The 115,343-nt window shown below is 33.5% G+C and carries 94 protein-coding genes (1 of these 94 cut by a window edge); 51 read left to right on the top strand and 43 right to left on the bottom strand.

What is annotated here, in order from left to right; translation table 11 throughout:
- Positions 1–840: 840 nt before the first annotated feature.
- A complete protein-coding gene (locus tag DFQ10_RS15025; protein ID WP_115818264.1) occupies positions 841–1,365 on the bottom strand; it encodes a hypothetical protein in 525 nt (174 codons plus the stop codon).
- Positions 1,366–1,517: 152 nt separating this feature from the next.
- Here DFQ10_RS15025 and DFQ10_RS15030 point away from each other — a divergent pair, with 152 nt between their 5' ends.
- Positions 1,518–1,868: a hypothetical protein gene (locus DFQ10_RS15030; RefSeq protein ID WP_115818265.1), complete on the top strand. Its 351-nt coding sequence runs from the start codon at positions 1,518–1,520 to the stop codon at positions 1,866–1,868.
- Positions 1,869–1,977: 109 nt separating this feature from the next.
- Here DFQ10_RS15030 and DFQ10_RS15035 read toward each other — a convergent pair whose 3' ends face one another.
- The 3 genes from DFQ10_RS15035 to DFQ10_RS15045 form a co-directional block, all read right to left on the bottom strand.
- Positions 1,978–2,739 carry an NYN domain-containing protein gene (locus DFQ10_RS15035; protein WP_115818266.1) on the bottom strand — a complete coding sequence of 254 codons (762 nt, stop codon included), beginning with the start codon at positions 2,737–2,739 and terminating at the stop codon, positions 1,978–1,980.
- A 461-nt stretch (positions 2,740–3,200) separates the two neighbouring features.
- Positions 3,201–3,347, bottom strand: coding sequence for a hypothetical protein (locus tag DFQ10_RS18630; protein ID WP_181897653.1), 147 nt, complete (start codon positions 3,345–3,347; stop codon positions 3,201–3,203).
- 372 nt (positions 3,348–3,719) lie between these two features.
- Positions 3,720–5,642, bottom strand: a complete 1,923-nt coding sequence (locus DFQ10_RS15045; protein WP_115818268.1) for a hypothetical protein — start codon at positions 5,640–5,642, stop codon at positions 3,720–3,722.
- A 537-nt stretch (positions 5,643–6,179) separates the two neighbouring features.
- Here DFQ10_RS15045 and DFQ10_RS15050 point away from each other — a divergent pair.
- The 3 genes from DFQ10_RS15050 to DFQ10_RS15060 all read left to right on the top strand — a co-directional run bounded on the left by DFQ10_RS15050 (position 6,180) and on the right by DFQ10_RS15060 (position 10,004).
- On the top strand, positions 6,180–6,980 hold the full coding sequence (locus DFQ10_RS15050) for a hypothetical protein (RefSeq protein ID WP_115818269.1): 801 nt from the start codon (positions 6,180–6,182) through the stop codon (positions 6,978–6,980).
- Between the two features lie 889 nt (positions 6,981–7,869).
- Complete coding sequence (locus tag DFQ10_RS15055) at positions 7,870–9,450, top strand: T9SS type A sorting domain-containing protein (protein WP_115818270.1); 1,581 nt, start codon at positions 7,870–7,872, stop codon at positions 9,448–9,450.
- Positions 9,451–9,476: 26 nt separating this feature from the next.
- Positions 9,477–10,004 (top strand): hypothetical protein, encoded by a 528-nt coding sequence (locus DFQ10_RS15060; RefSeq protein ID WP_115818271.1) that lies wholly within the window; start codon positions 9,477–9,479, stop codon positions 10,002–10,004.
- A 191-nt stretch (positions 10,005–10,195) separates the two neighbouring features.
- Here the strand turns inward: DFQ10_RS15060 and DFQ10_RS15065 are convergent, their stop codons facing one another.
- The 13 genes from DFQ10_RS15065 to DFQ10_RS15125 all read right to left on the bottom strand — a co-directional run bounded on the left by DFQ10_RS15065 (position 10,196) and on the right by DFQ10_RS15125 (position 28,901).
- Positions 10,196–11,440: an McrC family protein gene (locus DFQ10_RS15065; protein ID WP_115818272.1), complete on the bottom strand. Its 1,245-nt coding sequence runs from the start codon at positions 11,438–11,440 to the stop codon at positions 10,196–10,198.
- Positions 11,441–14,815: an AAA family ATPase gene (locus tag DFQ10_RS15070; protein ID WP_115818273.1), complete on the bottom strand. Its 3,375-nt coding sequence runs from the start codon at positions 14,813–14,815 to the stop codon at positions 11,441–11,443. It abuts the gene before it with no gap.
- Between the two features lie 10 nt (positions 14,816–14,825).
- Entirely contained in the window at positions 14,826–16,994 is a 2,169-nt protein-coding gene (locus tag DFQ10_RS15075; RefSeq protein WP_115818274.1) for a UvrD-helicase domain-containing protein, read from the bottom strand.
- A gap of 17 nt (positions 16,995–17,011) precedes the next feature.
- On the bottom strand, positions 17,012–17,713 hold the full coding sequence (gene rnhA / locus DFQ10_RS18775; RefSeq protein WP_317124894.1) for a ribonuclease HI: 702 nt from the start codon (positions 17,711–17,713) through the stop codon (positions 17,012–17,014).
- Positions 17,714–17,754: 41 nt separating this feature from the next.
- Complete coding sequence (locus DFQ10_RS15085; protein ID WP_115818275.1) at positions 17,755–19,302, bottom strand: reverse transcriptase/maturase family protein; 1,548 nt, start codon at positions 19,300–19,302, stop codon at positions 17,755–17,757.
- Positions 19,303–19,732: 430 nt separating this feature from the next.
- Positions 19,733–20,113 (bottom strand): DUF6979 family protein, encoded by a 381-nt coding sequence (locus tag DFQ10_RS15090; protein WP_115818276.1) that lies wholly within the window; start codon positions 20,111–20,113, stop codon positions 19,733–19,735.
- Between the two features lie 11 nt (positions 20,114–20,124).
- Positions 20,125–21,327, bottom strand: coding sequence for a restriction endonuclease subunit S (locus DFQ10_RS15095; protein ID WP_115818277.1), 1,203 nt, complete (start codon positions 21,325–21,327; stop codon positions 20,125–20,127).
- Positions 21,320–22,864 carry a class I SAM-dependent DNA methyltransferase gene (locus tag DFQ10_RS15100; RefSeq protein ID WP_115818278.1) on the bottom strand — a complete coding sequence of 515 codons (1,545 nt, stop codon included), beginning with the start codon at positions 22,862–22,864 and terminating at the stop codon, positions 21,320–21,322. The genes DFQ10_RS15095 and DFQ10_RS15100 overlap by 8 nt, the downstream gene beginning before the upstream one ends.
- Positions 22,865–23,056 (bottom strand): hypothetical protein, encoded by a 192-nt coding sequence (locus DFQ10_RS15105; RefSeq protein ID WP_115818279.1) that lies wholly within the window; start codon positions 23,054–23,056, stop codon positions 22,865–22,867.
- Positions 23,056–25,365: an EcoAI/FtnUII family type I restriction enzme subunit R gene (gene hsdR, locus DFQ10_RS15110; protein ID WP_115818280.1), complete on the bottom strand. Its 2,310-nt coding sequence runs from the start codon at positions 25,363–25,365 to the stop codon at positions 23,056–23,058. The genes DFQ10_RS15105 and hsdR overlap by 1 nt, the downstream gene beginning before the upstream one ends.
- A gap of 182 nt (positions 25,366–25,547) precedes the next feature.
- The gene (locus tag DFQ10_RS15115) at positions 25,548–27,119 is read right to left on the bottom strand and encodes a hypothetical protein (protein ID WP_115818281.1); all 1,572 of its coding nucleotides are present in this window, start codon (positions 27,117–27,119) and stop codon (positions 25,548–25,550) included.
- A 46-nt stretch (positions 27,120–27,165) separates the two neighbouring features.
- A complete protein-coding gene (locus tag DFQ10_RS15120; RefSeq protein WP_115818282.1) occupies positions 27,166–28,221 on the bottom strand; it encodes an endonuclease/exonuclease/phosphatase family protein in 1,056 nt (351 codons plus the stop codon).
- A gap of 272 nt (positions 28,222–28,493) precedes the next feature.
- A complete protein-coding gene (locus tag DFQ10_RS15125; protein ID WP_115818283.1) occupies positions 28,494–28,901 on the bottom strand; it encodes a DUF2452 domain-containing protein in 408 nt (135 codons plus the stop codon).
- A gap of 88 nt (positions 28,902–28,989) precedes the next feature.
- Between DFQ10_RS15125 and DFQ10_RS15130 the strand changes: the two genes are divergently transcribed.
- Entirely contained in the window at positions 28,990–29,193 is a 204-nt protein-coding gene (locus tag DFQ10_RS15130) for a hypothetical protein (protein ID WP_245940736.1), read from the top strand.
- Positions 29,194–29,401: 208 nt separating this feature from the next.
- Here the strand turns inward: DFQ10_RS15130 and DFQ10_RS15135 are convergent, their stop codons facing one another.
- Positions 29,402–30,016 (bottom strand): fumarylacetoacetate hydrolase family protein, encoded by a 615-nt coding sequence (locus DFQ10_RS15135; RefSeq protein WP_115818284.1) that lies wholly within the window; start codon positions 30,014–30,016, stop codon positions 29,402–29,404.
- Positions 30,017–30,229: 213 nt separating this feature from the next.
- Here DFQ10_RS15135 and DFQ10_RS15140 point away from each other — a divergent pair, with 213 nt between their 5' ends.
- The 13 genes from DFQ10_RS15140 to DFQ10_RS15205 all read left to right on the top strand — a co-directional run bounded on the left by DFQ10_RS15140 (position 30,230) and on the right by DFQ10_RS15205 (position 50,654).
- The gene (locus DFQ10_RS15140) at positions 30,230–31,960 is read left to right on the top strand and encodes a T9SS type A sorting domain-containing protein (protein WP_115818285.1); all 1,731 of its coding nucleotides are present in this window, start codon (positions 30,230–30,232) and stop codon (positions 31,958–31,960) included.
- A 109-nt stretch (positions 31,961–32,069) separates the two neighbouring features.
- Positions 32,070–32,957 carry a phospholipase A gene (locus tag DFQ10_RS15145; protein ID WP_181897654.1) on the top strand — a complete coding sequence of 296 codons (888 nt, stop codon included), beginning with the start codon at positions 32,070–32,072 and terminating at the stop codon, positions 32,955–32,957.
- A 313-nt stretch (positions 32,958–33,270) separates the two neighbouring features.
- A complete protein-coding gene (locus tag DFQ10_RS15150; protein WP_115818286.1) occupies positions 33,271–36,147 on the top strand; it encodes an AsmA-like C-terminal region-containing protein in 2,877 nt (958 codons plus the stop codon).
- 777 nt (positions 36,148–36,924) lie between these two features.
- Positions 36,925–39,753 carry an excinuclease ABC subunit UvrA gene (gene uvrA / locus DFQ10_RS15155; protein ID WP_115818287.1) on the top strand — a complete coding sequence of 943 codons (2,829 nt, stop codon included), beginning with the start codon at positions 36,925–36,927 and terminating at the stop codon, positions 39,751–39,753.
- Positions 39,754–39,878: 125 nt separating this feature from the next.
- Complete coding sequence (locus DFQ10_RS15160; protein WP_115818288.1) at positions 39,879–40,046, top strand: lmo0937 family membrane protein; 168 nt, start codon at positions 39,879–39,881, stop codon at positions 40,044–40,046.
- A 171-nt stretch (positions 40,047–40,217) separates the two neighbouring features.
- Positions 40,218–40,904 carry an LOG family protein gene (locus tag DFQ10_RS15165; RefSeq protein WP_115818289.1) on the top strand — a complete coding sequence of 229 codons (687 nt, stop codon included), beginning with the start codon at positions 40,218–40,220 and terminating at the stop codon, positions 40,902–40,904.
- 27 nt (positions 40,905–40,931) lie between these two features.
- Positions 40,932–42,209: a T9SS type A sorting domain-containing protein gene (locus DFQ10_RS15170; protein WP_115818290.1), complete on the top strand. Its 1,278-nt coding sequence runs from the start codon at positions 40,932–40,934 to the stop codon at positions 42,207–42,209.
- On the top strand, positions 42,206–45,046 hold the full coding sequence (locus tag DFQ10_RS15175) for a gluzincin family metallopeptidase (RefSeq protein WP_245940738.1): 2,841 nt from the start codon (positions 42,206–42,208) through the stop codon (positions 45,044–45,046). The genes DFQ10_RS15170 and DFQ10_RS15175 overlap by 4 nt, the downstream gene beginning before the upstream one ends.
- 154 nt (positions 45,047–45,200) lie before the next feature.
- Entirely contained in the window at positions 45,201–47,612 is a 2,412-nt protein-coding gene (locus tag DFQ10_RS15180; protein ID WP_115818292.1) for an alpha-ketoacid dehydrogenase subunit alpha/beta, read from the top strand.
- Positions 47,613–47,792: 180 nt separating this feature from the next.
- A complete protein-coding gene (locus DFQ10_RS15190) occupies positions 47,793–48,452 on the top strand; it encodes a hypothetical protein (RefSeq protein ID WP_115818294.1) in 660 nt (219 codons plus the stop codon).
- Positions 48,439–49,500, top strand: a complete 1,062-nt coding sequence (locus tag DFQ10_RS15195) for a sensor histidine kinase (RefSeq protein WP_115818295.1) — start codon at positions 48,439–48,441, stop codon at positions 49,498–49,500. The genes DFQ10_RS15190 and DFQ10_RS15195 overlap by 14 nt, the downstream gene beginning before the upstream one ends.
- Positions 49,490–50,188: a LytR/AlgR family response regulator transcription factor gene (locus DFQ10_RS15200; RefSeq protein ID WP_115818296.1), complete on the top strand. Its 699-nt coding sequence runs from the start codon at positions 49,490–49,492 to the stop codon at positions 50,186–50,188. Before DFQ10_RS15195 ends, DFQ10_RS15200 begins: the two co-directional genes overlap by 11 nt.
- Entirely contained in the window at positions 50,178–50,654 is a 477-nt protein-coding gene (locus DFQ10_RS15205; RefSeq protein ID WP_115818297.1) for a hypothetical protein, read from the top strand. Before DFQ10_RS15200 ends, DFQ10_RS15205 begins: the two co-directional genes overlap by 11 nt.
- Here DFQ10_RS15205 and DFQ10_RS15210 read toward each other — a convergent pair.
- Positions 50,651–51,814 (bottom strand): THUMP domain-containing class I SAM-dependent RNA methyltransferase, encoded by a 1,164-nt coding sequence (locus DFQ10_RS15210; protein ID WP_115818298.1) that lies wholly within the window; start codon positions 51,812–51,814, stop codon positions 50,651–50,653. The two genes, DFQ10_RS15205 and DFQ10_RS15210, sit on opposite strands and share 4 nt — an antisense overlap.
- Positions 51,815–51,869: 55 nt before the next feature.
- Here DFQ10_RS15210 and DFQ10_RS15215 point away from each other — a divergent pair, with 55 nt between their 5' ends.
- From DFQ10_RS15215 to DFQ10_RS15230, 4 genes are all read left to right on the top strand, one after another.
- Positions 51,870–52,601 (top strand): class I SAM-dependent methyltransferase, encoded by a 732-nt coding sequence (locus tag DFQ10_RS15215; protein ID WP_115818299.1) that lies wholly within the window; start codon positions 51,870–51,872, stop codon positions 52,599–52,601.
- Between the two features lie 7 nt (positions 52,602–52,608).
- Positions 52,609–53,283: a ZIP family metal transporter gene (locus tag DFQ10_RS15220; protein ID WP_115818300.1), complete on the top strand. Its 675-nt coding sequence runs from the start codon at positions 52,609–52,611 to the stop codon at positions 53,281–53,283.
- Complete coding sequence (locus tag DFQ10_RS15225) at positions 53,284–53,712, top strand: DUF4268 domain-containing protein (protein WP_115818301.1); 429 nt, start codon at positions 53,284–53,286, stop codon at positions 53,710–53,712.
- Between the two features lie 342 nt (positions 53,713–54,054).
- Positions 54,055–54,507 (top strand): DUF1569 domain-containing protein, encoded by a 453-nt coding sequence (locus DFQ10_RS15230; RefSeq protein ID WP_115818302.1) that lies wholly within the window; start codon positions 54,055–54,057, stop codon positions 54,505–54,507.
- A 64-nt stretch (positions 54,508–54,571) separates the two neighbouring features.
- Here DFQ10_RS15230 and DFQ10_RS15235 read toward each other — a convergent pair whose 3' ends face one another.
- Both DFQ10_RS15235 and DFQ10_RS15240 read right to left on the bottom strand, forming a co-directional pair.
- Positions 54,572–55,198, bottom strand: a complete 627-nt coding sequence (locus DFQ10_RS15235) for a trimeric intracellular cation channel family protein (RefSeq protein ID WP_115818303.1) — start codon at positions 55,196–55,198, stop codon at positions 54,572–54,574.
- An 86-nt stretch (positions 55,199–55,284) separates the two neighbouring features.
- Positions 55,285–56,010, bottom strand: a complete 726-nt coding sequence (locus tag DFQ10_RS15240) for an RDD family protein (RefSeq protein ID WP_115818304.1) — start codon at positions 56,008–56,010, stop codon at positions 55,285–55,287.
- Positions 56,011–56,045: 35 nt separating this feature from the next.
- Here DFQ10_RS15240 and DFQ10_RS15245 point away from each other — a divergent pair, with 35 nt between their 5' ends.
- The 9 genes from DFQ10_RS15245 to DFQ10_RS15285 all read left to right on the top strand — a co-directional run bounded on the left by DFQ10_RS15245 (position 56,046) and on the right by DFQ10_RS15285 (position 64,254).
- On the top strand, positions 56,046–57,041 hold the full coding sequence (locus DFQ10_RS15245; RefSeq protein ID WP_115818305.1) for a stage II sporulation protein M: 996 nt from the start codon (positions 56,046–56,048) through the stop codon (positions 57,039–57,041).
- Positions 57,038–57,958 carry a hypothetical protein gene (locus DFQ10_RS15250; protein WP_115818306.1) on the top strand — a complete coding sequence of 307 codons (921 nt, stop codon included), beginning with the start codon at positions 57,038–57,040 and terminating at the stop codon, positions 57,956–57,958. The genes DFQ10_RS15245 and DFQ10_RS15250 overlap by 4 nt, the downstream gene beginning before the upstream one ends.
- Positions 57,951–58,679 carry a hypothetical protein gene (locus DFQ10_RS15255; RefSeq protein WP_115818307.1) on the top strand — a complete coding sequence of 243 codons (729 nt, stop codon included), beginning with the start codon at positions 57,951–57,953 and terminating at the stop codon, positions 58,677–58,679. Before DFQ10_RS15250 ends, DFQ10_RS15255 begins: the two co-directional genes overlap by 8 nt.
- The gene (locus DFQ10_RS15260) at positions 58,672–59,871 is read left to right on the top strand and encodes a DUF4350 domain-containing protein (protein WP_115818308.1); all 1,200 of its coding nucleotides are present in this window, start codon (positions 58,672–58,674) and stop codon (positions 59,869–59,871) included. The genes DFQ10_RS15255 and DFQ10_RS15260 overlap by 8 nt, the downstream gene beginning before the upstream one ends.
- Before the next feature lie 6 nt (positions 59,872–59,877).
- Complete coding sequence (locus DFQ10_RS15265; protein ID WP_115818309.1) at positions 59,878–60,969, top strand: AAA family ATPase; 1,092 nt, start codon at positions 59,878–59,880, stop codon at positions 60,967–60,969.
- Entirely contained in the window at positions 60,969–62,300 is a 1,332-nt protein-coding gene (locus DFQ10_RS15270) for a DUF58 domain-containing protein (RefSeq protein WP_115818310.1), read from the top strand. Before DFQ10_RS15265 ends, DFQ10_RS15270 begins: the two co-directional genes overlap by 1 nt.
- Before the next feature lie 393 nt (positions 62,301–62,693).
- A complete protein-coding gene (locus tag DFQ10_RS15275) occupies positions 62,694–63,236 on the top strand; it encodes an RNA polymerase sigma factor (protein ID WP_115818454.1) in 543 nt (180 codons plus the stop codon).
- Positions 63,237–63,307: 71 nt separating this feature from the next.
- On the top strand, positions 63,308–63,808 hold the full coding sequence (locus tag DFQ10_RS15280) for a hypothetical protein (protein ID WP_115818311.1): 501 nt from the start codon (positions 63,308–63,310) through the stop codon (positions 63,806–63,808).
- Between the two features lie 5 nt (positions 63,809–63,813).
- Positions 63,814–64,254, top strand: a complete 441-nt coding sequence (locus DFQ10_RS15285) for a sensor of ECF-type sigma factor (protein ID WP_115818312.1) — start codon at positions 63,814–63,816, stop codon at positions 64,252–64,254.
- Positions 64,255–64,291: 37 nt separating this feature from the next.
- Here the strand turns inward: DFQ10_RS15285 and DFQ10_RS15290 are convergent, their stop codons facing one another.
- The 16 genes from DFQ10_RS15290 to DFQ10_RS15365 all read right to left on the bottom strand — a co-directional run bounded on the left by DFQ10_RS15290 (position 64,292) and on the right by DFQ10_RS15365 (position 79,363).
- Positions 64,292–65,377 (bottom strand): WD40/YVTN/BNR-like repeat-containing protein, encoded by a 1,086-nt coding sequence (locus DFQ10_RS15290; protein ID WP_115818313.1) that lies wholly within the window; start codon positions 65,375–65,377, stop codon positions 64,292–64,294.
- A gap of 98 nt (positions 65,378–65,475) precedes the next feature.
- A complete protein-coding gene (locus tag DFQ10_RS15295) occupies positions 65,476–66,144 on the bottom strand; it encodes an SCO family protein (RefSeq protein ID WP_220352487.1) in 669 nt (222 codons plus the stop codon).
- Between the two features lie 4 nt (positions 66,145–66,148).
- A complete protein-coding gene (locus tag DFQ10_RS15300) occupies positions 66,149–66,766 on the bottom strand; it encodes a toxin-antitoxin system YwqK family antitoxin (protein ID WP_115818315.1) in 618 nt (205 codons plus the stop codon).
- A gap of 12 nt (positions 66,767–66,778) precedes the next feature.
- The gene (locus DFQ10_RS15305; RefSeq protein ID WP_115818316.1) at positions 66,779–67,564 is read right to left on the bottom strand and encodes a YHYH protein; all 786 of its coding nucleotides are present in this window, start codon (positions 67,562–67,564) and stop codon (positions 66,779–66,781) included.
- Between the two features lie 212 nt (positions 67,565–67,776).
- Positions 67,777–68,355 carry a hypothetical protein gene (locus tag DFQ10_RS15310; RefSeq protein WP_115818317.1) on the bottom strand — a complete coding sequence of 193 codons (579 nt, stop codon included), beginning with the start codon at positions 68,353–68,355 and terminating at the stop codon, positions 67,777–67,779.
- Entirely contained in the window at positions 68,356–69,432 is a 1,077-nt protein-coding gene (locus DFQ10_RS15315; RefSeq protein ID WP_115818318.1) for a YHYH protein, read from the bottom strand. It lies immediately after the preceding gene.
- A gap of 73 nt (positions 69,433–69,505) precedes the next feature.
- Positions 69,506–70,648, bottom strand: coding sequence for a YHYH protein (locus tag DFQ10_RS15320; protein ID WP_245940740.1), 1,143 nt, complete (start codon positions 70,646–70,648; stop codon positions 69,506–69,508).
- 26 nt (positions 70,649–70,674) lie between these two features.
- Positions 70,675–71,874 (bottom strand): YHYH protein, encoded by a 1,200-nt coding sequence (locus DFQ10_RS18735; RefSeq protein WP_245940741.1) that lies wholly within the window; start codon positions 71,872–71,874, stop codon positions 70,675–70,677.
- 46 nt (positions 71,875–71,920) lie between these two features.
- On the bottom strand, positions 71,921–72,451 hold the full coding sequence (locus DFQ10_RS15330) for an EF-hand domain-containing protein (protein ID WP_115818456.1): 531 nt from the start codon (positions 72,449–72,451) through the stop codon (positions 71,921–71,923).
- 127 nt (positions 72,452–72,578) lie between these two features.
- On the bottom strand, positions 72,579–74,897 hold the full coding sequence (locus tag DFQ10_RS15335) for a CotH kinase family protein (protein ID WP_115818320.1): 2,319 nt from the start codon (positions 74,895–74,897) through the stop codon (positions 72,579–72,581).
- Positions 74,898–75,081: 184 nt separating this feature from the next.
- Positions 75,082–75,822 (bottom strand): hypothetical protein, encoded by a 741-nt coding sequence (locus DFQ10_RS15340; protein ID WP_115818457.1) that lies wholly within the window; start codon positions 75,820–75,822, stop codon positions 75,082–75,084.
- 109 nt (positions 75,823–75,931) lie between these two features.
- Complete coding sequence (locus DFQ10_RS15345) at positions 75,932–76,222, bottom strand: EF-hand domain-containing protein (RefSeq protein ID WP_115818321.1); 291 nt, start codon at positions 76,220–76,222, stop codon at positions 75,932–75,934.
- Between the two features lie 174 nt (positions 76,223–76,396).
- Positions 76,397–77,809, bottom strand: a complete 1,413-nt coding sequence (locus tag DFQ10_RS15350) for a CotH kinase family protein (protein WP_115818458.1) — start codon at positions 77,807–77,809, stop codon at positions 76,397–76,399.
- Positions 77,810–77,957: 148 nt separating this feature from the next.
- A complete protein-coding gene (locus tag DFQ10_RS15355) occupies positions 77,958–78,461 on the bottom strand; it encodes a hypothetical protein (RefSeq protein WP_147299235.1) in 504 nt (167 codons plus the stop codon).
- Between the two features lie 2 nt (positions 78,462–78,463).
- Positions 78,464–78,778, bottom strand: a complete 315-nt coding sequence (locus DFQ10_RS15360; RefSeq protein ID WP_115818323.1) for a hypothetical protein — start codon at positions 78,776–78,778, stop codon at positions 78,464–78,466.
- Between the two features lie 39 nt (positions 78,779–78,817).
- Positions 78,818–79,363, bottom strand: coding sequence for an RNA polymerase sigma factor (locus tag DFQ10_RS15365; protein WP_245940743.1), 546 nt, complete (start codon positions 79,361–79,363; stop codon positions 78,818–78,820).
- 212 nt (positions 79,364–79,575) lie between these two features.
- Between DFQ10_RS15365 and DFQ10_RS15370 the strand changes: the two genes are divergently transcribed.
- From DFQ10_RS15370 to purL, 5 genes are all read left to right on the top strand, one after another.
- Complete coding sequence (locus DFQ10_RS15370; RefSeq protein WP_115818325.1) at positions 79,576–80,787, top strand: RsmB/NOP family class I SAM-dependent RNA methyltransferase; 1,212 nt, start codon at positions 79,576–79,578, stop codon at positions 80,785–80,787.
- A 72-nt stretch (positions 80,788–80,859) separates the two neighbouring features.
- Positions 80,860–82,638, top strand: a complete 1,779-nt coding sequence (locus DFQ10_RS15375; RefSeq protein WP_115818326.1) for an endonuclease — start codon at positions 80,860–80,862, stop codon at positions 82,636–82,638.
- Between the two features lie 236 nt (positions 82,639–82,874).
- Entirely contained in the window at positions 82,875–84,701 is a 1,827-nt protein-coding gene (locus DFQ10_RS15380) for an endonuclease (RefSeq protein WP_115818327.1), read from the top strand.
- A 205-nt stretch (positions 84,702–84,906) separates the two neighbouring features.
- The gene (locus DFQ10_RS15385; RefSeq protein ID WP_115818328.1) at positions 84,907–85,995 is read left to right on the top strand and encodes an endonuclease; all 1,089 of its coding nucleotides are present in this window, start codon (positions 84,907–84,909) and stop codon (positions 85,993–85,995) included.
- A gap of 163 nt (positions 85,996–86,158) precedes the next feature.
- The gene (gene purL / locus DFQ10_RS15390) at positions 86,159–89,827 is read left to right on the top strand and encodes a phosphoribosylformylglycinamidine synthase (RefSeq protein ID WP_115818329.1); all 3,669 of its coding nucleotides are present in this window, start codon (positions 86,159–86,161) and stop codon (positions 89,825–89,827) included.
- Between the two features lie 54 nt (positions 89,828–89,881).
- On the opposite strand, the gene DFQ10_RS15395 is transcribed toward purL, so the two are convergent.
- On the bottom strand, positions 89,882–92,512 hold the full coding sequence (locus DFQ10_RS15395; protein ID WP_115818330.1) for a chondroitinase-B domain-containing protein: 2,631 nt from the start codon (positions 92,510–92,512) through the stop codon (positions 89,882–89,884).
- Positions 92,513–92,760: 248 nt separating this feature from the next.
- Here DFQ10_RS15395 and DFQ10_RS15400 point away from each other — a divergent pair, with 248 nt between their 5' ends.
- The 7 genes from DFQ10_RS15400 to DFQ10_RS15430 all read left to right on the top strand — a co-directional run bounded on the left by DFQ10_RS15400 (position 92,761) and on the right by DFQ10_RS15430 (position 101,592).
- A complete protein-coding gene (locus tag DFQ10_RS15400; protein WP_115818331.1) occupies positions 92,761–94,533 on the top strand; it encodes an AMP-dependent synthetase/ligase in 1,773 nt (590 codons plus the stop codon).
- Positions 94,534–94,672: 139 nt separating this feature from the next.
- The gene (locus DFQ10_RS15405; protein WP_115818332.1) at positions 94,673–95,065 is read left to right on the top strand and encodes a hypothetical protein; all 393 of its coding nucleotides are present in this window, start codon (positions 94,673–94,675) and stop codon (positions 95,063–95,065) included.
- A gap of 137 nt (positions 95,066–95,202) precedes the next feature.
- Entirely contained in the window at positions 95,203–95,658 is a 456-nt protein-coding gene (locus tag DFQ10_RS15410; RefSeq protein ID WP_115818333.1) for a MarR family winged helix-turn-helix transcriptional regulator, read from the top strand.
- 1 nt (position 95,659) lies between these two features.
- Positions 95,660–98,068 (top strand): 3-hydroxyacyl-CoA dehydrogenase NAD-binding domain-containing protein, encoded by a 2,409-nt coding sequence (locus DFQ10_RS15415; RefSeq protein ID WP_115818334.1) that lies wholly within the window; start codon positions 95,660–95,662, stop codon positions 98,066–98,068.
- 101 nt (positions 98,069–98,169) lie between these two features.
- Positions 98,170–99,360 (top strand): acetyl-CoA C-acyltransferase, encoded by a 1,191-nt coding sequence (locus DFQ10_RS15420; protein ID WP_115818335.1) that lies wholly within the window; start codon positions 98,170–98,172, stop codon positions 99,358–99,360.
- Positions 99,361–99,387: 27 nt separating this feature from the next.
- Positions 99,388–99,744, top strand: coding sequence for a four helix bundle protein (locus tag DFQ10_RS15425; RefSeq protein WP_115818336.1), 357 nt, complete (start codon positions 99,388–99,390; stop codon positions 99,742–99,744).
- Between the two features lie 39 nt (positions 99,745–99,783).
- Entirely contained in the window at positions 99,784–101,592 is a 1,809-nt protein-coding gene (locus DFQ10_RS15430) for an acyl-CoA dehydrogenase family protein (RefSeq protein WP_115818337.1), read from the top strand.
- Between the two features lie 96 nt (positions 101,593–101,688).
- On the opposite strand, the gene DFQ10_RS15435 is transcribed toward DFQ10_RS15430, so the two are convergent.
- Together DFQ10_RS15435 and DFQ10_RS15440 are read right to left on the bottom strand one after the other, a co-directional pair.
- Entirely contained in the window at positions 101,689–103,116 is a 1,428-nt protein-coding gene (locus DFQ10_RS15435) for a M56/M15 family metallopeptidase (protein WP_115818338.1), read from the bottom strand.
- Entirely contained in the window at positions 103,109–103,495 is a 387-nt protein-coding gene (locus DFQ10_RS15440) for a BlaI/MecI/CopY family transcriptional regulator (protein ID WP_115818339.1), read from the bottom strand. The genes DFQ10_RS15435 and DFQ10_RS15440 overlap by 8 nt, the downstream gene beginning before the upstream one ends.
- Positions 103,496–103,584: 89 nt before the next feature.
- On the opposite strand from DFQ10_RS15440, the gene DFQ10_RS15445 reads away from it, so the two are divergent.
- From DFQ10_RS15445 to DFQ10_RS15475, 7 genes are all read left to right on the top strand, one after another.
- Positions 103,585–105,183, top strand: a complete 1,599-nt coding sequence (locus DFQ10_RS15445) for a nuclear transport factor 2 family protein (protein ID WP_115818340.1) — start codon at positions 103,585–103,587, stop codon at positions 105,181–105,183.
- A gap of 83 nt (positions 105,184–105,266) precedes the next feature.
- On the top strand, positions 105,267–105,458 hold the full coding sequence (locus tag DFQ10_RS15450) for a hypothetical protein (RefSeq protein WP_115818341.1): 192 nt from the start codon (positions 105,267–105,269) through the stop codon (positions 105,456–105,458).
- Positions 105,459–105,865: 407 nt separating this feature from the next.
- On the top strand, positions 105,866–107,014 hold the full coding sequence (locus DFQ10_RS15455; RefSeq protein ID WP_245940745.1) for a DUF6265 family protein: 1,149 nt from the start codon (positions 105,866–105,868) through the stop codon (positions 107,012–107,014).
- A gap of 13 nt (positions 107,015–107,027) precedes the next feature.
- Positions 107,028–108,374 carry a M28 family peptidase gene (locus tag DFQ10_RS15460; RefSeq protein ID WP_115818342.1) on the top strand — a complete coding sequence of 449 codons (1,347 nt, stop codon included), beginning with the start codon at positions 107,028–107,030 and terminating at the stop codon, positions 108,372–108,374.
- A 6-nt stretch (positions 108,375–108,380) separates the two neighbouring features.
- Complete coding sequence (locus tag DFQ10_RS15465; protein ID WP_115818343.1) at positions 108,381–108,731, top strand: hypothetical protein; 351 nt, start codon at positions 108,381–108,383, stop codon at positions 108,729–108,731.
- 2 nt (positions 108,732–108,733) lie between these two features.
- The gene (locus DFQ10_RS15470; protein ID WP_394347250.1) at positions 108,734–110,362 is read left to right on the top strand and encodes a M1 family metallopeptidase; all 1,629 of its coding nucleotides are present in this window, start codon (positions 108,734–108,736) and stop codon (positions 110,360–110,362) included.
- A 3-nt stretch (positions 110,363–110,365) separates the two neighbouring features.
- Positions 110,366–110,935, top strand: a complete 570-nt coding sequence (locus DFQ10_RS15475; protein WP_115818345.1) for a YdeI/OmpD-associated family protein — start codon at positions 110,366–110,368, stop codon at positions 110,933–110,935.
- Positions 110,936–110,939: 4 nt separating this feature from the next.
- On the opposite strand, the gene DFQ10_RS15480 is transcribed toward DFQ10_RS15475, so the two are convergent.
- The 3 genes from DFQ10_RS15480 to DFQ10_RS15490 form a co-directional block, all read right to left on the bottom strand.
- Positions 110,940–112,403, bottom strand: coding sequence for a MoxR family ATPase (locus DFQ10_RS15480; RefSeq protein WP_115818460.1), 1,464 nt, complete (start codon positions 112,401–112,403; stop codon positions 110,940–110,942).
- 91 nt (positions 112,404–112,494) lie between these two features.
- Positions 112,495–113,625 (bottom strand): vWA domain-containing protein, encoded by a 1,131-nt coding sequence (locus tag DFQ10_RS15485; protein WP_115818461.1) that lies wholly within the window; start codon positions 113,623–113,625, stop codon positions 112,495–112,497.
- 407 nt (positions 113,626–114,032) lie between these two features.
- A complete protein-coding gene (locus DFQ10_RS15490) occupies positions 114,033–114,710 on the bottom strand; it encodes a Crp/Fnr family transcriptional regulator (RefSeq protein ID WP_115818346.1) in 678 nt (225 codons plus the stop codon).
- A gap of 106 nt (positions 114,711–114,816) precedes the next feature.
- Here DFQ10_RS15490 and DFQ10_RS15495 point away from each other — a divergent pair, with 106 nt between their 5' ends.
- On the top strand, positions 114,817–115,343 hold the start of the coding sequence (locus tag DFQ10_RS15495) for a heavy metal translocating P-type ATPase (RefSeq protein WP_115818347.1). It continues 1,900 nt past the right edge of the window; only the first 527 of its 2,427 coding nucleotides appear in the window; its start codon is at positions 114,817–114,819; its stop codon lies off the right edge, out of view.

Genomic DNA, 115,343 nt, shown 5'->3' on the forward strand with positions numbered 1-115,343 from the left:
ACACACAACACCCAAATTCCGACAGCGTCGGAACCTGCTGTCGGCAGTATAGATGAGAAAAATCCGTTTAAAATAGCTGAAGCCTTGGAAGCTATTTAGGATTTTTGGAATGGTTTTAATGGTGCCTTAGCACTATTAAAAATACCTTCGACAGTAAAGGTCTTTTTTGGTTCGGTTTTTGGACCAGCAAAAAATGAACATAGAAACATTTTTTTTACTTAGACCGCTACCCCACAAACTGATGATACCCATGCAATACCAGCAAGAAAATCAAAAACTAACTAAAGCACTGCACATAGTCAACACACAACACCTAAATTCCGACAGCGTCGGAACCTGCTGTCGGCAGTATAAATGAGAAAAATCCGTTTAAAATAGCTGAAGCCTTGGAAGTTATTTAGGATTTTTGGAATGGTTTTAATGGTGCCTTAGCACTATTAAAAATACCTTCGACAGTAAAGGTCTTTTTTGGTTCGGTTTTTGGACCAGCAAAAAACAAACATAAAAACAATCTGTTTACTTAGACCGCTGCCCCACAAACTGATGCTACCCATGCAATACCAGCAAGAAAACCAAAAACTAACTAAAGCACTGCACATAGTCAACACTCAACACCCAAATTCCGACAGCGTCGGAACCTGCTGTCGGCAGTATAGATGAGAAAAATTCGTTTAAAATAACTGAAGCCTTGGAAGCTATTTAGGATTTTTGGAATGGTTTTAATGGTGCCTTAGCACTATTAAAAATACCTTCGACAGTAAAGGTCTTTTTTGGGTAGCCTATCCTGAGCGCAGTCGAAGGGTTATGGACCAGCAAAAAACAAACATAAAAACAATCTTTTTACTTAGACCGCTGCCCCACAAACTGCTGACTCTTCAACTTAAACAACACATTAAAACTCGTTAAACTCCCATAACTACGCGTAATATACTGCTGTAAATCTATCTTTTCTTGTTCTTCTAAATTACTAGAATTGATTTTCTGTTCCATCACACGCAAACGGTCACGTACCATGGTGATTTTATGAAAAAAGGTATCTATAGGCAATTCACTCGACTTCAGATTAGGATCTCCTGGTGTCATTATCAATTTTCCTCCTTTCCATTTATCGGCAATGGTAACCACTTCAGACACATCAGACCATTGTTTTAATATGGACTTCAAACTGCGCTCTACGTCATAAAAACTCACGGTATCCACCTCATCTTCTGCAGCGTCTATCACTTCAAATTCCGAATCGATATCTATGGTTTCTAATCCATTCTCTATAAACGTTACCCAATAGTGTTTTGAGGTCACGTTAGTCACCACTCCTTTGCCATATTCAGTATGGTTTATTCTCGATCCTATGCCTAGTAATTTCATCTCGTGTTGTAATTGATAGTTATAATTATTACGAGAACTAAAATAAACAAAAATGACCTGTACACACAAATGTTAAACATAAATTAAAGCTTTTTTTCAATCGCTGCACCTGTCTTATTTTTGCCATATTCTCAATTTAAACCAATAATATTATGAAAAAACTACTTTTTACTATTATTCTTTTAGGATGCTATCTTGTAACAAGCGCTCAAAATCCTCCTAAAGTTGGTGATCAATTAACCATTAAAGCACCTCATGCACATACCTTTAACTACATCAAATTCCCAAAACCCAACATTTTAATTAAACGTGGTACTGTGGATCGTTACAAATCGGTATATGAAAATGATGTGCTTGTAGATGACGTAGAAACGGCAAAGAATGGAGATACCTACGTGATTTTAAAGAAAAAAGATGGTTCTAAATTCTTTGGCTATTTAAGTGAAGTGAAAGCCAATTATGCCAAAGCCTTAAACGCTGGTGAGATCGTGACCACAAAATAGCAACCACATACTCAAATAAATGATAAAGTGTTCTGTAGATTCAGAGCACTTTTTTTATGCCCTAACATCAATACTTTTCCAATGCTAAAAGCACAGCAAAAGCTCGCAATTAGCGCTTCTTCCCTTTAGATGGTTCCGCTTTCAGCTTTACATAAATCAGTTTCTTGTGCCCTCTAGAGTCTTCACGACGTTCAATTTCAAAAGCAGGAATCGATTTTATTAACGGAGTTAACTTCTGAAACCCATAATTACGAGAATCAAAGTTAGGCTGTTTCTTTTGTAACAAGCCTCCTACATCTCCTAAAAACGCCCAACCATCATCATCAGACACATCATCTATCGTCGCTGCAATAAACTGAATTTCTTTCTTAGTAATGGTATCGTAACCGCTTTTTTCTTCCGTTGTAGTAGTCGTGGTTTCAGATTCTGATGTTGCCGCTTGGTGCTTTAAAATCTCTATGTAAATAAACTTATCGCAGGCTACAATAAACGGATTCGGAGTTTTCTTTTCTCCAATGCCATAGACTTTCATACCAGCTTCACGTAAGCGTGTTGCCAACCGTGTAAAATCACTATCGCTAGAGACCAAACAAAAGCCATCTACTTTTTCGGAATAGAGAATATCCATAGCATCAATAATCATGGCTGAATCGGTAGCATTCTTACCTGTGGTATAGCCATATTGCTGTATGGGTGTAATGGCATTCTCTAACAACAAATTTTTCCATTTGTTTAGGTTAGGCTTGGTCCAATCTCCATAAATACGTTTTATGGTAGGGTTGCCATACTTCGCCACCTCTTCCATCATTTCTTTTACATAAGCGGATGGAATGTTGTCTCCATCTATCAGTACTGCGAGTTTTATATCCATGGGTGTCAAGGTCTTTTTTTAGTGGTATAAAGGTAATGGGTTTGCATTAAAAAACCACTCCGATAGAAGTGGTTTTTTTGTATGATTACGGGAGCGTTTTAAGTCCGACTCGCCTTTTTTGCCAGTTTTGCAGCTTTCTTTTCTTTTGGTGACAGTGCTGCTTCTTTTTTTACATTGCGTTTTGCATCTTGTGATTTCGCCATAATGTCTATTGGTATTAGAGGTTGTTTTCTAATGAGAGTTAAATGTAGTGAAAATAAGCGCAGTAATGCCTTAAGGTGACTATAATTGTTAGGCATAGTGTGTTTTAAGCGTTGGTATGAGGCAATTGCATACGCATTGGTGCCAAAGGCTCAACGTAAATCCTTTATAGCTCTTAGCTATCTACTAAACAACGCCGATAAAAATCCCGTATGGTGATGCTCTACGGGATTTTTATTGCCGTAACCAAAGCGAAAACATTATATAAACAAAAAGTCATCCTCGTCATTAGAAAAATAACGCGTTAATATACGTCTAGCATTCACATCTTCTCGTTTAGGTTCGTTAGTTTGCTCTGTAGGCTTAGACTTCAATAGTCTGTTTCTTAGGTCTTGTAATGCTTTCATAACATCAGGTATTTGGTTGTATCAAAGATACGAAATCAAACCCTTTTTTGGATCACCGTAACTCCTACAAAAACACTAAAAACCAAAGATTTAGCAATTACTTAACACTTGGTTATACTAGGGTTAAACTTTGCTCGGTTTGGATTCAATTTGGAGTTGTATACGGCTGTCTTTTTCCCTGACCCGCATTAGACCCGCATTAGAGCCGAAGGAGAGCCGAAGGAGAGCCGAAGGAGCACTTAATGTTGTTTGACACGATTAGTTGCGTGAAAAAGGACTTCAAATAACAACTAAAAATCGAATAAAAAACCCAAAACAATTTACAATAATTGCCATAAACAATTCATTACACATGGTATTGTGTACCGTTTTTTAATTCTTGACAAAGCTAGCATTGTAAGTGCATTCATAGTTGTCAATTGTACAACCATTTAAATATAATGCATCTGTAAATGTACCTGTAAAATAATTTTCGGCTGTCAAAATACCAGAAAAGCTATGAGTGTCTGTATCTCCTTGAGGGTCATAAGTGGTTCCATCACTACAACCAATTGTACTTGAAACAGAATAAGTTAATACTACATCAAAATTTATTTCTTGAGTATTTTCATTGTATGATATTGTTCCAGAAGTTTGTTGCCATAAATTATTTGGGTCATTGATATAGGTTATGGTATTTGTAGTCATATCATATTCAAATTGGATATTGGCCGATATTGGTGTTACATTATTGGTACAAGAACCACTAGTTCCAAAAATATTTAACGTCCAATTACCACTTAAATCTACTTGATTACCTTCTAAATTAGCATTAAATGTAGCTATACTTTCAATATTAGAACCATCCGCTTTTTTGACAGTTGCCTGAACAATTTGTGGTTGTGTATTATCTCCAAGCGTCCAAAATACTTCAGCAAAACCATTTGGATCTGTCGGTACAGTTTGATTGCTCGTTGTTCCATTACCAGATGTCACCTCGAAATAGACAGGAACATCCTTAAGATAGAAAAGTCCAGAATTGTCCCAAACTCTAACTTTTAGCGGTTGATTTAATTGTTCATCTTGATTACCCGTTTGGTTATTCCCTGAGATGACCTCAATTGTGTCTGGTGCATTCCAAATCGGTTGCGTATAGATATTATAGGAATCGTAAGGTAATGCTAATAAATTTTCACCTAATATTCCTATACTAGCGCCAAGGTTTAAATCAATACTAGCATTTAAAGACGCATCCCAATCTTGATTTACACCTACATTAATTCCTAAATTTCCAGATAAAGCTGGTTCAATTAAAGGTCCATTAATGCCATAAAATGCAATTATGACCTCTGGAACTATTGAAATTTTATCTGTTAAATTAAAGTACGAACCTCCTAAATCAATAGGATGGTCTATAAAACCAGCATTTAATTCTGCTATTGGTGACCAATTACTATTTTCATACGTTGCTCCTAATGAAAACGTTGTATTATGTTCCAACTTTTTAGATAGCGAAAGTGTACCACCAACTTCAAATTCAGATTTTGCTTTTAGCTTAAGAAAAACAGTTACAACTACGGGGACACTACCTACAAATCTAACAAACGTATTACTGTTTTCATATAACGTATATTCAGTAACTGGAATAGTAGCACTTCCTGTTGCATTTAAATTTAGTGTTGCTTCTGCAGTGAATTCTGTGTTTTCTGTTCCAAATTGAAATCTATCAAGAGAAAAGAAACTATAATCCAAGTCAAAGAAATATGTAGGATTGAAATTTAATGCACCATCGGTTATGGTTAAATTAGCAGAGGGGTCTGAATTTATTACAACATTAGTAAAATCAAAAATGAAACTATTTTGATTTCTACTGACTCCTTGTGCAAATCTCTCATAATTATTTCTTTGTAAAGATTCCCCTGAACTAGATCTATTGAAACTTGATAAGCTAGTGGAAAAATTTATATTGGTATTTCCAAACACGTCTTCCATGTTGGCTTGAACCGTTTGCATTTCAACAACATTATTGACAACGCTAATACTTGTCACTTTTCTTAAAAACCCTAGCCCTTCATCACCAACTATAACATCATTTATTTCTATTTCTGGAATAGATTCACTGAATTGAATTACATAGGTACCGTTTAAAATTTCTGATTCCGTACTCATTAACTCTGAATTCTCTTCTAGTATTACAACTACATTATCTGCAATTATTGCATTAGGGTCTTGTTCTTGAACTTCTTCACTTTTGGAATCATCACTAGAGCATCCAAATATTAGAATTAACGAAAATAGAATGACAATTTTTTTCATATCAGAATAATGTATTGATTAATAGCTCTTTAAAAGTAGTGAAATTTCTGGGGATACTTAACTCCCCATAAAAAGTATTCTCTTTCTTAAATTGTGCACAACTGATTTTATGCTTAATGGCTTCTATTACACTCAACCTTTATACATACATAAAACACTGTATTACTGTTAGTTATATTTAGTTTTATTTATTAAATATTCATTTTTACGAATTATTCAATGCACATTCGGGTGTTGGAAAGAATTCTTCAAAAACGTGAGATAATTCAGGTTAAAATTTAAAAGATTATCGACGAAATGCACATTTTGTTGTAAATACCTCAAAATAAAACACTTAGCAATTAATTTGTTTTTTATATGTTTGACCCACAGTTGTTTAGCAAAGTCTAGAATTGCTAACTATAAACACCGGATTTATAACCAACTGTGATGATCCCACTTTTACCTTACGAGATTCAAAATGAGTTTGGATCTTACTAACCAGATGTGTTATAGCTTAATTATGCCATAGCTATACGCGTCCTAAATCTTAATATTATGGCAAAGAATAATTCTTTTATTAGACTAGAAGGTACCTTAGATGGTTTGACCTTTTTTAGAAAAAACGGTGCTAATTTTGTTAAAACAAAAAGCCGTGTGAGTAGAAACCGTATTATGAATGCGCCTGAGTATCAGCGAACGCGAGAAAACATGCAAGAGTTTGCAGGTGCTAACAAAGGAGGTAAAAGCTTTAGAGACAGTTTTGCTTCTATTGTGCGCTTGGTGAGTGACTCTAACTTAAGTTCGCGCGTGGCTGGTATTATGCGACGTATGATGAATACTGGAGTTGGTTTGCGTGGTCAGCGTACCTTGAACTTGGTAGATAATACAGAGCCATTTATAGGGTTTAACTTTAATATTAATAAACCTTTTGACAGTCAATTTAATGCACCATCTGCGGGTCCAGAAATTAATGCCAACCGTGATACCGTAACTTGGACGTTACCCGATTTTAATGCAGATACCTATGTGCGTTCGCCTGAAGGTGCTACACATTTTAAGGTAGCGTTAGCTGCTGGTTATGTGAGTAATTATGAATGGGAACCGACTCTAAAGGCTTACGAACCAGTAGAGGATACACCCAATGGTGTTGGTAGTGTTATGTATAGCGATAAAATAGCTGTTACTGGTATGGTTGATAATCCTACGGTGTTAACTGTAGATTTGACTGCTTATGCTCCTATACCTGTTACTACAGCGTTGTATACTGCTACTGCGATAGTGTTTTACCAAGAAGTGAATGGTGAGCTTTATGAGCTTGCTCAGGGGCATTGTATGAAAATTGCTTCTATTGGGTAGTTTTTGGCTGGTAGCTTTTAGCTGTTAGTAAGGTTAAGTTTATAATCCCGTATGGTTTTACTGTACGGGATTTTTATTGCTTGTTCATTTTAGTTCCTGTTATTTCTATTTTATTAAAGAAGAAGTCATGAATGCTTTCGCATTTGTATTCGTCGTTTTCTATTGTTTTGGAACTCATGATGTGCTCTGCAGTTCTTGACACAAAACGAACCAAAAGGTCAAAACGATTTGTTAGGAGTTACTCATCCATTCTTATTGTTTAAATAGGTTTTCGTGAATGCTATCGCATTTGCTAAAGCGCCATTCGCTAATACATTGTTATTTTAAGGTCTTTATTAAAATTGGATTCCAATCCTTGATTTTGTAGATTAACTATAGGTCTGGCTCTTTATTTCTGAAAATCGTTGCTTCCGACTGTGTCGGAATATGGTGGTGAACACTTGGTTGTTTTTGGCTTTGATTGATGGGCTTTGATATATTTAGTACGTTATACTTTAGTTGCTTGGATTTAAGAGGTTGATTAATATGGTAATGAAAAGTTTAATGGTAGGATTGTCCCCTTGAGGGGACTTGAGGGGTGTTTGCCTTATGAGATTTTTTTAACGTTCATTTTAATTCCAGTTGTTTCTATATGTATTAAATAAAAAAATCATGAATGCTAGAGTATTTAAGCATAGTTATAATAAAGTTCGGCTACAATAGTTTATACTTTTAGCATAGCACCAACACCTCAACACCACCTTAAAGTCCTGAAAATGAAACCAAAAAGACATCATAATTTTTCAATTTGTTAAATTTTTACATTTATTTTTTGTAGCTTTATTTCATTATTACGATTTATTCGCATCGCGTACAACGCCTTCAAATTGATATACCTAACTATATAAACATGAAGCACTTCTTTACATATCTCATTTTTGGTCTAATTTTTAATGTATCATCCTCTCAAAACAATGGAGATATCTTACTACAAAGTGGTGTAGGCATCCTTATTGAAAATGGCGCCACCCTAACCATAGAGGGTAATCTAGAATTAGAATCTAACGCCATAGCCTTCGCCTCAATGGTCACAAAAGGTACTATAAATGTGCAAGGGATTTCAAAATATCACCGTTTTGTTAATTCTAATGAAAACAGAAATGATCTGGTAGCACCTCCTATGGCGAATCAAAGTTGGTCTTCTTTCTTAAGCAATGATAGTGGTTACAATGCCAATCACCTTTTCAATAACGGTAATGCCGTTAGCCCAACGTATTTATTTGGACCGTTTGAAAAAGGAAGCACAGATGACTACCTGGTGTACCATACTAACGACAGCGCCACGCTTAATTCTGGCATGGGTTACAGAGCCGCAACCAACACCCCTTTGGCAAATGGTAATGGTACCACCTTAATTTTTACAGGTTCAGTTGTAGACACCGCAGTATCAGTGCCTATTCTAAATGAAACTTCAGGAAACTATAAAGAATGGAATCTTGTGGGCAATCCGTATCCTGCTTATATAGACGTCAATGCGTTTTTTAACCACGAAGTGTCTCCAGGAGTTACCAATATAAGCCTCCTTAATGCAAATTCTGCAGCTATTTACGGCTACGATGGTGATAACACTGACCCAAGCGGTAGTTATTGGACCATAACCAATCAATTAGAAGGACCAACCGCTATAGCTCCTGGACAAGGATTTTTTGTATCAAGTGAAAATGCTCTAGCTCAGATTGAATTTACTCCAGACATGATGATGATGCGTAATTCTGATGATTTTATTGCTAACCGTGCTTCGCAAAGTTACTACTTAAAACTTAGAGCTAGTGACACCAACAACTCAGCACTCACCTCTATTTATTTTAATTCTAACACCTCCCTTGGTCTCGATGTGGGCTATGATGCGTCTCTTTTCGGTGGCAATATTTCTGATTTTGCTTTGTATTCGCATTTAGTGGAAGATAATGAAGGACACCCAATGACTATTCAAGCATTTAGTAATTATAATGTAAATGATGTTGTAGTGCCTTTAGGATGCCATGGCAGTCAAGGTACTGCGATCACTTTCGAGCTTTTTGAAGCTGAACTACCCAACGACTTATACGTTTATCTTGAAGATACATTATTGCAAACCTTCACACTTTTAAATACGGATAGTTATAACATAACCCCTACCGAAGACTTAAATGGTGCGGGTCGGTTTTACTTACGTTTTTCTAACGACACTTTACATACCACCGACGCGCTCGCAGAGACTATACAAATTTATACGCTTCATCACCAAAACCTGCTTAACATAGATGGTGTACTTCAACCAAACGCCATCGCTACTATTATAGACCTACAAGGACGCACCATCGCTACGCACAGACTAAATCATACAAGCACCACACAATCTATAGATGTTAGTCATTTAGGTACTGGCATTTACATCGTTAAGATAAATAACAACAGCAACACATCAACCAAAAAAGTAATTATCAACTAAACCAACCACATTAAAACCAACCAATCATGATAAAAAAAATACTACTCTTCGCCCCACTATTTTTCTTTGTATGCCACATCAATACGGCTCAAAATGTTGGTATTGATGAGCCAGATCCTTCTGAAAAATTAGATGTTAACGGACGTGTTAAAGCCAAGGGGTTTAAATTTACCACCTATAACGTGGGAGGCTTTGCATCAGATGCTCCAATTTTTTCTGCTGTTAACAATAATCAATGGCACGACATGCCAGGTATCACAAGAACATTTTCTTTAGATGAGGCCACAACAGTAATTAGTTCCTACACCTTTAGCGGCTATACTCCAGCGGGCTCAGGGTACATAATTGTAAGATTGGTCATTGATGGCGTCGTTGGAAATTCCATAATTTCAGGTTACACAACGTATTCTGGACTACATTGTCAACAATTTAGCGAATTAAGTGCCGGATCACATACCATTAAAGTACAGTATCGTACTAATTCCCCTTTTAGAACTGAAATTGGCGATTACATGGCCAATTATCTCCAAATTTTAGTGTTTGGTTCAAATTAAATAAGGCTACTTCGTCATACTTCCTCGCAGTGACATATAGCCGTTATGGCAAGGCACGAAGCAATCTGCCTATCATAAAGACTAAACAAAGTAACCTTTCATGGGGAGGACGAAGGACACGGCAATCTCAAGCAATCTAAAGATCCACCCGTCATTGCGAGCGCAGCAAAGCAATCTGTTAATCGCACCCTTTATCTCAAAAACAACATATCCAAAATTTCGACACCCAAATTAGGATTAAGCGCATCCCCTTCCATAACCTCAACAAAACCCATTTTACATTGATGATCTATTGCATTATGATTATCATCACCATCTTTAATATAATCATCCGTGAGATAAGATCTAAATCTATTCTCACTACGTTGACCTGGATACAATAACATAGCTTTCTCAGCATTCCAAAAACGACAATAAGTATACATCTGTCTTAAGTCATTCACAGAAGCAGAACTTCTATGAGGTCGCTTCCATTTGGTATCAATAATATAAGTATTATCACCTTGTCTTAAAACAACATCTGGTCTCAAACTATTACTACCCCAAAACGATGTCGATTCTTGTCCTGAGACTGCTATATCTTTCCCGTAACAAGCTTTTTGCAATTGCTTCAAAATATAAGATTCCCAAAGGACATTCATATCAAAAAGGAGAGACAGCATCTTTTCTTTTCCGCTTGAAATATCTGGTGAGTAATTAAGAATGATTAACCGTGCTAACTCTAGTGCCTCATTATAGCTACTCGATTTTCTATTCAATGATATACTCTGTAATTGTTGAGCCGTAATCGTTTTACTATCCACTTTAGGAAAATTCAATAACACCCGATTACTCAAATCGTTCAATCGTGTTCCTATAGTAAACTGATCTACTATAGTTAATGCTTTATGCAACACCTGATGCAATAAATGATTAGGATCATAAACCTGATGTGTCGTATAAAAGCGTTCTTTATGCACGGCATTATGCCTTATATGACCTGCAAATTCTAACTTCCCCTTTAATGCTTTAGTGTTATGCGTTTGCTTCCTATATTTTTTAATCAAGCCTTTTCTAATTAGAACCTCTACCTCTAGCAGATACAATTCAAAATAGACTTCCAACAAATTCAAATGTTGTCGTTTTACATGGGCAGCACCAGAAGATTCTGCTTTAAGCTGGCCACAAGCCTTCAACATTTTAATTAATACCCCTTTCCATTTGTTATCGTCATCATCTTTATCAGCTTTAGGATGTATTTCTATCGTTAAGCCATCCACTTGTATTACACCAACGTATTGATTAAACTTAACCCCTTTTGCAATAGGCTCAAAGTAATTACCTTCATGGTATTCGTTCAGCTTTAAAAGCGCATCTAAATGTGTTTGCTTAAAACCATGCTCACCAACATAGAGACGTTGGTGTTCAAAAACAGATATGGTCTTACGAGTCGTCAATTATTTAGTTCCTTTTACATCAGCTTCACCTAACAAGAGCTCGATGGCTTCAATGATTGATGCACTACCCACAGGTTTTAAAATATAGGTTGGTGTTTTAAAATCATTAGCGTTTTCGTAATCGAAACTTGCAAATTCAATTTTATCATTTTTTATTTTCTCTACAAAACCTTTACCAAGCACCAAACCAATTTTACCATAATCACCATAGAAGTACTCTTGTAGCAATGGTACAATCTTATTATTAAAAGCATCGGCTAATTTTTGCGTGGTATTAACATTTACAAAATACGAATGCCCAATAGTATGATCCCTATCAATCAATAACGCGATACGTTCATTAATCCTTTTTAAAACCTCAGAAAGTAATATGCCATCAACGTCTTCTTCGGCAATGACAGTATAATCAGGCATCATTTCTTTAAATTCAAAACGACGACGTAATGCCGTATCTAAGGCTTCTACCGAACGGTCAGCAGTATTCATAGTACCATAAATATCTAGATTAGATGGCACACTAAAAATATTCTTAGAGTAAGGCAAGGTTATTTGCATTTCGTTTTTTGCACCTTTACGTTTATCTATTTCAATAAGCGTAATAAGTTCACCAAAAATAGCAGAAACATTACCTCTATTTATTTCATCAATAAAAATAGCATAGCTATTATTAGGATCGTTAGAAGCATCTTTACAAATCTCTTTAAAGACACCATCCTCGATTTTATAACCTAAATCTTCCGCTACTTCACCATTTTCTGGCATTATAGGCTTTATACCTTCTATAAAATCCTCATAACTAAAAGATTGATGAAACGTAACAAATTTAAAACGCTCAATAACCTTATTAGCATCAGGCTTAAAATCCTCTACCTTTTCAATGAGTTCATATAATTCAGGAATCTGATTGTCAACTTCTTCTGTGATTATTTCCCAAGTAGAATTTTCAGTTTTATTAAATATTAAAGGTTGCTGCTTAGACTTTACATTTACATTTTGACAAGCCTCAATAGTATGACTCTGTAATTGTCCCCACAGTGTTGGTTTTACCGTGTTTGAATTAGACAGTTCTGCTTTTTTCTGAACCCATTTATGATTAAATATATCATTAACTTTAGACTCTCCAAGCTGCAATAAAGCCACTGCTATTACTTCCCACCATGAACAATCTTTAACTACGGTTTCAAAGTGCTTTTCAGCTGTAATAGAAGTTTCTCTTGTGGTATATTTAGAAAAATAATCTTGTTTCAAAGCATAGGTTTTACCTGTACCTGGTGGTCCATATAAAATTTGATTTGTTGCATCAATCATAGAATTTCCGGTTTTATTAGTAGATTCTATACCAAATAGATAATTTTCAAATTCTAAATCATTTGACTTAGTATAACCCGATTTTTTCGTTTTATCTAAAACAGCTCCAATAGCATCTATTACGGATCTCCATTCATTGACATCAAGAACAAGTTCTTCCAAATAATTATAATACGTTTTAGGTGACTTGCCAGCATATTCTTCACTATTTTTAAACAGTTTTTTTGTTGAAATCAATCCAAAATTCTCCTTGTTTTTTGAAGCATATACATTAGCACAATATTTTTGCCCAATTATAAAATTTAAACTGTATCCTCTTACACTGTAAACTACTCTTGGATCATTTGGTTTTAAATCCAAAGATTTAATAACTGATCTTACAAAAGTGATATACTCGTCAAAAATAGTAGAATCTAGTCTTGCTCTTGTTTTTTCAAACGAATTCCCTTCACTAATTTCATTCCAATTTAACAAGGTGTTATACTCTTCTTCTGTAGCTCTAAAATTAGTACCTTGATTTCCTGCATTAAAATTGATATATGTTAGTTCATTCTCTATTTCACTACCAAGAATTGGATTGTTTACTAAGTTTTTAATAATCTTTATTTCTACACGCTCTGTAGCGTTAACGCTTGAAGTAGCTTTATAATATTGTTGCTCATTTTCTTGTATTGCAAAGACCTTAACATCAGACGTTACTTCTGCCAATGCGTAACAACCTGACTGATCACCTGTTTGCCATAAAATAACTTTATCTCCAATTTTAATCTTGTCTTTGTGCGCTGCTACTTTCCATGAAGTTAAATGTGATGCTTTTAAAGCACCCTTTAAATTGTAGATGTCTGGACTACCCTGAAAGACCCAATAGTTGGGCTCTACATAATCATACTTTTCTTTTAAAAATTTAATGTAATTATTTTTACCCAAAATTGCTTTTGGTATGCCATTACTGTTTTTCGAATCATATTCTACGAAATCAGGGTTTTTAACACGTTCTTTTTTACTTAGCAAAAACAAAATTGTACTGACTAGCCCATTAACATTATTAGGATCTACTAAAAAGAAATCTAAATCATCAAAAAAAGAATTAATTTCATCAAGCTTTTTTTCTATAGTTTTATTGGTATTACCAAGGTAAGCTCTATACGACTCGAAAGTATTGACGTTAAGCCATTTTGCAAAGTCTTTTTTAACATCTCTTAAACGCGTCTCATACTGCCTCCATAATTCATGACTCCAAGAAAAATATTCTTTATCTTCTGGTTTTGAATTAATTATTTCTTTATGAAATTTAGAGATTAATGTTTTATTAGTATAAGCAATATCAAGATTAGAAGCAATAACCCTTAAAGCATCTATTGTAAACGCATTTAAGCAATTATAATTACCATACAAAAAAGCAATCTTCCATTTATAAGCATTACCTAAATCAATTGTATCAATAGCTTCTAGTGTGTTATTTTTAGCCGATTTAGCAATTTCAATTATTATACTTTTAATAGTATTAAAAGCTTCTTCCTGTGTATTACCATATTTATTATGCCAAGCATATTCACCATTATTGGTACGATTACTAGCCTTATCTGTTTTTGAAGTTTCAGCCATTCTGTAAATACCAAATTTATATGAACTACCACCTCTTACATCTCCTAAATCTTTTGTTTTTTGCTCAACCCAATAACAAAAAGAATCTTCTCTATCTAAATTCGTATATTCTTCTAATGTCATTTGCTCCAATTTTTCAATTGGCCAAGTGTTTAGAAAATCTTGCTTAAGCACATATAAATTCTCGTTCATAGCTGTTTTTTCTTTTTTCACTATTTTAAACCCATTACGCTGAAATGCATTAAAACAATCTGTACCTATTCCTCCTTTAAAATAACGCTCTATAGTTCTACTTTCTGCATGATAATTGGCATAAACCATTATCGCTTTTGGAGGATAAGTTTTACCTTCAAAAACGACATCATAAGTCGATGACGGTCCAAAACCATCAGGATAACCTTTTTCTTCAAAGTCTTTTAAGCCTTGGAGTATATGTTCTTTCTTTACTTTATCAAATAGCATGTTTCTCTTTTTATTTTAAAGAATCTTTGTCCATTTTAACCGTAGTGCAACCACATTCTGGGCAAAATCTATAATGCTCTTCTAATTTCGACTGACAACTAGGACAGAGGACTATCCCATGTGTACTAAGTTCATTATCCAAATTGTCTTGATAGATATATTCCGTAGGGATATCTCTCACAAAATCCGACACTGCTCCTTTTTGAGATATTAAATACAAATGATCTTCTGCTCTAGTTAGCGCAACATAAAAAAGTCTCCGCTCTTCTTCTAGCAAATGATCATAATTACTAGGCTTAATCACTTGATAAATTTTATCTTGCAACCAAGGATCTGGAAATCCTCCTTTGTTTGAATGTAAGCCTAAAATAAAAACAACTTTAGCCTCTAATCCTTTAGCGCTATGAATGGTTTTAAATTGAATTTTATGGCCACTCTTTTTAAGCGCTTGATATAAATCCGTAGCCATCGCAGATCGTCTATAAAGCACTAAAATATCTTCAGGAATAATACCCTCTTGAATATGCTTTTCAATGGTTTCCCAAATAAAAGCATTAGACTGCCCCTCTTGTTCCTCATAAAAAATTTTAATTTTTTGCCCTCCTCGTTTTACAGCTTTTATTTCTTTAGGAATTTGAAATTTATTTTTTTTAATAGCTTCTGTAGAGGCACAAACTATGGGGTCTGTGCTACGATAATTTAGATTAAGTGTTAATAATTCTGAATTATCAAAATGTTTTTTAAAATTGACAATATAGCCTATTTCAGATCCTCTAAATCCGTAAATACTCTGCCAATCATCACCAACACAAAATAAATGCGTTTCCTTTTTAGTTAGCAAATTGAGTAACTTAACTTGTAAATTGTTTACATCTTGGAACTCGTCCACCAAAATGTATTTATACCTATCCTGATATCTTTCTCTTATATTAGGATTTTCTTCTAGTAACTGTATACTCTTAGTCAACAATCCGTCAAAATCTAAATAAGACCTATTAACACAATAGTCATTAAAAGCATTAATTATAGGAACCGCAAGCTCATAGAACATTCGTACTCTTTCAAATTCACTTTTGGTTGCTTCTTCAATAATCTGTGCTATAGATTTTTCTGAATTAACAATTTTATTTCTTACCTCATTTACCTCTCTAAAAAAACGTTTTATTTCTTTTCTAAAATTTGAAAACTCTTCATCATAATGCAACACCGTTGCTGAACTTAAATCAGAACTTATTCTCCCTTTAATGACACGATCTAACACCTTGTTAAATATCGCTGAGTTATGGGTGGCATCATCATAAGTTTTGATGCAAGTGTTACCTGCAATTTTCATTTTACCCTCCTTCCAAAACGAAGGATAACTTTTATTACTAATATGTTCTAAGTAAATATTTGCTTGTGGAATAAAAAAATCAGGATGAAAAGAAGAACTCCCAACCTTTACCTCTGGTTCATAAACATAGTCTATACTGTTGCGATATAACCAATCCGCAATATATTGTTCCGATTTAGATCGTACCTTATCCCCTTTTAAACTTGTAAAAAACTTCCCTTCTGGTCTAAACTCAACTTGATTTTTATGATTATGTATATAATCTACAAAATAATCTAAGATATACCGTTTTAATTTTAAAAGAAAACCCTTGTTTTGTGATAAGATAATGGTTACCTTTTCAATAATGTCACTTACCGACTCTTCTGCCGTATTCCCAAGAAATTCACTGCCTGCTTTTTGGTCCGCTACTATCTTGAATTTATTATCAAACACCTGTACACCATCCGTTTTAATTATTTGATAGCAAAGACTGTGTATTGTTTTAATCGTTAACCTATTAAGCCACGGGAATTTATTCAAATAGTTTTGGCGTTCTTTATACTTTTCAGAAGCTGTAATACCCTTGGTCTTAAGAAACTTTTCATAATAACCTGATTTATCTGCCGATTGAATCATTCTGTCCAACATCTCATTGGCTGCATTTTTAGTAAAGGTTACCGCAAGAATATTTTTGGCATCCACTAGCTTAGCATCTATTAGATAATTAATTTTATGAAGCAATGTCTTCGTTTTTCCCGAACCTGCACCAGCTAAAACAAGTAAACGCTTACTTTCAGATAGAACTGCTTTTCGTTGTTGATCGTTTAAACTATTTAAATTAGTATGTGTTGTGATATGTTCCATTAGGTTATTTTTAGGGATTAAAACAAAGTGTCTTCATCTGACACGTCTCTTTTCGCATCTTCTACCATATACATCGCTTTACAATTTGGACAATACAAATAATACTCAAAATAGAAAGATTGGTTGGGTTTAATCTTACGTTTTTTAGGTGTTTTTTTTACGGTTGGCGTGTTACACTTTCTGCATAAATCACCTTCTTTTTCTATGCTTTTTTCTTGGTAATCTTCAATATGTTCTAGGTAATCTAAATAGCCTTCATCCTTAATTTTATCTTCTGAGTTTTTACCTAAATTTGCCAAATAATCACAACGTTCGTTCTCCACATGGCCAGCATGACCTTTTACCCAATTAAATGTAACCTCATGTTTTTTTATTACAGTCAATAATCTCTTCCATAAATCATTATTAAGTACTAGATTACCTTTCTTTTTAGTCCAATTATTCTTTTCCCAGTTTTCTGCCCAACCTTTTTCTATACTATCAACCACATATTTAGAATCTGAATAAACGGTCACCTTTGCTTTTGTCTTTATTTTTTCTAAGCCAAAGATTACTGCCATTAACTCCATTCTATTATTGGTTGTTAACTCATAGCCTGCAAAAAATTCTTTTTGTCTGCCTTTATACTTTAATATAGTTCCAAAACCTCCCTTACCAGGATTGGGTTCTGCACCACCATCGGTAAATAATTCTATATGTGGTATTGCTTTAATTTCCAATGCTATTTACTTCAAATTCGACGTATTCGTTTTATTGTTTATTATATTTTTATTTTTTTAGAACTACTTATTTTAGCTTCATGAAATCTCATTAATTTATAAAATCTATTCCAAAATTTCCTACTTTGCTTTTTAATAATATCTTTTCCTCCATTTAAAGTTCTCATACTATCATTTGCTTTATAGATATAGCTTAAATAATTGCCCCAATAATATTTCTTTGTTTTTTCATACTTGGTTGGATCAGTCTTAGAAGGATGATAAATCAATTTACGTTTTGCACCTCTATGCGTAAATCTTTTATACAATCTTGACTTAAATAAACTTTCATCAGGATTTTTACTATGTATTGCAAGTGATGAAGATTTTTTAAAAGATCGCTTCATTGATCTATAAAACTTAGAAAAACCAGAATCCTTAATTAAAACACGTTGTCCGTCAAATGAAAAACCCAAATACTCAAGACATTTATGATAATTATGTTGCTTTGATACTTCATCTATTTCAAACCCTTTAAAAATGCCTTTGATTTCCTCAAACCTGTAAACTGTAGTTTTAGAAGGGTGTATTTCTAATTTCGCCAAGTTTTTAACCCGATCTCGTATAAGTTTTAATATACTATCTTCATGCTCTTGCTCACATACAATTATGAGGTCATCACTATATCTTTGATAATATCCTCCAACAGCTTCAACTTTATCATAAACTTCTTGATCAAAATCTAGCATATAAATATTAGCTAATGTTGCACTAATAGGACTTCCTTGTGGAATACCTATTGTATTATTAGCAGATATAACTAAATTTAAATTGTTAGATAAAAACTCTTCTTTTGTACAATATGCAATAGCATTTTTTTCTTTAAAATAGCTGTTCGATTTAATCTCAATTCTTTTAACCTCCTTATCTTTAGAAGAATTTGGAACTCCTCTTTCTACCAACATTGTCCCTTTATAGCTATTATATAATTGATCTCCTTCGACATAATGCAAATTAGTTAATGCCTTAAAAACATTATAATGATCTTCTGGAAGTGTACTTAACTTTAATACTTCACACCATTTCTTTTTTAAAATCTTATGATCTAGATTATCAAAAAAAGCAGTAACATCAGCAACAATAGCTGTGAGCTTTTTATCTTCTCTTTTTTTAATAAACTCAAAAGTACTTTTTGCAAAATCAATGTTACACTTATTTTTATCAGAACCTATTGCTATTGGTATTTTACGATAAGCCACAATGGATTCATTAAAATTTTTAGATAATATAAGCTTTTCATATGCTTCATTAATTAAATGATTATAATATGAAAAGACTATTGAGTCGATATGCGAAGCATAATAAATATTCCTGATTTTTGGCCGATCGATAAAACGCATGCGTTCTCCCTTTTTATTTCTAACAAGATCTATAGTATCAGCCCTGTACTTTCGTTTAATAAGAATCTTATGTATTAACGGTAAAAAACTATGTTTTTTTACAGATTGAGGATTTTCCACATAAGCTTTAACCCATTTATAATCCTTTAAAGACAAAGGTTCACCAATGTGAGGGTATCGTTTTAACTTAAACCAATCTTCTGTTTCCATAATTTAAAAATAGGGCCAGATATTTATAGTAGCAGGTTTGAAATGTACATGCCTTTCGAAGCTTTCACTCTATGAAGAGCTATTGCAACGCTACTCTTTTCAGGTATAGAAATTGTTATCTTTGTAATAACCCTCTTAAACATCATTAAAATGCTTAGAACATTAAACAGCAAATGCAACTTCAGGAAGCCAACAGTTATGACGCTGTTGTCAACCATCTCCTCCTTATTCACTTTATCGGGTGAAAATTTGGAAAATGGTATAATCCTTCCAATCTAACGTATATCTTAGAAAGTAAAACTGAGTAAAACGTATCATTCCGACCTTCTGGCCCATTTTATTATCTTATTTAATCTTTATTTCTATAATATGTCTCTTATATAACCAGAAGAGACAATATCTTATTTTCACGAATCACTGATTAAAAATTTCAATTTACTAAATAGTTATTATACCATAAAGCGATTACGACATCTAATTGTGAGTTATATATTTTTTCTTCAAGTTTCAATTCTTTCCACAATTCCTTTGGTGTAAAAACTAAATTATTATTTTTTCGTAAAACTTCCAAAGCCTTTAAAGCATAAGATTTATTCAATTTTGAACGCGTATAATTCCCTTTTTCAATATCCCTTATTAACCCCTCTTCACATAAACCTAAAAACGCATTTTTGGGGCAACTTTTACTTTGAGATGTATTACTATTAAAAAAATTCATACATGCAGAATCCCATGCTTCATTTGGTGAAGGAAATTGAGCAATAGTTTTTACTGCATCAATAGCTACTAAACCATATTTATTATATTTCATTTTTCCTGTTTTTACAACTCCCCCTTAAAAGCCTGATCTAACAAACTGCTTTTTAAAGCTTTTAAATGATTTAGTTTTTGGGTTTGAGCATCTAATAAATGTCTATTTAATTTATTAGATGATTTAATTCTATCTACCAAATTTTGTTGAATCTGAAGAGAAACAATTGGTACTTCAATTGCTTCAATCATAGATTTTGTAATTGCTTCACGCGTAGCATTTCCTGATGAATCATATAAAAGCTTAGCCTTCTTTTTTGGACTAATCAAAAAATAAAGCATAAACTCTGGTAATATACTTTCATCTGTTCTGATGATACTTACGTGTTGATTTACTCTAGCAGGCAAATAGTTTGAATCTACAATACAACACCTTGCTACAGATGCACCCGTTATATTAAGTAGAACATCATTTTCTTGAATCTCAACATTTTTTAATTTATCTGCTTGTTCATCATCAATAAAAGCTAAGTTCTTATCTTTAAAATAGCAGTCATGAACATTCATGCTTCTTATTAAACTAATACCAGTTTCTTTATAAGAACTTTGTCCTCCTCTTGGTGTCGAACCACTCCCAATCTTTCTGGTTAAGTTTTTTAATTTGTCATATTTAATTGATAATTTCTCCAACCTCCCAAACTCGGCATCCAAAACAGAACCCATTAAAGCCTGCGTATGCGCAATATTTTCTTCTAACAACCCCATAGCTTGGTCTATTTTAGCAAACAAACCATCTAATTTGGCAACGATGCGTTGTTGTTCTGGTAATGGTGGAAGTGGGAACTTAATCAATCCTAATTTTTTGCCATTAACATTAGGCTGAGCCGCACCGACTTCGTGTCCTCGAATTTGTTTCCAATAAGACTCAGATTGAAAATATAAGTATAAAAACTTCGGAAAAACAACATCTTTTGGCTGAACTCTAATCAAATAGGATGCAAAAATTGACGGTTGATTATCTTCAATTAAAAAAGACTTTCCAACAGTTGCTCCAGTCCGAGCAAAAAGAATATCATTTACTTCCAACTTGTACTTTTCTATTTCTTTTTCTGAAGTAATATCACTTATTGGTACAGAATCCCAATTAACTTTCTGATTCTGAATATCGGTTATTCTTAAATACCTATAATCGCCAATAGGTATTGTTTTCCCAGTATATCCATATTGAATATTCTTAGCAACATCTTGAACCATTACCTCTTTCCACTTACCCATCAATCAAGCTTTCAATTTGGTTCATTAATGTATTTATTTGGCTATCGTTTTGTTTAATGGCAGTTAACAATTCTTTTGGGCTTTGGTGTATTACTTCAACTACTTTATGCGGGTTTTTGGCGCTTAGGTCGTAGTCTTTAATGTCTTTTACGTTTACTGTCCAGTTGTTGCATTGAGATTCGTTTTCAGAAGAGACAGATTGCTTCGTTCCTCGCAATGACGGTTTTAATTTAGCATTGGTGTGGTTGCGTTCTTTTGGGTTGTGAAATAAGTGTACAAACTCTGCCATATGCTCGTAAGCAATGGGTTTGTTTTTGGTGAGTTTGTAAGGTGGTGTTACATCGTAATACCAAATGTTGTTAGTAGCGCCTTTTCTATCAAAATAGATAATATTGGTTTTTACACCACTATAGGGTAAAAACACACCTGCTGGCAAACTCACAATGGTATGCACATTAAAGTTTTCTAGCAAGGTTTGTTTTACTTTGGTAAAGGCATTATTGGTTTGGAATAAAACGCCTTCTGGTACTACAATTGCGGCACGACCTTCTAGTTTTAGCATTTTCATAAAATGCTGCATAAAAAGTATCTCCGTTGCGTTACTTTCTACAGGGAAGTTTTGTTGGATTTGCTTTTTCTCTTTGCCTCCAAATGGTGGATTTGCTAAAATAACATTGTGTCTGTCCTTTTCTTGAAAGTCACGTATGTTTTGCGTTAGCGTGTTGCCTTTATATACGTTTGGGCTTTCTATACCATGCAGAATCATATTCATCATACCCATTACGTAACCCAAACTGGTTTTTTCCATCCCAAAAAAGGTGTCATTTTGTATGGTTTCCCAATCCTTGGCAGAGAGCTTTTCTTTTTTATCTCCTTTAGTTAAAAAATCGAACGCTTCTACTAAAAACCCTCCAGAACCAACAGCACCATCGTAAATGGTATCACCAACTTTAATATTTGTGGTTTCTACCATGGCAGTAATAATGGCTCTTGGTGTGTAAAACTCACCTGAGTTTCCACCATCGCTTCCCATGCTTTTTAGTAGGTTTTCGTAAACTTGCGAGAGCTCAAACAACTCGTCACTACTCTGAAAATCTAAAGCATCAATAATATCTAAAACCTCACGTAATGTGTGGCCACTTGCTATACGGTTATCTAGATATTCAAAAATGGCACCTATTTTATAGGTTAGTGTTTTTGGGTCGTTAGTAGTTGCTTTAAACGCTTTTAAATACGGAAAAAGCGTATTGTTGACAAAATCAATTAAATCATCTCCTGTTAAGGCACGTTTTACATCTAATTTTCCAGCCTCATCCTTTGGACAAGCCCATTGATGCCAACGTAAATCTTTACGTAATACATAATTATAATCTGTACCTTCTAAAAAAGCTTCGTCTGACTTGTTATCTTCGTAATCGTTAAGAAACTTAAGAAACAGAATCCAAGAGATTTGCTCTGTATAGTGCATGGCACCAGAGATACCATCGTCTCTACGAAGGATGTCTGTAATTCTGTCTATGTTGTTTTGTATGCTCATTTAGTTTTCTAGATTAACAATCTGGGTTTCCTTTATTTCAATTTGATTGTTTAGGTTTTCTAGTTGTTGCCTTAATGATTTTGATAACTCACCCATTTCAAGTAATTTATGTCTTTTAATTTTTAAGAGGTGAACCTCATTCTCAAGTATGTTAACTTCATTGTGATCCTGTTCTTCTTTTAATTTTTTCATTATCCTGCTCTATAAATGTTTTCTTGTAATTTATAATAAGCACCTAACAATGTTTTCATATCACCAAAGGCGGTTTTTGCGTCTTTAGAAGTGCCTAATTTTAGTTTTACTAAATCGCCTAATTTATCGCGTTGTAATTCTTCAATACCATAATCTTCATAATGTTTTAAAATAAACTCCAAAAACTCACGTGCTTCTAGGTTTTTATAAACTTCAAAAAACTCGGGTTCGTCTTTTACAAACTTCACACGCTGTTTACGTGTCATTAAATTAGAGTTGAAAGAAATATGAGAAAGCACATCAAAAATATCGCATTCTGGTGTCGCAATCATATTACGTAAATCGTTTAACTGTTCGTTATCAAAACCTAAATCTCCTAACTGTATTAATAAATCTGCTCTAGTATCTGGATTAGACCAAATTTTACGTAAATGTGATTCATCTTTATAAACAGCAGGTAACTCACCAATCAGTTTTTCTAAAAACTCGCGTGACGTTAATGGTTTTCCGTTTTCGTCTATATAACGTGTATCGATATCTGTGACCTTTAATTGTCTTCCGTTAGAGAGTTCTATTATTAATTTCTCTTTACGCTCGTATGGTTCTCCTGGTTCTTTAACTTTTGGTTTACGTGGTGGTTTTGGTGTTTGCTCTCCCTCTCCGCCTTCACCTTCAACGAGGTCTTCTGGCTCACCATCCCAATCTGCATCGTAAAACAAATTAGTAGCACCTACAAAATCGATAATAGTAAAAAAATCTTTACCATCAAACACACGTGTACCACGACCAATAATTTGCTTAAACTCTACCATAGAACCAATAGGTGCTGTCAACACAATATTGCGCACATTTCTGGCATCTACTCCTGTGGTTAGCATTTTAGAAGAGGTGAGTATAACAGGAATATCTTTATCATTATCCTGAAAGGCTTCTAATAATTCTCTTCCATGCTTTCCTTCATCACTGGTAACACGTACACAGTAATTAATATCGGAAACCGTTTTATGTTTATTAATATAATCTCTTAAATCTAGCGCATGATCTTGATTGGCACAAAACACAATCGTTTTATCCATTTTACCAATTTGTTGTAAAATGGTTTGCGCTACCAATTCAATTCGTTGTTTTACCGTAATGCTAGTATTAAAATCTTTAAGTTCGTAACGGTCTTTGGTCACTTCACCTTGAATAATTTTACTATCGTTGGTGTGAATGTATTCGTCAATATTTGTGGTAACACGTTTAACTTTATACGGTGTTAAAAAACCATCTTGAATGCCTTCTTTTAAAGAATATTCATAAATAGGTTTTCCAAAATATTTATAAGTATCAACGTTATCGTCTCGTTTTGGTGTTGCAGTTAAACCTAAATGAATAGCAGGTTTAAAATGATCTAAAATAGCGCGCCATGAGCCTTCTTCGTTCGCGCTTCCTCTGTGACACTCATCAATAACTATTAAATCGAAAAAATCGCTTGGATATTCTTTGTAATATCCACCAATATCTTCACGTTCTGCAATAGCTTGATAGATAGCAAAAAAGATATAGGCATTAGTTGGCACTACTCCATTTCGTTTGCGGACTTCTTCTCCATCAATTTTAATAACATCTTTTTCATAAGGATTAAAGGTATTAATGGCTTGATCTGCGAGGACATTTCTGTCAGCAAGAAATAAAACCCTTGGACGTCTATCATTGCCATCCAAATTCCATTTAGCCTGCAATAACTTATGTACTATTTGAAAAGAAATAAATGTTTTACCAGTTCCTGTGGCTAAAGTTAAAAGAATCCGGTCTTGTTCATCTGCAATGCTTTCCATTACTTTGTTAACCGCAATCTCTTGATAGTAACGTGGTCCAAAATTCCCTGTTAATAAAAACGGAATCTTTAGAAGTTGCTCCTTTAAAGCATTCTTTTTTCCATAAAGCCTATCGTATAAATCTTGAGGTGTTGGAAAATTATTGATATAGTCTCCTTTCCCTGTTCGTCTATCAAACTCATAAATTTGTTTACCGTTAGTAGCATAAACAAAGTTTATTTTAAGTTTTTCGGCATATTCTAATGCTTGTTGTAGTCCTTTGGTTGGGTGATCCCCTAACTTCTTAGCCTCAATAATGGCTAAATTGGTATTGTTGTATTTTAAGAGATAATCTAAAAACAAACGTTTACCTCGCTTATTACCTAGTAATTTTCTCCCATCTGTAAAGTAATATTCCCTCACAATATGAATAGATTCCCAATGACTATCCACCAACTTAGGATCAATAAAATTCGCTCTGGTATCAGATTCTGATATGTGTTTTGTCATAAATATGCATTCGAAATTTGCTTCCACTATATATAGTGGAATATATCAGTCAACTACGAAATTAATTAAGGGAGATTAAAGATATAAAAACCCTTTAATTTACAAAGTGAAATGTATAGTATTTCCTTAACTTTCCTTTACGGAAAACCTTACTATTTAATTAATACTGATAAGACATGGCTTTATAATTGACTTTTAAAATAAAACGGTATACCCAACTTAAAGCCAAAACGTAAATCTTTGTCTTCGCTATTAGGGGATTTACTCAGATCAGACCGGTCTGCAAAAAACTGTAGCGTGGCAAAATTCTTTTCCTTAGACTTTAAATTCATCAAAATACCTAAACGCATGTTGTAAATTTCACTATCCTTGCCTTTACCGGCATCAAATTCAACATGACTATAGCCTATTTGTCCAAATAAACCAAAATGTGTACTTGGATATAGATAAGCTTCAACCCCAACAGACGTCTTCAAACCATAATTATACAGTTGGCCATCGGTATTATAATTACCTTCAATTTTATTCGGATTTGTAATTATCCCTGTACTTAATGTATCGCCTATAGTAGATGGAAATTCATAAGTTTGCTTTTTAAACCCATCAACATTAGACCCTCTTGCTATTTGCCCAGTTACTCTTGTGTAAAATGTTTTTACTATTGAGTTAAATTCTGGCTTAGTTTGATAGAAATAACCAACTTGCAAATCAACACCAAACAAATCTCCAATTGCATCATTAAACTGTTTATCAAAGGATAAACTCTCATTAAATGTATAAACCTTTGATATAGTCTCACGTGAATAAAAGGGTGACGCACCATAATAAATTAACTTTTTACTATTCCAATAAGGTTGTGCTTGTTCAATTTCTGTCGTACTTATAATGTCGGTAATTGAATCTATTGAGGTTAGTGTATTTTCATAAAGAGTAATTGCCTTTTCAATATCATAAGAATCCAGTTTTAAGTCATGTATATTTTGAGAGCTTTCAGGTTTAACTGATAGAGTTACCTCGTTGTTATCATCATCTTTAATTATAATTGATTGAATTACGACTGCTGATCTTGAACTCATTTTTTTTTCCTTGATAAAAGTATTTACATGAGCAGAATCAACTTTTTCAACAAAATCATCCTCTAATTCTAAAACATAGTTATACTTTTTTACAGCTGCATTTAATTCCTCAATTGTAGATTCTAAATTCTCTACAGGGATACCTTTATGCGTCAACAAAATCCAAGAATAATGATAGTCTTTTAATAAATCTGCAATCTTCTTTCTCTTAGCTGTCTCAATTTTATAAAACCCTCTCTGAACCTTTTTATTCTTAATTGGTTTAAAATATTTTCGTGTTGACCAAATTGAATGAAAATAATTAATAGAAATTTTAGCATCGGTACTACCATTATTCTCATCAAAAAAATAAATACCTTTATCTGTAGTACTAAAATCACCTTTAGCAGTAACCAGATAATGTTGTCCAGAAAAAATACCTCCACTTAAAGAAATTTTATTTTTATCTTCATTAAAAGTAGCTTCTAGTCCTTCACTAGGGCTTGTTTCACCAAGTAACAAGTAAGATAAATCTATTAAAATAAGCTTATCAAAAGAGTAGTCTGAAACTAACTTTTTCGAGGCTAATTTAACACTCACATCCTGTTCTAACTCAATATATCGATTAAAAACAAGCGTTTTATCATTCTGAGCAAATAATCCAATAGAGACGAATAGAAATAACAATTTAATTTTCATAATAGGATTGGTTATTGGTTAATATTTAAAAGTCAAAGCAAGAGCATCACACCACAACAGTCGCACTCAAAGTCAAAGACACAGGCCTATGATCACTAGTCCGTGTACTAGCATTAGAACCTGCATTGGCACGCTCAAAAACCTCATGCTCAACACGTCCGGCTTTAGCATTCACCTTAAGCGGAAAACTACCATTACATAGTGGTTGACTCATTAAAATATGATCGATAAGCAAGGGGTTTTGGCTGGCTGGTATGTTGAGAATGGGATCTCTAAAGCGAGAGGTCCATCGTAAGTCAGCGCTATAATCAAAAAGGGCATGATTAAAATACCTTTCGGCTGAGAGCACATCTCCTTGTAGGTTTTGAATGAGATCAAAAAAGAGGTACTGACTTTCAAAAAAATCTTGCCCTGGCCCATCGTTACAATCTCCCAACAGCAACATTCCTGGTGCTTCTAATTGATTGAACTTAGCCGTAATATAATGGCGAATGTTTCGGGCTTCTGTGGCTAACTTCACTCTGGCTTTTAGTGCGGTTTCTAAGTAATCTCCTTCTAAATTGCCTTGGGCATCGCGCTTTATACTGGTTAAATTAATTTTAGATTTAAGGTGTACTCCAATACATTCAATCTCTTGCCCATTATCGAGTTCGTAAATCAGTACCTGCGGATGGCGGTAATGCTTATGGTCGTCAGGTATAATTTTACCCCAATAATTCACCTGCCAGCGATCGGCTGTGATAAAGGCTTGCCAAACTGTCGGATCTTGTAAGCGACAACGTGCTGCAATAGCAGGCTTTACCAAATACCATAACCATTGGGTGCCGCGCATATGGTTACCATAATCACGATCGCGATCACCAATTTGGTCGTTATCACCTTTGAGTAAAATAGGAATCCATTCGTTTTGTAAGACTATAGCGCAAAAATCGAGAATAGCGGCTTCTCCTTTTGGCCCTTCTACCAATAAGAGGATATCGGCATCAATCTGCTGTATGGTGGTTTGTACGCGTTGCCTACGATTGAGACTATTTTGTGTGGATGGGTCTTTAATTAAATCTTTGGCGTGTTTTATATTCCAAGTAGAAATCTTTAATGACATAAGTCGTTGGTTTTAAGTTGAATTTATAATACAGTACACTGTGCCCAAATGGGGTACTATGACTATCGTGCATCAACAACGAATTATGTTAATCCTGTACCGTTAAGGGTATGGTACTTAGGGAATTGCTAGTAAGTTATAAAATATAAGCACAGCATGGTTTTAAATTAGACCAACTGTTAAAATTCTCTGTATAATACCATAAAAAGACCTTAATAAGCTACATATGAAGTGTATAGCCTAAAAACAAGTAGGCTATTGTAGCCGTTCAACTAAACCTCAACCTTGTTCCAAATCAGTTCACTATCAAGCAAAAAACTGCCGATGTAGTCAAAATTGCAATCCGTTGGCGCAATAATAGACAAAAACGGTTGCTCCTTTTTATCCCTGTACAAGTGATAGGTCTCACCCACTAGTGGCTCAAAAGTGTAACGCGCATTATACACAAGAGTGTTGTACTCTAACGACGTCATCATCTTTTCGTACTCCGCCTTTAGCTCTAAATACTTGGCTTTAATTTGCTTATTGGCCTTGTGGATGTTTCGGGTTTTCCAAGACGAATTATCCGTAACCTGTATCGCTGGCGCACCCACATTAGTGGCATACGGCATTAAGTACGCATCATAACGTTGCGTATCTTCATTAAATACAATCTGATCTGGTTTTTTCGCTTTAGACATAACGTTCAGGCTTTTTACAAAGATAAACCTCCTTTAGAGGGCATTTATAAGAAATTAATATAAAATTTTATTAAATTTAAACCTATTAATGAATCCACCTCGAATGAATTTTACAAAAAAAATAGGAGCGCTCAACCTTTTTATTTTAGCACTCTGTGCTTTAATTATTGTGGTTGCTGAATATATGTTCTTAACCGGAGATGAGCTTCATGCCATCTTTATAGGACTTTGGGTACCAACTATTTTAGGATTAGTCATCTTTATAAAACAGATCATCAATGGAGGCCAATGAAATCATTTTCTCGTTATCCATCTTTGTCTCGGTGTGTATAATCATCTGGGCAGTGTTGGTGATACGCGCGTACATCAAAATAGACCGTAACGACTAAGCACCACAAAGTGCTACAACATCTAAACGCATTGCCCTATTGCATAAGCTTCAACCTTCATGGCATTAAGCCACCAACTAGCGTCAGCGGCCAAATCCATCATAGAGGTGATTATATCAATTTAAAATCAAGCAACAAGTCTCCTTCAATAGAAGCTTGTAAATGATCTCCTTTCACATTTAAACCCGTACCACTTGCCGGAGTCCCAGTAAAAATAAGATCACCTGGCTCTAAAGTCATAAATGAAGAAACATAAGCAATAATCTCAGCAAAATTATAAATCATAAGACCGGTAGTACCTATTTGTTTTTGTTCACCGTTAATCTTTAAGTCGAAATTGATTTGACTCAAATCCGGAAAATCAGAAACAGGTTTAAAACCAGAAATAGGTGACGCACCATCAAAGCCTTTTGCCAAAGCCCAAGGACCTTTATGTTCTCTGCTGGCTGCCAACACATCTTTGGCCGTATAATCAATACCCACTGCAATTTCAGAAATATAAGACTCAGCATCAGCAAGCGCAATGTCTTTACCTTGCTTCCCTATTTTAGCCACCAACTCCAGCTCGTAAGCCAATTGATGGGTCACTTTAGGAAACGGAATGTCTTTATTACCAGTCACCAAACTAGAGTCTGGCTTCGTAAATATCGTTTGTGCTCCTGTTTTTATAGCACTAATCTCTGAGGTGTGGTTGACGTAATTTTTGCCAATGCCTATAATTTTCATGTATTTTGAATTTGATGTTTTTAATAGAATAAAGATACAATAATCTCGGCATTATGAATTGTAAAAAGCGAAAAAACAGGAAGGCCTAAAGCCATAAAAAAAGCAGACAATAGCCCAAGAATCATACAACCACTTAAAGCAGTCTACAGCCTTACAAATCATGAAAAAAAACAGTACCAACACATAAATTCAGTAACTTTACTTAAAAAACAAATGAGCGTCACTTTTAAGTTCTTGGGCTTCTTAGCAATAGTACTATATACAGGCAGTCTATGGTCGCAATCTGCTCCCATAACTATTGATGGTCTTTTTGACGATTGGAACGCCAGTTTAACCACCTACACAGATACCAGCGAATCACTGACTGGTGTAGATTTGCTAGAGCTTCAAGTCACTAATGACGATGAGTACTTATTCATTAAAATGAAAGCGAATGTAGAGTTCGATTTAACAGACGACTTAATAGCGCAACAAATAAGACTCTTTATAGACACCGACAACAATGCCAGTACTGGCTATGACATTCAACAGGGTTATGGCTCAGAACTTGGCATTATCTTCAAAGACTTATTAGCACATTACAATGTAGTACCTTATGCTGAGTTGAACTTGTCGAGCATAAAATTAAGAGCAGCACCCACAGTAACGTCTAACGAATTCGAAATCGCCATAGGCAGACATCAAATACCAGATGGCGTGCATCCTTTATTTCCGTCACCTACCATAAAAATAGTCTTAAAAAATAATGACAACTCCGATAACTTACCCAATACAGGCAGCACCTTTTCATACACCTTTGATGAGACTCCCGTAACTCCATACACACCAATAGACCTCGTTAAAGCGAACCCTGAACATATTAGACTTCTTGCCTACAACACCTTATTTAATGGGCTAGATGATGCCAATAGAGTCCAACGTTTTGAGAGTATTATTACCACCATTCAACCAGATATTATAGGGTTTACTGAATGTTGGGACACCACAGAAAATACCGTGAAATCGCTTTTAGATCTGTGGTTACCTACAGGCACTTCGCAAGGTTGGTATGTTGAAAAACTAGGTGGACTCATCACCGCATCACGATGGGAAATTATACAACAATGGCAAAGCCTCACAAGGCAATTCCCAGTGCTCATTGATTTACCAAGCTCCTACCCTACAGACCTACTGTTTACCAATGCACACTTAAATTGCTGCGATGCCGATGCAGCGCGCCAAGATCAAGCCGATCAATACGCGGCATTTATATTAGATGCCAAAGCACCAGGTGGCATTATCACCTTAGAAAATAACACTCCATTTATGTATTCTGGAGATCTGAATTTAGTAGGCTACGCACAACAATTAATCACGTTAAAAACAGGAGACATACAAAATACTGCCAACTATGGTAATGGAGCTCCTTTAGATTGGGATGATACAGATCTTACAGAACAAAATTGTTTGCAAGCCGATGAAAGAATGGGCTACACCTGGCGATCCGATGGGCAAGGTTTTCCTCCTGGTAAATTAGATTACATCATTTTTTCAGACCACACATTGTCAGCTCAAAAATCGTTTGTATTACAAACCGAAGTGATGCCCTTAGAACGCTTAACACAATACAACCTCGCTCCATTTGATACCATTAACGCATCCGATCACTTTCCGGTAGTAACCGACTTTTCTATAAATGAAAACCTAAGCACCACAACACAAGAGTTAACGGAAACGACTTTGTATCCTAACCCTACCAATGGCAGTGTAACGCTAGACTTAAAAACCACGGACCACTATCACATTCAAATTGTAAATACCTTAGGAAAAACAGTAATGACCACAGCAATCACAGCCCAATCCACACCATTAGATGTGAACGCCTTAGCTACTGGTTTCTATATCATTTACATTAAAAACAGTAAAGGACAAACCGCCACACACAAGCTGTTAAAAACCAATTAAAATCCTGAGCACTGCAGTGTCCTATAGCGCAAGGATTAAAAAACAAAGATTCATCTGTATAAATTGAAAATTATAAAATAGCTTTGCGACCTCTAAGACATCTCATAACATGACAAAAACACTACTAAGCTTGTGGCTATTACTATTAGTATGTTTTAATTTGAAAGCGCAAACACTTCTAGATAAACCAACACGTTACAAATCGATTGCAACCGTTTGGGATTTAGATAAAGAAAACAAACAAGGCACCTTTAAAATCACAGCCTACAAACCCATTTATATTGCAGCGTTTAGATGGTCCGATAGTCCTAACAGATTACCATACAGTGAAAATCCAGACTATTCCGTTACCGACGAAATTGAATACAACAGCTTAGAAGCCAAATTCCAGTTGAGTTTTAAAACCAAAATAGCCGAATCAATTTTGTTTGGCGAAGGCGATTTATGGATTGGCTATACCCAAGTCGCACATTGGCAGATTTTCAATACCGATATTTCAAGAGCCTTCAGAGAACTCAACTATGAACCCGAATTGATTTTCACCTACCCTCTAAACCTAACCTTTGCTGGTTTTAATATAAAAATGGCAAGTGTGAGTTTTAATCACCAATCTAACGGTAGAGATTTACCACGCTCACGCAGCTGGAACAGAGTCGTCTTTAAATTGGCTATGGAAAGCAAAAACCTAACCCTACTACTCACCCCTTGGATTAGAATACCAGATAGCGAAGACGAAAACCCATTAATCACAAGTTATATTGGTAAAGGCAGCGTCACCGCCATTTACAAACTCAAGCAACATACGTTTTATGCCATTGGCACCAATTCATTTGCACTAAAGGACAACCACGGCAGCATTCAATTTAACTACCTCTATCCCATCAGCCAAAACTTAAATATACATGCCCAATTCTTTTCGGGCTACGGAGAAACCCTAATAGACTACAACCATTACCAAAACACCATAGGCCTAGGCATCTCTTTCGCCAATTGGTAACCCAAAAACCACCAACTAAAACTACCAAACACCAGCATTAGCATTAGCATTAGGATTGGCATTAAACACATACGTCAGTCATAACCACATACGTCAGTTCGAGTGTTTATGTATTCAAAGTGCAACGACGAATACATAAATGTATCGAGAACCAACCAAAAACCAAACACCAAAAACCAAAAACCAAAAACCAACCACCAAAAACCAACCACCAACAACCAAACACTAACAAACTATTAACGAAGTTAAAACACACCACATTAAAAATAAGATTAATTTTGACGGCTTAATTGGTTAAGCAAGCAGTACATTAATGGGAAAAGCAAATAAAAATAACTGGAGAAAAGCACTAAAATGGGCTTTAGCACTATTAGGATTACTAATAGTAAGTCTATTTGCGATTCCTTCAATGTTTAATGATATCATTTCTAATGAAATAAAAAAAGGCATCAATAGTAATCTAACCACCAAACTGCAGTTTAAAGACTCTAACATTTCATTCTTCAATCATTTCCCTGCACTAACCTTTTCATTTGAAGAAGTCAGTTTAGCCAGCACCAAACCCTTTGAAAAAGACACCTTAATTAATGCGAAAGAATTAGGATTTGGAGTCAATGTCTTCAAACTCATCTTTTCAGATAAAGTGGTAGTCAACCAAACCTACCTCACCGATTGTAATATCTATCTCATTAAAGATGCCTTTGGCAGAACAAATTACGATGTTTACAAAGCAACGGATACCACTGCAGTCGCCAAAGACACTACAGCATCAGGCTTAAATCTTAACCTCAAACGATTACAACTAGACAATGCGTCTATACATTACATAGACAATGCCAACGGTTTAACCATAAGCTCTCATGGTCTTAATTACAATGGTAGAGGTGGCATTGTGGATGGCAAATTAGAATTGGGCTCGCGCTTAGATGTCACCAGTGTAGATGTCACGTTTAATCATACCGATTATTTAAATGGCAAAAAAATAAAAGCCAGATCCTTCACCATTTATGATTCCGAAAACTTGTCGGTGGCCTTAGATAAGAATACCATTTCTTTAAATGATTTGAAAGTGAATTTTAACGGCAACCTAGATGTGTTTGAAAACGGAGTCGCTTACAATTTACATTTTAAAACTGAAGATGGCACCCTAGAAAAAGTAATGACTGCCTTACCACCAAAGTATGCCGAATGGTCCAAAGAGGTCACCCTTAAAGGAGATTTAGAGGCGAAGTTGCAACTGGCTGGTTTTTCAGGCATCGTGCCAGAAGCTGCTGCTGTAAATAAGATGGACTTGGAGGTTTCCATTGCAAATGGTACCGTAAAACATCACAAAGCCGAAGAAGCCTTAGAGAACCTATACCTAAAGTTTAAAGGAGATATCACCAATGAGCGGTTCAATGTAAAAGTAGATACTTTAGATTTCACACTGAACGAGGAGCGGACGCATGGTCATGCATACATCAACGGTAAAGCGGATTCATTATATGTGAAGTCAGCCATTAAATCGCATCTCAACCTGAATATCCTTAACCAAACTCTAAATTTACCAGACCTTAGTTTTAATGGTATTTTGGTAGCAGACATCAATACAGATGGTATTTACCAACCACAGACATCTAGGTTACCTAAAACCAACGGCATATTGAAATTAACCGATGGATCTCTACAAACTTCCGGACATCCAGAACCTATAAAAGCGATTGAATTAGATGCCATTATAGAAAACAATGGAGAAACATACGACGCATCTACCTTAACTATTAAAGCCTTAAACTTTAGTTTTCTGAATAATCAATTTACCAGCGCTGCCTTTTTTAAGAATTTTGACCAACCGGAATACGACATAACAGGAAAGGGCACTATCGATTTCACAGCACTAAATGAAGTCATTGCATTACCATTAGCCATAACCAACGGCCAACTTACGGCAGACGCACATTTAAAAGGACAAGTGAATAAGCCACAAAGTAAAAATACCAATAGTGGTACGCTAAGCCTGAAAGACCTTGCCTTTACAACCGATGTGCTACAATATCCTGTAGAGATCAGCGAAGGTCAATTTTTATTTCTAAATGATAAAATGGCCTTTACCAATCTAACGGTGAAACATCAATCTTCGGATGTAGTTATGGATGGGTATTTTCAAAATTATCTCAACTACGCTTTATTATCTGAAGGGGTCTTGCAAGGAGATGTACAACTAAAAGCTCCTAAAATAGATATCACAGAATTCTTTCCAAAAGAAGAACAATTAAGCTCCCAAACGGACAGCATCACCAATACAAATACCATTGAAAATGTAGTAAGTGGTGTAATGCAAATCCCTAAAAACCTAGACCTAGCAATTAAAGTAAATATAGATAGCCTAAACTACAACACCCTTATCATCACAAGGCTCTCTGGAGATTTAGGACTAAAAGACCAAGGGCTCTTCTTAAAAAACAGCACCTTAAACATGGTAGAAGGGAGTGCTAAAATTGAAGGCTTCTACCAACCGACATCACTTAAAGAAGCCTTATTTTCTTTAAATTTAGATGCCAAAAATTTAAATATTGAAAAAGGGTACAACAGCATGGAGCTATTTAAAGAATTAGCACCTGCTGCTGCCCAAGCTTCGGGTAGCGTTTCTATAGACTACGACATCGCAGGCGTTTTAGATGACACCATGCTACCAGTAATGCCATCTTTAAAAGGCAAAGGCACTTTAAAGGTGCACAACGTGCAATTTGAGGGGTATAAACTCATGGGTAAAGTCTCTGAAAAATCAGGATTCGACGCCTTAAATGACCCTAAAATTTCTGAGATCACCATTAATTCTACGGTAAACAATAATGTGTTAGACATAGAACGTTTTAAATTTAAAGTGAGCCCTTTTAGATTAAGAGCCGAAGGGCAAACCACATTAGATGGTAATCTCAGTCTTAAAATGCGTATTGGACTACCACCTTTGGGACTCATTGGCATTCCTGTGGTTATTGAAGGCACCAGTGAAGATTTTAATGTAAAATTAGGGAAACAATCAAAAGACCTTAATGACGAAACCACAGAAGCCAACACCATTAATACCGAATTAGAAGACCTCAACAAACGAAAAGAGGCCCTAAGAAACAGTGAATCCACCAACAAAATAAACACCTTACAACAAGACATCAACCAAATAAAATCAGACAGTCTAAAAACAAAAGAATAAACAACCAACATAAAACCAAAAACCAACAACCAACAACCAAACACCAACAACCAAAAACCAACAACCAACCAAGTCAGTTCGAGTGTTTATGTATTCAAAGTGAAACGAAGAATACATAAATGTATCGAGAACCTCTCTAAAACCAACAACTAAACACCAAAAACCAACAACCAACAACCAACCACGTCAGTCATAACCACCAACGTCAGTTCGAGTGTTTATGTATTCAAAGTGTAACGAAGAATACATAAATGTATCGAGAACCTCTCTAAAACCTAACCAACAACCAAAAACCAAAAACCACCAACGTCAGTTCAAGTATTTTGCCTTTCAAAGTAAAACGAAGAAAGACAAAATGTATCGAGAACCAACACAAAACCAACAACCAAAAACCAACAACCAACCACATCAGTCATAACCACGTCAGTCATAACCAACAACGTCAGTTCGAGTGTTTTGTCTTTCAAAGTGAAACGAAGAAAGACAAAATGTATCGAGAACCAACATAACACCAAAAACCAACAACCAAAAACCACCAACTACCAACCAAAAACCATACTCGGGTCATAACCGCATCATAGCCGGGTCATAGTCGGGTCATAGTCGGGTGAAACCCTGTTTTTTCCTACAACAAAACCAGTTCACCAACCACCAAGCGACCTCAATAACGCCAACCACATCAACCTCAGTTCAAATGATTTTAGCCGTAACCAAAATTAGCGGCATAATTTGTACCTTTGCAACTTTGCTAAAAACAACAGGAGGATAAAACCAAATATGAGCCAATTCAACGATTCAATTGAAGTTAAAGGAGCGCGCGTTCACAACCTAAAAAACATAGACGTTACTATCCCTAGAGACAAACTAGTGGTAATAACAGGCTTGTCTGGTAGTGGAAAGTCGTCCTTGGCTTTCGATACCATTTACGCAGAAGGACAACGTCGCTATATCGAAACCTTTTCGGCATACGCACGTCAGTTTCTTGGTAGTTTGGAGCGTCCAGATGTGGATAAAATCGACGGCCTCTCTCCTGTGATTGCTATAGAACAAAAAACCACAAGCAAATCGCCAAGGTCTACAGTAGGTACCATTACCGAAATCTATGACTTTCTGCGTTTACTCTACGCAAGAGCCGCAGATGCCTACAGTTACGAAACTGGCGAGCAAATGGTAAGCTACAACGACGAGCAAATTAAAGACCTGATACTAGAATCCTACCAAGGCAAACGGATTAATATTTTATCGCCCGTAATACGCTCAAGAAAAGGACATTATCGCGAATTATTTGAACAGATTGCCAAACAAGGCTTTGTTAAAGTAAGAACCGATGGCGAAATTGTAGATATCGAAAAGGGCATGAAACTAGACCGTTACAAAACCCACGATATCGAAATTGTTATTGATAGACTAAAAATTGATAACACCGAAAACGATGAAAAACGCTTAATGGAAAGCATCAATACAGCCATGTATCATGGTGAAGACGTATTGATGGTCATTGATCAAGACACTAATGAACCTCGCTTCTTTAGCCGGAATCTAATGTGTCCATCTTCTGGTATTTCCTACCCTAACCCTGAACCTAATAACTTCTCCTTTAACTCACCAAAAGGAGCTTGTCCTAACTGTAATGGTATTGGGGAATTGTATGTAGTGAACGCCAATAAATTAGTGCCAGATGAATTTCTTTCTATTAAAAATGGAGCGCTTGCACCACATGGACCACAAAAGAAAAGCTGGATTTTTAAACAGTTTGAAACCATAGCACAACGCTTTGAGTTCTCTTTAAACGACCCTTGGAAAGACATTCCGGAAGACGCCAAACAAATTATCCTTTATGGTGGTAAAGACAAGTTTACCGTAGAAAGTAAATTACTAGGCGTTACTAGAGACTATAAAATAGACTTTGAAGGCGTTGCTAATTTTATCGAAACTCAGTACAATTCAGATTCCACATCCTTAACACGTTGGGCCAAAGAATATATGGACAATGTAGAATGTCCTGTTTGTGAAGGCTCACGCTTACGCAAAGAGTCACTTTATTTTAAAGTGGATGGCAAAAGTATTGCAGACTTAGTAAAAATGGATGTGATAGAATTAGGAGAATGGCTAGATGGTTTAATAGACCGTTTATCAAACAAACAACAACAAATCTCTGCCGAAATTATAAAAGAAATTAGAAGTCGTGTGCAGTTTTTGCTTGATGTAGGTCTTACCTACCTCAGCCTAAACCGAAGTTCTAAATCCCTTTCTGGCGGTGAAGCACAGCGTATAAGGCTAGCCACGCAAATTGGCTCGCAATTAGTAGGTGTGCTCTATATTTTAGATGAACCAAGTATTGGTTTACACCAACGTGATAATGAAAAGCTGATTAACTCTTTAATCTCTTTGAGAGATGTTGGGAATTCTGTGATAGTCGTTGAACACGACAAAGACATGATAGAACGCGCCGACCATGTGATAGATATCGGTCCTTTTGCAGGAAAGCATGGAGGAGAAATTATCAGTGAAGGTACACCTAAAGCCTTACTAAAGCAACACACATTAACAGCAGCATATCTTAATGGTGAAAAGACTATTGAAATCCCTAAAACACGACGGAAAGGTAACGGTAAAAAACTAGTTTTAAAGGGTTGCACAGGCAATAATTTAAAGAATGTAGATATAGAATTACCCTTAGGCCAAATGATTGGTATTACTGGAGTTTCAGGGAGTGGTAAATCGACCTTAATTAACGAAACCCTCTATCCAATTCTTAACGCCCATTATTTTAATGGAGTTAAAGTCCCAATGCCTTATAAAAGCATTAAAGGTTTAGAGCATTTAGATAAAGTGATTGATATTAACCAATCCCCTATTGGGCGTACGCCTAGAAGTAATCCAGCGACCTACACCAAGACTTTTGATGAAATTAGAAGCTTGTTTGCTAAGATTCCAGAAGCCATGATTCGTGGTTACAAGCCAGGACGCTTTAGTTTCAATGTTAAAGGAGGCCGTTGTGAAACCTGTCAAGGAGGTGGATTACGTGTAATTGAAATGAATTTCTTACCAGACGTATACGTAGAATGTGAAACCTGCCAAGGAAAACGTTTTAACAGAGAGACTTTAGAGATTCGTTACAAAGGCAAATCAATCAGTGATGTCTTAAATATGACGATTGAAGAAGCCGTTGATTTCTTTGAAAATATACCTAAGATTCACCGAAAGTTAAAAACTATAAAAGATGTTGGCTTAGGTTACATTACACTAGGGCAACAATCTACCACACTTTCTGGTGGTGAAGCGCAACGTATCAAATTAGCAACAGAATTAAGTAAACGCGATACAGGAAACACTTTTTACATCTTGGATGAACCAACTACAGGTTTACACTTTGAAGATATTAGAGTCCTCATGAAAGTCCTTAACAAATTAGCTGATAAAGGCAATACTGTTTTAATTATAGAGCATAACCTCGATGTAATAAAAACCGTAGACTATATTATTGATATCGGTTACGAAGGTGGAAAAGGAGGCGGACAAGTGGTCGCTAAAGGTACACCAGAGCAAATTATTAAAGACAAAAAGAGTTACACTGCTAAATTTCTAAAGAAGGAATTGGCTTAATTTCTTACAAAACGTAAGAATGCTAACTCATTTCATTAAGATCTTAACGGGTAAGATGAAAGACAAATGATATCCCGATTTAATTTTCTAAATTGTTTTAACTAACAATTAAAAAATCTAAAATCATGAAAAGTATTCTTTGGCTTGTCGCAGTAATTTGCATCGTTATGTGGTTATTAGGACTTCTCAACATTATCCCAGGAATGAGTAGCAGCAGTCTAATTCATATTTTATTAGTCATTGCTATAGTCGTTATATTATATAATATTATTTCTGGAAGAAAACCGTTGTAACCACCTAAACCTCTAAAAAATAAGCGTAGCGATTTTAAATTTCTACGCTTATTTTTTTACTAATTACCAAATAATCTGCTCATTTTAGCTTAAATTTGGAGGTCTAAAATGAGACAAAGCCATATTAACGTATGGCTTTTATAATGCTATAATAAATTATTAAAAATAGATATGCATAGAGAAAGTAAAAATAAAGGCTGGAATGAAATAAAAACAAATGACTCTTGGGCGATTTTCAAGATTATGGGTGAGTTTGTAAGTGGTTACGAGAAACTCAGTAAAATAGGACCTTGTGTTTCTATTTTTGGATCAGCCAGAACAAAACCAGGTCATAAATTTTATAAATTAGCTGAAGAAGTTGCCACTAAAATTGTAGATCACGGTTATGGAGTTATTACAGGAGGTGGACCAGGTATTATGGAAGCCGGTAACAAAGGAGCACATATTGCAGGCGGAACTTCAGTAGGACTAAACATTGAATTGCCTTTTGAACAACATGATAATCCATACATTGATAGTGATAAGAGTTTAGATTTTGATTACTTCTTTGTACGTAAAGTAATGTTTGTAAAATATTCTCAAGGTTTTGTAGTAATGCCAGGAGGCTTTGGAACATTAGATGAATTATTTGAAGCTATCACCTTAATACAAACGCACAAAATTGAAGTTTTCCCTATTATTTTAGTGGGCACTGAATTTTGGGGTGGACTCATGGATTGGGTAAAATCTACATTGCTTGATGCTGGTAACATTAGCGAAAAAGATTTAGACCTTATTCATTTGGTTGATACTGGAGATGAGGTTATTGAGATACTTAACGACTTTTATAAAGAATACGATCTTAGTCCAAATTTCTAAGAAAAACCATTTTTTTAATTCACTGCTATGAAAAAGAAAATTCTTGGTTTTTTCACGTTATTTCTATTCACATTTTCAACTGTTTCTGCACAAGAAACAGTTAAAGTGATGTTTTATAATTTATTAAACTATCCTTTAGAAAATGCTGTACCTAATAGAATTAATGACTTAGCATACATACTTAATGACTACAAACCCGATTTGTTTTTGGTATGCGAATTAAATAATATCTCAGGAGCAATTGATGTATTTAATACTACAAAAACGGCTATTCACAGCAATTTTGAAATGGCTACTTATGTTTCTAATACGTCTGATGATACTTTTGGTGACCAAAATGATTTGCAAAATTTATTGTATTACGATAGCACAAAATTCAGTTTACAAGAAGAAATTATTGTACCCACGTATTTAAGGGATTTTAATGTTTATCGTTTACAACTGAATACAATAGACCAAGCCACTAATCCCATAGAATTATACGTTATTGTTTGTCATTTAAAAGCGTCGAGTGGTACTGCAAATGCACAAAAACGATTTGAAATGGTTCTGGATTTAGAAACTTACTTAGATACATTACCTGCTGATACCAATGTGTTATTAGGTGGTGATTTTAATGTTTATACAGGAAGTGAAGCCGCTTTTCAAACCTTATTAAGTGACAACAATACTATTACGTTTTTAGATCCACCAAACCGTGTTGGTAGCTGGCACAACAACTCTAGTTATGTTGATGTGTTTTCACAATCTACAAGAACACAAACAGGCATGGGAGGCACCACGGGAGGTTTTGATGATCGTTTCGATTTTATATTAACATCTGAAGACATGATGAGTTCGGCCAATTTGACCTATGTGCCAGAATCATATCGCGTTTATGGCAATAATGGCTTAACTTCTTGTTGGAATAAATCTATAAATTCTTCGGAATGTGAAACCACAGGCTCACAATTTTCGTATACATTAAGAAATCATTTACACAATTTTAGCGACCATCTTCCCGTTACACTGTCATTAGAAACGGATGCCACTTTTTTAAGTGTTGAAGATTTTGATATTTCATCTCGCACTATTAGTTTAGAAACTACGATAATCAATCATAGTCTTATTGTTAATGTCAATACTAGTATATTTCAAAACGAGCGCTTAAATATCTATAATAGTCTAGGGCAAGCTGTAAAAACATTGCAAATGAATGCTGATACTAAACAATATTTTAACGTTTCAGATTTAGAAAATGGTCTCTATTTTTTAAGCGTCACATCTATTAATGTTAACCCTTTAAAATTCATTATCTCTAATTGAATAAAAATCTAATCACAGCAGCGCTTTTATTTGTTTTTTGCTACACTATGGTGGCTCAAAATGCTATGGAAATTAATGCTACTGTGAAAGTAGAATCAAAAACTATAATTGTTGAGCAAACCATTGTTTATAAAAACGAGTCTAATACCGTTTTAAAAGACATTTATCTTAACGATTGGAATAATAGTTATTCTACCAAATCCACGCCATTAGCCAAACGTTTTGAAGAAGAATTTAGTACAAAATTCCATTTAGCAAAAAGTGAACAACGTGGTTTTACTGTTATCACTTCTATTAAAAATGAGAATAACACTCCTTTACAGCACCAACGCTTAAAGGATCATATTGATGTGATTAAAGTAACCTTAGAAACACCTTTACAACCCAATGCCTCATATTCCATAAAACTTAACTACCAACTCTTAATACCAGATGCTACATTTACAGGTTATGGCTTTTCTAAAACAAATGATTTTGATTTAAAGTATTGGTACATTACACCTGCCGTTTATGATGGTCAATGGCAATATTACAGCAATAAGAACTTAGATGATTTATTTGTACCTAAGTCCGATGTTATTTTAAGAATCACCCATCCAAGAAATTATAAAGTCTCTTCAGAATTAGATTTTAATGCTGCAAATTCCAATAAGGAAGACAAAACACAAACCACCATACTTAGTGGTAAAGACCGTATTGACACGTACTTATCGTTAAAAAAATTACCCAAATACAATTTTGTACAGACCGATGATTTTATTTTAATTTCTAACATTAGCGAAAAAGGACTACAAGGTCCAGCAAAAGCATTACTAACGGATAGAGTCACTCGCTATCTCACCAAACACCTAGGCACTTATCCGCATAAGCAATTATTGGTTTCTTCTATTGATTATCAAAAAAATCCGCTTTATGGGCTTAATCAATTACCAGCCTTTTTCCGTCCGTTTCCTAATGATTTTCAATATGAATTAAAATTAGTAAAAACGGCTTTAAAGAAATATATAGATAATATTCTGTTGCTGAACCCAAGAAAAGAACATTGGTTAAGCGAAGGGCTTCAAATTTATTATCTCATTAAATATGTTGAAGAATACTATCCAGACATGAAGCTTATTGGGACTTTAGCAGATATTTGGGGTATTAAAGCGTTTCATGCTGCAGATTTAAAATTTAACTTTCAGTACTTTCTGTATTCCATGGAAGTTGCGAGAAAAAATATTGATCAACCATTAACAACCTCAAAAGATTCTTTAACAAAGTTTAATGCCAATATTGCGGTAAAATACAAAGCAGGTGTTGGTCTTAACTACTTAGATCAATTTACTGAAGACATTGAATTACCTCAATTGATTACCGAATTCTTACAAGATAATCAGCTAAAATCGATAACTATTAGTGATTTTGAATCTTATATCACTTCCAAAACTAAAAAAGATATTCGTTGGTTTTTCACCGATTACGTTAATACAAGAAAGAAGATAGATTTTAAAATTAAATCTATAAAAACCATTGGTGATTCTTTACAACTCACAATAAAAAACAAAAGAGATAATGCCATGCCAATTTCTCTTTATAAATTACAAAACGATTCGGTTACAGACCATTTATGGATGGAAAACATAAAAGGAACCAAAACGATTATGTTACCTAAGGACAACACTGAAAAGTTTTCTTTAGATTATGATAATGTAATTCCAGAATTTAATCAACGTGACAATTTTAAAGCCATAAAAGGCTCGTTTCTAAAAGACAAGCCCTTACAAATTAGATTACTTAAAGATTTTGAAGACCCTAATTATAATCAGATTTTCTTTATGCCTTTGGTTGAGTTTAATAATATCTATGATGGGTTAACACTTGGATCTAAGATGTATAATAAAACCATGTTGAGAAAACGTTTAAACTATCGCATTTCTCCTCAATATGCTACAAAATCTAGAGCATTAACAGGATCTACATCTGTTTATTACACGCATAACATTGAAAATAAAAAACTCTATGATATTACATATGGCCTTGCTGCAAGCTATGAATCCTTTGCAAGTGATGCCTTTTTTACTAGAATAAGACCTTCACTTTCTTTTAATTTTAGAGATGACTCCGATTTTAGATCTAATCAACGAGATCAAATCATGGCGAGATATGTCAGTATTAAAAGAGAATTAGGAAAAGATGCCACTGTACTTATAGATGAACCAGACTATGGCGTTTTTAATTTAAGGTATACACATTCTAATCCTGGTATAATTAATTATTCTAAGTTTAATACAGACCTTCAGATTGCTGATAAATTCAGTAAAATATCTTTTAATTATGAATTTAGAGAGCTGACCAAAAATAATAGAAATATCAATTTTAGATTTTTTGCAGGCTACTTTTTAGAAAATAATTCTGATCCTGGTTCTAATTATTTTAGCTTTGCTTTAGATAGACCAACTGATTATCTTTTCGATTTTAACTATTTAGGACGTTCGGAGTCTGCTGGCTTATTTAGTCAACAAATAATTATTGCAGAAGGTGGTTTTAAATCGAAATTAGACACACCTTTTGCCAACCAATGGATGACCACAGCTAATTTTAGCACCTCTATTTGGAGGTACATTCAGTTTTATGGTGATGTTGGTTTGGTAAAAAACAAATATCAAAATGCCAAATTTCTTTATGATTCAGGTATACGCTTAAATCTAGTAGAAGACTATTTTGAAATCTATTTCCCTATGTATTCTAACCTTGGTTGGGAAGTTGGAGAGCAAAATTATGACCAACGCATTCGCTTTATGTTTACTGTAGACCCCAATGTTCTTTTAGGTCTTTTTAGAAGAAAATGGTATTAGCAAATTCTTATTGAAAAGTTAAAAATTCAATTTTATTTGAAATATTATCAGCATTAATGATGTTTTATTAAGAATAACTCAACATTATAACATCAAACCCTCTTGTGTAAAATTTATATTTTTTGTACTTTTGTTAGGCTAAAAATGCGCCTACATGAAGACGAACCTTAACACAAAAACAGAGATTACATTTGAAGATTTTAAAGCTGAAGTCTTAAACGATTACAAACTCGCTGTGACTAGTCGTGAATGTAGTTTACTAGGACGTAGAGAAGTTTTAACAGGTAAAGCCAAATTTGGTATTTTTGGAGACGGAAAAGAAATTCCGCAAATTGCTTGGGCAAAAGCCTTTGAAAATGGTGATTTTAGATCTGGATATTATAGAGATCAAACCTTTATGATGGCTATTGGTGAATTAACAATTGAGCAATTTTTTGCTGGATTGTATGCCAATACCGATTTAAAAGAAGAGCCTATGTCTGCTGGTCGCCAAATGGGTGGACACTTTGCAACGCATAGTTTAGATGCCAATGGTAATTGGAAAAATTTAACAGAACAAAAAAATTCTAGTGCAGATATTTCACCAACTGCTGGGCAAATGCCTAGACTTTTAGGTTTAGCACAAGCCTCAAAAATATACAGACATGTAGAAGGTATTGATACCACTAACTTCTCTAACTCTGGAAACGAAATTGCTTGGGGAACTATTGGAAACGCCAGTACAAGCGAAGGTTTATTTTTTGAAACCATAAATGCAGCAGGTGTTTTACAAGTACCAATGGTGATTAGTATTTGGGATGACAATTATGGTATCTCAGTACATGCAAGACACCAAACTACCAAAGAAAATATATCAGAAATACTAAAAGGTTTTCAACGTAACGAACACGATAAAGGCTATGAAATCTTTAGGGTTGATGGTTGGAATTATCCTGAATTAATGGATACTTACCAACGTGCTGCAAAAGTATCTCGAAAAGAGCATATTCCTGTAATGATTCATGTTCAAGAATTAACTCAACCACAAGGCCATTCAACTTCTGGTTCTCATGAACGTTACAAGAACAAAGAACGTTTGGCTTGGGAAGCAGAATACGATTGTAATGTTCAAATGCGTAAGTGGATTATTGAAAATAATATTGCTACGGACGAAGAACTCACAGCTGCTGAACGCGAAATTAAAAAAGCCGTTAGAGAAGGTAAAAAAGCAGCATGGTCAGCATTTATTAATCCTATTTTTTCAGAATCTAAAGAGGCTATTAATTTACTAGATCAATTGGCATCTACCAGTCCAAATGGAGTGTTTATTAGAAAATTAAAACATGATTTAGAATCTATAGATGAGCCTTTAAGAAGAGATTTACTTTCTGCAACTCGTAAGGCGTTACGTTATGTCGTATCAGAATCGTCTGCAGCAAAAACAAATCTTCAGAATTGGATAACAAATTATATTGATTTAATACAACCAAAGTATAGTTCTCATTTACATAGTGAGTCTCAATTAAATGCTTTAAACCAAACTGAAATCAAACCAACTTACGATGCTAATGCAGAGGAAGTTGATGGACGTGTTGTTTTAAGAGAAAATTTTGATGCGATTTTTGGCAAGTATCCAGAAGCATTAATTTTTGGAGAAGATGCTGGTTACATAGGTGATGTTAATCAAGGTTTAGAAGGACTTCAAGAAAAATACGGAGAACTTAGAGTTTCAGACACAGGTATTAGAGAAGCCACCATCATTGGTCAAGGTATAGGAATGGCAATGCGTGGCTTACGTCCTATTGCAGAAATCCAATACTTAGATTATATTATGTATGCGCTTCAAATAATGAGTGATGATTTGGCTACAGTTCAATACAGAACTAAAGGTCGCCAAAAAGCACCATTAATTGTAAGAACACGTGGCCATAGATTAGAAGGTATTTGGCACTCTGGCTCTCAAATGGGAGGTATTATAAATTTAATTAGAGGCATCCATGTTTTAGTACCAAGAAACATGACCAAAGCTGCTGGTTTTTATAATACACTATTAGAAAGTGACGAACCTGCATTAGTTGTTGAATGCTTAAACGGATACCGACTTAAAGAAAAACTACCAAATAATATTGGTGATTTTAAAACTCCTATTGGTGTTGTAGAAACCATTAGAGAAGGAGAGGATATTACTTTAGTGTCTTACGGTTCTACGTTGCGTTTGGTAGAACAAGCGGCAAAAGAACTACAAGAAGTTGGTATTGATGCCGAAATTATTGACGTTCAATCTTTACTACCATTAGATTTAAACCATGATATTGTAAAGAGTATTGCCAAAACAAATAGAGTAATGGTTATTGACGAAGATGTAAAAGGTGGTGCTTCGGCATATATTTTAGATCAAATATTAAATGAGCAAAATGCGTTTGAATATTTAGATAGCCAACCAAAAACATTGGCAGCTAAACCACACCGACCAGCTTATGGTACTGATGGTGATTATTTTTCAAAACCATCTGTAGAAGATATTTTTGAGGCTATTTATGATGTTATGCATGAATTGAGTCCTGATAATTATCCTAAATTGAGATAATAATTTATACATACATTAAATTCTTAGTTATTTCAAATTTAAAAACCATATAGAGAGGGCAATTGCCCTCTTTTTTTTCGTTTAATTTGTTTAACATGAGTTGCACATTGTTTGTCTAAATTTGTTGCAAACAATTGATTATTTAAAGAATTTAGAGAAAACTTTTTAAATTTATAACTTATGAAAACAAGAGGAGTACTATTAATTTTAAGTGTTTTACTTTTTAGTTCTTGCATTGTAAAATCGCTTCAACCATTTTATATTAAAAGCAGTCTAAAATTTAATAAGGACTTATTAGGTGAATGGACAGATCATAAAGAAGGACAATGGACCGTAGAATCGTTCCAATCAAAGTTTGAAGAAGATCAAAAGGAAGGCATAAAACTCTCTGAAGACGACAAATTAGCATACGACACCTATAAAGATGGTTATATCGTTACTTACATCAAAAATGAAAAAGAAGCCGTTTTTATAGCCATGCCTTTTAAGATTGAAAACCAATATTTCTTAGACTTTATACCTATAAACATTGAAGATGAAGAAATAAACAGTTTAGCTGCAGAGCATTTACTAAAAACCCACTCAGTAGCAAAACTAGATTTTACTACTGACAAAAACGTAATGTTTTCATGGCTTAGTGAGGAACGTATAAAAGATATCTTCAAGGAAAACAAAATACGATTAAAGCACGAAAGTATTGGTCCAGAACAAACACTATTGCTTACAGCGACCTCTGAAGAACTGTATCGTTTTTTAAAAAAGTATCTAAACGCTGATATTGAAAATAAGTGGAAAGAATCGGATCAAATAGCACTAACAAGAGCAAATGCAAAACCTTAACTTTAATACCATATTAAAATCTAATTACCACAGGCCATTGCGTTTTAATAGTGTACTGTGGTTGTTTGCATTTGTAATCTTACTGTTTATTTTTTCAAAAGGCCAATTGCCAATACGTGTAGATTTTGCTTATACTTTAACTTTCTTAACAGCACTAGCAATACCTGTTTTAATTAATTTTTACGTTTTAATACCTAATTACCTCAAGCAAGAAAAATACCTTATTTACAGTGTTACATTTATAATAAATCTAGTTGTCTTTGCCACTCTCAGTTCATGGCTCTTACAGCCTATTTTAGATGTCCTATTTCCGAGTTATTTTTTTATATCCTATGTGTCTCACAAGAATATATATTTAGTATTCATAATCTTTTTAGTAGCCACAAGCTTACTTAAACTTACTGAAGATTGGTTTTACTTTAACAAAAACCAAAATCAACTGCTTAAAATTAAAAATCAACATATTGAAACACAACTTTCAACTTTAAGAGCCCAATTAAATCCACATTTTCTATTTAATTCATTAAATGTTATTTATGCTTTAGCTTTAGAAAAAAAAGATGGTATAACAGAGGCCATTGTTCAGCTTTCAGATATTTTACGTTATGTTATCTACGATTCAAATACCAAACGTGTTAGTTTAAAAGACGAAATCGCTTTACTGAAAAACTACATTTCATTTCAAAATCATCGTATAGAATTACCAGTTTCTACACAGTTAAATATTGATATTGAAGATGAAAATTTCAAAATATACCCAATGTTACTTTTGCCTTTACTAGAAAACAGCTATAAACACGGAATTATAGCAGGAGAAATTAACTCACCTATAAAAATAGCACTATCTCAAAAAGGTCACCAATTTATATTTACGATAGAAAACACTAATTTAGACACAAGCAATCAATTAGAAGACAAACATTCTGGAGTGGGTTTAGAAAATTTAAAAAATAACTTAAATTTAGTCTACCCAAACAAGCATCAGTTTCAAACTAAATTACAAAACGAAGTTTTTAAAGTTCTATTAACTATTAGTAATGAAAAATAAAACACGTATAAGCTGTATAATAGTAGACGACGAACCTTCTTCGCAACGTGTTCTAAAATATTTTATAGATGAAACTACCGTATTAGACCTAAAAGCCACCTGCAGTAATACCGCTGAAGCTTTTAAGTTTTTGCAATTAAATAACACTATAGATCTGCTCTTTTTGGATATTAATATGCCCAAGCAAACGGGTTTAGACTTTTATAAATCCCTAAAGAATCCGCCTGAAGTTATCTTTACCACAGCCTACTCTCAATATGCTGTAGATGGTTTTGAAGTTAATGCTATTGATTACTTATTAAAACCAATAGCTTACGAAAGGTTTTTAATGGCCATAAATAAGGTTATTAAAAATAAAATGACTACCGACAATGATTTCCTGATCTTAAAAGAAAACAAAGTATTACACAAGGTTTTTTATACCGATATCCAATATATTGAAGCTTTTGGAGATTACGTTAAAGTACATACTATAGAAAAAACAATTGTTACGCATAGTACATTCTCAAAATTTATGAGCTCCTTACCTGATAATTTTCTGCGTATTCATAAATCATTTTGCATTAACTTGAATAAAATGAATCGTCTTTCTGGCAATCAAATTACAATAGATACACATACAATTCCTATTGGCCAGACCTACAAGGATTCTGTTTTAAAAGTTCTAAATTTACATCATGAAAATTGAATCTATAGTTACCATAAAAAAGGAATTAAAACACCTTACTCAAGAAGAGCTTTTAGAGCTGTGTTTACGATTAGGTAAATTTAAAAAAGAGAATAAAGCCCTACTCACCTATTTATTATTTGAATCTCACGATGAAGATGGTTATATAGCTAGTGTAAAAGCAAGTTTAGACGAACTTTTTAAAGGCATTAATACCGATAGTTACTTCTATATGAAGAAAACGATTAGAAAAATCCTAAGAGAAATTCGCGTGTATAGTCGCTATTCTTTAAAGAAAACTACAGAAGTAGAGCTTCTACTCTATTTTTGTGAGCAAATGAATACATTAAAACCCTCAATACATAGAAATACTACACTGAGTAATCTTTATGACAGACAAGTGCTTTCTATTAAGAAAAAGATTAAAGTATTACACGAGGATTTACAGTATGATTATAATTTGCAATTAGAAGCCCTAGAACACTAGTTATCTTGTTTCTTAGTCTTCTTACTACCTTCATACATTTCATACTTAACTAACCTTGCTTCGAGCTTAGCATTAAATACTTTAATTTTTCTAGATGGTCTTAATCCTACGGATTTTAAAGCCTCAAGATTAGAAGTAATTAGCCACGCATTGGTATTTGGATAACCATGCTTAAGCGTTGTTCCAATATTGCCGTAGAATTCTTCAACATTCAAATTCTCTAAACGCTCTCCATAAGGTGGATTAAAAACCATGTGTAACTTCTCGTTTCCTGATTTTTGTGTTTTAAAGAAATCTTCATGCTGAATATGAACAAGTTCATCTAAATGAGCATTCTTCATATTCTCTTTAGCTTTTGTAACAGCTGAAGGTGACTTATCGTAACCAATTATTTTATGATGAAAATCGCGCGTTTTCTTTAAAAGTGATTCTTCTATTTTTTCAAATAAATCAACATCCCAATCTTCCCAACGCTCAAACGCAAATTCTTTTCGCATTAGATTTGGTGGAATATTACAGGCAATCATTGCCGCTTCCGCTAGCATCGTTCCGCTACCACACATGGGATCCATGAAATCTGTTTGTCCATCCCAACCACTCATCATAATTAAACCAGCAGCTAAAACTTCATTTATTGGAGCAATATTCGTTGCCGTTTTATAGCCACGTCTATGTAAAGATTCACCAGATGTATCTAAAGAAATCGTACACAATTGTCTATCTATATGCACATTGATTTTTAAATCTGGAAAACGTAAATCTACATCTGGGCGCACACCTTCTCTATCCCTAAAACGGTCTACAATGGCATCTTTTGTTTTTAATGCAGTGTACAAAGAATGCGTAAATACACTATTATGTACTGTAGCATCAACAGCTAAAGAACCGGTAGGTTTTAAGTAATCCTCCCATTTCATGTTCTTTACATTTTTATAAAGATCGTCTTCTTTTGTGACTCTAAAAGAATGAATAGGTTTTAAAATTTTTATGGCAGTCCTAATACCTAAGTTCGCCTTATACATAAAGCCTTTATCGCCAACAAAACTGACATTTCTAACCCCTTTTTCAACCTGCATGGCACCGAGTTGCGTAAGCTCTTTTGCTAATATATCTTCAAAGCCAAATAATGTTTTGGCTAACATCTTGTAATTTTCTTCCATCTGTAACGTCATATACATTGCAAAAATACAGTATTTTTGTAGCACATTTATCATTATGACTAAATCAACTAAACAATGGTACGCATCTTGGTTTGACACACCATACTACCATATTTTGTATAAAGACAGAGATTATACCGAAGCTCAAGGGTTTATGGACAATCTTACCAATTACCTTAACATTCCAGAAGGCGGAAAAATTTTAGATTTGGCTTGTGGAAAAGGCAGGCATTCTGTTTATCTTAATTCTTTGGGTTATGATGTTACAGGAGTTGATTTATCTGAAAAAAGCATCAATCACGCTAAGCAATTTGAGAATGAAACACTAAAATTTAATGTTCATGATATGAGTAAACCATATCCAGACACATTTGATGCCGTGTTCAATCTCTTTACTAGCTTTGGTTATTTTGAAGATGAAAACTGTAATCTTGAAACTATAAAAGCAATTAAATCAGAACTAAATGATTTTGGATTTGGAGTAATTGATTTTATGAATGTGAACTATATTATTGAAAATTTAGTCGCAGAAGATGTAAAAACAGTAGAAGGCATTGATTTTCACCAAAAGCGTTCTGTAAAAGATGGATACATTATTAAAGACATTAGTTTTGAAGCTGACGGAGAGCACTTTGAATTTCAAGAGCGTGTAAAAGCGTTTACTTTAAAAGATTTTGAAACGCTTTTTGAAAAAGCAGGAGTTTATTTGTTAGATGTTTTTGGTGATTTTAAATTACATAAATTCCATTCTAAAACATCTGAACGCTTAATCATGATTTTTAAGTAATTACTGAATGATTAGTTATTTATTACCCTTATTAGCCGTAGTTATAGGAGTTGCCATTGCTTTATTAACTAAAAAGCAAAAATCAATTTATACGAAATTGCTTTTATCTTTTAGTGGTGCGTTTTTATTAGCATTAACCCTTTTTGATTTATTACCCGAAGTGTATCACCACATTGATGCCAAACTAACAGGTTTATACATTATGTGCGGTATTCTGCTTCAGATTATTTTAGAATTCTTCTCAAAAGGTGCTGAGCATGGCCATGTACACGTGCATCAAGAGGATAATGAATTTCCTTGGTTACTTTTTATAAGCTTATGCATACATAGTTTTTTAGAGGGCTTTCCTATTCATCAACATAATGATATGGTTTATGGCGTTTTAATTCATAAAATTCCTATTGCCATTTTAATTACTGCCTTTTTATTACAATCTAACTATAGCAAACTTCAAGTGGTTAGCTTTTTAGTTGTCTTTGCAGCAATGACACCATTGGGTACTTATATATCAAATCACTCCAGTGTTATGGTCAATTATGTTGATGTAATTAATGCTTTTGTTATTGGTATCTTTTTACATATTTCAACAACCATTTTGTTTGAATCTGGTGAAGGTCATAAATTCAATTTATCTAAGCTATTGGCTATATGTTTAGGTATATTAATCGCTTATTTTATATAAATGTTTTCAAAAGAAGAATCGAGACTACTAAGACAAGAATTTTGGACTAGCTTTGGAAAATCTTTTCCACGAAAATGGTTATTATACGACACTAAAATAAAAGGTGTTTCTTTTAAATTTCATTTTGATACTACCTCTGCATTAATCACCTTAGACTTAGAAGATGATTTAGAAAACCGTATTAATTGTTGGGAAAAGCTAGAATCTTTAAAAGGCATTTTAAAAAGCGAATACTTACCAGAAGCTATATATGAGGAAGAACATTTTCTCGATAACGGTAAAGAAATCTCTCGGATTTACTTACCCTTAGAACAAAAAGTATCTATCCATAATAAAAACACTTGGCGTGATGTTATGGAATTCTTCAATGTAAACATGAATTTATTCGAAGCCTTTTTTGAAGAATACAAAGACCTTATAAAAGGCTAAAAAACAAACACCTACCACTACTCCATATATTATTGGTTAATCCACTCAAAATTTAAATGAGGTTTGGTAATTACATTAGTTTAGAAACATTTTACTGAAGTTTTATTAACGCAACGCGAAGCATTAGATTCTAAAATTGAAATTATAGAAACCAAAAGAGACCAACTCTTGGCAAATGTAAAAATTTATCAAGCCTTAGGTGGTGGATGGAATTAGTTGAAGAGTGCCCTAAATCTTAAAGCCATTTTGCATGTTGTAAAATGGCTTTTTAATTTATTACGCATAGAATAATGCTTATATTTAGCCTTGAACAAAAGCTAAACTTGCTAATTAAAGTCTATAATGAAAAATATTTTTGACAAAACTGTTACCGACGAAGTTATTGAGCGTATCAATAGATTAGAACCAACAACAAAACCAAATTGGGGGAAAATGTCGGTTGACCAAATGTTAGCACATTGCAGTGTTACTTACGAACTTGATTTTGAAGATAAACATCCTAAACCTAAAGGGTTTAAGAAATGGATGCTTAAAACATTTGTAAAAAATATAGTGGTAAGCGAAAAACCGTATAAAAAAAATGGACGTACTGCTCCAGAATTTCTAATTGCGAGCGATAAAGATTTTAATTTAGAAAAAGACAGATTAACTGCATACATTATAAAAGCTCAAGAATTAGGCAATAATCATTATAATCAAAAGGAAAGCCATTCTTTTGGCAAATTGTCTTCAACCGAATGGAACAATATGTTCTACAAACATTTAGACCATCATTTAAATCAGTTTGGAGTATAAACAAAATACGGTAGAAATAAAATAATTCCCATTTTCAGAATTATGCTTTTTGAATTTAAGAAATTTATAGATCAGGTACTTGATCCTCCTTCTTATACAAACTAGGCAAACTAATTTTAAAACGTACAGCAATTAATCTCACAATAATAACAACTAAACCAGCGATGACAAACAAATAATTTTCATCCTCTAAAAAACGTCTTAGAAGGAAATAAGTTAGTCCTCCCAAAATACAAGCGGTTGCATAAATTTCCTTTCTAAAAATTACAGGAATCTCATTACACAGAATATCTCTAAGCACACCACCAAAGCAGGCTGTCATTGTCCCTAAAGCTATACAAACTATTGGATGTAATCCTGCTACAAGTCCTGTGTCTACACCAACTAAGGTATAAAGTGCAATACCAATTGTATCGAATAAAAAAAGTGATTTTCTGAGGTAATTAATTCGTTTTCTAAATACAACTGCAAAAGAAGCAGAACCAATAATGACATACACAAAAGTCATGTTTTTCATCCAAGAGACAGGTTCAACACCAATCATTACATCTCTTAAAGTACCACCTCCAACTGCTGTAACAAAAGCAATAATAAGAACACCAAATGGATCCATACGTTTGTTCATGGCAACTAATGCACCAGAAATAGCAAAAGCTATTGTTCCTAATATATCTACTATTTGAAAAAACATGAGTTTATTAAAATTTCATTTGTAATAATCTTAACTCAGCAAAAGCGATTCACTCAAGTTTGTTTTTAACAAACTTGGTTATCTCCTTACATGTTCTGAGTGTAATAATTATAATCTTTCAGAATGGTATCAATAAACTGAACATCGTATAACTTTGTTTCAATTTGAAGTGTATCGCAAATCTTATTCTTCAAAATGGTTAAAGTTTTAAAATCATTATTCTTTTTAGAAATCGTAAAGGCATCTTTAATAATCCTTACATCTTTATCAGTTAACTGAGTTACGTTACTAAAAACAGGCTCGTAATCGTCGCTAATATCTTCGAGAATTGTACTTGTTATTTTATGCTTTTTCTTCACACTAATAACCACAGTACCTGCTGCCGCATCACCAACGCGTTGTTTTTTGTCTGACAATAAAATACTTAATATACCTATAGATGGTGAGAAAATCCATAAATCTACAATTCTAAGCATCCAACGTACAAAGAAATTATACCATTGGGTTGGTGTACCATCTACACTTACCACTTTAATTTTCATTATCATTTTCCCAACGGTTTGTCCACCAAAAAGAATATGACAAATTACCGAATAAAAAAGTGCAGGTAATGTAAACAACCCTAAAAAACCACGCCTAGTCCAGCCGTCTGCATCAAATATCTCTGATACTGAAACAAGACTTTCAACAATAGTCATGTAAGTAATTATTATGATGCCATCGATTAAGAAAGCGACCATACGTTCTCCCAAACCAATTAACTTGTAATCTAAGTTGACATTTTGTGCCGTGTTAATTGCTAATTTGCTCATTGAAATGTATATTCGTTTCTAATTTAAAATGATTTATGCGCGAAGCGTCTTTCGTGAAGCAAAATAAGGAAAAATGGATTGGTTTTGAAAACGCATTAGATAATAATGTAAAAATAAATCCGGATGACTTAGCTTCTTACTACATACAGCTTACTAACGATTTGTCTTATGCTCAAACTTATTACCCTGAGAGTAAGACTTTATTGTACCTAAACTCGTTGGCTTCGCAAGCGCATCAAAAAATATATATTACCAAAAAAGAATCTAAAAACAAGATTGTTTCGTTTTGGAGAGACGAGTTTCCATTATTCTTTTATCAATATCAAAAAACACTACTCTACACCTTTCTAATTTTTATGTCTGCAGTAACTATTGGTGCGGTTTCTACTTTAAATGACGATTCGTTTATTCGTTTAATTTTAGGTGATGGTTATGTAAACATGACCTTAGAAAACATAGAAAAAGGCGAACCCATGGCTGTTTATAAAAGCGGAAGTAATATTGGATCGTTTTTAGGAATTACCATCAACAACATTAGAGTGGCTATTATCGCTTTTGCGTGTGGAGCGATTTTTAGCGTTGGTACAATTTACGTACTTTTTAGCAATGGCATAATGTTGGGTGCTTTTATTACGTTCTTTTACAATCACGGAATTTTAGAAAAAACCTCAACTGTTTGGTTACATGGTACTATTGAAATCTCAGTAATTGTAATTGCTGGTTGTGCAGGTTTAGTTATGGGAAATAGTTTTTTGTTTCCTAAAACCTATTCAAGACGTGTTGCTTTTATGAAAGGAGCCAAAGATGGATTAAAAATTGTAGTTAGTACTATTCCTTTCTTTATTATTGCTGGTTTTATTGAAGGTTTTATAACACGTTACGGTGAGCAAATGCCTTGGTTTATTGCTTACGGTATCATCTTTTTATCCTTATTTTTAATTGTATATTACTACATTATTTATCCGATAGCACTGAATAAAGCTAGTAAAACGAAGCTCATCCAGGTTTCATCTAAATCCCAAATTACGTGAACGAAAAGTATATTGAATTAAGAACAAGAAGTACGTTTGGAGATATTATTAACACTTATTTTTTATTTCTAAAGCATAATTTTAAAGCCTACACCAATTTATATTTAAGATATAATGCTATTAGTATTATTCTTACGTTGATTTCCTCATACCTTTTAGTCACTGGCTTTATGGGTTTGGCAAGTAGGGATTTTAGATTTGGAATGGGTTCTAATGTAGCAACTGAAAGTTACTTTATTGCAGGAGCGATAATCCTTTTCTTAATTATTTTCATCACTTCTTTAATCAACTTTAGTTTCTCAAGTGCTTACATAGCAGATTATGTGAAAAATGAAGGTGAAGTTGAATCTAAACGCATCTGGAAAAGTATTACGAGTAACCTAGGCACTATTATCGTTTTCATCCTAATAGGTGGTCTTATTGTAGTCGCTTATTTTATAATCTCAATGGTTTTAGCGTTTATTCCTTTTCTAGGCATGCTAGCTCAATATGGTTTAAACTTTACTTTAACTGCCGTTTTTGGGTTGACCTTTATGTCTATATTCTCAACAAATAAAAGTGTTGGTGAAGCACTTTCTGAAGGCGTTAATTTTACAACATCTAATTTTTGGCGTATTGTATTATTCAGTTTGGTTATTGGCATTCTTAATTTTATGATTACGATGCTTGTTATTTCTATACCAAGTGTTATTATAGGAATTTATGTTTATTTTTCTGTAGAAAGTAATGTAGATTTATCCACAAGCGTCTTCGCAACCTTAGTATTTACCTTCGGTTTTGCCGCTTTTTTATTATCATTTATATACACACAAGCCTTGTCTCAAATTTCATATGGTATTTTGTATTACAATCTAAATGAAGTAAAATACAACTTGTTTCTCCAACAAAAAATCGATCAAATTGGTGTTAATGAGTAAGTCTCAACTCAAACATATCAACACATTTTTAATGACAACATTCGGTTCTGCCTTACTGTGGTCTCAAGATGTTGTTGTTAAAAGAGATTCCTCTGATTTAGATGTCACTTATTTTAAAGAAAACTTTAAAGAAAATTATTCCGATAGTGACTTTAATTATTCTATAAACGACACTGGAGGTATTAACCTTATGCAACGTGTTCTTAGAAAATTTTTCAATTGGCTAGGAGATGTTTTTGGCTTTGATATTGATTTTATTGACTATGAAACATTAGAATATATTGTTTACGGATTATTAGGTGTTATTGTGTTATACCTTTTAATTAAGTTCTTATTAGAAAACCCTGTAAGTTCTGTATTTAAAACCGAAAATAAAGACATTGAAGGTTTTAGTTATGTTGAAGAAAACATAGAGCAAATTGATTTTGAAAATTTAATTTCAAAAGCTTTAAAAGAAAAAAATTATAGATTAGCCACGCGTTACCTTTATTTAAAGTCGTTAAAATCGCTTGCCAACAAACAAATTATTGAATGGCATTATGAAAAAACAAATTCAGACTATTTAAATGAAATAAAGGATAGCCAACTCAAAACCTTATTTAAACGTGTATCTTATATATACGATTATGTTTGGTATGGCGAATTCCCAATAGACGAAGAAAGCTTTAATAAAAATAAAGCCGATTTTAATGACCTTATAAAAACAACTCAACATGGATAAGCGTTCTAAAATTGCGCTATACATCATTGGTGCTGTGATTGTTTTTATGATGATTGCAGAAATCACCAAACCCAAAGCACTAAACTGGCGAAATTCTTATTCTGCAGCAGATAAGATTCCATTAGGTTGTTACGTGTTATTTAATGAATTAGAAACCTTTTCTGAAGGAGACGTTTTGGTCTCTGAAAAATCGATATACGAATATCTTAAAACCGAAGAATTCTCTGAGCCGAAGTCCCTAATATTTGTTAATGACCGTATTAATTTTGGAAAAGAAGAATCTAAAACTTTAATGAAATTTGTAGAAGATGGGAATACTGTTTTTATTAGTAGTACCTATTTCTACGGTAATGTTTTAGACACTTTAAATGTTAGTGTACAACGACAATACACCAATATTTACAGAAAAGAGGCAGACAATAAATTTACAAGTCCGAGTTTACAAGCCAATAATAGAATTTATAAAGATGTTATTGAAAACAGTTTCTTTGAATCTATAGACACGCTTAGAACAACGGTTTTAGGAACTTTAACCACAAAAAACGAGGACGAGATTGAAGAAACGTATCCTAATTTAATTAAAGTAGAAGTTGGTGATAACAACGGTCAATTTATTCTGCACACCAATCCGTTTACTTTTACCAATTACCATCTTCTAGATGATAAAGAAGATTATGCTGCAACCGTTTTATCTTATATGCCCAAGCAACAAATAATTTGGGATAACAATTACAAAAGTGGTCGTAAAGTCATTACTAGTCCGTTGCGTTATATTTTAGATAACACAGCCTTAAAATGGGCTTTTTACATTAGTATGTTTGGCTTAATTCTGTTTGTGATATTTAGAGGTAAGCGTACACAACGTATTATTCCTGTGATTAAAAAATTAGATAATGCTACTGTAGATTTCACCAGAACTATTGGCGAATTATATTATCAGCATGGTGATTTCAGCAACATTATTGAAAAGAAAATTCAATACTTTTTAGAGTTTGTTAGAACAATTTATTACCTAGAAACCAATCAATTTAATTCAGGTTTTATTGATAAGCTTGCAGCAAAATCTAGCAATACAAAAGAAGACACAAAGACTTTAGTGGATTACATTGTCTTTTTAAAATCGAAAACAAATCATACTGAGCAAGAGCTCATAGAATTGAATAAAAAAATAGAACATTTTAAACGAACATAAGTTATTATGGAAGACCAAAATATACCATCATCCGAGCATTTGGATGATACAAATCGTACTGAAGAAAATAACGTAAACGAAACAAATCCTTCAAACGATATAAAGGAAGAGGTTACAGAACCAACTACTGAAGGTTTCCAAAGCCGAATTGATTTACAACCCTTACAAAATAGCGTTGAAGATATTAAGCGAGAAATTGCTAAGTTCATCGTTGGCCAGAATGAAATGATTGAGCTTTTAATTATTTCAATTTTAACTAATGGTCATTCACTAATTGAAGGTGTTCCTGGTGTTGCAAAAACAGTGACTGCAAAAATGCTAGCTAAAACTATGGCTGTAGATTTCAGCAGAATCCAATTCACACCAGATTTAATGCCAAGTGATATTTTGGGGACTTCGATTTTTAATGTTAAAAACAGTGAATTCGAATATAAAAAAGGGCCTATCTTCTCTAACATTGTGCTTATTGATGAGATTAACAGAGCACCAGCAAAAACGCAAGCTGCCTTATTTGAAGTTATGGCAGAACGTCAAATTACCATGGATGGCACGCGCTACGAAATGGAATTACCATTTTTAGTATTCGCTACACAAAACCCTATTGAGCAAGAAGGAACGTATCGTTTACCAGAGGCACAATTAGACCGTTTTCTTTTCAAAATAAATGTAGACTACCCTTCTTTAGAAGATGAAGTTCAGATTTTAGTAGATAATCATTCTCGTCAAGACAAAATGGATTTCAACGACATTAAAGCTGTATTGTCTGCAGAAGAGATTAAGAAATACCAAGACCTCATTAAACAAATTGTTGTTGAAGATAACCTCTTAAATTACATTGCTTCTATTGTTCATAATACCAGAACAAACGCTAATTTATATTTAGGTGCCTCACCAAGAGCTTCAATCGCCATTTTAAATGCCGCTAAAGCAAATGCTGCTATAAACGGTAGAGATTTTGTAACACCAGATGACATTAAACGTTGTACAAAGGCTATTTTGCAACACAGATTAGTATTAACACCAGAACGCGAAATGGAAGCCTTTACAGTAGATAAAGTTGTAGACCAAATTCTTGAAACTATAGAGATTCCTAGATAGTGAAGCGTTTCTTTAAACATACCTATTTAACCTTTCGGTTTTTTGTTGTTGCCATGATTTTGGTAGCACTGTTTATACTTGCCTACATTTATCCTGGTTTGTTAAGCATTGTTACTATTCTATTTTTTATTGCCATTGGCTTAGTTATTATTGATTTCATTCTGTTATTTAAACAAAAAGGGATTTCTGCATCACGAATTTTACCCGAAAAATTGAGTAATGGTGATGACAATCCTATTGAAATTACTCTTCAAAACGACTATAATTTTACTGCCGTTTTACAATTAATTGACGAAATGCCTTTTCAATATCAAAAGCGCGATTTTGAAATTAATACCCAACTTAGTAAACACAATAAAAAGAAAATCACCTATACCTTAAGACCTTTAGAACGTGGCGAATATTACTTTGGCAGCTTAAATATCTATGTTAACTCACCAATAGCGCTTGTTACCAGACGTTATGAGTTTGCTAAAGATGCGATGGTGCCTAATTACCCTTCGTTTTTACAATTACGAAAATATATGCTCTTGGCATTTTCAAACAAACTATTTGAATATGGTTTAAAGAAAATTCGACGTATTGGTCATACCATGGAATTTGAGCAGATAAAAGACTACGTCAATGGTGATGATATAAGAAACATTAACTGGAAAGCGACAGCCAAGCGAAGTCAATTGATGGTTAATCAGTTTCAAGATGAGCGTTCGCAACCAATTTATTCTGTTATTGATAAAGGTAGAGCTATGAAAATGCCTTTTGATGGTCTAAGTCTTTTAGATTATGCTATAAATGCGACTTTGGTAATTAGTAATGTTGCTCTAAAAAAGCAAGATAAAGCCGGAATGTTTACGTTTTCTCGAAAGGTTGAAAATAAAGTGGTTGCCGAAAGACGACCGTCTCAAATGAATAAAATCTTAGAAACCTTATACAATGTAAACACTGATTTTTCGGAATCTGATTTCTCTAGATTATATATAGATGTAAAACGAAGCCTTACACAACGTGGTCTGCTTCTACTCTATACTAATTTTGAAACTTTAGATGCATTACATCGTCAGTTACCATATTTAAAAGCGATTGCTAAGAATCACCTTTTGGTAGTTATCTTTTTTGAAAATACAGAATTACAGAAACTCACTAATGTTGAAGCTCATAACACTTTCGATATTTTTCAGAAGACGGTTGCAGAAAAGTTTATGTACGAAAAGAAATTGATTGTTAACGAACTTCAAAAACACGGTATTCAATCTATTTTAACAACACCAGAAAACTTGACAATCAATACAATTAATAAATATTTAGAGATTAAGGCACGTGGACTTCTTTAAAAAATATTCCTAATTGATTTTACAGTCATTTATGGTTAAAAAAACAATTCACCTAAATCACCACTAAAAACATCATTACCAATGATTTAAAACACAAAAAAGGATGTATAATTAAATACATCCTTTTTATTTGTTATCAGATTTGGGGAACTGATAACGGTAAATAGGTTAAGCTGAGACAAACATATAATAAATAAACATACCACACAAGAAAAATATGTTTTTTATCGTCTTTTTTTGCATTTTATCGTAAATATTGGTTTTAAGTCACTGATAATCAATAAAAGCATTTGGATGTGAAATTTAATAAAAAAGGTCTATTAAACTTTTAGTACTTTAACAAGTCTAATTAATAGCATATCAACATTAAAATTGATACAAATAGTAAATCATTTGATTAACGAGTCGGAATTTATAAAACGTTTACAAGACCCTAAGTCTAAAGAAGCTGCTTTTAGAGAATTATTACAACTCTATAAAGAGCGTCTGTATTGGCATATTCGTAAAATTGTATTAAACCATAACGATGCTGATGATGTACTTCAAAATACATTTATAAAAGTCCACCGTAGTATTGATAAGTTTAAAGGTGAAAGCAAATTATTTTCGTGGTTATATAGAATAGCAACCAATGAATCTATTACACTCCTTAACAAAAATGCAAAACGATTGCAAATTACAAACGAAGAGTATCAAGATAGAGCCATTAATAATTTAACAGCAGATGTTTATTTTGAAGGAGATGAGATTGCACTAAAATTACAAAAAGCCATTGCTACCTTACCCAAAAAGCAACAATTGGTATTTAATATGCGTTATTTTGAAGATATAAAATATAAAGATATGGCTGTAATATTAGATTTGAGCGAAGGTGCACTTAAATCATCATATCATATTGCTGCTAAAAAAATAGAAGCCTATTTAACTTCAGATTAAACCATTTAACAAATTTGAAGTCTTATTAGAGAACACAAGTTAAAAAGATTCCACTTTCAAGGGAACTAAAGATGAAAAAAGAAAATAACATTAAAAGTTCTGGTTTTAAAACACCTGATAATTATTTTGAATCCATTGACGATCAAATTCTTGAACGCCTAAATGACAAAGAAATAATCAGTGCTTCAGAAACTACTGGTTTTATGGTTCCAAAAGATTATTTTGATTCAGTTGAAACAACTATTTTAGAAAAATTAGAGTCTCAACCTGAAACACCAGTAATTGCTTTAAAATCTAGACGCACATTGTATTATGTTGCTGGTATAGCAGCAAGTTTTGTATTGCTTTTAAGTTTGTTTTTTAATAATGAAGATAAAATTAACATCAACGCTATTGATACAGCGAGTATTGAAAATTATTTATTTCAAGAAGATTATACAAACGACGATTTAGCGACTTTATTTATAACTGATAATATCTCAGAAGCAGATTTTATTGATATCACTATTTCAGATGATACTTTAAATGAATATTTAGAAAATGCAGATACTGAAGATTTTATTTTAGATTAAAGATTATGAAAACAATAACCTTATTTATCCTAACCCTATTTGTTTCGGCAAGCGTATTTGCACAGCGACCAGATAGAGAAAAAATTAAAGCATTAAAAATTGCTCATATTACTGAACAATTAGATTTAACTGAAACTGAAGCTCAAAAATTTTGGCCAATTTATAATGCTAATGAAGATGCTAAAAGTAAGCTAAGAGAAGCTTCTATGAACAGACGTAAAGAACAACCTATAGAAGAACTTACGGAAAGCGAAGCTAAGTCGTTATTGCTAGACATGGAAAAAACTGAAAAGCAAAAAGTGGCATTAGAATCTAAATTACTGAATCAATTGTTAGAAATTCTTCCGGCAAAGAAAATCATAAAACTCTATCAAGCTGAACGTTCTTTTAAGCAAAAAATGTTTGAAGAATATAAGAAAAGGCATGCTAATGAAAAGCGGAATTAAAATATTAAAAAAGGAAACCTAAAAAGTTTCCTTTTTTTTATTCTCTAAAAGTCAATTTACTAATTCTACCATTTCCTGCTGCATAAGCTACAGAATCATTTAAAAATCGAATGGTATAAAAGCCTTCATCACTTAAATGCGTCCAAGAGTCTCCTGAATCATTACTATAATCAATACCTTTAAAACCAATAGCAACTAGTTCTTTTCCATTGGAGTTAGGAATATATTGCACACAACTTCTATAACCAGGTCCTTTTCCATTAGCCACAATTTGCCAAGTTTTTCCACCATCACTAGTTCTTATCTTATTATTTAAAGTATCGTTTGGTTTGGTGTAATCTCCACCTATGGCGAATCCATTTTGTTCATCGTAAAAATCTAAAGAATATATGCCTGTAGTTGCTGTGCCTTGGATGATTGGTGTATCAAAAACTTCCCAAGTTTTTCCTTTGTTTGGTGAGTATAATATTCTGCTAGCTTTACCACCTGTAGCAACCCAAGTGTGATCTCCAACAATAGAAATATTAGTATCACTTGCAGCAAAAGCGGCTTCTCCTTCTCTAGTCTTGGGTAAATCCTCGCAAGATAGTTTTGTCCATGTATTTCCACCATCTCTTGTGATAATGATACTCATACAATTGTCTGTTGGATCTCCAATGGCAATGCCTTCTTGGTCATTCCAAAAATCCATGGAATCGTAGAAAACCTTTTCATTCACCTCCTCGTACACTAATTTTGGTTTATCAGACTTTCTATAAATCTTGTAAAGTCTTGCCGGATTAGCAATTGATATAATAAATAAATTACCTTCTACTTCTTTAATTGCCCTAAAATGAAGTGGCTTTTCTTCGTAGTTAAGTATGTGTTTAAAGTGATTTTTATTGCTACTAACATTTAACTCGCTGAGATTAATTTTAAACTCCTCATTTAATCCTCGCTTTCCAATATGATCGGAACTCCCATAATACAAATATTCATCATTAAAGTCTATAGCTCTAACACTTAATGTAGAATCGACAAAAATAGGTTCAATAATAACTTTAGTTACGTTTATTGATCTTTTATATTCTTCTTTACAAGAATTAAACATTATAAAACAAAGTACAACAACAAATAATCTCATATATAATAATTTTCCTTAAAAATAGAAAAGCTTTACGATATAACCGCAAAGCTTTTCAAATCATCAATAATCAATCAAATAAAAACTAGGTCATCACTCTAGCTTTCTTTTTTTAATGCTTTAATATCTACAATTAATTGTGCTATTGAAGCTCTGTTTAATCCGTTATAGATACCTCTAATATGTTTGTTCTTATCTATCAATAAAAAATTTTCGGTATGTAGAAAATCATCATCAGTTTTAACTTCTCCTAAATCACTTTCTACAAAATAATGGTCTCTTCCAAGAGTATAAATTTCACTTCGTTCGCCTGTTACTAAATGCCATTTATTATCTATTACATCATTTTTATTTGCATACGCTCGCAATACATTAACAGAATCCGTACTTGGCATCACCGAATGTGATAACAATAAGACGTCCTTGTCGTTTTTAAATTCTTCTTGCACTTTTGACATATTACCAGTCATTTTAGGACAAATACCTGGACATGTTGTAAAAAAGAAATCGGTTACATATATTTTATTTTCAAACGTACTTTGAGTAACTGCTTCTCCGAGTTGATTTGTTAATGAAAAATCCGGGATTTTATGAAACGCTTTTTCTTCTTCCGTATTTGGTGTTAACCAATGTGGTGTAAAAGAGTCATCGTTGTAATACGGCAAATACTCAACTCTACTGTTTTCAACAACTTTAATAGTTTCCTTTTTTACATCCTCCTTACAACTTGTAAAAACAAACAGTATTATAATATATAGGTATTTCATAACATTATTTTTTTCTAATAACAACTTCATCTTCTAATCTAACACATGAATTTGCTCTTCTCATACCAAAAATCCTCCCATTCTTGGCTTCATAATTAACATATAATTTGCCATTGGCTAACCAAGCTTTTTGAAAACCATCTTCTTTGCCATCAACAAAATTTCTTAATTTAAATAGTTGCCCATTTGAAAACCATTTTTTTTCAACTCCTTGTTTTACACCATTCTCGTAAAAAGATTCACCAGATAAAACACCATTTTCCCACCAAGTTTTATAAACACCTACTAACCTATTATTTTTATAGTAAGATACTAATTGAAGGATTTCATTTTTAGTCCAACGTCTAGCAACACCTTCTCTTCTACCATTGTAAAAACCCCATTTTTCTTCCAAAACTCCATTGGGATGATACTTTAAAGAATAACCATTATACGGTTTATCCTTATAATACCAAATGCCTTTATTTCCATTAAGAACCAATTCTTCTTTTAACACCTCAACATTATCTATAATGATAAATTGCTCTTCTGCAGCCACAGTGCTTACACTTTTAAGCGATGAAGTTTCTTTACAACCAGTTGTTAATAATACAATTAGTGCTAAAAAAAGGATTGGTTTCATATTTTTCAAATTTTAGTATCCTTGAAATGGTCCAGCAAAAAGAACATAGGCAGGTGCATAAGCATAATTACCTGCAGGATACACTTCATTAATAATATGATAATGATATTCTTCTGCGCCATCTGTATACTGTGTCGTAGATGTGTGACCACCTGAAGCATCTAAATCTGTAGGATTTGTTCCTGTTGAACTACATTGTCTTCCATAAATGAAGACACCATCGAGTAATATACCTACCAAACTATCATCATCGCTAGTAATTGGTGTAGGCTCTAAGTGATAGTGATACACACCTGGACCTTTGTGAGCTCCTGCCCAATCTAAACTTCCAGCAGCTTGATCTAAATCTCCCATACCTTCTTGATCATTAAATATAGACGCTCCACTAACTGCTATACCAATTGTATTTAATTGTGTAGTAACAGTAGCACCTGTTAAGTCTGGCGTGGCATCAACTGTAAAACTTGCTGCTTCACCTTGCCCACCACCAATATAGGTGTCTTGAGTTGTTTTTGTAACACCTGGCTCATCTATATAAAGCGCATTATCTGTTTCCCAATAAATTGATGTATGGTTTGGAAAACCTGTTGTTTCAATATAAACTTCAGTACCATCATCGGATAAAATAGCGGTGACCGCATCTGAATTAAACGCTGCAAATGCGGCATGCAATTCTGTTACTCCAACATCGTCGTCGTCACCATTACCTCCATCACTTACAGAATCATCACTACTGCAAGCAAATAGTGCAAAAGCAAAAATTGTAATGTAGGTTAAAGGTTTAAAATAGATTTTCATAGTTTTAGTGTTTTAAGGTTATTTAATATTTAGATGCCTTAACAGAAATAAACTTGTGCAGGCTTTTCTTTTTAGTATTTATTTAACAAAAAAAGCTTCAAACAAAAACACTACAAACTGATTAAAATCGCTTTACAAAAACGAATAATTCTTGTTTCTTATTATGGAATTATAAAGTGCCACTTTAAAAGGTTCTCGATTGTTATTCTGAATTATAGTTTCTTCCGCTGACTCCAAAGAAAGACTCCAAAAACACAAAAAGCGACTACAATTAAGCCTGTTATAACGCGATTCCCTCCATTCCTTTCTGATATAGGCTGTAATACAGCTACAGGTGAATCTGGTGATGTAATGAATTTTAAATGCTCTTTTGAAACAAGTATATCGTGATAATTTTCCTGATCTTTATACACATTAAACATCACTGCATTTTTAACGGTATCAAAAGCATTTCCTTCAAATAAAAAGATAAATGCATTGGCATGTGCATGCTCATTATGCGTTACCTCTTCTACAGCTATTAATTTTAAAATAGAGTCATCATTTCTCAATTCAAAATTAGTTTTAACGTAATCAAAAAAAGCTGTATCAAAATCCGCTTTACTTTTTGAATGTTCTAATTCTGGATAGGCTTCTAGAAGTGCATTTCTAATACTCCAAGGAAATTCAGCTCTTACTTCAACCAAATTATCTTTTTGTTGAATATTAAAAAAGGCTTTGTTGGCATCGTGAGCAAATCCTACACCTGAAAAAGCAAAAAAAAGTAATACTATGCAACTAGAAAATTTCATCTAGTTGTTTCCTATTTTAAAATCATTAGATGGTGTTCCTTTAAAGAATCTTGGAATACTAGGATATTCATCAGTTATAACATAGTAATACGTTCCTGATGGATATTCTGGAGTGACTCCTGTTCTACCATTGGCTTCATCTAAAGTGCCAAGCCCTGAAACATATTCGTAATCATTAGAATAAACACCATTGTAATCTCCGCAAGGAGCTGTAACTCCATCTCCTCCTCTATTGCCCGACTTTAATTGGTAACTTGAAGACATTACAATAACAGAAGAGTTATTATTTGATGCATCCGAATACGCATATTTATAATAAATAGGAAAACCATCTGCAGCATAGCCAATTAATGTCATAGCATTTGTTGGTACATTTAATGATTCTAAAAATAATATTGGAGAACCATGGTAATGGTATTTACCTGTTGGTTGTACATGAGCACTATTACAATCTAAACCTAAGTTAACATTTAAAGCCTCTAAATTCCACTCCCAATTTACGTTTGGACTCATAGCTCCTTCATGAGGAAAAGGTTCTGCAGCAACAGGATCTAATTCTACACCATTTAGTAAAACACCAAATGAATATTGCGGTCCTGCATTTGGCCCTATTCCTGTTGTTGACAACAATGCCGTGAGAACATTCGCTTCCGTTGGATTAATTGTAATGGTATAAATTTCATTTTGCTCAGAAATGGCATTAGGATTTAATGAACCAGGTCCCATACCAAAGGTTCCAACAAGATGTTCAGGTATACTATTTGAAGTAATTATTCTATTTGTTCCTGAAATAGTTTGGTTATATGAATTAGTAAAAGCTAATGTTTGATTACAAGCACCTCTTGAATCATCTAAAACTTGGTCTGACTCACAACCCGAATCATCAGTATCTGAATTATTGGAGACATAACCATTTGGTTGTTCGCAAGCCTCAATGCTAACATCTGGATTTCCCAAATTATCCTCATCAAAATCCTGGTACCAAGTTAATTCTGTACATGCGCTATCGTCATTGTTTGAACACGCTACGAATACTGCCAATATAATTACCAGTAATAATTTTATTATGTTTTTCATTAATTCAGTTGGTTAGCACTTTTTAGACTTAAGTGTGTGTGTTAAAAGTTTAATTCTTATAATGAATTTCTTCTTAATTTCTTCCTCCTTGTGGTCTTCCTCCTTGAGGCCTTTGCCCATTTTGGTTTTGTCCTTTTTCTAATTCTTCCTTTGTGATAAATCCATCCTTATCTGAATCTACTTTTGAGAAATGTTCAGACAAAGGTCCTTTTACTTCATCTTTAGATAGCTTACCATCTTTATTAGTATCCATTTTGCTTATTAATTCAGTAGCATTTGGTCGCTGACCTTGACCTCCTCTTGGTCTTTGTCCACCTCCTTGTGGTCTAGCTTCTTCATAGTCTCCCATTAAACATCTACTGATATATGGAAACTCGGCTGTGACTAAATACATATAAACTCCATCAATTGTGATACCGTTGCATTCATCTAAGTCTCCTGAACCTGCTATATATTCAAAGTCAGAAGTAAATGTTCCATCATGATGACCACCGACAGAAATATCGATAGATTGATGCGGATTTTCATAGGTGCAATCTTCCCCTTCTCTATTACCATCTATAGCCTTATAACTTGGTTTGAATTTCCCTGATTTAGAATAATACATAGGAAAACCATCGTGCGCAAAACCAACATGTACTAAATCTTCGCCTGCATCAAATTCTTCAATTACAGAGGTTGGTGTTCCATGATAATGATAAGCACCTGTTGGTTGCACATGTGCATGATTAAAATCTAAGCCTAAATCTATAACATCTTGAAGTGCTTCTACTCGATAATTTTCGCCTGTATCACATTCAACAACCTCAGCTGTTCCCGGTTCAAATTTAATACCATTCAATGCTATTCCTGGCTCTCTTGCCCAAGTTGCTTTGCCTGTATATTTTGGGTTTAAAGGAAAACTGTAAGTATTATTCTGAGCAGAAATTGTATTTGGATTTCCTGGGTTTGGAAATTCTCCTGTTTTATGATTTGGTAAAGCATTGGTTACCATAACTCGTGCATCTTTGGTAAGTGTCACTTTTGTTTTGGTACCATATTCTTCATTTTCTAAATCGTAAGCACCAAAATAATGAGTCATATTAGAAAAGCTTTTTGTTGAATGAGAATGTGTCTCTCCACCATCATGACTATGTTCTCCTTTATTTTTTTGACTATTACAACCTAATAAAAAAGCTAAAGCCATTACACTTGTAATTCTAACAATGTATTTCATCTTTTAAAATTATTTGAATTAAAGTCTCACCCCTTAACAGACACTGATCCACTTACTCCATGTAAACAGCCTAAAACTTGATTGCTACCAGCATCTCCTGCGTGGTAATGGTAACCTCTAATCTCATCATAATGTCCACCACAATCATCTAAATCATGGTATCCATTACCGTTTTTGTCCTTGTGCGCATAGATTCCAAAACCATCCATAGCATAACCAATCATTGGTGCATGAGTATCTTTTTGCGCTATCTCTTTTGTCTTACCTGTAACGGCATGATAATGATAACCTGCATGTGGATTAACATGACCACCAGCATCATCTAAAGGTGCTAAAGTATGTGCTGAAAGTATAGCATGTGTTGGTGCTGGAGCATCAAAATTAACACCGTTAAATGCAACTCCAATACCGTTTCTTCCTAATGCATTTGAATTTTCTAAATACATAGGTTTAACAGGAATAATGTAAGTTGATACTTTCTCTCTATAATAGTCTGGTAAACATTCTACACAATAATTATGATACTTTTCATCAACATCTGGTCTTGCTGCAGCTTCACATTCTTCTTGAGTCTTTGTAACTTTAACTGATCCATCTTCTCTAAACAACGCCCATTCTTCATCAGAATAAAATTCTTTAAGGTTGGCAATAAAATGGCCATCTACATCATAGACTTTATCATCTTTAAACCAAATACCACCTTTATCTTTACCGTCATTAATATGTGTTGGACACCATGGTCCCATTTTGTGTTCTTGAGGTTGAGAAGCTGTTGTAATAACATAACATAGGGCTTTTGTACCATTAGATAGCGTCCGTTCTTCTGTTGTAATTTCTTTTAATAAACTTTCCTTTATAAATAATGAAGGATCTACATTTATAGTGACTTCGAAATCTTTCTGAACACTGTTGTTAGTTCTAGTCTCTCTTGGTTCTCTTCTCTCTGGTCTCGGTGCACTTTCTAATTCCTCTTTAGAGAGAAAACCATTATTATTAGTATCTATTGTAGAAAAATCATTTGATAAAGGGCCTTGCACTTCTGACTTTGATAATTTTCCATCTTTATTAATATCCATCTCATTTATTAAATCAGTGACACTAGGTGCCTGCCCTTCTCTTGGATTGACAATATTATCATCATTAGATTTTGTACTTGGCTTACAGCAGAAGAATGTTACAGTAAACACAAATATTATCATCGCTTTTAAGATCTTGGAATACTTCATAAATAAATGGATTTAAAATGTTTCAATTAAAGTTAACCTATTAGTTCTATTCCTTTCTGTTTTTGGTTTTCTTATCGTCTTTTGAATAAAACGCTTTTAACTCTTCTATATCTAATTGACTATCACCATTTACATCAATCTCAGAAAAATTAGCCATCAAATCTCGCTTGTCTTTTGCGGCAACCTCCAATTCATTTAATTGTCCATCTTCATCTTGATCTACTTCTTTTAAAAGTTTCTTTATAGATACTCTTTTAGGTTTTCTGCTGTCTAAAGACGCTTCCAATTCTTCTAAATCTATAAATCCATCTTCATTAGCATCTATGGTATCAAAATCTTCAGAAATCTTTCCTCTTTTGTCTTTTGCTGCTTCATCTTTATCAATTTTATCATCGTTATTGATATCTAACAATTTTAATATTTCTGAAGCATTTGGTTTTTCGCCTTTTGGTGGTCCACCACCTTGTCTTCCGCCTCTTCCTCCTTGTCCTCCACCAGGAGGTCCTTGAGCAAACGTGGTTAAACATAGTAGCATTGAAAATACCGTTATTACAAATGTTATTTTTCTATTTTTCATTTTGATTCTTATTGTTTTTATTTTTAGATGTGTTATTCTAAAAAAACTTGTGTTAATAACATAAAAAAAAAAGCTTCATGATAAAATCACAAAGCTCTTCTACTATTAAACAATATAAATTACTCAATTATTTTCTTGCTATTTTTAATACTGTAATTTCATTTACAACCACTAGATATAATCCTTTAGAAAAAGAAGTAAAATCAATATTTACAGCGTTTTCATTAACGTAACTTCCTTTAAACAATTGCTGACCTTGAAGATTATAAACCTCGACAGATTCAATTGAAAAATTGGTATTTTCTAGAGTTAAATAATTGTTTGTTGGATTTGGGAAGTACTTTAAATGATTGTTAAATGTTACTTCATCAACAGAGAGCGTTTCGTTATTGGCGCCAAAAGTTGGAGCTTGAATTACAAAATCACCAGTTCCGTTTGGATTTCTGGCATAAGCCATATCTGTAGTTTGCTCACCAAAAGTTATGTTTTGCAAAATAGTACCATCAGCATAAGATAAAATGGCTGTTTCACCACCTGACGAGAATTTAAAGTCGGCATGAAAATCTCCTTGTTCTGGATCTTTATCGCACCAAACTATTAAATAACTATCTGCATCTAAAGTTGTTCCTGCAGGAAATTGATAAACTAATGGATCTGAAGCATCATCTGATAAATACAAGTTATCTAAACTTAATGTTGCATCTGTAGTGTTATATAACTCAATCCAATCTTCATATTCTCCTTCTTCATCAGTTTCACCTGTATCATTTGAAGCTAAAATTTCGTTTATTACCAAATCACCAACGTTTAATGTGGCATAAGTAGCATCTACTGTATAAAATTCATACTCTGCTCTAGCAGGTGAAAATGCTCCAATATTAGAATTTTCAGCATAAATATAATATTGCATGTAGGCGTCATCAATAGTTACATCAATGCCATAAACGTTATCTCCTGCAGCTCCATCGTTGTGCGCTCCATCATCAAACATTTCTACTTTTGTAAATGGTATAGATTCATCTGTTCTATATCCTAAATACACATTGTTAGTGTCTGTAACATTTGCTGTAATTGATATATCATCACCTATAGTAGGTATTGCTACAGAAGATCCTAAATTGTTTATAGTGGGTTGTGTATTTGTAAAATCGGATTGTGATAACAAATATGAACTTCTTGAGCTCATTAAATTTGTAAGTCCAGAGGCCGTATTCATTCCTAAGCTATAATCCGTATTTATATTCCCTGTAAATTGAGCATCAGTGTAAAACTTATTAGTATCTGCTGTAACTGCAGTAGAGATTATAGCTTGATAATCATTAGCTAAAGTTAAGTAGTTTGAATTACTAATATTCTCTGTTAAAATAGTTTTATAATGTGCTAAATACATTCTCTTGTATTTAGGTACTGCTAACAATTTAGAAATTAAAGGAAAATCAGAACTCGTATCATGTAATAAATGGTCTAATTGCGCTTTTTGAGTGGTTGTATTTAAAGAACCACCTCCGCCACCTCCAGGACCACCTCCTCCGCTACTTTCACCTGTCATTGCGAAAGTACCAAAAGACATATTTAAATCCCATACTACAGGCTTAAACTGCCCATTGTTGTCTTTGTATAAATAATAATTTTGTTTAAACTGACCTATATAACTATCTAAATTTACCATAACATTATCAAATGCCAACATCCATATTGCCATATCAACATCTAAAACAGATTCAATATTAGTAATATCGTTATTTAAAGTGTACGTTAAATCTATTAAATCATCCCAATGTGCTAAAGCAACAGAAGGATCATCATCATCATCAGATTTAATTTCATAGGCATCATCATAGCTCGTATAACTTGTACCTAAATATTGTAAATTTGGTAAGTTGGTACTTTGAGGTCCGGCTCCATCTGGTGGACTACAACTAAAAAAAGCATTATCGTTAGAATTAAAATGTTTGTTTACAAATTTCTTAGAAATTGATTCTGTGTTTGTATATAAACCAATCAAAGTTCCGTTAACATAAACATTAGCATAATTAGCTTGAGGTGCATCCATATATTGGTTTACAATATTATAGGCTACTGTTTCTCTCACAAAAGACGGATCAAACATAACATTTGCCAATTTAATATCGGTATAACCTTGATGATCTTGATCTACATACGTATCTAATTCAATATGAAATGGATTCTTTGTTTGGTTAGCACTGTAAGAGCTATTTCCCTTATACTTTACACCAACTTGGTTATAAACTGTTCCGTTTATGGTTACAGAAGTAGCTTCCGTATAATTATTATCTCCAGCTTTTTCTGCATCTAATAGTGCGTCCCAATTGCTTTGAGCGAATTGGATTTCTATGGTCTGAATAGAATTAATATCATACAAATCTTGCGAAAACGCATTCATTGACAATAAGAATATCAATAGAATAGTAATTGTTTTTTTCATTTGTTAAGTTTAATTTATTGATGTGATACACCTTTAGATGCTTAAACAATAAAAAACTTGCGCTATATATTAAATAATTTTAAAAAAAACCAAAACCACAATTAAAATGCTAATAATTAAATAACTGAATCAGTATTTAATTAATGTATTATTTATAAAAATAACATCATTGTTAATTTTTTAATTACTTGTTCAATTGAAAAGCAATTATTTCTGTTTTGTTTCTTAAACTTTTAGCGTTTGTTAATTGTATTTCAGTTTGTAATAACCGATCTACCAAACTATTTTGGTATTCGCGACTTTTAAGCAATTGTGTATAGTTAGATTCAGTAGAAAACGTTTTGAAACAATTAAATTTGAATTCGCGCTTTTTTAGCATATCAATTAAAGAGATATAATTTTCTATCGCAGGTTGCAATCGATTAATAACGATGTTTTCAATCTTAGATTCTTGATTTTGAAAATTGTCTAGTTCATTAGGGTATGCTGCAATTAAATCTTTAAGTAAAACACTTTCAATAAACTCAAATTTATTTGTGGTATTAACTGAATTTATGGCTCCATTGTGCAATTGTGTAGGTTGGTAATTCACAAAAATAATATTTGTTTTTTGCGCTTCAGTATATTGACTTGGCAACTCGTCCATAACAATAGCAATGGTACCTTCTATAGCTTTTACACTCTCAGTATAATTAGCAATTGAAGCATCTAGAAGCACTAAGTTGGAGTTTAACTCTTCACTTAGTGATTGATATATTTTTAATTCTACTATTCTATTTTTTCTTAATTCATTTAAATTATTAATTTTCCAAGCAATTAAAACACCAATTACAATTAACAATATTTCTCCTATTGCATAAACGATGTAATTTCTCAATTTTCCTGAAATCAATAATTTCTTTCTTATTTTTCTAAATAATCTCATACCACTTACCATTATTTAAACATTTTATATAGATATTTTATATAGATATTTCTTAAAAAAAAGCTTCGCGATTTCTCACGAAGCCTTAAAAAAACCAATCAATCAAACTCTATTTATTTCTTTTTTTTCGTTCTGGCTTAGGAGCATTTTTAAACTCTTCCTCTGTAATAAAACCATCTTCATCTGTGTCTACTTTAGAAAAATCTTCTTTTAATGGTCCTTTTATCTCATCTTTTGAAAGTTTACCGTCTTCATTTTTATCCATTTCCTTTAACAACTCACTAAATGTTGGTGGCTCTTTTCTTTCTTTACGATTTTGAGATTGTGCATAAGAATTAGTAGACATAAATAATGCTATTCCAAATACTATTGCTACTGTTTTAAATGTTTTACTTTTCATCTTTTCAAATTTTAATGTTATATAAGTTTAGATGTGCTTCTACATATAAACTTGTGAGGTGTCTTGTTAAATAAAACACAAAAAAAGTACCATCTATTTTAAACAACAAAGCTTCGTAATTACTCACGAAGCCTTTAATAATCTAAAAACAATCAGCTCAAATAGCTAATAATATTATTGTCCATTTAAATAATTACTTACTGCTGTAGCTCTTGATACAACATGCGAGTTCAATGTACTAACAGCTGTTTGAAAATCTGAACTACTATTTAAAAATGAATACCCATCTAGTTCAGTGGTAGCATAAGGCTCTATTAAGGTAGAATATGTTGCGTATTGGGATTGAATAGTGTTTACATCAAACGCTCCATCTACAACCTCTTGAACGTATGCATTGTATTGCGCTTTATACACTTCATCTGCGTATAAATATCCAATTAACGGCCATTGAGAGCTACTTAATCCTGAAAAATCTAAAGGTAAAGAACCTCCCATATTTCCGGTTTGTAAAGCCTCATTATTATCCCATGGAATCCATGTTAATTTATTCGTATCTGGATTGTTGTAGAGATAATAATTATGAGTCATTTTACCATAAGTGTCCCAATTTTGGATGACCGTATTTGTTGCTAAATATTTTAAGAAAACATCCGTATCTAAAACAGCATCTAAATTAGTTCTCCATGTTACTGGATCAGAAGTTCTTGTAGCATCATTGATTATAGTATATAAACTTTGAACATCGGAGAAATCTGCATCATCTTCATTTGTCTTTTTAACAAATTCATTTTCATCGTAAGTACCATAAGCAAAACTAGCAGCATCACCGTCTGGTTTATATAAATTACCATCATCATCAGAAAATTGAGTATCTAAAACAGTATCATCTACTTCTTCAACCATGGTGTAAAGACCAAAATAAATTGGACCATCTCCATGATCTACATAAACAGTATAAAATGCAGTATGAGAACCTGCTAAACCTGCATTTCTAAATACATCACCTGCTACTTTTTCTCGTAATTGGGATTTGTCATTATAATTATTTTTAAGGCTTAGTTTTTTGAATCCATAAAAACGTTGGTTATCTATTTGTGGATAATCATCTTCAAACTCATCAAAATCTAATTTAAATGAAAGTTTTAAAATACCATTAGCCCAAGAAGAAGCTAAACTAGAATTACCTTTAAATCTTACTCCTACTCTGTACCATTCAATTCCGTTATAAAAAACCTCTGCAGGCACAAATATTGGATCTTCGTCATCATCGGAAAATGATCCATTTCCGCCACCAAATGCTCCATATAGATTAGTCATATCATCAAGCATATTTCCCCAACGAGATTCTGTAATAACGATATCTATGCGCTTTACAGCATTATCTTCAAATACCTCATCAAAATCTGGATCAGCATCTTTACTATGCGTTTCCGTGGTCCAATCTGTAGCTTCAAAATCAGTATCATCAATAATAACCTCTACCTCGTCACTAGATGAAGTTACATCATCATTACTGCAAGCATTAAAAGTCAGTATCGAGGTACTAATACATATTGCTACTAATAAAAATTTAATTGTGTTTCTCATGTTTTTCATATCTAATTATTTTTAAAACTTTTACTATTACTTAGATTTAGATGTAAATATGGTTTTTAAACTTGTGGATGCTATTGTTAAATAAAACACAAAAAAAAGACCTTCAATAGTTGAAGGTCCTTACTGTAAATTTTTAATATTACGAATTGCGAGGTGGTGGCCTATGCCCTTTTCCTTCTCCAGGTGGTGGAGGTCTCTGTCCTTGATCTCCTTGTCGTAACGCATCTTTTATTATAGTTTTAAACTTTTCTTTTTGCTTATCATTAGATAATTCTTGTATCATTTTAAAATGATAAAAAATCTCCTTGTCTTTTAGTTTTTCTTTTTCACAAATTAAAGATGAAATAGAATCGATTGTCGATTCATTTATTCCGTCTTCTGATAATTTACTGAAGAGTTCATCTTTTAAGCCTTTAATTTCATCTGACAAACGCATCATAATTTGATGATGACCTTGGCTATTTTCTTTAAATTGTGCTAATTGTGCTTTATTAAAACCCAGTTCTTTTACAATAAAATCTCTATTCCCTTGAGGTCCTTTTGATGTATTTTCATTGCTTTCACTCATGTAATTAAACAGAAAAAATCCATTCACTACAATTAGGAAAGCGACTAAAATGTATAATATATTATTCTTCTTCATGATTATTTTAATAAAGTAGATTCTGTGGTTGTAGATAGGCCATAAGACTCCGCAAAACTGCTCACATTTTCATCGTAAGTTGTTTCTTGTAAATTATTAAAAGCCATAATATTCAATACAACAACACAAACCAAAGTCGCTAATTGTAATTTTGGTGTAAACCATGAGTACGTTGCCGCTTGAATGTCTTCTGATGCATTACGAATTTTATGCATCACTTTCTCTTTAAAAAACGGAGACACTTTAACTTCGCCAATTGACTCTAACGAATCAAAAGTAGCTTTCACTTTTTCATTCATTTCAACATTTGTTTTCATATCTATATATTTAGATGCATAAGTCTAAAAAAACTTGTGCTAATGTTCGTTTTTATAATAATTTTCTAAAATTTTCTGTAAATTCTTCTTAGCTCTAAACATTACTGACTCTACAGAAGACAAGCTTTTATTTGTAATCTCAGCAACTTCTTGGTAACTTTTTCCGTCAACTTTATGGAGCGTAAAAATAACGGACTGACTTTCAGGCAATCTATTAATTGCCATAAATAAAGTTGAATTGAGTTCTTTGTTTTCTAACAAAATCCCTGGATGATTCATTTCTGTAAAATAATCTGTCTTATCCATCGGAATTGCATTTCCTGTTATAGACTGTAAAAAAGCAAAACGTTTTTTAGTACTCTTCTTTCTAATAAACTCTAAACACTTATTAGTTGTAATTCTATAAATCCAAGTTGATAATTTTGAATCACCTTTAAATTTATGAATAGAATTGTAAACCTCAACAAAAACATCTTGCGCAATATCCTCTGCATCTTCTTTATTAGGCACAAAGGAAATACACGTGGCAAATACTTTTTGCTGAAAATCATCGACAAGCTTACTGTAAGCTACAGTGCTTTTCAAGTTTAATTCTTTTATAAATTCAGTTTCTGTCAAAAATTATTTGTGTTGCTTGATTATTTTTAGATGCTTTTAAAAATAAAAACTTGCGGTAATATTAATTATTTTTAAAAATAACACTTTTGAATAAAGTCTCACAATTTTAATCTTTTAGCTTACCTTTGCACGTTATTTTTGCAGAACACATTTTGCATATTGAAAATTAAACATTAGTTATGAGATTACATAGAAACTTATGCTTTGCCGTAATTGACGGATTACACCTTATTTTTAACGAAGGTGAGTATGCAGATAAAGTAATACAGCAATTACTAAAGCGTGATAAACGTTGGGGAAGTAGAGATAGAGGATTTGTTGCAGAAACCGTTTATACCATTGTACGTTACCAAAGATTATATGCAGAAATTGCTAATGTAAAAGCACCTTACCATAGAGATGATCTATGGCGAATGTTTGCTGTTTGGGCAACTCTTAAAGGTATAAAATTACCGGATTGGAAATATTTCACAGATACTCCTACTAGAAAAATTAAAGGACGCTTTGATGAATTATCTAAAATTAGAAAATATAGAGAGTCTATTCCAGATTGGATTGATGAATTGGGTGTTGCGGAATTAGGTGAAGCAGAATGGACTAAGGAAATTGCTATGCAAAATGAGCAAGCTGAAGTTATTCTTCGAGTAAATACCATAAAAACAAATAAAAAAGACTTACAACTTAAGTTACAGTCTGAAGACATTGAAACTGAGTTTTTACCAAATCATCCTTCGGCATTAAAATTAGTAGAACGTGCTAATGTATTTAAAACTGAAGCCTTTAAAAACGGTTGGTTTGAAGTACAAGATGCTTCTTCTCAATTAGTTGCAGATTACCTAGACGTAAAACCCGGAATGAAAGTCGTTGACGTTTGTGCTGGTGCTGGTGGAAAAACATTGCATTTGGCTTCTTTAATGGAAAATAAAGGTCAGCTTATTGCTATGGATATTTACGAAAGTAAATTGAAAAAACTCAAAGTAAGAGCACGTAGAAATGGTGTTCATAACATTGAGATGAAAGTGATTGATTCTACCAAACCAATTAAAAAATTGCATGGTAAAGCAGATCGTTTACTAATTGATGCACCATGTTCTGGCTTAGGAGTTTTACGTAGAAATCCAGATGCGAAATGGAAATTGCAACCTGAGTTTATAGAAAACATAAAAAAGACACAATTAGAAGTTTTAGATCAATACTCTAAAATGGTAAAATCTGGTGGAAAAATGGTCTATGCAACGTGTTCTGTTTTGCCTTCAGAAAATCAAAAACAAGTTGAGACATTCTTAACAACAGAAGCTGGTAAAGAATTTACGCTTGTAAAAGACAAAAAGATATTAGCCTATAAATCTGGTTTTGATGGATTCTATATGGCACTTTTAGAAAAAAAATAATAAAAAGCAGTTTCCCCCAAACACCATTCTGCCTCAATTATTATTCCCTAATAATATTTTAACCTACTGATTATGAAATACCTTTACATTGTATTCCTATGCTTTTCTAGCATTGGTTTTTCTCAAATCCCTTCAAGTTATTATGATAGTGCAAACGGACTATCTGGTTTTACTTTAAAAACAGAACTGAAAAACATAATAACTAATAGTCATATTGATCAAGGCTACAATACGCTGTTTACGGGTTACGTATCAACCCACTCTGATAATATTATAGAAGCAGGTTACGAAAATGATGATACCATTTTGTTGTATTACACAGAAAATCCCAATGGTATCGACTCTTATACTTATAATCATGGATCTCCCAACCAATGTGGTAGTTATGTTGACGAAGGGTCTTGTTACAATCATGAAAGCTTAGTTCCACAAGGAGCATTTAGTTCTGCTTTTCCAATGAAAAGTGATATACATCATATCACACCAAGTGATGGGTTTGTAAATGATAAAAGAGGTGATTTACCTTTTGGTATCGTTGGTAATGCAAATTGGACTTCTTTAAACGGTACTAAACGCGGAATAAGTGCAACACCAGGATATACTGGAGTTGTATTTGAACCAATTGATGAATTTAAAGGCGATATAGCAAGAGCGATTCTCTATTTTGTGACCAGATACGAAGATACCGTAGATGGATATACTAGTTTTCCAATGTTCAATGGCACAGAAAACCAAGCTTTATCTAATTGGTCTTTAACGATGTTATTAGATTGGCATTATAATATCGATCCTGTTGACCAAAGAGAAATAGATAGAAATATCGCTGCATATAACTATCAAGGTAATGCTAATCCTTTTGTTGATCATCCTGAGTATGCAAATATGATTTGGATAGATACCCAAGCTCCAACAAATCCTATAAATTTAGCAGCTTCTAATCCAACAGACAATTCTATAGATTTAACGTGGCTACCATCTACAGATAATATAGCAGTTATTGGTTATGATGTTTACATCGATTCTATTTATGCCTTTACTACAGCCAATACAACTACAACAATAAATGGATTAACACCAGCTACAAATTACTGCTTTACAATAAAGGCAAAAGACGCAGCTAACAATCAATCAAATTTCAGTGATCAAGTTTGTGATACCACCACAGATGCAGGCATAGGTAATACAAATTGCTTAATCGAAAATTTTGAAAATATAGGAGTGTCTTCAGCAACTTATAAAACCATTAGCTGGAATGGAAGCGATGGAGGTAATTGGATTGCTACAGATGCTAGAAATGACCAAACATTAAATACCAAAGCCATCACTATTAGAAACGGAGCCTTAACATTACCTACTACTTTTGGAGGTATTGGCTCTTTAACAATCACAACTAAACTTATCCTTTCAGGAACTAGCGGAACATTTAATTTAAAGGTAAACGGAAATATAGTAGGCACAATTCCTTACAGTGACTTAGAACAAACTTTTACTATACCTAATATTAATATTGAAAATAATGCAGCAATTGTTATAGATGGTAATAGTACTGCTACAAACAGTGTAAAAATTGATGACCTAAATTACACTTGTTATTCTGCTTTAGGGATTGATGATTTTAGTGTTAACCACATAAATACATATCCAAATCCCGTAAATAATCAACTCATAATTAGTCTAAAAAATAAAAGAACTACCACTATTGAAATTTTTGATATTTTAGGAAAGCGAGTTTTTAATACGATCATTGATAAGACAACTTCTCTTAATCTTCATGATTTAAAAACTGGAGTATATATGATAAAAATGACTCAAAATAACGCAACGATTACAAAAAAACTTCTAAAGCAATAATTGTAATAAAATTAGAAACTAAAGCAAATTTTTATAAATTGCTTTTGCTTTCTTAAGCTCTAAAAACAAACATCTTGTAGATTAATTTATATTTATAGTCAACATACAATAAGAGTTAGTATTGACGCTAAATTTCTAATTTATTCTAACGTTTATATCAGAATTTAGTTTAACTATTATTATTAAAAAATATTCTACCTTTGTTTATAATAAATACGCTCTAAATACTATAATACATGAAATACTTTTACCTATTTTTCTTATTCATTACAAGCATTGGGTTTGCTCAAACCCCATCTAATTATTACGATAGCGCGAATGGATTATCTGGTTTTGCATTAAAAACTCAGTTAAAAAGTATTACAACAAATGGCCATACGGCAAGAACGTACGACCAACTTTATGATGGATCTGGCGTTTCTGGTTCTAATGGATATGTAGACACTCATTCAGATGTTCCTGTGTCATCTGGTAATATTTATGAAAATGACGGCACGGTTCTAGATTTCTATTCAGAAAATCCAACGGGTTCAGATCCTTACAATTTTACGCACAATGTTGATGAAGGAGGTAACCAAAACTCAGAAGGTGACTGTTATAACAGAGAACATTTAGTGCCACAATCGTCTTTTGGCAGTTCTTATCCAATGCAAAGTGATATTCACCACGTTATCCCAACGGATTGTAGAGTTAATAATTACAGAAGCTCATATCCTTTTGGAAATGTTGGATCAGTAAATCTTACATCTCAAAATGGATCTAAAAGAGGAACAAGCGCAATGCCAGGATATTCAGGTATTGTTTTTGAGCCTATCGATGAATTTAAAGGTGATATCGCAAGAGCCTTACTTTATTTCGCTACGCGTTATGAAAGTACTGTTGATGGTTACACAAGTTTTGATATGTTTAACGGTACGGAAGATCAAGTATTTTTTCCTTGGGCAATTGATGTTTTACTAGATTGGCATAATAATGTAGATCCTGTAGACCAAAGAGAACGTGATAGAAATAATGCTGCGTATAATTTTCAAGGTAATGCTAATCCTTTTGTGGATCATCCTGAATACGCAGATCTAATTTGGAATCCGACTCCAGATACTGAAGCTCCATCAAACCCAACTAATTTAGTCGCTTCTAACCCTACTGATAATAGTATTAGTTTATCATGGACAGCGTCTAGTGATAATATTGGAGTGATATCTTATGATATTTATATTGACGGAACATACGCATTCAACTCTGGTAATACAACAGCTACCGCTACTGGTTTAACTGCAGAAACCAATTATTGTTTTACAGTTAAAGCTAAAGATGCAGCTAATAATGAATCTGGATTTAGTAATCAAGATTGCGAAACTACTACGGACAATGGAACAGTTGGAGGATCAGATTGTTTAACGGAATCATTTGAAAATTTAGATACATCTATCGGCTCCTATTCTAGTGTTAGCTGGACTGGTGACGAAGGAGGAACATGGACTGCTACCGATGCCAGAACAGATCAAGTAATTAATACAACTACATCTGCCGCAATTACGGTTAGAGATGGAATATTAACATTACCAACAACTTCTGGAGGAATTGGATCGCTTACCGTAACAACGAAACGTGTCTTTAGTGGTTCTGACGGAACATTTAATGTCAATGTTAACGGAACTTTAGTGGGTACAATTGCTTACAGTGGTGATGAGCAAACCGTTACAATACCTAACATTAATATAGAAAACAGTGTTTCTATTGTAATAAATGGCAATAGTGGATCTGGTAACAGAGTTGTATTTGATAATTTATCTTACACCTGTTATACAGCTTTAAATGTTGAAAAATTTGATATTTCTAGTGTTAAGATTCACCCAAATCCGGTTAAAAATAGTTTAACTGTAGATTTAGAATCTAATATTAGTACCAGCATTGAAATTTTTGATATTCTAGGAAAACGAGTTATTAAAAACAACATATCTAAAACAAGCAACTTAAATCTTCAAGCTTTAAAAGCTGGTATTTATATTGTAAAAATTACACAAGGAAATTCTATAGTTACCAAAAAATTAGTGAAACAATAAATTCACTAATTATAAATATTTAAAAAGCAGCTTTTATAGCTGCTTTTTTTATCCAAATCAGCGATTCAAAATATTAAACATGTCATCATTGGAAGGTGTTAAAAAAAATTATAATCTATAAAAATTTTTACCTTTGCAGAAGACCCAATGTATAAACCTACTTACTACAGGTTTCACTTGTCTCTATAAAAAAAATCAAGAAATAATGAAACACCTTTACACACTATTATTAATATTTGTAACTACAATTGCATTTGCGCAGTTAGTTCCACCAGCTGAATTAAGTTCTTATTATACCACAGTCGATTTTACTTCTACTGGCATTAGCTTAAAAAATGATTTAATTGATGTAACTACAGATAAGCATGTCAACTATTTAAGTTACAGCGACGTTTGGGATGCTTCTAGGATAACAGATTTAGATCCAAACAATTCTAATAATGTACTTTTACTTTATGGCTATAATGATACTGATGGTAGTATAACGACTGACAGAACTAGAGGAAAGTTTGATAATGGTGGTGGTGTTGGCGACTGGAACAGAGAACATGTTTACCCAAAATCTTTAGGAAATCCTAACTTAGGCACTTCTGGTCCTGGCTCTGATGCTCAAATGCTAAGACCTAGCGATGTTCAAAGAAATGGGCAACGCGGAAGCTTACAATTTACAGATAAAAACAATGGTGAATTCCCTAACGGTGAATCTGGTAGTACCAATGGTGGTTGGTATCCTGGAGATGAATGGAAAGGTGACTGTGCAAGAATTATTATGTATATGTATATACGTTATGGTGATCGTTGTTTACCAACAGGTGTTGGCAATGGAAGTAGTGCTTCTACTCCAGATGCTATGATAGATTTATTTTTAAAATGGAATGCTGAAGATCCTGTAGTTGAAGGAGAATTAGAAGACGTTAGAAATGCGTATCATGGAGACCCAAATAATGAATATGCACAAGGTAATAGAAATCCTTTTATTGACAACCCGTATTTAGCTACTGTAATATGGGGAGGACCTGAAGCTCAAAACAGATGGGAAAATCTTTCTATTACAGATGTAGAGCAAAATAGCATTAAAATGTTTCCTAATCCTGCAAATGGTAATGAGGTTACTATTTTATCAAACCAAGACATTATTGCCGAAGTTTATGACATTTTAGGTAAAAAAGTTACGGTTCAAAACATCTCGTCAAACCAATCTAAATTAAATATATCTAACTTAACTAAAGGTGTTTATATCGTAAAGTTAAATTCTGAAGTCGGTACGCAAACAAAAAGATTGATCAAACAATAAGTATAACTATCATATAAAAAAAAAAGCGACTCATGGAGTCGCTTTTTTATGTTTAAAACATCGTGAACAACTCTCCATTTTTGAATAGGTAATTATAAGTTAAATCACGTTTAAAAAAAGTAAATTTGCATTTTACTAAACACAACTCAAACACACCACATAAATGATTCATTTCTTCGGAAACCAAAACAGCAAGGTATTTGCTGTTCAAGCCACAAAAGAATTATCAACAGAAACCGTTTCAAAACTGACATGGTTATTTGGCGACCAACCAAAAATAGAACAAGCATCTCTCGATGCTTTTTTTGTTGGACCTAGAGCAGCAATGATTACTCCTTGGAGTACAAATGCTGTTGAAATCACTCAAAACATGGGAATTTCTGATATCCTAAGAATTGAAGAATTTACTTCAGTTCCTAAAGATTTCAAAGATTACGACCCTATGATTTCTGAAAAATATCAAAGTTTAAATCAAGATATTTTCAAAATTGATATTCAACCTAAAGCGATTCTAAATATTGAAAACATTTCAGAATACAACCAACAAGAAGGCTTATCACTTAGTGATGAAGAAGTTGACTATTTAGAAAGTGTTTCTAAAAAAATAGGTAGACCATTAACCGATTCTGAAGTTTTTGGCTTCTCTCAAGTCAATTCTGAGCACTGTCGTCATAAAATTTTCAATGGAACCTTTGTGATTGATGGAGAAGAAAAAGAAACGTCGTTATTCAAACTTATAAAAGAAACATCGAAACAACATCCTAACGATATTGTTTCGGCATATAAAGATAACGTCGCTTTTATAAAAGGACCTGTTGTGGAACAGTTTGCACCAAAGCGTGCTGATGTTCCAGATTATTATACAACTAAAGATTTTGAATCTGTAATTTCACTAAAAGCAGAAACACACAATTTCCCAACTACTGTTGAGCCTTTTAATGGTGCTGCTACAGGTTCTGGCGGTGAAATTAGAGATAGACTTGCTGGCGGAAAAGGCTCTTTACCATTAGCCGGAACAGCCGTTTACATGACGTCTTACTCACGGTTAAACGACGAACGCCCTTGGGAAAAAGCCTTCCCTGAACGTAAATGGTTGTACCAAACACCAATGGATATTTTAATAAAAGCCAGTAATGGTGCCTCCGATTTTGGAAATAAATTTGGGCAACCGCTTATCTGTGGTTCTATTTTAACCTTTGAACACCAAGATCTAAATGGTAAGATTGGTTACGACAAAGTCATTATGCAAGCTGGTGGAATTGGGTATGGAAAAGCAGATCAAGCTTTAAAAGATACACCTCAAGAAGGCGACAAAATAGTGATTCTTGGTGGTGATAATTATAGAATCGGAATGGGAGGAGCTGCAGTGTCCTCAGCAGATACAGGAGCTTTGGCTTCAGGTATCGAATTAAATGCTGTACAACGTTCTAACCCAGAAATGCAAAAACGTGCTGCCAATGCGGTTCGTGGCATGGTAGAAAGCGATGAAAATTTTATTGTGTCTATTCACGATCATGGAGCTGGTGGACACCTTAACTGTTTATCTGAACTTGTTGAAGATACAGGAGGAAACATTGATTTAGACAAATTACCTGTTGGAGACCCAACATTGTCTGCAAAAGAAATTATTGGTAACGAATCTCAAGAACGTATGGGATTAGTGATTGCCGATAAACACTTAGAAACATTACATAAAATAGCCGATAGAGAACGTTCTCCAATTTACGATGTTGGTGAAGTTACAGGAAAACACCGCTTTACTTTCGAATCTAAAACTACTGGTGAAAAACCAATGGATTTAGCCTTAGAAGATATGTTTGGAAGCTCTCCAAAAACCATAATGAACGATATTACGGTTGAAAAAAACTATGGAGGTATTTCTTATGACACCAATAAATTCTACGATTATCTAGACCAAGTATTACAACTAGAAGCTGTAGCCTCTAAAGATTGGTTAACAAATAAAGTAGACCGCTGTGTTGGTGGTAAAGTGGCCAAACAACAATGTGTTGGTCCTTTACAAATTCCCTTAAATAATGTTGGTGTGATGGCACTCGATTTTAAAGGTAAAGAAGGTATTGCAACCTCTATTGGTCACTCTCCTATTTCGGGATTAATTAATCCAGAAGCAGGAAGTCGCAACTCTATCGCAGAAGCGTTAACCAATATTATTTGGGCGCCTTTAAAAGATGGACTTAAGAGTGTGTCTTTATCCGCAAACTGGATGTGGCCTTGTAAAAATGAAGGTGAAGATGCACGTTTGTATGAAGCGGTAAAAGCGATTTCAGAATTTTCAATTGACTTAGGCATCAACGTACCAACAGGTAAGGATTCCTTATCCATGAAGCAAAAATATCCTGATGGTGATGTCATTTCTCCAGGTACAGTAATTATTTCTGCGGCCGGAAACTGTAATGATATTACGAAAGTTGTGGAACCTGTTTTTCAGAAAGGAAAAGGATCTATTTATTATATCAATGTATCACAAGATACGTTTGAATTAGGTGGAAGTTCATTCGCACAAATCAATAACAAAATTGGAAATACCACTCCAAACATAAAAAGTGCGGCTTACGTTAAAACGGTATTTAATACCATTCAAAATTTAATAAAAGACAATCAAATTGTTGCTGGTCATGATGTGGCTTCTGGTGGATTAATAACCACACTTTTAGAAATGTGTTTTGCAGATACTAATTTAGGAGCTGAATTAGATATTACTAGCCTAAACGAATCGGATTCATTTAAAGTTTTATTTGCTGAAAATGCTGGACTTGTAATTCAATCAGAGGATGATAGCATTGAAGGTATCCTTTCTGATGCAGCTATCAAATTCCACAAAATAGGTAACGTTACCGAAAGTGATGTTTTAGGTATTATAAACGGTAGTCAAGTCTTTACGATGACGGTTTCAAAATTACGAGATACGTGGTTTAAAACCTCTTTCCTACTCGATCAAAAACAAACCGCAAATGGTTTAGCCAAAGACCGATTTGATAATTATAAACATCAAGCTTTAGACTTTACCTTCCCAAGTCATTTTACAGGAAAATTAAAAGATACGCTTGGCACAACCAACACACGACCAAAAGCCGCTATTCTTAGAGAAAAAGGTTCAAATTCTGAACGCGAAATGGCAAATGCGATGTATTTAGCTGGTTTTGATGTGAAGGATGTGCATATGACCGATTTAATTTCGGGCAGAGAAACTCTTGAAGATATTCAGTTTTTAGGAGCTGTTGGTGGTTTTAGTAATTCTGATGTTTTAGGTTCTGCTAAAGGTTGGGCCGGAGCTATTAAATATAACGACAAAGCCAATAAAGTAATCAATGATTTCTTTAAGCGCGAAGACACATTGTCTGTTGGTATTTGTAATGGCTGTCAATTAATGATGGAACTCTATTTAGTAAATCCAGAACACGAGGTTCACGGAAAAATGACGTATAATGATTCTCATAAGCACGAAAGTGGCTTTACGTCTGTGAAGATTCAAAAGAATAATTCGGTGATGCTTTCTTCATTGGAAGGTGCGACATTAGGAGTTTGGATTTCTCATGGTGAAGGTAAATTCAAATTGCCTTATACGGAAGACCAATACAATATCGTAGCCAAATATGGTTATACAGATTATCCTGCTAATCCTAATGGTTCAGATTTTAATACGGCTATGTTAACCGATAAAACCGGAAGACATTTAGTAACCATGCCACATATTGAACGTTCTATTTTTCAATGGAACTGGGCCAATTACCCAGCTGGACGAAAAGATGACGTATCACCATGGCTTGAAGCTTTTGTGAATGCTAGATTGTGGATTGACAAAAACAACTAAAAAAAAAGGCTTCTCAAATTGAGAAGCCTTTTTTTTAAAATCAACTTTTCTGTCTTAATTAGAAATTATAATGCGTTTTGAGATCGTTCTACCATCGTCGCTAGATAGATTTAAAATATATGTACCATTCGTTACCTCTGATATATCAATTTTAAATGTAGAATTTTCAACGTTTAAATCGGATTCCATTATTAATCTTCCATCTATATTATACAATTTATAAGATTCAATATTAGTTACGTTATGAACTTTTACATTTAAATTACCTTGAACAGGATTAGGGTATATAGTTACATTATTTTGTAAATCAGCATCACCTACAGATAATACTTCAGATCCAAAAAACTCAATTTCTCCAACTGCATTCCATACGCTTACTCTAGAATTACCTGCACTATTGAATCTTCCATAACCTAATAATTTTACATAACGTGCATTATCATCAACTTCGTATAGATTAAAGTCCGTAGTATTTGTAGCCGTTAATATTAAATCTCCGGAAACAGGTAATATCATAGAAAAATCTGATTCATCCGTTCCAGTAGTAGAAACTAAAACTTGAAAACCAAATGCATCGGATTTATTAGTCGTAGAAAATTGAATTAAATTAAGCGCATAAGTACTACCTAAATCATAAATAATATACTCACCATCTCCTTTGTAATCTCCAGATAAAACATCACCATCGTCGGCAGCCCAAACGGAGCTATTATCTTTGTCTAAAGTATTTGTGGCGTAGTTAAATTTATCAACACCGTTGACTTCTTCTTTTGAAAAAGAATGTACAAAAACGGGATCTTCACCCACAACTCCTGTATTAATAAGATCATACAAATCTGTTAAATCTGCACCTTCTTGGGTTACATTTAACTGTCTTATAATATCACTACCTCCAGAATCTTGTGTAAAAGTTACTGAACCTGTTCTAGTAGCTGTATCTGTATTTTCAGTTACAGTAATAGACACTGTTGCATCACCATTATTAGAAGTTACATCAATTGATATCCAACTATCATTAGACATTGCTGTCCAACTCACATTAGCATAAACAGAAACATCATAACTGTTTGCATCAGGAGCAAGTGTTGGTAAACTGCCAATCGTTAAAGATTCAGGTATTTCTATAGTACAATCTCCATCTGTAATATTGCTTCCTAAATTATTTAAAAAACAAGCGCCAATGCCATAACCTACCATATCATCTGTTGTAGGCTCGTATACTCCCATATCTGCACCTTTACCTGTTGAGCCTGCACCCGAAAAAGTAAATATCTCTCCATCAGCAGTTGCTGTAATTCCTGTTTCTTCAGAGAAACCTGTATTAGTTTCACCTAAAGCACTTCCTGTATAAACATTTCCTGAATATGCTAAAGTTGTACCAAGATCAGCATAAGAAGATGCCGTATCTCCTGTAATAACATCTGTTATATTAGCATTTCCTGTAGTAAAGTATATTAAATTATTAGCAACTGTTCCTGTTGGATCAGTTGATCCTTTATCTGTATTATAAAACAATGGAGCATTTGTATTTATAATTGTATTATTAGAAAGGTTAATATTTTCAACTTTCTGATAACCATTTGAATTATTATCTGAAGCACAAGGCACAGCATTATTAGCGCTTCCTCCTAAAAAGGTTATTCCATTGTTCCACTTTGCTTGATCAACAACGGTAATACAATCTTGAATATAATTATTTGTTATGGTGTGTTCACTGTCAACAATTCTAATGCCTCCCGTACCATCAACATCTTCACCTAAAAAGTAATTGCCATCTACTGTAGCGTTAGAACCGTGTCTTAATACTAAAGAACCTCTACATCTTCTAAAAGTGTTATTAATATAGGAGTTGTTTTTACTTTTATTTGTAATGATTTCATTTTCACCATCCGCTTCTACAAAGTAGTTGTTACTCACCATAGTACTACTATCCACATTTTGATAAGAACTTGTACCAATTCGTATAGTTTCACTATCTCCAGCATTGGTTAACGACGAATCAATTTTATCATAATTATAGAAATAATTATTACTAATTGTATGTCCGACGATATCACAACTAGTATTAATCTCAGGTTCACCATCTTCAACTGGTGGAAAAGCATTGTAAGCTAATTCTACTAAGATCATATTTCCAGAACTTACTTTATTCATAAACGAACAGTTAATAACGGTATTGTAAGTTCCGTATAACATAACCCAGTTATGCTTTACACTTGTTCCTGTTTCCATATCATCAGGATCAATTCCTAAACCATCCATAGCACAATTTTGCATTATACTATAATTAGCATAATCTTCTCCATCTCTAAATTCAATCACTTTACTAGATCCATAACCACCTTGCCAATGAAAACCATCTATAATAACATGATCTCCACCTATACTCATATTTAAACCACCTGTAAATTTAACACCTCCTGGAGTTTGAGCTCTAAATGTAATTGGCATAGCCGCAGTACCTGTTGTTGGAGAAAATTTAATTCTTTCATCTGTAGAATAAACTCCATCTGCTAAGATAACAGTGTCACCAGCAGCAAGTGTATCAAATAAATCTTCGAGAGCGCCTATATCATCAAGATCATCCACGGTATATGTGGTTTGCGAATACAAACTAATTGAAGACAACATTAAAATTATAAACGTAAAAAGACATTGGGACTTAAGATTGTAAAAAGTTTTCATAAGCATTAAAGTTATTTAGTTTTTTATTTAGTTGAGCGTACTATTAAAATTGGATTACCAATCTGGTAAACCAATTATATTGACTTAAAAGTAGAAAAAAAAACCGAATAATTAAATTTTTTTAACCACCTTATTACGAATTTTATAAAAAACAAATACTTTTTTTAATAAGTTACTCCTTTTTAGTTCCCATATTTGAAAATCCTTTTTATTTTCATAATTTGCAATGTTATAACAGCTTTACATAAATGACACAAGTAACTAGACTTTTTGACTTTCCATACTACCAATTAGAGCATAAACCAAACGCTAAAGCTTTGGTTACCAAATACGATGGTAAATGGGAAGCCATTTCCACTGAAGAATACATTGATAAATCGAACGCAATTAGTAGGGCTTTGTTAAGGCTAGGCATTCAAAAAGACGACAAAATTGCTGTTATTTCTACTACAAATAGAACAGAATGGAATATTATGGATATTGGGATACTTCAACTTGGAGCTCAAAATATTCCTATATATCCAACTATTTCTGCAGAAGATTATGAATATGTTTTAAATCATAGTGAATCTATTTATTGTTTTGTATCTGATAAAGATGTTTTAGAAAAAGTAAGAAAAGTACAGTCTAACACAAAAATTAAAGAGGTATACTCTTTTAATCATATTGAAGGTTGTAAGCATTATTCTGAATTATTAGAACTTGGTAAAGACCAAAGTAATCAACCAGAAGTTGAAGCACGAAAAGATGCCGTAAAACCTGAAGATTTAGCAACAATAATTTATACTTCAGGAACAACAGGAAGACCAAAAGGTGTGATGTTATCGCATTGGAATATTACTAGTAACGCTTTAGACAGTTCTCCTAGAGTACCATTAAAAGAAGGTGAAACACGCATATTAAGTTTTTTACCTATTTGCCACATTTTTGAACGTCTATTAATTTACGTTTATCAATATGCTGGCACATCTATTTACTTTGCTGAAGGCATTGATAAAATTGGTGACAATGCCAAAGAGATAAAACCAAATTTAATGAGTGTTGTTCCTCGATTGCTTGAAAAAGTGTTTGATAAAATAATGTTTAAAGGAGAAGAATTATCTGGTATCAAAAAAGGATTATTCTTTTGGGCAGTGAGATTAGCGGAACGTTGGGAACCTTACGGAGCAAATGGTGGTTGGTACGAATTTCAATTAAAAATAGCCAATAAACTTATATTTACTAAGTGGAGAGAAGCGCTTGGAGGAGAATTAGGCACAATGGTTTCTGGTAGTGCTGCTTTGCAACCAAGATTAGCAAGAATTTTTGGAGCTGCCCAAATGCAAGTTATGGAAGGATATGGTTTAACTGAAACATCACCAGTTGTCGCAGTTGGAATGTATAAAGATCACGGATACAAGGTCGCAACAGTTGGTAAGCCTATTGGTAATGTTGAAGTTAAAATTGCAGACGATGGAGAAATCCTAATAAAGGGACCAAACGTAATGTTAGGCTATTACAAAGACCCAGAAAAAACTGCTAGCGTAATGTCTGGAGATTATTTTCATACCGGAGATAAAGGCATTATAGACGCAGAAGGCTTCTTAAAAATTACAGGTCGAAAAAAGGAAATGTTTAAAACCTCTGGAGGAAAATATGTCATTCCACCTCTTTTAGAAAACGACATGAAGCAGTCTCTTTTCATAGAACAAATTATGGTTATTGGTGAAGGTGAAAAAATGCCTGCAGCTTTAATTCAACCAAATTTTGATTTTATACGAGATTGGATCGATCTAAAAAAACACAATGTTGGTAAAACAGATGCTGAAATTGCAAATTCAGATATTGTAATTAATCGTATTCAACAAGAAATTGATAAATACAATAAACATTTTGGTAAATGGGAACAAATTAAACGTTTCGAACTCACACCAGATGTGTGGTCTATTGATGGAGGACACCTTACTCCTACCATGAAGATGAAACGAGCCATCATAAAAAATATTTACCAAGATCTTTACGATAAAATCTACCGTTCTTAAGATTTTGAGGTTATACCTGGTAGTAAAATTATAGGAAATATTAAGATTAATCGAGAATTAAAAACGCTTAGTCGTTGATATAAAACACTTTACATTAAATTTCATATCTTAGGGTAAATCAACCGCTAAACCCTAAAATATGAAAACCAAGACATTTATCATTGCAGGCATTTGTGGAGGCATTACCAATTGGCTACTTAGCTGGTTGAGTTATGGAATTATCCTTGAAGACTACTTCGCACAACCTAACGAAAGTAAACGCGCCTTTATATATTTAATTTTAGGTTGCTTAGCTCTAGGATTTTTCTTGTCCTATTTTTATAATCGTTGGGCACAAATTTCCACTATGTCTACAGGTGCAAAAGCAGGAGCCTTTTTTGGTTTATTTTTGGCATTAACTACTGGTTTTACAAAAATGGCAATGGACGCATCTTTGACCACAGAACTATTTACATTAGACATTGCTGTATCAATTTTCATTACCGCAATTACTGGAGCAGTGGTTGGCTTCATCAACCACAAAGTAAGATAATCGCAAAATATCCACCTTAAAAATAGACTTCCTAAAATTATTATCCATAATTATTGAAGTATCATCAATATAATATTTTCTTAATTTATTATGCACGCATAGTATTTTTTACTATCTTTGGTAACCAATCACATTGCATGAAAGATAAAACAATAGATTACATACTCAGAACCACATGGTTAGCAGTGAATAAAATGTATAACGAAGAAGCGTCTCAATTTGGGACAACTATGGCTACCGGATTTGCATTATTAAGTATAGATCCAGAAAAAGGTACACCTTCAACGTCTTTAGGTCCCAAAATGGGAATGGAAGCCACGAGTCTTTCTAGAACCTTAAAAACCATGGAAGAAAAAGGATTAATAGAACGAAAACCAAATCCAGAGGATGGTCGAGGAGTTTTAATCTTTTTAACCGAATTTGGAAGAAAAAAAAGAAACTATTCTAAAGAAAAGGTATTGACTTTTAATGAAACCATTAAAGCAAATGTCTCTGCAGAAGAGTTAGCCAACTTTCAGAAAGTAGCCGAAGTCATTAATAATATGATCTCAAATAAACAGATATATAATAAAAAAGAACACATTTTAAAATAATATGAGCAAACGTAGAATTAAAAAAGTTGCGATTATTGGTTCCGGAATTATGGGATCTGGTATCGCGTGTCACTTCGCCAATATTGGTGTAGACGTATTACTATTAGATATTGTTCCTAGAGAACTAAACGACAAAGAAAAAGCTAAGGGTTTAACCTTAGAAGACAAAGTTGTAAGAAACAGATTAGTAAACGATGCTTTAACAGCGTCATTAAAATCTAAGCCCTCTCCTATTTACAGTCAAGCTTTTGCTAGTCGCATCACTACAGGTAACTTAGAAGATGATATTGCTAAGGTTGCAGATGTAGATTGGATTATGGAAGTTGTAGTTGAAAGACTAGACATCAAAAAAATGGTGTTCGAAAACTTAGAAAAATACCGTAAGCCAGGAACATTAATTACATCAAATACGTCTGGTATTCCAATCAAATTTATGAGTGAAGGTCGTAGTGAAGATTTCCAGAAGCATTTCTGTGGAACGCACTTCTTTAATCCAGCGCGTTACTTAAAATTATTCGAAATTATTCCTGGACCGAAAACAGATGCTTCTGTTTTAGAGTTTTTAAATGAATATGGCGAAAAGTTCTTAGGAAAAACATCTGTTGTTGCTAAAGACACTCCTGCTTTCATAGGAAACAGGGTTGGTATTTTTAGCATACAGAGTTTATTTCATGCGGTTAAAGATTTAGATTTAACTATCGAGGAAGTCGATAAATTATCAGGACCAGTAATTGGTCGTCCTAAATCGGCAACCTTCCGTACAGTTGATGTTGTAGGTTTAGATACTTTGGTTCACGTGGCTAACGGAATTAGAGAAAACTGTCCTAATGACGAACGTTTAGAGTTATTTAAATTACCAGATTTCATCAACACAATGATGGAAAACAAATGGTTAGGAAGTAAAACTGGACAAGGTTTTTATAAAAAGAATGTTTCAGCCGATGGGAAAAAAGAAATTCTTTCTCTTGACTTAAACACCTTAGAATACCGTTCTGCGAAACGCGCAAAATTCGCAACTTTAGAAATGACTAAAACTATTGATAAAGTAGTAGATCGTTTTAAAGTATTAGTAAAAGGAAAAGATAAAGCAGGTGAGTTTTACAGAAAAAGCTTCACTGCATTATTTGCTTACGTATCTAATCGTATTCCAGAAATTTCAGATGAGCTTTACAAGATTGATGATGCCATGAAAGCTGGTTTTGGTTGGGAACACGGACCTTTCCAAATTTGGGATGCAATAGGTGTAGAAAAAGGAATTGAATTAATGAAAGCCGAAGGCCTAGAACCTGCTGCTTGGGTTAATGAGATGATTGCTTCTGGCAACACGTCATTCTACACTGTAAAAGATGGTGCTTCATATTTCTATGATATTCCTTCCAAAAAACAAACTAAAATACCTGGTCAAGATAGTTTCATCATCCTTGATAATATTAGAAAAACAAACGAAGTGTTTAAAAACTCTGGTGTTGTTATTGAAGATATCGGAGACGGCATCCTTAACCTAGAATTCCAATCTAAAATGAACACTATTGGTGGAGACGTTTTAGCTGGATTAAATAAAGCTATTGATTTAGCTGAAAAAGATTTTGCTGGTTTAGTCGTTGGTAACCAAGCTGCAAATTTCTCTGTTGGTGCAAACATCGGAATGATTTTCATGATGGCTGCAGAGCAAGAATATGATGAGCTTAACATGGCTATCAAATATTTCCAAGATTCTATGATGCGTATGCGTTATTCTTCTATCCCAACGATTTCTGCTCCTCACGGCATGGCTTTAGGTGGTGGATGTGAATTATCATTACACGCAGATAAAGTGGTTGCAGCAGCAGAAACTTACATGGGACTTGTAGAGTTTGGTGTTGGTGTGATTCCTGGAGGTGGTGGTTCTAAAGAAATGGCTTTAAGAGCGCAAGACCTTTTCCATAAAGGCGATGTGCAATTAAACGTTTTACAAGAACATTTCTTAACCATTGGTATGGCAAAAGTATCTACTTCTGCTTACGAAGCTTTCGATTTAAACCTACTTCAAAAAGGAAAAGATGTTGTTGTGGTTAACAAAGACCGTCAAATAGCAGTCGCAAAACAACACGCTATGCTAATGGCTAATTCAGGGTACACACAACCAGTAAAAAGAGATGATGTTTTAGTTCTTGGTAAACAAGCATTAGGTATGTTCTTAGTTGGAACAGACTCTATGGAAGACTCAAATTACATTTCTGAACACGATATGAAAATCGCTAATAAATTAGCTTACGTAATGGCTGGTGGAGATTTATCTGAACCAACACGCGTAACAGAACAATATTTATTGGATTTAGAGCGTGAAGCTTTCTTAAGTTTATGTACAGAGCGTAAAACTTTAGAGCGTATTCAGCACATGTTAACAAAAGGGAAACCGTTACGTAATTAAAAATTACTAAGCGATTAGCCTTTAGCATTTAGCTATTGGCAGTTATAATGTAAAATTTTTAGACGCTAATAGCTAAAAGCTAGTAGCCAAAAGCATAAAATATGAAAACAGCATATATAGTAAAAGCATATAGAACCGCAGTTGGTAAAGCACCAAAAGGCGTGTTCCGTTTTAAAAGAACAGATGAATTGGCAGCAGAAACCATCAAGTATATGATGAAGGAATTGCCAGGTTTAGACCCAAAGCGTATTGACGATGTAATTGTTGGTAACGCAATGCCAGAAGGTTCTCAAGGATTAAATATGGCACGTTTAATCTCTTTAATGGGATTAGATATTGTGGATGTTCCTGGCGTAACTGTAAACCGTTTTTGCTCTTCTGGAGTAGAAACAATTGGAATGGCAACTGCAAAAATACAAGCTGGAATGGCAGATTGTATTATTGCTGGTGGAGCAGAAAGTATGAGTAGCGTACCAATGACTGGTTTTAAACCAGAATTGAACTACGATATTGTAAAAGCAGGTCATGAAGATTATTATTGGGGAATGGGAAATACTGCAGAAGCTGTTGCAAAACAGTTTAAAGTATCTCGTGAAGACCAAGATGAATTTGCATTCAATTCTCATATGAAAGCATTAAGAGCGCAAGCTGAAAATCGTTTTCAAGATCAAATTGTACCAATTGAAGTAGAACAAACTTACATTGATGCTAACGGAAAGAAAGCGACAAAATCTTACACAGTAACTAAAGATGAAGGACCTCGTGCAGGAACAAGCAAAGAAGCTTTAGCTAAACTTAGAGCAGTATTTGCTGCTGGAGGAAGTGTTACAGCTGGTAACTCGTCACAAATGAGTGATGGTGCTGCTTTTGTAATGGTTATGAGTGAAGACATGGTTAAAGAGCTAGGTTTAGAACCAATTGCAAGAATGGTAAACTATGCTGCTGCAGGTGTTGAACCTCGTATCATGGGAATTGGACCAGTAAAAGCAATTCCAAAAGCATTAAAACAAGCAGGATTAAAACAAGACGATTTAGCTTTAATTGAGTTAAATGAAGCTTTTGCTTCGCAATCTTTAGCTGTAATTAGAGAACTAAACCTAAATCCAGATATTATTAATGTAAATGGTGGTGCAATTGCACTTGGTCATCCATTAGGATGTACAGGAGCAAAATTATCTGTACAACTTTTTGACGAAATGCGTAAGCAAGACATGAAAGGTAAATATGGTGCAGTAACCATGTGTGTTGGAACAGGTCAAGGTGCTTGCGGAATATTTGAATTCCTTAATTAAGAATCAAGATTTAAAAAACTAGAAACCATGCATAATTTCAAGAATTTAAAAATTTGGAATGAGAGCATGGCATTAGTTTCAGAATCTTATAAAATCACGCGAGGTTTTCCAAAGTTTGAAACATATGGCATAATCAATCAAATGAAGAGATGTGCTATTTCAATCCCTTCAAACATATCTGAAGGCACAAGCAAAAATTCAAATGAAGATTTTGCTCATTATTTAGAACACAGTTTAGGTTCTGCTTTTGAATGGGAAACACAACTGAATATCGCTTTTAATGAAAGCTATATTTCAGAAGAAAAATTTAAAGAACTAGAAAACAAAGTAAAACAAATACAAAAAATGATTTCAAGTTTCAAATCCGGACTTAAGCTGTCTTGATTCTTGGTTCTAGAAGTCTTAAAATCTAATAATAAAAATATGGCAGATTTAGAAAAAGATATCCTTCGTGGAGGTCAATTCTTAGTAAAAGAAACAAATTGTGAAGATGTGTTTACTCCTGAAGATTTTTCAGAAGAGCAAACCATGATGAAAGAATCCGTAATGGAATTTAACGATCGTGAAATCATACCTCATAAGCCTCGTTTTGAAGCTAAAGATTATGCATTAACCGAAGAGGTTATGCGTAAAGCTGGTGATATGGGATTCTTAAGTGTTGCCGTCCCTGAAGCTTATGGTGGAATGGGAATGGGCTTTGTATCTACGGTATTAACTTGTGATTATATCTCTAGTGGAACAGGTTCTTTTAGTACTGCTTTTGGTGCACATACAGGTATTGGTACTATGCCAATTACTTTATATGGTACAGAAGAGCAAAAACAAAAATACGTACCAAAATTAGCCTCTGGTGAATGGTTTGGCGCATATTGTTTAACAGAACCTGGTGCAGGGTCTGATGCCAATTCTGGTAAAACAACAGCGACGCTTTCAGAAGATGGTAAATCTTATACAATTAACGGTCAAAAAATGTGGATCTCAAATGCAGGTTTCTGTAGTTTGATGATTGTTTTTGCACGTATTGAAGATGATAAAAATATTACAGGTTTTATCGTTGAATATGATGGAGAGAATCCTAACGGTATTGTTTTAGGAGAAGAAGAACATAAATTAGGTATTCGTGCCTCTTCTACACGTCAAGTATTTTTTAACGATACTGTAGTACCTGTTGAAAATATGTTAGCTGGTCGTGGTGAAGGTTTTAAAATCGCTATGAACGCACTTAACGTTGGTCGTATTAAATTAGCTGCTGCTTGTTTAGATTCTCAGCGTCGTATCTTAACTACTGCTGTAACTTACGCTAACGAACGTAAACAATTTAAAACTCCTATAGCAAATTTTGGAGCTATTAAAACAAAATTAGCAGAAATGGCAGCAAGTGCTTATGCTGGTGAATCTGCAACCTATAGAGCAGCTAAAAATATTGAAGACAGAATTGCTATGCGCGAAGCGGCTGGTAATTCGCATCAAGAAGCAGAACTAAAAGGTGTTGAAGAATACGCTATTGAGTGTTCTATCTTAAAAGTTGCCGTATCAGAAGATGTTCAGAATGCAGCAGATGAAGGTATCCAAATATTTGGTGGTATGGGATTCTCTGAAGAAACTCCAATGGAGTCGGCTTGGAGAGATGCTCGTATTGCTCGTATTTACGAAGGAACTAACGAAATCAACAGAATGTTAGCTGTTGGTATGTTAGTTAAAAAGGCGATGAAAGGTCATGTTGATTTACTAGGTCCTGCTTCTAAAGTTCAAGAAGAATTAATGGGAATTCCTTCTTTTGAAACTCCTGATTATTCTGAATTATTTTCAGAAGAAAAGCAAATGATTGCAAAACTTAAGAAAACATTCTTAATGGTTGCTGGTGGAGCCGTTCAAAAATTCGGACCTCAACTAGAAGAGCACCAACAATTGTTAATTGCTGCAGCAGATATCTTAATTGAAATCTACATGGCAGAATCTGCAATTTTAAGAACAGAGAAAAACGTGAAGCGTACTAGCGAAGCAGAGCAATCTGCACAAATCGCAATGGCTAAATTATATTTATATCACGCTGTAGATATCGTTGAAGAAAAAGGAAAAGAAAGCATTATTTCTTTTGCTGAAGGCGATGAGCAACGTATGATGTTAATGGGACTTAAACGCTTTACTAAATATGCCAACTATCCAGATATTGTAGATTTACGTATTGAGATTGCAGAAAAAGTAAAAGCAGAAAATAAGTACTGTTTCTAATAATTCAATAATTAGACTAACTCAAATAATTCTAATTATAAAGCCAATTCTTCCAATATAAATTTTGGATTGAATTGGCTTTTTTATTTTGAAAAACTATTGAGCTTCTCTTATTTCTAATAAACTTCCAAATAAAGATTTTGCAATTTCCACTTGTTCTGCTTCATTCGTTAAAACCGCTTTATCTTTTTCATTTGTAAGAAACCCTAGTTCTAAATAGATTGCTGGACAATTCACATTTCTAAGAAGATAAAAACTCGCAGACTTAACATTACTCCGTCCTGAAAGTAGTCTTGATTGATTATTAATTAGAATCTTACTATAATCAAAAGAGGCTTTTTTATCCTCATTTTCATCATTATAATAGACTTCAATACCATTTATTGATGGTTCAGTATGTGCGTTACAATGTAAGCTAATCACTAAATCTGCATTTACAGCATTAATAATCTCACTGCGTTCTTTAAGTGAAAGAAAATTGTCAGAGTTTCTTGTCTGTATTATTTTTACTTTTTCATTGCTGTAAGATGCTAATAAGTTCGATATTTCTAAGACAATCTCTTTTTCGATAGAATTACCTGAATCATGTCCTCCATGTCCAGCATCGATGACGACAATTAATGTGTCATCTGAAAATGAATCGTCTAAATTCTTATAAGAACTAAACATAAAAATACCCGCAAGAAGTAATATAACAGCTGCGCTTTTTAAGGTTCGGTTAAATACTGATGATTTCGATTGATGTAACATAATAATTCGATTTTTGATTTGAATGAAATTAAATCCGCTAGTTAGAGGAACACGGTATTCCTTTTGTCCTAAGTTTATTATAGTGTTTGAATAATTTTCGATATCAATGCCAGATGAAACAGACATTTCATCAGCAATAAATTCGTGATTTTGTAAAACAGCTTTCTTATACAACCAAATAAATGGATTAAACCAAAACACACAACTCAATAATTCTAATAGTATAATATCTATAGTATGTAGTTCCTTACTATGTGCGGTTTCATGAGCAATAATACTTTCGAAATCCTCTCTAGATAGCGTGTGTTGCTTAGGAATAAACATGTAATTAAAAAAACTAGACACCATATTAGAATCTTCAATTTTTATTAATTTAAGATGGCCTATTGTTTCATATTCCGATCTAGTAAGTTTGTATATTTGAAGTAGATTCCTTGAAAATCGAATGATTAATAAAAGAGAAATTAAACCATAAATAATCATAACTGGATTAGCTCGATAAGGATTAACAGCTACCTCCTCTCCTAATGTGACATTATCTACAGTATCTATTACCGCGTTTGTCTCTGTATATTTATCTAAAGGAATTTGTGTAATACTTGGAACGGCTTTAAACAGTTCAAACTCTAAAAATGGAGCTACAAGACATAGTACCAAAGCGCTTAAAAGAAAAAATCGATTAAACTGAAATGTTTTTTGCCTTCTAAGTAATAAGAAATAAACCGCATAAGAACAGCCTAAACTAATAATGGTATAAATAAAATAACTAATCATTGGCTTTCTTTTGATCCATTTTCTGCGTTAACAACGCTTGAAGTTCCTCTAATTCTTGCATCGACAAATCAGCGTTTTTGGTAAAAAACGATGCAAATTGTGCTTTAGAATCATTAAAAAAATGCTGAATCATTCCGTTAACTTGTTTCGTAAAATAGTCGTTTTTCTTAAGAATAGGAAAATATTGCTTGTCTCTTCCTAAACGCTCAAACCCTATATAATCCTTATCTGTCATACGTTTTAACAAAGTAGAAATAGTAGTATAAGCTGGTCTTGGCTCAGGAAATTTCTCTACAATGTCTTTCATAAATCCTTTTTCAAGCATCCATAAATACTTCATAATTTGAAGTTCAGATTTATTTAGTTGTTTTATATCCACAATTATAGTTTTAATACTACAAATGTAGTAATAAAAAATTAATATGCAATTCTTTCATAAAATTTCTATCTTTAAAAAAACTATTTACAATGCGCTATTTTCTCATATCCTTACTTTTATTACCAATAATCGCTATCTCACAAACCAATACGGAAGTTTTTCTCTTCGATGTAGAAACAGCGAACTCTAATATTTCAGTTAAAAACGGTAAAAATATTTCTAATAATCAAGGCTACGATAATCAACCTTCTTTTTTAGATGATCGCTATATAGTCTTTGCTGCTACCAGAAATGAACAAACAGATATTGCAAAATTCGATACGAGATATAATGGTAAAATTTGGATTAATTTTTCTGAGGGAAGCGAATATTCACCTTTAAAAATCCCTAACAAACATGAGTTTTCGGCCGTAAGATTAGATAAAGATGGTAAACAACGTTTGTATGCTTATAGTCTAAGCAATGGTGAATCATCTGAACTTATAAAAGATTTAGTAGTGGCATATTATACTTGGTATGACGATAATACAATTGTTTCTGCCGTTATAGAAGATAAAGAACTGAACCTTTATGTCTCAAATTTAGATAAAGGAACAAACAAAAAAATAGCCTCAAATGTAGGACGTTCATTTCATAAGATTCCCGATTCTGACTTGGTTAGTTTTATTTCAAAAGCAAACAAAAACCAATGGCAAATAAAATCATTAAATCCAAAAACGGGTAAAGTCAAAATAATTGCTAACACTCTAAAGAATGTAGAAGATATTTGTTGGTTAGATAGTAAAACATTACTTCTAGGTAAAGACAACATACTTTATAAACTAAGACTTCAACGAGATAATAACTGGAAAAAAATAGCAGATTTATCCAATTACGGAATCACAAAAATTAGCCGTATAGCAACTAACAATTCTGCAACAAAACTACTTTTAGCAGGAGATATTGTTGTGGATAAAACTGCAACCGAAATTGTTGAAGAACCAATTGTAGATGATTCCGACGCTACCAGAATTGCAATGGAAAAAAATGCTATAAAAATTGTACAAAGGCATATCGAACCTTTTAACAATAGGAAACTAGATGAATTTGCATACAATTTTGATTCTAATATACTTGTTAACAGATTTCCTAGAGCAAAAATGTATTCTGGTCGTAATACGTTAAAAGAACATTACCGTTTATTTTTCAAGAAAAATAAAAAGACGCATGTTAAAGTAATTAATAGAATGGCTCATAAAAATATGGTGATTGACGAAGAATTGGTAACTTTAGATAACACCACTAAGAGACAGGTTACTATTTATGAAACTGATGCTGATAATATTAAAATAATGACCATTATTAGTAACTCTAAAACTGATGCTAATCCTGAATATATTGTAAACGAGCAACTAGAAGTTTATAACAATAGAGATGTTAATGGCTTTATAAAAACTTACGCTGATGATGTTATGCTATTTACATTTCCGTACACGCTAAATATTGAAGGTCATGACGCTTTAAAAAAACAATATGCTCCTTTTTTTAAGAGCACTCCCGATTTAAATGCAGAAATTGTTAATAGAATTGTAATAGGTAATAAAGTAATTGATAAAGAAAAAGTCCTAGTTAATGGAAAGACAATTTATGCTATTGCTATTTATGAAATTCAAAACGGATTAATTTCTAGAGTTACATTCATCCAATAGTGTAACAATTTAATGCGCTAATAGACATATAGTTAAACAACCCAACACTATCTAACTGTCCCTACTTTCTAAAACTAATCATAATGGGACTATTTTGGGATTTAATCCAACAAAGCGAATTAGAAAATCAAAAAGGAAAAGCTGAATCGTTAGAAGAACGTGTAGCCGTACTTGAAACTGAACTTTCAACCACCAAGGCATTATTATTAAGAACACTTCACATACTCGAAAAAAGCTCTGGTCTCGATATTAATGAGGATGGCAAAATAGGCTGATGCTGTTTTCTAAAGCTAAGTTTTAAATTTAGGTGATTCGCACCCAAACCGATTCATATACAATACACAATATCACATTAATATGTGATTGACAGCCGCTATAGATTAAACTATTTTTAAGCAATCCATTACTCTAAATTAATGGATTATTATACATATATAAATAAAATTAAAATCTATAAAGGGTTAGTCAGTCATTATAATTACTGCTGCCATTGAACAAAGTTTATTCGAGGTTTCCACACCTACACTAGCTATATTTTTTTATCATTTCAAAAATATCAGACTAGATATTTAAAAATGTAAGTGCGCTATTAGTCTTTTAGCAATAGGACTTATTATTTTGTTTATAACCGGTTTGTACCATGTAATTTTTATATTTACTTGATCATATAAAAACGAGCTCAATGAAACACTTACTGTTCTTACTAATTGCTTTTACATTACCAAGTAAAGCACAAACAAGTAAAGTGCTTGAGCCCAAATTAGAAAACATTGCATGGATTGCTGGAACATGGCATGGTGAAGCTTTTGGTGGCATCACCGAAGAAATTTGGAGCGAACCTTCTGGCGGTTCTATGATGGCAACGTTTAAATTAATTAACGACGGAAAAGTCACCTTCTACGAAATTGAAGTCATAAGAGAAGTCGAAAATTCATTAATCCTTCAATTAAAACATTTCGGCCCAGATCTTAAAGGCTGGGAAACGAAAGATGAAACCGTTGATTTTCCTTTAATAGAAATCACAGAAAACAAAGTGGTTTTTGAAGGCATGTCCTTTGAAAAAAATTCAGATAATGAAATGAATGTTTATGTGGATATCAAAGACAACGGAAAAACGGAAACCGTAAAATTCAATTACAGAAAAACTTTAAAAAACAGCAAACCACTGAAACAGCTGATTAAAGTTAAACATGCAAAAGAAACCATAAATATTGATGGTATTGCAAATGAAACCATTTGGAAAAATTCAGAATGGCATCAACTCGATCAGTTATGGTTAGGTGAAGCCTATACGGCGGACGATTTTAAAGGGCGATACAAGTTATCTTGGACTAAAGATGCCCTTTATCTTTTGGCAGAAATACAAGATGATGTTATTGTAGACACTCACAAAGATCCTCTTGTAGCGTGGTGGGACGATGATTGTTTAGAAGTATTTATTGATGAAGACAATAGCGGAGGCGAACATCAATTTAATCATAATGCCTTTGCTTATCATATTGCTTTAGATGGCAATGTGGTTGACATGTCTACGGAGAAAACAGGTAAACTTTATAATTCTCATATCGAATCTAAAAACATAACCATAGGAAACACAACCATTTGGGAAGTAAAAATGTCACTATACGACAATTCATACAATGACCATGGAGAAAATACACCTGTAAACTTAAGCTCCAATAAAAACATAGGATTCGCTCTTGCATACTGTGACAACGACAGTAGTATAGAACGTGAAAACTTCATAGGATCTATTTCTGTTGAAGGTATTGACAAAAATCGTGGTTGGATTGATGCCAATATTTTCGGAACTTTACAATTAATCGATTAACAACTTCAACATAATGAAAATCGCAATCAGCTCAGTATTTCTAATGGTCTCTATTTTACTAGGTGCACAAACCGACCAAAATATTTATGACATCATTGATGCTGTTTCGGAAGAACGTTTAAAAAAAGACGTACAAACGTTAGTCGATTTTGGAACACGCCATACACTAAGCGATACCATTTCTAATACGCGTGGTATTGGAGCTGCGCGTCGTTGGATAAAATCTGAATTCGAAACCATTTCTAAAGATTGTAACGATTGCTTAGAGGTCTTCTACCAAAAGGATTTAGTAAAAAAAGGAGAGAATCAACGTATCGTTAAAGACGTGATGGTCGTTAATGTTGTTGCCATTCAGCGAGGCACAAAATATCCAAATCGCTATATCATAATGAGTGGTGATATCGATTCTAGAGTTTCTGACCCAAATGATTTTACTTCAGATGCACCAGGTGCTAATGACAATGCCACAGGAATGGCAGGTGCTATTGAAGCTGCTAGAGTATTGTCTAAATATAAGTTTGAAAGTAGTATTATTTATGTGGGACTGTCTGGTGAAGAACAAGGTTTGTTTGGAGGGCAAGGTTTAGCAAAATATGCGAAGGAGCATCATTGGGATATTATTGGAGTTTTAAATAATGACATGATTGGAAATATCTCTGGAGTGGATGGTGTGATTGATAATCGCACTTTCCGAATTTTCTCAGAACCGATTACAACGTCGGAAACAGATCCTGAAACATTAGCAAAACAAGCGAGAGCCAGACGTTTTTATGGTGGTGAAGTCGATGGTATTTCGCGTCAGTTGGCACGATTTGTATATAAAACAACAAAAACCTACATGCCAGAGATGAACCCAATGCTAGTGTATCGCTTAGATCGTTTTGGACGTGGAGGTCATCATAGACCTTTTAACGATGCGGGCTTTGCTGGTATCCGAATTATGGAAGCTCACGAAAATTACACCCAACAGCATCAAGATATTCGTACAGAAAACGGGATTGCATACGGAGACACTTTTGAACATGTTAACTTTCCGTATTGCAAAAAATTAACCGCTGTCAACGCCATTACTATGGCAAGCCTTGCTTCTGCTCCACCGTCTCCAACCGAATTTAGTATTGGTGGCATTGTGGAAGCCTCTGCTAAATTACAATGGAATAACGTTGAAGGTGCCAAAGGTTATAAAATCTATTGGCGAGATACCACTTCGCCAACTTGGGATCACAGCCGTTACGTAGAAGGTGCTACCGAATTTACCTTAGACGGTATCGTTATTGATAATTTCTTTTTTGGCGTGGCAGCTGTAAATGCTAATGGCCATGAAAGTGTTGTTGTGTTTCCAAATAAAATTTTAAGATAAACAGCAATGAAAATCAGTCAGCTTAAACCGTTAATACCAGAATTATTTTTAATGGTTTCCGTTTTATATTATTGGGTTTTAACTCTTAATCTTTTAAATCCAATTGCTATGGGTTTATTAGCTATTCTTATTTATCTTATTATAAGCAAAAAAGCAACATTAGGATTAGTTATTTCAGTTGTCTTTATTGCTTTGAATTTATTTCTGGTTTTAGCATTAATTTCTGAATTATCAGAATTTGAAGTCATTAATCAAAATTATAACAACCTTATTATTTTTGGCTCCTTATATCTTGGATTAAATTTAATATTGGCAGGATTTATGTTTTATAAATACTTGAAATTAAAAACGAATTAAAATTGAAAACTAAGTTACTCCTACTATTTGTATTGACATTTTCGACCATACAAGCCCAATTGCTTCAAGATAAGGGAGAATTCACCAAACAAGATACACTTAGAGGAAGCATTACTCCAGAACGTGAATGGTGGGATTTAACCTATTACTTTTTAGATCTAAAAATCTTTGAATCTAAGAAATATATTTCAGGCGTAAACACTATAAAATACAAAGTCTTAAAACCTCACCAAGTTATGCAAATAGACTTACAAGAGCCTATGCGTATAACCTCAGTTTACCAGGATAATGAAAAACTAAAAGTAACTCGAGATGGAAGTGCACATTTTATAACGTTAATCAAACCGCAAACTACAGGAACAATTAATACGCTTTACGTATCTTATGATGGGAAACCAAAAGAGGCGATTAATGCCCCTTGGGATGGAGGATTTTCTTGGAAGAAAGACAAAAATGGCAAGGATTTTATTGCTACCTCTTGTCAAGGTTTAGGAGCAAGTGTGTGGTGGCCCAACAAAGACCACATGTACGATGAAGTGGATAGTATGCATATTAGGATTACCGCGCCTAAAGATCTCATTCCTGTTTCCAATGGTCGGTTAGTACATATTCAAGATCACCCTAAAGCGAACATATATACCTGGTTTGTAAATAACCCAATTAACAATTATGGCGTTAATGTAAATATTGGAGACTATACCAATTTCTCTGAAGTCTTTAAAGGTGAAAAAGGGGATTTAGATATGGATTATTGGGTGCTTAAAGATAATTTAGAACTAGCAAAAGCGCATTTTAAAGATGCACCAAAAATGATGAAAGCCTTTGAACATTGGTTTGGTCCTTATCCATTTTATGAAGATAGTTTTAAATTGGTTGAAGTCCCTTATTTAGGCATGGAGCATCAAAGTTCTGTGACCTACGGAAACAAATATAAGCAAGGCTATTTAGGACGAGATTTATCTGGCACAGGTTGGGGTTTAAAATTTGATTTTATTATTATCCACGAAGCTGGTCACGAATGGTTTGCTAACAATATCACCAACAAAGACATCGCTGATATGTGGATTCACGAAGGCTTCACCTCCTACTCTGAAAATCTATTTTTAGACTATTATTATGGCAAAGAAGCGTCTGCCGATTATGTGATTGGTACACGTGCTAATATTCAAAACGATAAACCTTTAATTGGCACCTACAATGTGAATAATGAAGGCTCTAGCGACATGTATTATAAAGGAGCTAATATGTTGCACACACTTCGTCAACTGATTGAAGATGATGAAAAATGGAGACAAATACTGAGAGGTTTAAATTCTGAATTTTATCATCAAACGGTGACTACAAAACAGATTGAAGATTACTTAAGTGAGCACTCTGGTATTGATTTAACGGCTTTTTTTAATCAATATTTAAGAACGACTAAAATTCCGACTTTAGAATATGAAATAAAAGCGGGTGAGTTAAAGTATCGCTGGACCGACATTGTTGAAGGGTTTGATATGCCTATTCAAGTTGACATTGATGGCAAATCCGAATGGTTATTTCCAAAAGCCGAATGGCAATCTAAAAAAGTCTCTTCTCAAGATTTCAAAATAGATAGAGACTTCTACGTGAATTCTAAAAAATTATAACCTTTGGAATTACCAGAATTATATTTTAAAACAGATACGGATTGGCGCGAATGGTTACTAGACTATCATGACTCTGTAAAAGGCGTACATTTAATTTTCTACAAAGTAGATCATAAAAAGGAATCTATGCGTTGGGAAGAGGCGGTAAAAGTTGCCCTTTGTTTTGGTTGGATAGATTCCACAGTAAAAAGTTTAGGAGACGGAAAGCGTAAACAATATTTTTGCCCACGACAACCCAAAAGTGTCTGGAGTGCAGTAAACAAAAATCATATAGCGCAATTACATAAAGCGAACTTAATCCACCAAAGTGGACACCACTCTATTAAAATTGCAAAAGAAAATGGCAGTTGGACAGCATTAGATGATGTAGAAAATGGAGTTATTCCCAGTAATCTTCAACAAGCCTTTGATGCTAACAAAAATGCTTTTGAAAACTACCTCAACTTTGCTCCTAGCTACAGAAAACATTATTTATACTGGCTAAATCAAGCTAAACGCGAAGCGACCAAACAAAAAAGAATCGCAGAGATTATTAAACTCTGCGATGCTAATATTAAAAGTCGTGATATTTAGTAAATTATAACCCACTAATATAACTTCCATAAGGGTCTTTAAACTGCATACCTTCAGAATAACGATACTTACTTAATTTTTTAAATTGCGTTAAACCCCAAAGAATAAATTCCTTTTCAAAATAGACATCTTTAGGATCAATTTCTGGCTGATAATCTGCAATTAAAGCATCTAACGGAGTGACCTCATCTAATTTTGCCTTATAAGTTGCATCATTATAATCATCTAACAATTCAAAACCATCTCCATTAAAGAACCATGAGATTAAGTCATCGTAAGGTGTTTCGTCACGTTGTTTTTCTAGTTTTTCAACTTTAGGAAAATATTTAGGGAATAAGGTTTTTACTGCAGCCTCCATTAAAGCGTTAGCTACAAAATCGGCACCTTCTTGTTCTCCTTCGTACACTAATTCCACTTTTCCTGTAATTGCAGGAATCACTCCTGTAAAATCCGATAAACGTACAGCAGTTGTATCATCTCCTGCTATTAAAGCACGACGTTCTGCGGTACTTAGTAAATTCTCAAAAGCCGTAATACTCATACGTGCACTGACACCACTTTTTACATCTACATATTCACTTTCTCTGGCTTCAAAACTGATTTGCTCTAAAAGGTCTTTAGCTAGTTCTGGAACGTAAACAGATTCCGATTGTCTAGAATCTAGCTTTGCTTCTTGTGCAGTAATTGTTCTTGCCGTTTCTACATCTTCAGGATAATGCGTTAAAATCTGAGAACCAATTCTATCCTTCAAAGGAGTCACAATGCTTCCTCTATTGGTATAATCTTCAGGATTTGCTGTAAACACAAACTGCATATCTAAAGGTAAACGCAATTTGAAACCTCTAATTTGAATATCACCTTCTTGCAAAATATTAAATAAGGCGACTTGAATTCGTGCTTGTAAATCTGGCAATTCGTTTATAACAAAAATGCAACGGTTCGCTCTTGGAATCATACCGTAGTGAATGACACGATCATCAGCATAACTCAATTTCAAATTGGCTGCTTTTATCGGATCGACATCACCAATAATATCGGCAACGGTTACATCTGGTGTGGCTAATTTTTCAGCAAAACGATCATTTCTATGTAACCAAGTTATTGGAGTATCATCTCCTTTTTCAGCAATCAATTCTACTGCAAATCTTGAAATCGGTGCTAAGGGATCGTCATTAATTTCAGAACCTGCTACAATTGGAATGTTTTCATCCAACAGATTCACCATCATCCTTGCCAAACGTGTTTTTGCCTGTCCTCTTAATCCTAATAAATTAATATTATGTCTAGATAGAATCGCACGTTCTAATTCTGGAATCACGGTATTTTCATAACCATGAATGCCTTCAAACGTATTGACTTTATTCTTTATATTTTCAATAAGATTATCTCTCAATTCATCTTTAATAGACTTTGATTGATATCCTGTTTTTTTTAATTCTCCGAGTGTACTTATGTTTTCTGTTTTCATTGTATAGCTTTTGGCCATTGGCTTTTCGTTGTTAGTAACTTCAAATACATAAAAGCTAAAGGCTAACACCTAAAAGCAAACAGCTAATTATTTATCCTTTAATTCTCTTCTTCCTATTGTTTTCGTAATCTTCAAAAATCATTTCGCCTAAACCTTTCAATCCTGTGTAGAATGCTTTTCCTCTATTGGCTTGCGTAAATTTTCTAATAAATTGCATTAAATACGGATCTTCTGCAATCATAAAAGTTGTTATTGGAATATGTAAACGTCTTGCCTGTTGTGCCATCGCATAACACTTGTTGGTGATATACGGATCTAAGCCATTACTATTTTTATAATATTGGCCGTCTGGCATACGTAAGCAACTAGGCTTGCCATCCGTAATCATAAAAATCTGCTTGTTGGTATTTCGTTTTCTGCGCAACATATCCATCGCGAGTTGTAATCCTGCAACCGTATTGGTATGGTAAGGACCGACTTTTAAATAGGGTAATTCTTTGATTTTAATTGGCCAAGCATCATTACCAAAGACTAATATTTCTAAAGTGTCTTTTGGATAACGTGTGGTGATTAATTCGGCTAAAGCCATAGCGACTTTTTTCGCTGGAGTAATTCGGTCTTCCCCGTACAGAATCATACTATGACTAATATCAATCATCAAAACCGTACTCATTTGGCTTTTGTGAAGGGTTTCTTCAACAACCAAATCATCTTCTGTTAGACTAAAATCGCCAATACCATTATTGATTTGAGCGTTTCTAATGCTTTCAGTCATCGAAACTTTATCTAAACTATCACCAAACTGATAAGCTCTAAAATCACCTGTATGCTCGTCACCAAGTCCAACACCTTTGCTTTTATGGTTGCCAGAACCGCTACGTTTTATTTTTCCAAAAATATGATCTAGTGCTTGTTGTCTAATAGCACGTTCTGTTTTTGCAGTAATTGTCATGCCTCCTTCACCTGCGCCTGTAGGATCAATTTCTTCTCTTATGTAACCTTTATTCTTTAGGTCTTCAATAAAATCATCAATAGTATATTCTGGAGTCGTTAATTTGTATTCTTTATCGAGCTCTCGTAACCAATCGATAGCTTCATCAAAATCACCCGAGGTATGGGTAATGAGCTCCTTAAAAATTTCGAAAAGTTTTTCGAAAGGAGACTGATGCGGAGCTTCGTAGGTTTTAAAGACGAAACCCGATTTATTTGTTTTTTCTTTCATGTGTTTTTCTTTAATAATATTTAACTGACACATGCAGTTCGCGACTATTCTCTGTCTTTCTGAGATGAAATTTTAAGAATGCGCGTTTCATAGCTATGTAAAAATAATGCTTTTTAGCTCGCTTCAATAAGCATTAACATCTCTTTTAGAAATGATTTTTTAGATATAGCGATGTTTAAACTTTTGTTTACCTTGACTTCAAGACGTTAAAATAAAGTCTTTTTAAAAGGTTTCTATTGTAAGTGAGAATTATAAACAAAGATTTAATAAGTGTTCTAGAAACACTTTATTACATATGAAGCTTCAATCTTTAAGTAAGACTCAAATTTATATGTGGTAATCGCAGTAGTTTGGTTTCGGTTTAAAATTCGGAATAGACTTAAGCAAATAATTAAGTGAGATTTTAATTATTCTACACGTCTTAAGCCTTCTAAATCTTCTATCTTTACATGTTTTCCTGTGGTAGATATTAGACCTTCCTTTTTAAATTGAGATAAAATTCTAATGGCAGACTCTGTTGCTGTGCCCACTAAACTGGCATAATCTTCTCTAGATAACATAACACCTAAAAACCCTTTCTCATCAGTATTAAAAGTTTCATATAAGTAAATTAGAACATCTGCTAAACGTTGCTTTACAGATTTCTGAGCCATATCTACAATGATATTATCTGCGACTCTAAGCTCTTTTGCCATTTCCTGAAGCATGTCTAGAGAAAAATTAGCATTATTGGTTAGGTCATTAATAATCTCATTTCTAGGTATAAAACAAATTTCCATGTCATTCAAAGCAATAGCTGTAAGATTCGATTTCTCATCTGTAACTAAAGAACGTTGCCCAATTAAATCACCTCTAACAACCAATTTTACAATTTGATCCTTACCGTTGGCACTTAATTTAGATAATTTACAAACACCATCTTTTACACAATAAACACCATTAATACTTTCTCCTTCTCTAAAAAGAATTTCTCCTTTTTTAATAAACTTTGAAGTCTTACATCCCGAAATTCGAATTAAATCATCTTTCCCTAAAGCTCTTAAAGAATTAAACTGTTTAATTATACATTGTTCACATTTACTCATTCCAAAATCTATTATATTCAAAGTTAATCAAAACATGACAAATATCATAGATTATAATAACTAGATTTGTGACTTTTGTTACAGGTATAATTGAGCAAATTTTAAAATGGAAAACAAACATTGTTTTCATTGTGGTGATGATTGTGGGAATCACCCAATTACATTTCAGGACAAATCATTTTGTTGTAATGGTTGTAAAACCGTTTTCGAAATTTTTAACGAAAATGATCTTACGTGTTACTACGATTTGCAAAATTCTCCTGGAGCAGTTCCAAAGGAAATTGAAGGTAAATACGATTTTCTAACTCAAGAAAACATAATTGAAAAACTAACTGAGTTTAGAGGCGACTCTATTGAAATTGCAACACTATACATTCCGCATATTCACTGTAGCTCTTGTATTTGGATACTTGAAAACCTAAACAAACTCAATCCTAATATTTCAGATTCTCAAGTTAATTTTGGTAAAAAAACGGTTAGAGTTACCTATAATTCTGATACTACCAACTTAAAATCTGTAGTCTTATTATTAAGCTCTATTGGTTACGAACCTTATATTAGTTTAGACGATTTTAACTCAGGTAAAAAGCAAATTAATAGAACTTTAATTTACAAACTTGGAGTTGCTGCTTT

The sequence above is a fragment of the Winogradskyella eximia genome, from assembly GCF_003386165.1.
In the GTDB taxonomy this organism is placed as follows: domain Bacteria; phylum Bacteroidota; class Bacteroidia; order Flavobacteriales; family Flavobacteriaceae; genus Winogradskyella; species Winogradskyella eximia.

Excerpts from the sequence above, each read along its gene's own strand:
- DFQ10_RS15025 (WP_115818264.1), bottom strand. The coding sequence starts at position 1,365 with ATGAAATTACTAGGCATAGGATCGAGAATAAACCATACTGAATATGGC.
- DFQ10_RS15030 (WP_115818265.1), top strand. The coding sequence starts at position 1,518 with ATGAAAAAACTACTTTTTACTATTATTCTTTTAGGATGCTATCTTGTA.
- DFQ10_RS15035 (WP_115818266.1), bottom strand. The coding sequence starts at position 2,739 with ATGGATATAAAACTCGCAGTACTGATAGATGGAGACAACATTCCATCC.
- DFQ10_RS18630 (WP_181897653.1), bottom strand. The coding sequence starts at position 3,347 with ATGAAAGCATTACAAGACCTAAGAAACAGACTATTGAAGTCTAAGCCT.
- DFQ10_RS15045 (WP_115818268.1), bottom strand. The coding sequence starts at position 5,642 with ATGAAAAAAATTGTCATTCTATTTTCGTTAATTCTAATATTTGGATGC.
- DFQ10_RS15050 (WP_115818269.1), top strand. The coding sequence starts at position 6,180 with ATGGCAAAGAATAATTCTTTTATTAGACTAGAAGGTACCTTAGATGGT.
- DFQ10_RS15055 (WP_115818270.1), top strand. The coding sequence starts at position 7,870 with ATGAAGCACTTCTTTACATATCTCATTTTTGGTCTAATTTTTAATGTA.
- DFQ10_RS15060 (WP_115818271.1), top strand. The coding sequence starts at position 9,477 with ATGATAAAAAAAATACTACTCTTCGCCCCACTATTTTTCTTTGTATGC.
- DFQ10_RS15070 (WP_115818273.1), bottom strand. The coding sequence starts at position 14,815 with ATGCTATTTGATAAAGTAAAGAAAGAACATATACTCCAAGGCTTAAAA.
- DFQ10_RS15075 (WP_115818274.1), bottom strand. The coding sequence starts at position 16,994 with ATGGAACATATCACAACACATACTAATTTAAATAGTTTAAACGATCAA.
- DFQ10_RS15085 (WP_115818275.1), bottom strand. The coding sequence starts at position 19,302 with ATGGAAACAGAAGATTGGTTTAAGTTAAAACGATACCCTCACATTGGT.
- DFQ10_RS15090 (WP_115818276.1), bottom strand. The coding sequence starts at position 20,113 with ATGAAATATAATAAATATGGTTTAGTAGCTATTGATGCAGTAAAAACT.
- DFQ10_RS15095 (WP_115818277.1), bottom strand. The coding sequence starts at position 21,327 with ATGGGTAAGTGGAAAGAGGTAATGGTTCAAGATGTTGCTAAGAATATT.
- DFQ10_RS15100 (WP_115818278.1), bottom strand. The coding sequence starts at position 22,864 with ATGAGCATACAAAACAACATAGACAGAATTACAGACATCCTTCGTAGA.
- DFQ10_RS15105 (WP_115818279.1), bottom strand. The coding sequence starts at position 23,056 with ATGAAAAAATTAAAAGAAGAACAGGATCACAATGAAGTTAACATACTT.
- hsdR (WP_115818280.1), bottom strand. The coding sequence starts at position 25,365 with ATGACAAAACACATATCAGAATCTGATACCAGAGCGAATTTTATTGAT.
- DFQ10_RS15115 (WP_115818281.1), bottom strand. The coding sequence starts at position 27,119 with ATGAAAATTAAATTGTTATTTCTATTCGTCTCTATTGGATTATTTGCT.
- DFQ10_RS15120 (WP_115818282.1), bottom strand. The coding sequence starts at position 28,221 with ATGTCATTAAAGATTTCTACTTGGAATATAAAACACGCCAAAGATTTA.
- DFQ10_RS15125 (WP_115818283.1), bottom strand. The coding sequence starts at position 28,901 with ATGTCTAAAGCGAAAAAACCAGATCAGATTGTATTTAATGAAGATACG.
- DFQ10_RS15130 (WP_245940736.1), top strand. The coding sequence starts at position 28,990 with ATGAATCCACCTCGAATGAATTTTACAAAAAAAATAGGAGCGCTCAAC.
- DFQ10_RS15135 (WP_115818284.1), bottom strand. The coding sequence starts at position 30,016 with ATGAAAATTATAGGCATTGGCAAAAATTACGTCAACCACACCTCAGAG.
- DFQ10_RS15140 (WP_115818285.1), top strand. The coding sequence starts at position 30,230 with ATGAGCGTCACTTTTAAGTTCTTGGGCTTCTTAGCAATAGTACTATAT.
- DFQ10_RS15145 (WP_181897654.1), top strand. The coding sequence starts at position 32,070 with ATGACAAAAACACTACTAAGCTTGTGGCTATTACTATTAGTATGTTTT.
- DFQ10_RS15150 (WP_115818286.1), top strand. The coding sequence starts at position 33,271 with ATGGGAAAAGCAAATAAAAATAACTGGAGAAAAGCACTAAAATGGGCT.
- uvrA (WP_115818287.1), top strand. The coding sequence starts at position 36,925 with ATGAGCCAATTCAACGATTCAATTGAAGTTAAAGGAGCGCGCGTTCAC.
- DFQ10_RS15160 (WP_115818288.1), top strand. The coding sequence starts at position 39,879 with ATGAAAAGTATTCTTTGGCTTGTCGCAGTAATTTGCATCGTTATGTGG.
- DFQ10_RS15165 (WP_115818289.1), top strand. The coding sequence starts at position 40,218 with ATGCATAGAGAAAGTAAAAATAAAGGCTGGAATGAAATAAAAACAAAT.
- DFQ10_RS15170 (WP_115818290.1), top strand. The coding sequence starts at position 40,932 with ATGAAAAAGAAAATTCTTGGTTTTTTCACGTTATTTCTATTCACATTT.
- DFQ10_RS15180 (WP_115818292.1), top strand. The coding sequence starts at position 45,201 with ATGAAGACGAACCTTAACACAAAAACAGAGATTACATTTGAAGATTTT.
- DFQ10_RS15190 (WP_115818294.1), top strand. The coding sequence starts at position 47,793 with ATGAAAACAAGAGGAGTACTATTAATTTTAAGTGTTTTACTTTTTAGT.
- DFQ10_RS15195 (WP_115818295.1), top strand. The coding sequence starts at position 48,439 with ATGCAAAACCTTAACTTTAATACCATATTAAAATCTAATTACCACAGG.
- DFQ10_RS15200 (WP_115818296.1), top strand. The coding sequence starts at position 49,490 with ATGAAAAATAAAACACGTATAAGCTGTATAATAGTAGACGACGAACCT.
- DFQ10_RS15205 (WP_115818297.1), top strand. The coding sequence starts at position 50,178 with ATGAAAATTGAATCTATAGTTACCATAAAAAAGGAATTAAAACACCTT.
- DFQ10_RS15210 (WP_115818298.1), bottom strand. The coding sequence starts at position 51,814 with ATGGAAGAAAATTACAAGATGTTAGCCAAAACATTATTTGGCTTTGAA.
- DFQ10_RS15215 (WP_115818299.1), top strand. The coding sequence starts at position 51,870 with ATGACTAAATCAACTAAACAATGGTACGCATCTTGGTTTGACACACCA.
- DFQ10_RS15220 (WP_115818300.1), top strand. The coding sequence starts at position 52,609 with ATGATTAGTTATTTATTACCCTTATTAGCCGTAGTTATAGGAGTTGCC.
- DFQ10_RS15225 (WP_115818301.1), top strand. The coding sequence starts at position 53,284 with ATGTTTTCAAAAGAAGAATCGAGACTACTAAGACAAGAATTTTGGACT.
- DFQ10_RS15230 (WP_115818302.1), top strand. The coding sequence starts at position 54,055 with ATGAAAAATATTTTTGACAAAACTGTTACCGACGAAGTTATTGAGCGT.
- DFQ10_RS15235 (WP_115818303.1), bottom strand. The coding sequence starts at position 55,198 with ATGTTTTTTCAAATAGTAGATATATTAGGAACAATAGCTTTTGCTATT.
- DFQ10_RS15240 (WP_115818304.1), bottom strand. The coding sequence starts at position 56,010 with ATGAGCAAATTAGCAATTAACACGGCACAAAATGTCAACTTAGATTAC.
- DFQ10_RS15245 (WP_115818305.1), top strand. The coding sequence starts at position 56,046 with ATGCGCGAAGCGTCTTTCGTGAAGCAAAATAAGGAAAAATGGATTGGT.
- DFQ10_RS15255 (WP_115818307.1), top strand. The coding sequence starts at position 57,951 with ATGAGTAAGTCTCAACTCAAACATATCAACACATTTTTAATGACAACA.
- DFQ10_RS15260 (WP_115818308.1), top strand. The coding sequence starts at position 58,672 with ATGGATAAGCGTTCTAAAATTGCGCTATACATCATTGGTGCTGTGATT.
- DFQ10_RS15265 (WP_115818309.1), top strand. The coding sequence starts at position 59,878 with ATGGAAGACCAAAATATACCATCATCCGAGCATTTGGATGATACAAAT.
- DFQ10_RS15280 (WP_115818311.1), top strand. The coding sequence starts at position 63,308 with ATGAAAAAAGAAAATAACATTAAAAGTTCTGGTTTTAAAACACCTGAT.
- DFQ10_RS15285 (WP_115818312.1), top strand. The coding sequence starts at position 63,814 with ATGAAAACAATAACCTTATTTATCCTAACCCTATTTGTTTCGGCAAGC.
- DFQ10_RS15290 (WP_115818313.1), bottom strand. The coding sequence starts at position 65,377 with ATGAGATTATTTGTTGTTGTACTTTGTTTTATAATGTTTAATTCTTGT.
- DFQ10_RS15295 (WP_220352487.1), bottom strand. The coding sequence starts at position 66,144 with ATGAAATACCTATATATTATAATACTGTTTGTTTTTACAAGTTGTAAG.
- DFQ10_RS15300 (WP_115818315.1), bottom strand. The coding sequence starts at position 66,766 with ATGAAACCAATCCTTTTTTTAGCACTAATTGTATTATTAACAACTGGT.
- DFQ10_RS15305 (WP_115818316.1), bottom strand. The coding sequence starts at position 67,564 with ATGAAAATCTATTTTAAACCTTTAACCTACATTACAATTTTTGCTTTT.
- DFQ10_RS15310 (WP_115818317.1), bottom strand. The coding sequence starts at position 68,355 with ATGAAATTTTCTAGTTGCATAGTATTACTTTTTTTTGCTTTTTCAGGT.
- DFQ10_RS15315 (WP_115818318.1), bottom strand. The coding sequence starts at position 69,432 with ATGAAAAACATAATAAAATTATTACTGGTAATTATATTGGCAGTATTC.
- DFQ10_RS15320 (WP_245940740.1), bottom strand. The coding sequence starts at position 70,648 with ATGAAATACATTGTTAGAATTACAAGTGTAATGGCTTTAGCTTTTTTA.
- DFQ10_RS18735 (WP_245940741.1), bottom strand. The coding sequence starts at position 71,874 with ATGAAGTATTCCAAGATCTTAAAAGCGATGATAATATTTGTGTTTACT.
- DFQ10_RS15330 (WP_115818456.1), bottom strand. The coding sequence starts at position 72,451 with ATGAAAAATAGAAAAATAACATTTGTAATAACGGTATTTTCAATGCTA.
- DFQ10_RS15335 (WP_115818320.1), bottom strand. The coding sequence starts at position 74,897 with ATGAAAAAAACAATTACTATTCTATTGATATTCTTATTGTCAATGAAT.
- DFQ10_RS15340 (WP_115818457.1), bottom strand. The coding sequence starts at position 75,822 with ATGAGATTATTTAGAAAAATAAGAAAGAAATTATTGATTTCAGGAAAA.
- DFQ10_RS15345 (WP_115818321.1), bottom strand. The coding sequence starts at position 76,222 with ATGAAAAGTAAAACATTTAAAACAGTAGCAATAGTATTTGGAATAGCA.
- DFQ10_RS15350 (WP_115818458.1), bottom strand. The coding sequence starts at position 77,809 with ATGAGAAACACAATTAAATTTTTATTAGTAGCAATATGTATTAGTACC.
- DFQ10_RS15355 (WP_147299235.1), bottom strand. The coding sequence starts at position 78,461 with ATGAAGAAGAATAATATATTATACATTTTAGTCGCTTTCCTAATTGTA.
- DFQ10_RS15360 (WP_115818323.1), bottom strand. The coding sequence starts at position 78,778 with ATGAAAACAAATGTTGAAATGAATGAAAAAGTGAAAGCTACTTTTGAT.
- DFQ10_RS15370 (WP_115818325.1), top strand. The coding sequence starts at position 79,576 with ATGAGATTACATAGAAACTTATGCTTTGCCGTAATTGACGGATTACAC.
- DFQ10_RS15375 (WP_115818326.1), top strand. The coding sequence starts at position 80,860 with ATGAAATACCTTTACATTGTATTCCTATGCTTTTCTAGCATTGGTTTT.
- DFQ10_RS15380 (WP_115818327.1), top strand. The coding sequence starts at position 82,875 with ATGAAATACTTTTACCTATTTTTCTTATTCATTACAAGCATTGGGTTT.
- DFQ10_RS15385 (WP_115818328.1), top strand. The coding sequence starts at position 84,907 with ATGAAACACCTTTACACACTATTATTAATATTTGTAACTACAATTGCA.
- purL (WP_115818329.1), top strand. The coding sequence starts at position 86,159 with ATGATTCATTTCTTCGGAAACCAAAACAGCAAGGTATTTGCTGTTCAA.
- DFQ10_RS15395 (WP_115818330.1), bottom strand. The coding sequence starts at position 92,512 with ATGAAAACTTTTTACAATCTTAAGTCCCAATGTCTTTTTACGTTTATA.
- DFQ10_RS15400 (WP_115818331.1), top strand. The coding sequence starts at position 92,761 with ATGACACAAGTAACTAGACTTTTTGACTTTCCATACTACCAATTAGAG.
- DFQ10_RS15405 (WP_115818332.1), top strand. The coding sequence starts at position 94,673 with ATGAAAACCAAGACATTTATCATTGCAGGCATTTGTGGAGGCATTACC.
- DFQ10_RS15410 (WP_115818333.1), top strand. The coding sequence starts at position 95,203 with ATGAAAGATAAAACAATAGATTACATACTCAGAACCACATGGTTAGCA.
- DFQ10_RS15415 (WP_115818334.1), top strand. The coding sequence starts at position 95,660 with ATGAGCAAACGTAGAATTAAAAAAGTTGCGATTATTGGTTCCGGAATT.
- DFQ10_RS15420 (WP_115818335.1), top strand. The coding sequence starts at position 98,170 with ATGAAAACAGCATATATAGTAAAAGCATATAGAACCGCAGTTGGTAAA.
- DFQ10_RS15425 (WP_115818336.1), top strand. The coding sequence starts at position 99,388 with ATGCATAATTTCAAGAATTTAAAAATTTGGAATGAGAGCATGGCATTA.
- DFQ10_RS15430 (WP_115818337.1), top strand. The coding sequence starts at position 99,784 with ATGGCAGATTTAGAAAAAGATATCCTTCGTGGAGGTCAATTCTTAGTA.
- DFQ10_RS15435 (WP_115818338.1), bottom strand. The coding sequence starts at position 103,116 with ATGATTAGTTATTTTATTTATACCATTATTAGTTTAGGCTGTTCTTAT.
- DFQ10_RS15445 (WP_115818340.1), top strand. The coding sequence starts at position 103,585 with ATGCGCTATTTTCTCATATCCTTACTTTTATTACCAATAATCGCTATC.
- DFQ10_RS15450 (WP_115818341.1), top strand. The coding sequence starts at position 105,267 with ATGGGACTATTTTGGGATTTAATCCAACAAAGCGAATTAGAAAATCAA.
- DFQ10_RS15455 (WP_245940745.1), top strand. The coding sequence starts at position 105,866 with ATGAAACACTTACTGTTCTTACTAATTGCTTTTACATTACCAAGTAAA.
- DFQ10_RS15460 (WP_115818342.1), top strand. The coding sequence starts at position 107,028 with ATGAAAATCGCAATCAGCTCAGTATTTCTAATGGTCTCTATTTTACTA.
- DFQ10_RS15465 (WP_115818343.1), top strand. The coding sequence starts at position 108,381 with ATGAAAATCAGTCAGCTTAAACCGTTAATACCAGAATTATTTTTAATG.
- DFQ10_RS15480 (WP_115818460.1), bottom strand. The coding sequence starts at position 112,403 with ATGAAAACAGAAAACATAAGTACACTCGGAGAATTAAAAAAAACAGGA.
- DFQ10_RS15485 (WP_115818461.1), bottom strand. The coding sequence starts at position 113,625 with ATGAAAGAAAAAACAAATAAATCGGGTTTCGTCTTTAAAACCTACGAA.
- DFQ10_RS15490 (WP_115818346.1), bottom strand. The coding sequence starts at position 114,710 with ATGAGTAAATGTGAACAATGTATAATTAAACAGTTTAATTCTTTAAGA.